The organism is Leisingera sp. ANG-M7 (assembly GCF_000813965.1).
GTDB lineage: Bacteria > Pseudomonadota > Alphaproteobacteria > Rhodobacterales > Rhodobacteraceae > Leisingera.
The window spans coordinates 398336-510240 of the sequence record NZ_JWLI01000006.1 but is presented as its reverse complement, the minus strand read 5'-3'; the positions used below and the strand labels follow the sequence as shown (position 1 = coordinate 510240).

The following is a 111905-nucleotide window of genomic DNA, read 5'->3' as shown; positions in this document are numbered from 1 at the left end:
AAACGCATGACAGAACCCTAGCAGACAATATGGCATCATGGTGCCATCCTGCCGCGGTCAGGTCAAAGCTGCTTTGCCTGTGGGTGCGCGCTTATGCCGAACAGCTGGCACCGCCAAGGACGCAGAATTTGGCGCAATGGGGGTGGTTCAGCTGCACAGGGCGCTCGGCCTCGGCCAGTGTCGCGCCCATCTCGAACTCCGGTGCATAGGGCAGCAGGGTGCAGGCCAGCACTGCAGGACCGTCTGCACCCCTACGTTTGACCACCATGCGGGAGGAGGCGCACATCACGCTGTCAGGCGACTTGTTCAGGATGCCCCAGCACGCGGTTGTGATTTCAGGGACTTCGACAGTTTCGTCCATTTCGGGGAACAGCACGGTCTGGCCGGGGTTCTGTGCGTCGATGGCAAAGCCGTGTTCGGCAAATAATGCGGCATAGCCCGCGCGGGCCTCGGCCTCGCTCTCGCCCCAGACGGTGCGGCCTGCCACGGCCATTGCAAAACCGTTGTCCCGCAGCCATTCCATGCCTTCGATGGTCTTGGCAAAGCTGCCCGCACCGCGTTCTTTGTCGTGCAGTTCGGCGCTGTGATGGTCAACCGATATGCGCAGGGTCAGCTTGTCACCGTAGTTTTCGCGCAGGGCCAGCAATCCCGCCTTGACCGTCTTGCGCATCATCGGGCGCATGGCGTTGGTCAGGATCAGCACCTCAAACCCGCGTTCCAGCGCGGCGCGGGCCATCGGGATCATTTCCGGGTTCATGAAAGGCTCGCCGCCGGTGAAGCCGATTTCCCGGATGGGCCAGTTGCGCTCTGCAATCTGGTCCAGGTAGTCCCGCACTTCCGCTTCTGCCAGATAGACCAGCGCGTCATTTGTCGGAGAACTGAGAATGTAGCAGTTGCTGCATTCGATATTGCAAAGAGTGCCGGTATTGAACCAAAGGGTTTCCGGATGGCTGAGCGGCACGGAGGCGCGCTGCTGACCGTCTGCCGTCACAAAGGCGTCTTGGAACTTGCCTAGGTTGGCGGCAGATTTTTGCAGGTCTTTCATGCGGATGTCCTTCGGGGCAGTTCCTTTCGCGGCAAGCTACCTTATACTGGGCGGGAAATGAAAGCGGCCGGGCAGGCACATGACAGGGATGTGAGCGGCGGTGTGCCGCGACTGCACCGGCGGAGACAGGAAGAACAACATGGTTTCGCGTGTAATACCGGTCGACCCGTTTGACCTGGTGATTTTCGGCGGCACGGGCGATCTGGCGCAGCGCAAGATTCTGCCTGCGTTGTTCCGGCGACATTGCGCCGGCCAGCTGTCCGGCGATGAGCGGATCATCGGTGCTGCACGCAGCAGCCTGACCAGCGAAGAGTACCGGACCGTTGTGGCCGAAGCTTTGCGCGCCCATGCAGGGCCTAAGGCTTGCGGCGGCGGCGCGCTGGAGGCGTTTCTGGAGCGGGTGAGCTATGTGGCGCTGGATGCCCTGGGCGAAGAGGGCTGGCCGGAGCTGAGCCGCCAGCTGCGCCCGGCGGCCGATGTGCCGGTCCGTGTGTTCTATTTCTCGGTCGGACCGGGCTTGTTCGGGCCGCTGGCAGAGCGTTTGCACCGGCACGGTCTGGCCAACGGGGATACGCGGATCGTGGTGGAAAAACCCTTTGGCCACGATCTGGAGACAGCCAGAGAGCTGAACCGGACGCTGGCGAGCCATTTTGACGAAGGCCAGATTTACCGGATCGATCATTATCTGGGCAAGGAGACCGTGCAGAACCTGATGGCGGTCCGGTTCGGCAACATGCTGTTTGAGCCCTTGTGGAACAGCCAGTACGTGGATCACATCCAGATCACCGTGGCGGAAACCGTCGGTGTTGAAGGGCGCGAGGAGTATTATGAGCGCGCGGGCGCCATGCGCGATATGATGCAGAACCACCTTATGCAACTTCTGTGCCTGATCGCGATGGAACCGCCCGCGAAGTTCGACCCTGATGCGGTCCGCGATGAGAAGCTGAAGGTAATCCGGGCGATGGAACCGGTGGAGCCGCACCACATCGTGCGCGGCCAGTATCAGGCCAGTCTGGACCCGGAGGCGCCGCATCCGTCCTACCGCGGGCTGGTCGGCAACCCGCGCAGCACCACCGAAAGTTATGTGGCGCTGAAGGCGCATATCAGCAATTGGCGGTGGGCGGGGACTCCGTTTTATCTGCGGACCGGCAAGCGGCTGGTGAACCGATCGTCCGTCATCAACGTGATGTTCAAGGACGCGCCGCATTCGATCTTCGGGGCAGAAGCCGGACGTCACGCCAACCACCTGAAGATCCGCCTGCAGCCGAATGAAGGCATTACGCTCAGCGTGACCATCAAGGAACCGGGGCAGGGCGGGATGCGGCTGATCGATGTGCCGCTGGACATGAGTTTTGCCGAGGCACTTGGGCCAGAGGGCGGCGACCCGCCGGATGCCTATGAACGGCTGATCATGGATGTTGTGCGCGGCAACCAGACGTTGTTTATGAGGGGCGACGAGGTCGAAGCGGCTTGGGCCTGGACCGATCCGGTAATTGAGGGCTGGAAATCCCGCGGCGATGTGCCTAAACCCTACGTTAGCGGTACCGCCGGGCCGGAGGATGCCAATTTGCTGATGCGCCGCGACGGGCGGGAATGGAGGGGGATCAACCCATGAAATTCAACGAATATCCTGATCGGGACATGCTGGCGATTGAAGTTGCAAATGAAATCGCCGGGGATCTGAAAACCCATCTGCTGCATCACGACACGGTGTCCTTTGCGGTTGCGGGCGGCACCTCGCCGGGGCTGATCTTTGACGATCTTTGCGCCGCGGACATCGAATGGGACCGGGTGCACGTCATGGCAACGGACGAACGCTGGGTGCCACAGGAGCATGCCCGCTCCAACGCGGCGATGATCCGCAAGCGGCTGCTGCAGAACCGGGCTGCGAGCGCGCAGCTCCTTCCGTTCCATGTTCCGGAGCGGGAACCGGAAGACGTGCTGGCAGAGCTTGAAAGCGTGGTTGTGCCGGAATTGCCGCTGTCGGTGCTGCTGTTGGGCATGGGTGAGGATATGCATACGGCTTCGCTGTTTCCCGGTACTGCCGGAATTGAGGCGGCGCTGGCCGCGGACGCTCCGCCGCTGGCGGTGATGCGGCCGGACAGCCAGCCCGAGGCGCGGATCAGCCTGACGGCCAGAGTGCTGGATGGGGCGATTGCCAAACATCTGGTGATCTTCGGCGAAGCCAAGCGAAAGGCCCTGGAGCAGGCGATGTCGCTGCCGCCGGAAAATGCCCCGATTCAAGCTGTTCTATCCGAGGCGTCAGTTCATTGGGCGCCTTGAATACTGGAAAGGTAGAAATGTTTACTGCTTTGAAGACGCTGCAATCTGGGATTTGCAGCGCAGACATTATCAGTCTGTTTGAAAAGGATCCGGGGCGTGCAAATGTTTTCAGCGTCCGGTTCGGGGACCTTTTGTTTGATTACTCTAAAACCCTGATAACCGGTGAGGTTCGGGACGCTCTGGCTGCTTTGTGCGGTGAACGCGGTGTTGCCGCCAAGCGTGAGGCAATGTTCCAGGGCGGACGGATCAACGAAACGGAACAGCGTGCGGTTCTGCACACAGCCCTGCGCGATCCGAACGGGCCGGAGCTGCTGGTTGAAGGTGAAGACATCCGGGCACCCTTGCGCAAGACGCTTGTGCGGATGGAGAAACTGGCCGCCGATGTCCGCTCTGGCGTTATGCAGGGGCCGGGCGGCACGTTTACCGACGTGGTCAACATCGGCATTGGCGGTTCAGACCTGGGGCCGGTCATGGCGACGCTGGCGCTGGCACCCTATCATGACGGGCCGCGCTGCCATTTTGTGTCCAACGTGGATGGCGCGCATATTCACGACATCCTGCAACGGCTTGATCCCCAAACAACGTTGGTGATCGTTGCTTCCAAGACCTTCACCACCATTGAAACCATGACAAATGCGGCGACGGCGCGGCGCTGGGTTGAGGCGGGCGGCGGCGATCCTGCTCAGCAGTTCCTGGCCCTGTCGACCTCTGAGGAGGAAACAGCCGCCTTTGGCATTCCGCGCAAGCATGTGTTCGGCTTTGAGGATTGGGTCGGCGGGCGCTATTCGGTCTGGGGGCCGATCGGACTGAGCCTGATGCTGGCTGTCGGGCCGGAGAATTTCCGCGCCTTTCTGGCCGGCGCCAAAGCGATGGATGACCATTTCCGCAGCGCGCCCTGGCAGCAGAACATGCCGGTAATGCTGGCGTTGACCGGGATCTGGCACCGGCAGGTCTGCGGCCATCCGACCCGCGCGGTGCTGCCATATGACCAGCGGCTTCGGCGGCTGCCGGCCTATCTGCAGCAATTGGAGATGGAGTCAAACGGCAAGATGGTGGCGATGGATGGTACGGTGCTGCCATATCCCTCCGGCCCGGTGGTCTGGGGGGAACCCGGCACCAACGGCCAGCACGCGTTTTATCAGCTGCTGCATCAGGGCACGTCGGTTATTCCTGCCGAGTTTCTGGTGGCCGCCCAAGGGCATGAGCCGGAGCTGGCACATCACCACAAGCTACTGGTGGCGAACTGCCTGGCTCAATCCGAGGCGCTGATGCGCGGCCGCAGCCTGGAGGAAGCCTGCGCGCTGATGCGGGCCAAGGGCTATGAGGGTGCTGAGCTGGAACGTCAGGCGCGGCACCGGGTGTTTCCGGGCAACCGGCCCTCAACCACACTGGTCTATCCCAAGCTGACACCGCATGTGCTGGGTCAGATCATTGCCCTTTATGAGCACCGGGTGTTTGTCGAGGGGGTGATCCTGGGCATCAATTCCTTTGATCAATGGGGGGTAGAGCTTGGCAAGGAATTGGCCAACACTTTGGCTCCGCTGCTTGCAGGGGAGAAGAGCGCAGACGGCAAAGACGGATCAACCCGCGCTTTGCTCGACTATGTGCGCGGGGCTGGCGGCTGAACCTGTGCGCTGAAGCGGCGGGGCGGGAGTGCCCCGCGGCGACGTTCAGGGCAGTGTAACGCTGCTGGTAATCGTGTTGACGAAGTTTCCGCTTGCCGGATCAGTGAGGGAGGAAAACTTGCCGCCGCCTTCGGCTGCAGCCCAGGGACCGGTTCCGCCGCTGAGCTTCCAACTGCCGGTCAGGGCGCCGGAGGCGTCCATCCCCTCGGCGTGCCAATGCAGCACCACCTTGTCGCCGGCCTTGTCGGTGAAGGCGCAGATGCCGCCGCCGGTGACGCCGGATGGAGCTACTTCAACCGCGCCGAAACAGGGGCCTGCGGCACCGTTCATAGGATGACCGGGGTCCTCCATTTCGACGTTCTCATAGGTGCTGCTGGTTTGGATCACCATGTGGTCGTCAGCAATCTCGGTAGGGGAGTTGCTTGCGGTGCCGGTCCCGGTGCCGCCCTGTTCCCAGGTTGTTCCTGCTCCAGCAGATCCGGCGCTGAAGGCGCACAGGAGTGCGGCGGTAAAAAAGTGGCGTGTCATACTGGTACCCTCCCAAACTAACAGCCCGGTCCACGCGGGCGTGCGGCGCCAGTTTAGCACAAACAGCTGGCTGGTGCTTGACCCGGGCAGTCAAACGGCTGCGCCGGGAGTGCGTTCGGCAAGTATCTGAAAAATAGGGGAGGCTGGAGCGGGTAGCGGGAATCGAACCCGCGCCTTAAGCTTGGGAAGCTCGCATGATACCATTTCACCATACCCGCTTGTGAGGGCAGGATTAGGCCGCTGCGGCGCCAAGGTCAAGGGCGCCGCAGCGAAATTATTTCCGGTTCCGGCTTAGCCGCGGCGACGGCGGCGGCGGCCGCCGCCCGCGCCTTCACCGTCACCCCCGCCGGTGTTGAAATTCACCTGCGGCAGGGTGACCACGGTTTCCAGGATCGGGAAGGGTTCCGCCGAGTTCGGGATCGCCGAGGCGTTCACGAAATGCTCCTGGAAGCGGGGTTCGACGGCGGTTTCAATCTTCTCGATCCGGCGCACGGTTTCCTCAATCTCGCCGCGCGCTTCGGTGTTCAGAAGCGCAATTCTGGCACCGGTGCCTGCGGCGTTGCCGGCCGAGGTGACCTTCTCCAGCACGCAATCCGGGATCATGCCCAGGACCATGGCGTGCTTTGCAGAAATATGCGCGCCAAAGGCGCCGGCCAGCACCACGCGGTCCACGGTATCGACGCCGAACTTGTCCATCAGGAGGCGGGCGCCGGAGTAGAGCGCGGCCTTGGCCATCTGGATGGCGCGGATGTCCGGGTTGGTCACGGTGATGGTCGGGCCGCCCTCGGCGGAGCCATCCCACAGCATGTAGGCGTTGGTACGCCCGTCCTGGATGCAGCGGGCAGAGCCGGTCTGCTCAGCGGAACCGATCAGGCCAGAGGCATCCAGTACGCCTGCCAGGCGCATTTCGGCAATCGCCTCGATGATCCCTGAGCCGCAGATGCCGGTGATCCCGGTGGTGGCGATGGATTCCGAGAAACCGTCCTCATCCGACCAGATGTCGGAGCCAATCACCCTGAAGCGGGGTTCCTTGGTCTCCGGATTGATCTCAACCCGTTCGATGGCGCCAGGGGCGGCGCGCTGGCCGCTGGAGATCTGGGCGCCCTCAAAAGCCGGGCCGGTGGGGGAGGAGCAGGCGAGGACCTTCTCCTTGTTGCCCAGCAGGATCTCGGCGTTGGTGCCCACGTCCACGACCAGCACAAGGTCTTCGGATTTGTCGGGGGCTTCGGACAGCGCCACAGCGGCGGCATCGGCACCGACGTGCCCGGCGATACAGGGCAGCAGGTAAACACGGGCGGCGGGGTGAATGTTCAGATCCAGCTCCACCGCGCGTAGTGCCAGTGCGTTGGAGGTCGCCAGCGCAAAGGGCGCCTGGCCCAGCTCAAACGGGTCGATGCCGAGGAACAGGTGGTGCATCACCGGGTTGCAGACAAAAACGGCATCCACGATCAGCGCCTTGTCGATCTCTGCCTCAGCTGCGATCTGGGTGAAAAGCGCGTTCATGCCCTCGCGCACCGCGCGGGTCATCTCCTGGTCGCCGCCCTTGTTCATCATCGAATAAGAAACGCGGCTCATCAGGTCTTCGCCAAAGCGGATCTGCGGGTTCATGATGCCGGAGGAGGCCACGACCTCACCGGTTTTCAGGTCACACAGGTGGGCAGCGATGGTGGTCGAGCCAAGGTCAACCGCCAGACCATAGATCGAGCCCTCATAGAAGCCGGGCCAGATATGCATGATCTTGGGAGGGTGGTTTTCATCGCCTAGATGCACGGCAACGGTAACTTTCCAGCCGCCTTTGCGCAGGGCGGGCTGCAGCACGTTCAGGATATGCAGGTCGGTCTTGACGCCCTTCAGGTCCCATTGGGCGTCCAGCGCCTCAATCAGCCGCTCCATGTCGCCGGTGGGCTTGTGCATGTCGGGCTCTTCCACCTCGACATAGTACAGCCGGGTGGAGGGGTTCATGGTGATGTCGCGGGCCTCGGCGCGCTTGCGCACCACCTGGCGGTGGACCTGGCTTTCGGGCGGCACGTCGATCACGATGTCGCCTTGCACTGTGGCCTGGCAGCCCAGGCGGCGGCCGTCGATCAGGCCGCGCTTGTCCTTGTAGCGCTGCTCAACCTTGTTCCACTCGCTCAATGCCCCCTCGGCCACGGTCACCCCGTGTTTGGGAAACTCGCCGTAGGAGGGCGTGATCTGGCACTTGGAGCAGATGCCGCGGCCGCCGCAGACCGAGTCCAGATCGACACCGAGCTGCCGGGCGGCTGTCAGGATCGGCGTGCCCGCGGGGAAACGCCCGCGCTTGCCGGAGGGGGTAAACACAACGAGGGGTTCGTCAGTCATGCCTGTGGCCTTCTCATTCCGCAATTTAGGCGGAGCATATGGGCTTTTGCGGCAAGCGAAAGGCGATGGGCGGCATTTTCCCGTCTGCTGACGCCATTTTTGACGAATTGATGAGTTTCAAATGCGTTTTCCGGGCGGGCTTTGGGTCAACATGCCGCTTGCTCTTCAACTTCTTCAAGCCACGTCAGAATCTCTGTCCGGTTGCCGTCAAGCCGCGGGGCAGGGCGGCGGGTGACCGGGTCGGGCAGGCCGCTCATCTTGATCGGGTTGCCGGCAGATGTATTGTCCGGGCGGCCGTCCTCATCCAGCACATCAACAACCATGTTTCGAGCCAGGATCTGCGGATCACGAAGCACCTGATCCACGGTCTGGATCGGGCCAGTTGGCACACCAGCTTCGCTTAGCAGGGTGATCCAATGCTCTGTGGGATGGTCCAGTGTCACTGCTTCGATCAAGCGCTTCAGAAGGCGGGCGTTTTCGCAGCGCGCCGGGTTGGTGGCAAAGCGCGGGTCTGCGGCCAGCGGCAGTTGCAGGGCATCGCAGAGCCGGGTAAACAGCGCGTCGTTGCCGGCCGCAATCACGAATAGTCCGTCCGAAGCATGGAAGGTTTCAAACGGGGTGATCGACGGATGCCTTGCGCCGGAAGGTTGCGGCGCTTCGCCTGTGACGGTGGTGATTGCGATGGCGTGCTCAAGCAAGGCCAGCTGGCTGTCCAGCATGGCGACGTCGATGAAGCGGCCCTTGCCTGTCTTCTGCACGTCCAGAAGTGCCGCGAGAATGCCGTGGCCTAGGAACATCCCTGCAACAATATCGCCGATGGAGGCACCGACCCGAACCGGCTCGCGGTTTTTCTCGCCGGTGATCGACATGACGCCGCCACGCGCCTGAACCACCATGTCATAGGCGGGTTTCAGGGCGTCGGGGCCGGTGTGGCCAAAGCCCGAGACTGCGCCGTAGATCAGCCGGGGGAACCGGGCGTGCAACTCTTCCCAGCCGTAGCCAAGGCGCTGCATCACGCCGGGACGGTAGTTTTCCAGGAGCACATCAGCCTGCGCCAGCAGGCGTTCAAAAACCTCCCGGTCCCCGGGAGCTTTCAGATCCAGCGCAATGCTTTGCTTGCCGTGGTTGATGGTGGCGAAATAGGCGCTGCTGCCGTGTTTGAAGGGCGGGAAGGCGCGGGTGTCGTCGCCTGCGCCGGCTCGTTCAACCTTGATCACCCTGGCACCGAGGTCCGACAGTATCATTGAACAATAGGGGCCTGCCAGAACATGGGTCAGGTCCAGAACGGTGATGTCTTTCAAGGGGGCGGACATTGCAAAACCCTGAGTCATTTCTGCAGCTTTACTGATAGCTGCGGCTGCGCCCTGCGCATTGACCCAGATCAGCCTGTTGCCAAAGAATTGCTGCGGTGCAGGAATTCTTGGTGCCGGCCTCTTTCCACCCGCAAGGTTCTGTGCCATAGGGTCACCGCCAAACGGGGTTATGCATGAGGACGACCAATGCAGATTCGTGAGGCTCTCACCTTTGATGATGTTCTACTGGTGCCAGGCGCGTCGAGCGTTCTGCCCAACACCGCGGATACGCGCACACGGGTGACACAGTCGATCGCCCTCAATATTCCGCTTCTCAGCTCGGCGATGGACACCGTGACCGAGGCGCGGATGGCGATTGCGATGGCGCAGGCCGGCGGCATGGGCGTGATCCACAAGAACCTCAATTCCGAGGAACAGGCCCGCGAAGTGCGCCGGGTCAAGCGGTTCGTCTCCGGTATCGTGTACAACCCCATTACGTTGACCCCGGATCAGACGCTGGCAGATGCGCAGGCGCTGCAGGAGCGTTACCGCGTCACCGGTTTTCCGGTGGTTGATGGATCCGGCCGTGTGGTTGGCATCGTGACCAACCGCGACATGCGTTTTGCCACCGATGCCAGCACACCGGTTTCGGTGATGATGACGTCGGACAATCTGGCGATGCTGCAGGAGCCGGCCGATCTGGAAGAGGCCAAGTCGCTGATGAAGGCGCGCCGGATCGAGAAGCTGCTGGTGTCTGACAAGGACGGCAAGCTGACGGGCCTGCTGACCCTCAAGGATACCGAACAGGCAGTTCTGAACCCCACCGCCTGCAAGGACGAGCTGGGCCGCCTGCGTGTGGCTGCCGCCAGCTCCGTCGGTGACAGCGGGTATGAGCGGTCCGAGGCGCTGATTGATGCTGGCGTGGACGTTGTGGTGGTGGATACCGCGCACGGCCACTCCGCCGGCGTGATCGAAGCTGTGAAGCGGATCAAGGCGCAGTACAGCAACATCCAGGTGATTGCCGGTAACGTTGCTACTGGTGAAGCAACCCGTGCGCTGATTGATGCAGGCGCCGATGCGGTCAAGGTTGGCATCGGTCCGGGTTCCATCTGCACCACCCGCATGGTGGCGGGTGTTGGCGTGCCGCAGCTGACCGCGATCATGGATTGCGCCGCAGCTGCGGGCGATGTGCCGGTTATCGCAGATGGCGGCATCAAGTTCTCGGGTGATTTCGCCAAGGCGATTGCAGCGGGCGCCTCCTGCGCCATGGTCGGTTCGATGATTGCCGGCACCGATGAGTCCCCCGGTGAGGTGATCCTCTATCAGGGCCGTTCCTTCAAATCCTACCGTGGCATGGGGTCCATGGGCGCCATGGCGCGCGGCTCCGCCGACCGGTACTTCCAGAAGGATGCAGCCAGCGACAAGCTGGTGCCGGAAGGGATCGAAGGTCAGGTGCCCTATAAAGGCGGTGCAAACGCAGTGATCCACCAGCTGGTGGGCGGCCTGCGGGCGGCGATGGGCTACACCGGCTGCGCAACCGTCGACGAGATGCGCAAGAACTGCAATTTTGTCCGCATCACCGGCGCCGGGCTGAAAGAAAGCCACGTGCACGACGTGCAGATCACCCGCGAAGCGCCGAACTACCGGGTGGGCTGAGACCATGATGGCCGCTTGTAAAAAGAACGCGGAATACGGGGCAGGGGCATGACCCCCGCCGCCCGCCTGCAGGCGGCCATCGAAATCCTGGATCAGGTGCTGGCGGGGGAACCCGCCGAGAAGGCGCTGACTTCCTGGGGACGCCGCAGCCGATTTGCCGGGTCAAAGGACCGGGCCGCAGTGCGCGATCACGTATTTGATGCGGTGCGCTGCCTGCGCTCGCATGCTGCCCTTGGCGGCAGCCGCAGCGGCCGCGGGCTGATCCTGGGCGCGCTGCGCGAGACGGGGCGGGATCCCGATGAGTTCTTTACTGGCCAAGGCCATGCGCCTGCGCCTTTGACGGCCAGCGAACGGGACCTGCCGTCCGCGCCTTCGGGGGCGGAAGCGCTGGATATTCCTGAATGGCTGTGGCCGGACTTCCGCGCAAGCCTTGGCGCTGAGGCTGAGGCTGCGGCGCTGGCTCTGCGCAGCCGGGCGCCGGTTCATTTGCGGGTGAACACCGCGCGCGGAACTGTTGAAAAGGCGATGAAAGCCCTGGCCGGCGAAGGCATTACTGCCGAGCCGCATCCTGCAGCGGGGACCGCGCTGGAAGTGACCGAAGGCGCGCGTAAATTGCGTAATTCCAAGTCCTATCAGGATGGTCTTGTTGAGCTTCAGGATGCGGCCAGCCAGGCTGTGACGGACCGTCTGCCGCTGAAGGATGGCATGAAGGTCCTGGACTATTGCGCTGGCGGCGGCGGCAAGTCTCTGGCCATGGCGGCCCGGGCCAGTCTCCAGAGTTTCGCGCATGACGCTGATCCGCGGCGGATGAAAGATTTGCCAGAGCGTGCCGCGCGGGCCGGGGCGGCGATTACGCTTGTTTCAACCGGTGATCTGGCCCGCAACGGGCCGTTTGATCTGGTTCTTTGCGACGTGCCTTGTTCCGGCTCGGGCTCCTGGCGCCGGGCGCCCGAAGGTAAATGGCGTCTGACCGCCGAAGGGCTGGCGGATCTGCAACGCATCCAGGGAGAAATCCTGCGCAAGGCTGCCGGGCTGGTGACGCCGGGCGGGGTATTGGCCTATGCGACCTGCTCCATGCTTGATGGCGAAAACAGCGCTCAGGTTCAAAGGTTTACCGAGGAAAACCAGGACTGGCATCTGGCGGATCAGAAAGGATGGCAGGTACAGGGCGGCACTGATGGCTTCTATGTTGCCGTGTTGACGCGCGCAAAACGCGGTTGTTAGGGTTTCGGCAGTAGAACCTTTGTGTTTCTTAACGTGGTTTTAACCTAAACCGCCGCGTTATGGCGGCAATATGCACTGACCATGGAGCCGCAATGTCCGGTCGCCTAGAAACCTCCGTTCCGGAACTGCGCGTTTACGCACCTGAACACGCCCGGCTGGCCGCAACACTGCTGCTGGCGTTAATGCTGATGGCAGCGCCATGGATCCTGCCGCTGCCGCACTGGATGGGCCGCGGATTTGTCATGGTGGGGCTGACGCTGACAGCGGTTGCAGCGCTGCTGGTGGTGCAGACGCGGACGCGGTTGAATGCGCGGGCGATGGCAGCGGAATTGCTGACAGGTTTCATCGAAAAGGATGCAACCCCCAGCTTTGTCACCGACGGTGACGGAATGATTCACGCGTGCAATGGCGCTGCGGTGAAACGGTTTGAAGATGCCGGCCGCGAAACGCTGGCGGGCTCGCTGCGGTCAATCCTCGCCAACCCCTCTGCGGTGCTCTACCGGTTGCAAAGCCGCGCCCGCGTCGACGGTTCGGCACGTGAGGATATTGTCACCCGCCGAGGACATGTTCGTCTGGCGGTGCACCAGATGAGCGGCGGCAGTTTCCTGTGGAGGGTCGAGGATATTCTGGATCGGGGCGGCAATGGCCGCGGCGCCGATGCGTTACCGGTTCCGATGATTACCGTGGGCCGCACTGGCACGGTGCTGTTCATGAACGAGGCCGCACGCAGCCTGATCGGCGAACGGGTGAAGTCCACGGACCGCCTGTTTCCGTCGCTTCCGGTGCTGCCGGGGCAGATCAACACGCTGAGCACCAAGAAGGGGCCTGTGCAGGTGCTCGTGAGCGAGCAGAACCGGACCCAGGGCCGCAGCGAACTGTTTCTGATGGAGGTGGATGAAAGCAGTTTTGAATCCGCCCGGGCCGGGTTCGAGGCGCTGCCGGTGCCTTTCCTCAAAGTGGCGCCTACAGGAGAGATCCTGAGCAGCAACCGGATGGCGCTCCGGCTTCTTGGGGTCGACAGCTGCGCCAGCCTGAAACTGGGCCAGCTTATGGAGGGTCTTGGCCGCCCGATGTCGGATTGGCTGCGCGACACAGCCGACGGGCTGGCCCCGAACAAGTCGGAATTCCTGCGGCTTTCGCGCTCTGACAAGGAGGTCTTTGTCCAGGTTACGCTGACCCGCGTGGTGGAAGACGGGACGCCGCTGCTCATTGCGGTTCTGAATGACGCCACAGAGCTTAAGACGCTGGAGGCGCAATTTGTCCAAAGCCAGAAGATGCAGGCAATCGGCCAGCTGGCAGGCGGTGTTGCGCATGATTTCAACAACTTGCTGACGGCGATTTCCGGCCATTGCGATCTGCTGTTGCTGCGCCACGATCAGGGCGACCAGGACTATGGCGATCTGATTCAGATTCATGAAAACGCAAACCGGGCGGCGTCATTGGTGAGCCAATTGCTGGCGTTCTCCCGCAAGCAGACATTGCAGCCGGAAACCTTGGATGTCCGGGATACGCTGTCCGACCTGACCCATCTGCTGAACCGACTGGTCGGGGAGAGGGTCACCCTGACGCTCAGCCACGATCCTGTGATGAAATCGATCCGGGCCGACAAGCGGCAGCTGGAACAGGTTCTGATGAACCTGGTTGTGAACGCCCGCGATGCGATGCCTCAGGGCGGTGAAATCCGGGTTGAGACCGAAGTTGTCTCGCTTGAAAAACCTTTGGAGCGCAACCGGGCAACAGTGCCTGCCGGCGATTGGGTGACGGTGAAGGTCTCAGACGAGGGTGTCGGGATTGCCCCGGACAAGCTGCAAAAGGTGTTTGAACCTTTCTATACCACAAAGCGCACGGGTGAGGGGACCGGTCTGGGGCTTTCCACGGCCTACGGTATCATCAAGCAGACCGGCGGCTATATCTTTGTCGATTCGGTGAAAGGCCACGGAACGCAGTTCACCCTGTTCTTTCCGGTCTACAAGCAGCAGGCCGAGCAACTGGCCGCGGAGAAACCGGAAGCTGCGGCCGATAAGGCTGCCGCCGCTCAGCACGGCGAAGGGGTTGTGCTGCTGGTCGAGGACGAGGCGCCGGTGCGTGCCTTCGCGTCGCGCGCGCTCAGGATGCGCGGCTACACGGTGCTGGAGGCCGAATCTGCTGAAGACGCCCTGCGCACGCTTGAAGATCCCGGACTTACGGTAGATGTATTCGTGACAGATGTGGTGATGCCAGGCATGGACGGCCCCAGCTGGGTCCGCGAGGCGCTGAAGGAACGCCCGGATACCCGCGTAGTGTTTGTCTCCGGCTATGCAGAGGGTGCCTTTGGCGAAGCAGAGCCGGATGTGCCGAACTCTGTCTTCCTGCCAAAACCTTTCTCTCTCAACCAGTTGACCGAGACAGTGCACGCGCAGCTGCATTGATCTGACAACCTGCCGGATCCCGCGGGTTGTCTTTCAGCGGCTCGGAATGCTGCTGTATAATTCGAACTCAGCCGCGCGCTTGCGCCGCAGATGCGCCTCAGCTTCAGAGCTGAGGTTCAAAGGCGCTTGAGGGCTGACGTTTTTGCGTTCCAGGCGAATTCCGGTGTTCAGACGAGATTCAAGAAACCCTTTAAGCGCTTCCTGATCCTCGTAGCGGAAAAGATGGTTCACCCTGCAGCCATTGGGCTGGGCCTCGAGGAACTTCGCCTGGCTGCCGACGTTGGCAAAGGCGGGCGGCTTGCCTTTGCAATAAGCGCGCAGGAAGTCGTCGAAACTGATCCCTTTGGTCGAGTTGGGCTTGCCGTCCAGCGCCGGCCGTTGACGGTACCGGTACCAGCTGCCCAGCCAGCTGACAGGTTCGCGCACGACAGCCGCAACCTCCAGTTCAGTGCCGCAGACCTTTTCAAACATTGGCCGGATCCAGCGGTTGTAGCGGTAGAGCGGCGCATGTTTCAGCTCAGGCGGATCGGAAATCACCATGTCGGCGCGGTCGCGCAGAGCCGCTTGAAACGCGGTGGTGCCGGTCTTGGGAACAGACAGAAGCGCCAGCCGTTCCTTGAAAAATATCATCATTCCGTCAACTGCCCGGTAAAAATTCTTGCTGCTGATTAACCATAAACCAATCTTTAACATCCAGCTCCCGAAGTGGGTACACCAGAAACTTGTTGCAATGTTCTCTTTTTGATCTCATAAGGAACAAGAGGTGAACAAAGCAGTGATTGCCGCGCGCCCCGGTGTGTGACACATAGAAAAGGACAAGGGACTATGGCGGATCTTTTGACCATGAAAAATAAAGTAAGCGGTGACAAGCAAAAGGCGCTCGACAGCGCGCTTGCCCAGATTGAGCGGCAGTTCGGCAAGGGTTCGATCATGAAGCTCGGCGATGGCAATGCCATGCACGAGATCGAGGCAAGCTCGACCGGCTCTCTGGGGCTCGACATCGCGCTGGGGATCGGCGGCCTGCCGATGGGGCGGATTATTGAAATCTACGGCCCGGAAAGCTCCGGCAAGACGACGTTGACACTGCACTGCATTGCAGAACAGCAGAAGAAGGGCGGCGTTTGCGCCTTTGTCGACGCGGAACATGCGCTGGACCCGCAGTATGCGGCCAAGCTGGGCGTTGATCTGGATGAGCTGCTGATTTCGCAGCCCGACACCGGCGAACAGGCGCTGGAAATCACCGACACCCTGGTGCGCTCCGGCGCGGTCAACATGGTGATCGTCGACTCGGTGGCGGCGCTGACCCCGAAGTCCGAACTTGAGGGTGATATGGGCGACAGCAACGTTGGTGTGCAGGCCCGTCTGATGAGCCAGGCAATGCGCAAGCTGACCGGCTCCATCAGCCGCTCCAAATGCATGGTGATCTTCATCAACCAGATCCGCATGAAGATCGGCGTGATGTTCGGCTCGCCCGAAACCACAACCGGCGGCAACGCACTGAAATTCTACTCCTCCGTCCGCCTGGACATCCGCCGCATCGGCGCGATCAAGGACCGGGACGAGGTGGTCGGCAACGCAACCCGTGTCAAAGTGGTGAAGAACAAGGTCGCGCCGCCGTTCAAACAGGTGGAGTTCGACATCATGTATGGCGAAGGCATCTCCAAGATGGGCGAGCTGCTGGACCTGGGTGTGGCGGCCGGTGTCGTCAACAAGTCCGGCGCCTGGTTCTCCTACGGGGATGAACGGATCGGGCAGGGGCGGGAAAACGCCAAGACCTTCCTGAAGGAAAACCCGTCTGTTGCCTTTGACATCGAGGACAAGATCCGCGCTTCCCACGGGCTGGAATTCGAGCGCCCTGAAACAGACGACGCAGACGATATCCTTGAGGCCTAAACGCCGGAAAATCTGATCAAATACTTAAACGGTGAGGGCGCGGCGCGAGCTGCGCCCTTTTTCATGAAACCATGCCGCTTCCCGCTGTGGACAGTGCGTCGGCGGGCGGTTAAACCTGCCCGGAACGCTTGTTTTAAGCCCGCAAGAGATCCCGCATATGCCGACGCTCAACGATATCCGCTCTACCTTTCTGAACTACTTTGCCAAACAGGGGCATGAAGTTGTCGATTCCAGCCCGCTGGTACCGCGCAATGACCCCACCCTGATGTTCACAAACTCAGGGATGGTTCAGTTCAAGAACTGTTTTACCGGGGTGGAAACCCGCGACTACAAGCGCGCGACCACTTCGCAGAAATGCGTGCGCGCAGGCGGCAAGCACAACGATCTCGACAATGTGGGCTACACCGCGCGCCATCACACGTTTTTCGAGATGCTCGGCAACTTCTCCTTTGGCGACTACTTCAAGCATGAGGCGATCCCCTTTGCCTGGGAATTGATCACCAAGGAACTCGAGGTTCCAAAGGACCGGCTTTACACCACCGTCTATCACACCGATGACGAAGCCTTTGATATCTGGAAGAAGATCGGCGTGCCGGAGGACCGGATTATCCGTATCGCCACGTCCGACAACTTCTGGCAGATGGGCGATACCGGTCCTTGCGGCCCCTGCACCGAGATCTTCTATGACCACGGCGACCACATCTGGGGCGGCCCTCCGGGTTCGCCGGAGGAAGACGGCGACCGGTTCATCGAGATCTGGAACCTCGTCTTCATGCAGAACGAGAAGTTCGCGGACGGCTCGATGGTTGACCTCGAGATGCAGTCCATCGACACCGGCATGGGACTGGAGCGGATTGCGGCGCTGTTGCAGGGCACCCACGACAACTATGAAACCGATCTGTTCAAGTCGCTGATCGAAGCCTCAGCAAACGTCACCAACACCGATCCGTTCGGTGATCAGAACGTGCATCATCGGGTGATCGCGGATCACTTGCGTTCCTGCTCCTTCCTGATTGCCGAAGGCGTGCTGCCGTCGAACGAAGGCCGCGGCTATGTTCTGCGCCGGATCATGCGCCGCGCGATGCGTCATGCCTCGCTTCTGGGGGCCACCGATCCGGTGATGCAAAAGCTGGTGCCGTCGCTGGTCCAGAAAATGGGCGCGGCCTATCCGGAACTTGGCCAAGGGCAGGCGCTGATCGAAGAGACATTTGAGCAGGAAGAAACCCGTTTCCTCAAAACCCTGGACCGCGGTCTGAAACTGCTGGACGAAGCCTCCGGTGACCTGGGCAAGGGCGATGTGCTGCCGGGCGAGACTGCGTTCAAGCTGTATGACACTTATGGCTTCCCGCTCGACCTGACGCAGGACGCCCTGCGCGCCAAGGAAATCGAGGTCGACACCGATGGGTTCGACGCTGCGATGAAAGAGCAGAAAGAGAAATCCCGCGCAGGCGGCATTGGCCTGGGCGAAGCCGCGGATGTGAAGGTTTACTTCGACATCGTGGACGCCGCCGGCACCACTGATTTCCTGGGTTATGAGACCGAGAAGGCCGAGGGCCAGATCGTTGCCATCGTCAAGGACGGTGCGCAGGTGCAGTCCGCGGCCAAGGGCGACACGGTGCAGGTCATCCTGAACCAGACGCCGTTTTACGGCGAAAGCGGCGGCCAGGTGGGTGACACCGGCGTGCTGACCGTTGAAGGCGGCGCGGCCCGTATCACCGACACCAAGAAGGTGGAGGGCCTTTTCCTGCACATCTCCGAAGTGACCGAGGGCGAGATTGCCGTGGGCAAAGGCGCGGCGATGGAAGTGGATCACGCACGCCGCAGCAAGATCCGTGCCAACCACTCCGCTACGCACCTGCTGCACGAAGCCCTGCGCAATGCGTTGGGGGAACATGTGGCGCAGAAGGGGTCGTTGAACGCCGAGGACCGCCTGCGGTTCGACTTCAGCCACAACAAGGCGATGAACGCGGACGAACTGGCCAAGGTCGGCTCGGAAGTGAATGACTTCATTCGCCAGAATACACCCGTGTCGACACGGATCATGACCCCCGATGACGCGCGTGAGCTTGGCGCCCAGGCGTTGTTCGGCGAAAAATACGGCGAAGAGGTCCGTGTTGTCTCCATGGGCCGCGCGCCGACCGGCAAGGGCCACGATGGCGATACTTACTCGATCGAACTGTGCGGCGGCACCCATGTGAAGCAGACTGGCGACATCGGCACATTTGTCATCCTGGGCGACAGCGCGTCATCGGCTGGTGTGCGCCGGATCGAGGCGCTGACCGGTGCGGCGGCGGTTGAGCATCTGGAGCGTGAAGCGGGCCGGATGGCAGAGGTCGCCGGTGCCTTGAAGGCGCAGCCAGTGGAGGTTCTGGACCGCCTGAAGGCGATGATGGATGAACGCAAGGCGCTGCAGAACGAGATCTCCAATCTCAAGCAGCAAATCGCCATGGGCGGCGGCTCCGGCGGCGGTGCCGAGGCCAAGAACGTGAATGGCAAGAATTTCCTGGCCCAGGCGCTGCAGGGCGTGTCCGGCAAGGACCTGCGCGGCCTGATCGACAAGCACAAGCAGAACATCGGCTCCGGTGTGATCCTTCTGATCGCCGAAGAAGATGGCAAGGTTGCTGTCGCGGCCGGTGTCACCGACGATCTGACCAGCGAAGTCTCTGCCGTTGACGTGCTCAAGGCAGCAGTCCCTGCAGTGGGCGGTAAGGGTGGCGGCGGCCGTCCGGATTTGGCCCAGGGCGGCGGCAAGGACTTCTCTGGCGCCGAGGAAGCCATCAAGGCAGCAGAGGCTTTGCTGGCGGGCTGACCATTTGGTCAAAAAATACTTGGTCTTTCCGGCAAACTGCCTAAGCTGCCGGAAAGATCATCACTAAGGGAGGCTCCGATGCCCGCACTCTGGATCGCACATGTGACCGTCACCGACGCAGATGCCTACGGCAAATATGCCGAGTTGGCAGGTCCGGCTATTGCCGCGCACGGCGGGGAATTCATCGCCCGCGGCGGCCGGTTTGTGCAGCTGGAGGGCAAGGAGCGCCCGCGCAACGTGGTTGCGAAATTCCCCAGTATCGAAGCCGCGGTGGATTGCTATCACAGCCCCGAATACCAGGAAGCCCTGAATCATGCGCGCGGCGCGTCTGAGCGCGAGCTGATGGTGGTGGAAACCTCCGAGTAATGGTCACCGCATTTGCGGAAATGCTGAAGCGTCATGCGGCCCCGGGCCGGGTGGTGTGGATTGGTGTGCGCCCTGGCAGGCGTGAAGAGGTTCAGGCGCCTGAGGCGACTGGCATGTCCGTTGGTGGTCTAAGAGGGGACCACGCCAAAGAAGGTAAGCGCGCAGTAACCTTGATTCAGGCGGAACACCTCCCGGTGATCGCAAGCCTAGCGGGCCTTGAGGCCGTTGATCCGGAGCAGTTGCGGCGAAATCTTCTTGTTTCAGGGATCAACCTTGCAGCCCTGCGCAAGGCAACGCTGCGGGTCGGCAGTGCGGTGCTGCGTGTCACTGGCCCTTGTCCGCCATGTTCGCGGATGGAGGAAGTGCTGGGCCATGGCGGTTACAATGCGATGCGCGGCCACGGCGGCTGGTACGCTGAGGTGTTGGAGCCGGGCAGGGTCACCGTGAGCGACAAGGTGACAGTCTTGCAGGACACGGAATGAAAAACGGCGGCAGATCTCTCTGCCGCCGTTTCTTTTTCGTCAGGCGCTGGCCTTGGACATCCGCTTGCGCTCATGCGGGTCCAGGTAGCGCTTGCGCAGACGCACGTTGTTCGGCGTCACCTCAACCAGCTCGTCGTCGTTGATATAGGCGATGGCCTCTTCCAGCGACAGCGTCATCGGTGTGGTCAGGCGGACCGCATCGTCGGTGCCAGAGGCCCGAACGTTGGTCAACTTTTTGCCCTTCAGCGGGTTCACTTCCAGGTCGTTGTCGCGCGAATGCTCACCAATGATCATGCCAGTGTAGATGTCGGCCTGGGCGCCGATCATCATCTTGCCGCGCTCTTCCAGGTTCCACAGCGCGTAAGCCACGGATTGGCCGTTCTCCATCGAGATCAGCACGCCTGCGCGGCGGCCAGGGATTGCGCCCTTGTGCGGTGCCCAGCCGTGGAACACGCGGTTCAGCACGCCGGTGCCGCGGGTGTCGGTCAGGAACTCGCCGTGGTAGCCGATCAGCCCGCGGGAGGGGACGTGGGCAATGATGCGGGTCTTGCCTGCACCGGCCTGTTTCATCTCGACCAACTCCCCCTTGCGGGCGCCGGTCAGTTTCTCGATCACTGCGCCGGAGTATTCGTCATCGACGTCGATGGTGGCTTCTTCGATCGGCTCCATGCGGACGCCGTCGACTTCCTTCATGATCACTTGCGGGCGGGAGATCGACAGCTCGAACCCTTCGCGGCGCATGTTTTCGATCAGAACGCCCATCTGCAGTTCGCCGCGGCCTGAGACCTCGAAGGCTTCGCCGCCCGGGGTGTCGGCGATTTTGATGGCGACGTTGCTTTCGGCCTCTTTCAACAGGCGGTCGCGGATAACGCGGGACTGGACTTTCTTGCCGTCACGGCCAGCCAGCGGGCTGTCGTTGATGCCGAAGGTCACGGTGATTGTCGGCGGGTCGATCGGCTGGGCGTCCAGCGCCTCATCCACAGCCAGCGCACAGATGGTGTCGGCCACGGTGGCTTTGGACATGCCGGCGATGGAGACGATGTCGCCTGCCTGGGCTTCTTCGATGTCCTGCTGGGCCAGGCCGCGGAAAGCCTGGATCCGGGTCACGCGGAACTGTTCGATTTTCTGGCCGATACGGGAGATCGCCTGCACGGTGGCACCGACCTTCAGCTTGCCGGATTCAACGCGGCCGGTCAGCAGACGTCCAACAAACGGGTCACTGCCCAAGGTGGTGGCAAGCATCCGGAAATCTTCGTCCTGACGCTTGATCTGCTTCGGCTCCGGCACGTGGTTCACGATCAGGTTGAACAGTGCGTGCAGGTCCTTGCGCGGGCCGTCCAGTTCAGCATCGGCCCAGCCGGAACGGCCGGACGCGTACATGTGCGGGAAGTCCAGCTGGTCCTCGGTGGCGTCCAGCGAGGCGAACAGGTCAAAGCATTCGTCCAGCGCGCGGTCGGGTTCGGCGTCCGGTTTGTCGACCTTGTTCAGAACAACGATCGGACGCAGACCCAGGGCCAGCGCCTTGGAGGTCACGAATTTGGTCTGCGGCATCGGGCCTTCGGCGGCGTCCACAAGCAGCACCACGCCGTCAACCATCGACAGGATCCGCTCAACCTCGCCGCCGAAATCGGCGTGGCCGGGGGTGTCCACGATGTTGATCCGGGTGCCGTTCCACTCGACCGAAGTCGGTTTGGCAAAAATAGTGATGCCGCGTTCGCGCTCCAGATCGTTGCTGTCCATGGCGCGTTCCGCCACAGCCTGATTTTCGCGGAAGGCGCCGGATTGTTTCAGCAGCTCGTCGACCAGGGTGGTTTTGCCGTGGTCAACGTGAGCAATGATCGCAATGTTGCGCAGGTCCATGACGTTCGCCTTTGTAAGGAAGTTGGGCCGCGCATAGCCCGAACCCCGCACAAAGGCCAGAGGAAAACCGCTGTGTGGCGCTTTCTACGGCGGATCAGTGTCCCGAGGACTTGGAAAACAGGTGGATGATGACAATCCCGGACATGATCAGCACCATGCCGATGACGGCGGGAAGATCCAGCTTTTGACCGAAAACAATGAAAGCAATGACTGCAATCAGCAGGATGCCAAGCCCGGACCAGATGGCGTAGACAATGCCCACCGGCATGAATTTGAGCGTAAGCCCCATCATGTAGAAGGAGAAGGCATAGGCGACCAGAACGATCAGTGACGGGCCGAGCCTGGAGAACTGCTGGCTGGCCTGCAGCGCCGTCGTGCCGATGGTCTCCGCAGCCACCGCAATAATCAGGTAGACGTAGTGAACCGGCATCTCAGCCTCCTTCAAGCCCTTGCCGCGGGTAATTCCGCCAGCCTGACTTCCCGCCTATCCGATCCTGGCAGGCCGGGGAAGTCCCGAAGCGGCACAGGCAGGCCGGATTCCGCAAACGGTCCGGAATGAACACGTCATTGTGCGCAGGCACACTGGACTGTGAATTGGGTAATTCTTAGGAACCTGTCCTGATAATGGGTGTCAGGTTGAAACATTGATCTGATTCCCGGAAACGGAATGGGGATTGCCGCATGTGCCGCTGGGCTGCCTACACGGGTGCCGACGTCTTTTTGGAAGACATTATTTCAACGCCTGCGCATTCGCTGATTGCGCAAAGCCAGAAGGCGGTTGAATGCAAAACCGCCACCAATGGCGACGGCTTCGGCATCGCCTGGTATGGCCAAAGGCCGGAACCGGGGCTGTACCGCGATGTCTACCCGGCCTGGTCGGACTGCAATCTTCGGGCGCTGGTGCACCAGGTGCAGTCGGGCTTGTTCCTGGCGCATGTGCGGGCCTCCACCGGGTCGGCCACCAGCCGCAATAACTGCCACCCTTTCACGGCTGGGAAGTGGAGCTTCATGCACAACGGGCAGGTTGGCGGCTTTGAGAAATTCCGCCGCCACGCTGATATGTGCATCCCGGATGAGTTGTATGAGCACCGCAGAGGTGCGACTGACAGCGAAGTATTGTTTTTGCTGGCCCTGCAGGAGGGGCTGGATGCGGATCCGAAAAGGGCACTGGAGCGTTCGGTTGCCCGGATGGAAGGCTTGTCACGGGCGCGCGGGACGACTCCCCACATGCGCCTGTCGGCCGCGATGTCGGATGGGGAGACGCTTTATGCAGCGCGTTACTCTTCGGACAGCATTGCACCGTCTGTTTATTACCGCTGGAGCCAAAGCATGCAGGGCTGGGCGGTGGTCTCGGAGCCGCTGGAAGACACCGGAGAAGCTTGGAATGAGCTGAAGCCGGGGGAATTTCTGATGCTGACGCCGAAGGGGGCGGAAACCCAGCCGTTTCAACCGTTTCTGGAGTGAAATGCAGACCCGCTTGCGGGGCTGCACTGTCCTTTAAAGGCGTCCGGCCTCGCGAAACCAGGGCTCGATTTGCACCCGGACATAGGTCCATACCTCTGGCGCGCCGCGGCTGACCTTGCCGCCGACGCGGGCATCGAGCTGTGGCAGGCTGACATCGTAATCGACCCAGCTGCCGCCGCCGTTCAGCAGGTTCAACAGCACGGGCTGAACCCGGTCGATGGATTTGGCGAAAACCGCATCGGGGCTTTCCGCGGCCTCGAACTCTTCCCAGATTGCACGCATGGGCAGGCCTTGCTCGGCGGGAAGCATGCCGAATAGGCGGTCGGCAGCAGCCAGTTCCTCGGCAGCCAGGGCAGCAAGCGCTGCGGGATCAATCACTCCGTGGATCGGTGCATCTCCAGCGTCAATTTCCACCAGATCGTGCAGCAGCAGCATTTGCAGCACACGGTTCACATCAACTGATACAGTGCTGTGTTCCGCCAGCACCCAAGCATAGAGCATGATGTGCCAGCTGTGCTCTGCCGAGTTTTCATGCCGGGAGCCGTCGCCGAGTTTGGAGGCGCGGGTGACCAGCTTCAGTTTGTCGGCCTCATTGAGGAAGGGCAGGCGGGCCGTCAGGCGGCTGCAATCGTACCCTGTGTCCTCACCCAGCAGCGACAGTGCGTGGTGAAAGGCCTCCGGCAGGTGCTGCTCCAGCGCAGCTGCGCGACCGCCAAACAGGTTTTGACGTACCACATCAATATGCCAGTCCAGCGGAGCAGCGCCATAGAGCGTCTGAAAGATCGGCTGGCAGTGATCCACCCGTTTGGCAAATTGAGAGTCGGGCGTCTCTGCGGTTTCGAATTCGTGCCAAAGGGACAAGAATTCTGCGCCTTGATCGGCTGGCAGCAGCCCAAACAGCCGCTGCGCCGCCGCCTGCTCTGCCTTTGCCACCGCCTGCCAGTCGACGTCATCGGTAATCGGGTGGTCGCCTGCGTCGATCTCGACCAGATCGTGCAGTAGCAGCATCCGGATGGCGCGGAAGACATCCACTTCCGGCGCGGCAAACGGGGCAAGTGCCAGTGCATAAAGCGCCAGGTGCCAGCTATGCTCGGCCGAGTTTTCGCAACGGCTGCAATCGATGATCAGGTTCTGGCGCTCAACACCACGCAGCTTGTCGGCTTCGAGCAGAAAGGCAAACTGCGCCTCCAGACGGGCGCTCACGCGTTACCCTTCGTGCCGAGCTGGGCTTGCAGGTCGGCGACTTTCTTGTTGAGGAAGTCACGCGCCTTGCGTTCGGCCAGTCGCACGCGGATTTCGGTTAGAAATGCCTCTTCAAGCGATTGGGAGGCGGCGCCAAGAACCTGGCCCACCTCCACATAAAACCGCTCTTCACCACTGGCGTCTTGCACCTTGAGCGTATCGACCGCTAGTTTCTGGGCCAGCGTTTCGATTGTGCCCATCAGCGGGTGTTCTCCGTCAGGCGGCGCTTCACGTAATCGGATACAGTGCCGATCATCGTATCCATATGCGGCTCCTGGAAGAAGTGATCAGCGCCTTCCACCTCAGTGTGGGTGATGGTGATGCCCTTCTGCTCATGCAGCTTGCCTACAAGGCTTGCAGTGTCCGCGGGCGGTGCCACACGGTCAGCGGTGCCGTTGATGATCAGGCCCGAGGACGGGCAGGGCGCCAGGAAGGAGAAATCATACATGTTGGCCGGCGGCGCAACGGAAATGAAACCGGTAATCTCCGGGCGGCGCATCAGAAGTTGCATTCCGATCCAGGCGCCGAAGGAGAAGCCCGCAACCCAGCAATGCTTGGAGTTGGAGTTCATCGACTGCAGGTAATCCAGCGCCGAGGCGGCATCGGACAGCTCGCCCACGCCCTGGTCGTATTCGCCTTGGCTGCGGCCGACGCCGCGGAAATTGAACCGCAGAACCGTGAAGCCCATGTTGTAGAACGCATAGTGGAGGTTGTAGACCACCTTGTTGTTCATGGTGCCGCCAAACTGCGGATGCGGGTGCAGCACGATGGCGATCGGGGCGTCTTTTTCTTTTTGCGGGTGATAGCGGCCTTCGAGGCGGCCTTCGGGTCCAGGAAAGATGACCTCGGGCATGGGCGGTTAAAATCCTACTCTCGTTGTCGGGTCTGCCGGCAGAATACTTGACGGGTTCCGTCAGGCATCTTAGAACAGTTCTAATCACGGGCGCTGGCCTCGCCATACACCGTCAGGCTGAGATACGCACAGTCGGAGGGAAGGTCAATGTTTTCGCACTCGCGCCCTGGTTTCGAGGGGTAAAATATGAAGCTTTCCACCAAAGGGCGCTATGCGATGGTTGCGCTGGCGGATATTGCGCTGCAGCCGCAGGGCGATCTGGTGCCGCTGGGCGATATCTCCAAGCGCCAGGATATCTCGCTACCGTATCTTGAGCAGCTGTTTGTTAAGCTGCGCCGCGCCGGGCTGGTCGAGTCGGTGCGCGGCCCGGGCGGCGGATACCGGCTCGCGATGCCCCCATCTGAGATCCGGGTGGTGGATGTGCTGTCTGCCGTGGATGAAACTGTCGATGCTATGCACAAGGGGGCAGGGGCATCCGGCGCCTTGTCCGGCAGCCGCGCGCAGTCGCTGACCAACCGCCTGTGGGAGGGCCTGAGCGCGCATGTCTATGTGTTCCTGCACCAGACCCGCTTGTCGGATGTGATTAAGAACGATCTGGCCCCGTGCCCGGCTGTGCCCAGCCTGTTTGCGGTGGTGGACGACTGAGGTGCAGGTCAGGCAACACAGAACCGCCTGTCAGGTTGGAGCGCAATCCGCACAAAAACTGCGCGGAAGCTTTGCCAATTGGGGCAAGGCGGCTTATGACGCGGCGGTTGCCCGCAAAAAGATGACTCTATGAAACGTGTTTACCTCGACCATAACGCCACCGCCCTGCTGCGCCCTGAGGCGAAGGCTGCGATGATTGCGGCGATGGAGGTCTGCGGCAACCCGTCGTCGGTGCATGCCGAGGGCCGTGCCGCCAAGGCGCTGGTTGAGAAGGCGCGCGCGCAGGTGGCTGCGGCCTTCGGTGCGGACGGGGCGGATATCGTTTTCACCTCCGGCTCAACCGAGGGCGCAGCGCTGGCGCTGGCGGGCCGTGGTCTGCATGGCGCACCGGTGGAGCATGACGCCGTGCGGGCCTGGACTGTCGAGGACTTGCAGGTCACGGGCGAGGGGGGTGTTCAAATCAGCGACCCTGCGAAATCCACAGTTCAGCTTGCCAATTCGGAGACCGGCATCGTGCAGAGCTTGCCCGAAAGGCTGGCAGTCACCGATGCGACACAAGCCTTTGGAAAACTGCCGGTGGCGTTTAACTGGCTGGGCGCCCGAATGGCGCTGATTTCGGCGCATAAGCTGGGCGGCCCCAAAGGGATCGGCGCCGTGGTGATGAAACGCGGAACTGATTTGCCTGCGCAGATCAAGGGTGGCGGTCAGGAAATGGGCCGCCGCTCCGGAACCGAAAATGTCATTGGAATCGCAGGCTTCGGCGCTGCCGCTGAAGCGGCCGCAAAAGATTTGGCAAATGGTGTTTGGGACAGGGTTGCAGAACTTAGAAATATTCTAGAAAAGGCGCTTGTGTCTGGCGTAAGCCATACTATTTTTGTCGGGAAGGATCAGAAGCGGCTGCCGAACACCCTGTGTTTTGCAACGCCGGGCTGGAAAGGCGAAACCCAGGTCATGCAGATGGACCTTGCAGGTTTTGCGATCAGTGCCGGAAGCGCCTGCTCCAGCGGCAAGGTGCGCGCCAGCGCGGTGCTGACCGCGATGGGATATGACGAGGCCACAGCCCAAGGCGCCGTACGGGTGTCGCTGGGGCCGGAGACAACGGAAGAAGACGTGCTGCGCTTTGCCGAGGCGTGGCTGCAAAAAGAAAAGAAACATCGCGCCCGCGCGGCGTGAGTGAGGAGATGACAATGGCCGCTTTGGACCAGACCCAAGTCAAAGAAGGTGTTGACCAGGAAACCGTGGACGCCGTCCGCGAGGTTGGCGGTGCTTACAAATACGGCTGGGAAACCGATATCGAGATGGAATACGCGCCCAAGGGCGTGAACCCCGATATCGTCAAACTGATCTCAGAAAAGAACGAAGAGCCTGAGTGGATGACCGAATGGCGTCTGCAGGCCTTTGAACGCTGGGAGCAGATGGACGAGCCCGACTGGGCAATGGTCAGCTATCCGGAAATCGATTTCCAGGACCAGTATTACTATGCTCGTCCGAAATCGATGGAAGTAAAGCCCAAGTCGCTGGATGAGGTCGACCCCAAGCTGCTGGCCACTTACGAAAAACTGGGTATCCCTCTGAAAGAACAGATGATTCTGGCGGGCGTCGAGGGCGCAGGCGAAACCCCGGAAGAAGGCCGCAAGGTCGCCGTGGACGCGGTGTTCGACTCAGTGTCTGTCGGCACAACCTTCCAAAAGGAGCTGAAAGAGGCCGGCGTCATCTTCTGCTCTATCTCTGAAGCAATCCGTGAGCATCCCGAACTGGTGAAGAAGTATCTTGGCTCGGTTGTTCCGGTTTCTGACAACTTCTATGCGACGCTGAACTCGGCTGTGTTCTCGGACGGCTCCTTTGTCTATGTGCCGCCGGGGGTGCGCTGCCCGATGGAACTGTCCACCTATTTCCGCATCAACGCGGAAAATACCGGCCAGTTCGAGCGCACCCTGATTATTGCCGACAAGGGCTCTTACGTGTCCTACCTGGAAGGCTGCACCGCGCCGCAGCGCGACACTGCGCAGCTGCACGCCGCCGTGGTCGAGATCATCATCGAAGAAGACGCCGAGGTGAAATACTCCACCGTCCAGAACTGGTATCCGGGCGATGAGAACGGCAAGGGCGGTATCTATAATTTTGTGACCAAACGTGCCGACTGCCGCGGCGACCGCTCCAAGGTGATGTGGACGCAGGTGGAAACCGGCTCTGCCGTGACCTGGAAATATCCCTCCTGCATCCTGCGCGGCGAGGAAAGCCAGGGCGAGTTCTACTCGATCGCGATTGCCAACAACATGCAGCAGGCCGACACCGGCACCAAGATGGTGCACCTGGGCAAGAACACCAAGTCGCGCATCGTCTCCAAAGGTATCAGCGCGGGCAAAGCGCAAAACACCTATCGCGGTCTGGTGTCGATGCATCCCAAAGCTAAGAACTCGCGTAACTACACCCAGTGCGACAGCCTGCTGATCGGTGACAAATGCGGGGCGCACACGGTGCCTTATATCGAGGTCAAGAACAACTCCTCCCGCGTGGAGCATGAGGCGACTACGTCCAAGGTGGATGACGACCAGCTGTTCTACTGCCGCCAGCGCGGCATGGACGAAGAAGAGGCGGTGGCCCTGGTGGTGAACGGCTTCTGCAAGGACGTGCTGCAAGCGCTACCGATGGAATTCGCTATGGAAGCGCAGCAACTGGTTGCGATCTCTCTGGAAGGATCTGTGGGGTAAGATTTTGCAAGCTCCGGAGCCGGAATACATTCAGGAAATGCTCAAGGAACACAGAGGAGCCGAATTTAGGGCGGCGAAGCGCTCTCTGCTTTATCTGATGCCGTTTCTTTTGCTAGTCGGAATTGGCGGACTGGGACTTGCTGGGAATATGGTGTTGAACCCAGCGTATTGGTTCATAGCTCTTTTTCCAGCTTTACTGGTTGGCTGGTGGTTTGGGCACCGGCCGCTTGCAAGACTTAGGAATGCCAATCGTGCGGCCCTTGAACAGGCCGTGAGAAACTTGGAGCAAGGGATCAAGACATGATCATCACAACCACACCAAACGTCGAAGGCTACCAGATTGCCGAGTACAAGGGCATCGTGGTGGGTGAGGCGATCATGGGCGCCAATGTGGTGCGCGATGTCTTTGCCTCCATTACCGACATCGTCGGCGGTCGCTCCGGCGCCTATGAAAGCAAGCTGCAGGATGCGCGCGAAACCGCGCTGGCAGAGCTGGAAGACCGCGCCCGGGCCAAGGGCGCCAATGCCGTGGTGGGCGTTGATCTGGATTACGAAGTGGTCGGGCAGTCCATGCTGATGGTCTCGGCCAGCGGCACCGCGGTGGTGCTGGGTTAGGAATGGAACGGCCCCGCAGGGGCCATGGGAATATCGCAGGGCACGTACCTGCGCGACATATGAGACGAGGAAAAAATGCTCGAAATCAAGAACCTGCAAGTCAAGCTTGAAGATGAAGACAAGCAGATCCTGAAAGGTCTGGATCTCAAGGTCGAGGCTGGAAAGGTGCACGCCATCATGGGGCCGAACGGCTCGGGTAAATCGACCCTGTCTTATGTGCTGTCGGGCCGCGACGGGTATGAAGTGACCGAGGGTTCCGCCACTCTGGAAGGCGAAGACATCCTGGAGCTTGAGCCGGAAGAGCGCGCCGCGGCGGGCATGTTCCTGGCATTCCAGTACCCGGTGGAAATCCCCGGCGTCGGCAACATGACCTTCCTGCGTACTGCGGTGAACGCACAGCGTAAGGCGCGCGGCGAGGAAGAGCTGTCGGCCTCCGACTTCCTGAAAGAAGTGCGTGCCAAGGCAAAAACGCTGAAGATCGACGCCGACATGCTGAAGCGCCCGGTCAACGTGGGCTTCTCCGGCGGTGAAAAGAAGCGCAACGAGATCCTTCAAATGGCGATGCTGGAGCCCAAGCTCTGCATTCTGGACGAGACCGACTCCGGCCTCGACGTGGATGCGATGAAGCTGGTGGCCGAAGGCGTGAACGCCCTGCGCGATGAAAACCGCGGCTTCCTGGTGATCACTCACTATCAGCGCCTGCTGGACCACATCAAACCCGATGTGGTGCACATCCTGGCAAACGGCCGCATCGTCAAAACCGGCGGCCCGGAGCTGGCGCTGGAAGTCGAGAACAACGGTTACGCCGGCATCCTGGCAGAGGAGGCGTAAATGGCCCTGCCCGAAGTCAAGCAAAGTGCAACTGAGGCGCGGCTGTTGGCGCTGACCTTGCCGGAGAGCGGCTGCCTCAAGGCGGCCCGCCAGGCCGCGCTGTCGCGGGTCCAGACCATGGGTCTGCCGTCGCGCCGCGACGAATACTGGAAATACACCAAGCCGGACACGCTGGTGCAGGCAGATGCGCCCAAGGCAGCTGTGTTCCACGCAGACGAAGTGCCGATGTTCAACGCATTTGAGCGCCTGAACATCGTATTTGTGGACGGTGTGTTCGACGCGGAAGCCTCCGATCATCTGGAGATTGAAGGCCTGACCATCGACCGGATCGAGGATATCTGCTGCAAGGATATCCACTGGGCCAAGGATCTGTACGGCGTTCTTGAGGCGCGCGGCCAGACCCCGGTGGAACGCCCGCTGGCGGCGCTGAACACCGCCTTTGCCAGTGATGGCGTGGCGATCCGGGTGACCGGCAAGGTCTCCAAGCCGCTGAACTTCACCTATGTGCATTCGGACGAAAACTCGGATGCGATCCTGCACCATGTGATCCGCGTGGAAAGCGGTGCAGAGGTGACGGTCCTGGAGAACGGCCCGGCTGCGTCGCGCTTTAACAAATGCATGGAGATCGACATCGCCGATGGCGGCACGATGCATCTGGTGCGGGCCCAGGGCCGCGACCACGAGCGCCGTGCGGCGACCCATCTGTTTGCCCGACTAGGCACAGAGTCGGTGTTCAAGTCGTTCACCCTGACCGTGAATGGCGTGCTGACCCGTAACGAGGCGGTGATTGAGCTGACCGGTGATGACGCGGTTGCCCATATCGCGGGTGCCTGCGTGGGCGACGGCGACTTCCACCACGACGACACCGTTTTCATCACCCATGACGCCGTGAACTGCGAAAGCCGTCAGGTGTTCAAGAAGGTGCTGCGCAACGGTGCCACCGGTGTGTTCCAGGGCAAAATCCTAGTGAAGGAAGGCGCGCAAAAGACTGACGGGTATCAGATTTCCCAGTCGCTGCTGCTGGACGATGACAGCCAGTTTCTGGCCAAGCCTGAGCTGGAAATCTACGCGGATGACGTGGCCTGCTCGCACGGGTCCACTTCCGGTGCGATCGACGAGGAGGGCCTGTTCTACCTGCGCTCCCGCGGTGTCCCGCACGCAGAGGCAACCGACCTGATGACGCTGGCCTTCCTGGCCGAAGCGGTGGATGAGATCGAGGACGCGGAAATCGCCGCCGACATCGTCTCCCGCCTTGAAGGCTGGCTGGCCCGGCGCCGCTGATGTCCGTCACAACGGATATCCCGGCGACCTATAAGGGGCCGCGCAAGGTGTTTGCGCGGCTTCTGAGCATGGGCGCCCGAGAGGACCGTCTGCTGGTGTTTCTGCTTGCGGGCTGTGTTCTGACGTTTGTCGCGCAGATGCCGAAACTGGCCCGGGAGGCGCATCTGACCGGCCAAGAGCTGAACATGCTGCTGGGCGGTTCGCTGCTGGCGCTGGTCTTTATCGCGCCACTTCTGCTGTATGTTCTGGCGCTGGTTGCCCATTGGATCGCCCGCGCCTTTGGCGGTCAGGGCGATGCCTACCGCGCCCGGCTGGCGTTGTTCTGGGCGTTTCTGGCGGCCAGCCCGCTGATGCTGTTGAACGGTCTGGTTGCCGGTTTCATCGGCCCCGGTCCGTCCCTGACTCTGGTGGGCATCCTGTGGTGCGCTGTATTTATTTGGTTCTGGGTGTCCGGCATGATCCAGGGCTATTGGGCCAAATCATGAATGCGCTGGCTGCCTTTGCCCTTCTGACACTGAAGTCGCCGCGTGATGCGGCGCATCAGATCCTGGCGCGCGACTGGCCGCGGGAGGCGCTGTGGACCGCCTTCCTGCTGTCGGTGGTTCTGAACACCTGCGTCTACACAGTTCAGAAAATCCTGTTCCCGCTGCCGCCTGAGGTCTTGCTGCCGCGCTTCACGCCAGGCGTCTATTTCGCCATGGTGCTTCTGCTGCAGCTCTGTTTCATTGCGATGCTGTCGTCAGCCGGCCGCTGGCTGGGCGGGCAAGGCAATTTGCCTGAATTGCTGGCGCTTGTTACCTGGCTGCAGTTGCTGCAGGCGGGACTGAACGGTGCCATTGTGGTTGTGTTCCTGGTGATGCCTTCTCTGGCCGCCTTGCTGAATATTGCGGCCAATATCGTTGTGTTCTTCATCCTCCTGCATTTCGTCAATGCGGCGCACCGTTTTGGTTCCGTCTGGCGCTCGCTTGGGGTGGTATTAATGGCCAGCATGATCCTGGTCTTTGCTCTTCTCTTTATCGTGGGTCTGATCGGCCCAGCCAATCTGGGACTTCCCGAAAATGTATGACCTGGACAAAATCCGCGCCGACTTCCCGATCCTGTCGCGCGAGGTGAACGGTAAGCCGCTGACCTATCTCGACAACGGCGCATCGGCCCAGAAGCCGCAGGTGGTGATCGATGCCATCACCAAGGCCTATGCTGAGGAGTATTCCAACGTTCACCGCGGCTTGCACTTTCTCTCCAATCTGGCGACAGAGAAATATGAGGCCGTGCGCGGCATCATTGCGCGGTTCCTGAATGCAGGCGACGAGAACACCATCGTTCTGAACTCCGGCACCACCGAGGGGATCAATCTGGTTGCCTACGGCTGGGCCATGCCGCGGTTTGAGGCGGGTGACGAGATCGTCCTGTCCGTTATGGAGCACCACGCGAATATCGTGCCCTGGCACTTCTTGCGCGAACGTCAGGGGGTGGTCCTGAAGTGGGTGGATACCGAAGCGGACGGCAGCCTTGATCCGCAGAAAGTCATTGATGCGATTGGCCCCAAGACCAAACTGGTGGCCGTCACTCAATGCTCCAACGTGCTGGGCACGGTTGTGGATGTAAAGGCGATCACCCATGGCGCCCATTCCAAAGGTGTGCCGGTGCTGGTGGATGGCTCACAGGGCGCGGTGCATATGCCCGTCGACGTGCAGGACATCGGCTGCGACTTCTACGCGATCACTGGTCACAAGCTCTACGGTCCGTCCGGCTCCGGCGCGATCTATATCAAACCGGAACGCATGGCAGAGATGCGCCCCTTCATCGGCGGCGGCGACATGATTAAAGAGGTCTCCAAAGAGGGGATCATCTACAACGATCCGCCAATGAAGTTCGAGGCGGGCACGCCGGGCATCGTGCAGACCATCGGCCTGGGTGTGGCGCTGGAGTATATGATGGAGCTTGGCATGGACAACATTGCCAAGCACGAAGGCGGCCTGCGCGACTATGCGATGCAGCGGCTGACCGGGCTGAACTGGATCAACGTGCAGGGGCAAGCACCTGGCAAGGCCGCAATTTTCAGCTTCACCATGGAGGGTGCGGCACACGCCCACGATATCTCCACCATCCTCGACAAGAAGGGTGTCGCAGTGCGCGCCGGCCATCACTGCGCCGGGCCGCTGATGGACCACTTGGGTGTTTCGGCCACCTGCCGCGCGTCCTTTGGCCTCTACAACACCAAGGAAGAGGTCGACACGCTGGTCGACGCGCTGGAACTGGCGCACGAATTGTTCGCTTGATTGCGGCTGACGTTCAAATGAAAACGGCGCCCTTGGAGGCGCCGTTTTTCTATTTACAGTAATACCTTAGCCCTGAATCTTGTCCTCGCGCAACGGGCAGGACAGGTAGACACCGAATTCCTTGCCCACATCGCAGCTGACCCGGGCATGCACCTTGCCCTGCCGGTCGAGGAACCGCTGGCTGTCGTCCACCGGAAAGATCCCCTCGTGCCAGATATTGGGGTGGATATAGAGCCCCTTAGACCCGTCACACCAGAAGGCCACAACCTGCTCGGGTTTCAGGTCATCCCCCGGCAGGGCTGCGGGGATAATGAAGGGCTTGTTGTCCAGCGGATAGAACATCTGGCCACCGTCGGGGTGATAGTTCATGTGCCACAACAGCACCTGGTCCCGCGGCGCGGTCTGCGTGTCCGCTTGGGCCTTTTGCGGGTCGGTGGACCAGCCCAGCACATAGTTGCCGTTGACCGCTTCGTTCTCGCCGTAAAGCACATCACCGCGCCAGTCGCCGCGGAAGGTACCCTCAACCCAGCCGGCTTCGTCGCCGGTGCCTTCATCGATCGGCCGCCACCCCTGAGCCGGCCATTGCACGATTTCGATCTCGAAACTTTCCGGATCATCCACCAGGCAGCCATAACCTTTGACGCTTTCGTCGGTGGCCCGGATCAGCGGCACCTCATGCCAGGGCAGTGAAGGTTTCGAGCTGGCCTCAAAGATGTACTCGGGCGCGCTCATACTGCAGAACCTGCCGTGCCCAGGTGCTTATCGACCATCCGCTGGACCATCGGTGCAAAATGCCAGTAATCCGGGGTTTCCATGTCGTCCCGCTTGCCGGCCTCATCCAGATAACGCACAGCGATGATCTGCTTGAGGTTCGGGTTCTTCTCGAACTCGGCCACTTCCTCCGCGTCCATCGGCCCGCCTTGAAGGTTCAGGGAGTGGACAGAAGCCTCTGATAAACGGTTGAAATATTCCGGCTTGGTGGCGCAGAGATAGCGCTTGGCCGCCACATGGTAGCGGACGCAATCGGTGATCACCGAGGGAAAGAACTGCTCCAGAACTTCGGCTCCGGCTTCCTCGTGATAGCGGTCCTCTGTGTCATCCATGGAGAATGTGCCGAACTCGCTGGTGAAATGGCCGATATCGTGGAGGAGCGCCCCCACGATGATCTCTTCCGGCTGGCCGTTCTGCTCAGCGATGGTGGCGCCTTGCAGCATGTGTTCGGCCATGGTGACCGGTTCACCCAGATATTCTTCGTCGCCGCGGCGATCAAAAATGCCGCCGATGAAGTCTACGATATTGTCCCGGTTCAGCTGGCTGACGTCTGGCTTGCTCATCTCTCAGCCCTCCAGCTGCGCGTTCAGCACGTTGAGGGTGGACAGCAGCCCGTCCTTGTCGGCGTAGCAGCCCTGCAGCCAACGGGAGCCGGAACCGGAATACCCCAAACGGGCATGCATCACCCGGGTGTTGTCGACGATGAAGCTCTCGCCCGGCTCCAGCTTGAAGGATACCCCCATGTCCGGGTCGTCGATGAATTCACCCAGCCGGCGGTAAGCGGCGTAGTAGGATTCCATCTTGTCAAACGGAATGTCGACAAACGGGGCAGAGGAGCGGTTATTGAAGCGCATCCCGATCATTTCGCCATCAGGAGACAGTTCGATCATCGGGCGGCGTGAGCGCAGGTGCACGCCGTCAGAGCCCTTGTACTCAAACCGGGCCGGGTAGCCTGCCAGCAGGGCAAAGCCCTCTGGATTTTCCGCTTTCAGGCGCTCGGCGGCACGAAAGCCGTCCACGACAATGCTTTCACCGCCCTCGGCCGAGTTTTCCAGACAGTACAGGATCTGCAAGCTGGGCACCGGATCGCGGTAGGGGTTGTCGGTATGCGCCTGCAGGCCCAGGCCTGTATAGGCGAGGTTGGTCGGGTTCACCTCGGTGCGCACTTCGAAATACTTGCCGTAGTTGGTTTCCCGCACAAACCCGAACATCCCGGCGTTCTCGATCAGCGCACCTTCGGTTACAGGGCCGTTTACCAGTTTGGCGAACCCGAGGCGTGCAATCGCGTCCAGCCAGTCCCGTTTGACTTTCGGGTCGGACTGAACCTCTTCCCAGTCAAACACAGGGGCAGGCAAACCGCTGTCCCAGGTTTCAACACCAGGGGCCATACGGCCGAATTCTGTTGGTCGGTCAACATCATAGGCGTATGCCTTCAGCCAGCTTTCCGGAAACGTCACGGTTTTGCCTTCCGGGGCGAAGGTCACTGTCAGGGCGCCGTTCTCCACCAGCGCAGTGCTGATCCTGGTGTCTGCCGGAATGTCGCCAATGGTAATCAGCCGCTGACCGTTCCCCGGGGCACGGGTTTCAGGGTCCAGCGCGTTGTCACGCAGCCAGATCGCATGGAAGCGGCTTTCGCAGCCGTCTTCAAAAGTCAGTGTCAGGAAGCTGCCGGATGCGTCGGCGGATACGGAACGGGGCATGAGGGTCTCTCCGGTTGGCCTTGTTCTTGCTTGCCTTGCTATCGCCGCTGAGCCATCAAGAGAACGACGGAAATTAGGGTTTGAGAGTTAGGTTTTCTAATGCCCAAGAAAGTGACCAAGCAAGGTTTGCCGCCGCTTGATTGGCTCAAGGTTTTCGAGGCTGCCGGCCGTCATGGCAGTTTTACTGCCGCGGCAGAGGAATTCGGAGCAACTCAGGCTGCTGTCAGCCAGCGCATCCGCAATTTGGAATCCTGGCTGGGGCGGCAATTGTTCATCCGCTCAGCCCGCGGCGTGTCACTGACAGTCGATGGCGAAAGCTATCTGCCGCTGGTCCACGATTCCCTTCGCGCGCTGGAGCAGGGCACCGAAAACCTGTTTGGCCACAGTGTACGGGAAATACGGATCGCTGCCCAACCATCACATCTGGAAATGCTTTTGCTGCCAAGGCTTATGGCGTTTTCTGAAAGTCACCCTGAGCTGCGAATTGTGACGGAAACCGTGCCGAAGCGGTTGGATTTCGAAGCAGCGGATGATGCGCTGCATATCCGCTACGGGCGCGGCAGTTGGCAGGGGCGCGACGGAGTCCTGCTGGCCAATGAGGTTCTTCAGCCAATGGCAGCCCCAGGCCAAGCTGCGGTCTGGCGCCAGTTGCCGGCGATTGAGTTGCGCGGAGAGCGGCCGGGATGGAGCGAGTGGGCACGTGTGACCGGAGAGCCGGCACCGGAGGCGGGGCCGGTTTCGGTGGATTCCATGGCGCATGCCCTTCGGGCTGCCCGGCTTGGAATGGGGGTAGTACTGGGATCCAGGGCTCTGGCAGCCAATTTGCTGCTGACCGGGCAATTGACCTGCTTGCCAGCCGCCGAATTGGCCACGATTGACGGCTATTGGCTGACCTGGCCGCCGGGACTAGGCAAAACAAAGCGGCAAAGTGAGGTCCTGAAGGCGCTCACCAAGGCGCTAAGTGCTGATCTTGGGTAAGCGGGGGTTGGTATTCAGGTCGGGAACTCGCCGATCTTGGTAAAATATGCATCCAAAACTGGCCGTGCGCCGCGCTTGCTGAGGAACGCGAAGCCAATTCTTGCGTCCTTCCGCCAGCGGGTTCGAACCTCAAATTCGGCGATATCTCCGATGGAGACAGATCTTAGCTCTGCCAGGCTGAAAGTGTTCTGATCCTCAGGCAAGCGGACGGCAAACCCGCTATGGCTGATGTTGTAAACTATGGCCTCCCGCACAGATCCGGATAAATTGATTGTACATGGCAAATTCAGACGAAGCCGGGGCTCTGTTGGTTTCGCTGTCCGGAAAATGGAGTTGGTCTGTGCCATTCTGCCTCTCTGGCCGCATATTGAAGTATAGGCAGAGTAGTTAGCGGCAGGCTCTTTAAATAGCTTTAAACGCTTTGAGTTTTCAAGGTGAAGATGGCGCACCTGAGAGGATTCGAACCTCTGGCCTCTGCCTTCGGAGGGCAGCGCTCTATCCAGCTGAGCTACAGGTGCGTCGTTACGCCGGGGTATACCCGCGGTTGGTTGCCTCTGCAACGGGAAAAACTGCCTGTTTCCAAATTCCTGACGTGGCTCATAGATCTCGGCCTCGGCTGGTTATGCTGAAAACAAAAAAGCCTGCACGCGGTGTGCAGGCTTGCATTCTTGCAAAGGCTGACGGGTTTAGCCGCGCCAGGAGCGGACAACACCGCAATCCATATGCACAAAATTCGAGCGATGGTATTTACCAACTCCGCCTGCGTGGCAGGCTTCGGCGGCCTGTGCCATCTGCGAAACGGAACGGGAGGCAAGGCGAAGATCGGCGGCCTGGCCGCGCATGTGCAGCGAGTTTTTCGCGACCCCGCGAGAGCGGCTGCGCAGCATGGCGTTGGTCTTGGGGCTGCGATAGCCGGACAGAAGCATATAGGGCTCGTTCACATCCAGCAGGTTGTGGGAAGCCGCCATGATGTCGATGGTCCGCAGATCCATGTTCTTGACTTCATCGGTACGCCAATCCCGCATGAAGTGGTTGATTTCCTTGACCGCATCTTTGATGTAGTCGCCATCAATCCAATACACCATGTCCAGACGCTCGCCGGTGCGGCCCGAGTACATGCGAATGCGCCGGATGTCTCCGCCGCCGCGAAGGAAGCCTGCTGCATTGGAGAAAGTCGGGGCTGCTGCCACTGCGGTTGCAGCAAATACACCCAAAAGAGAACGCCGGGAAATCCCCGTGCCCGTGGTTTTTGCCATTGTCACTGCGCCGTCCCGTACGCTTTTAGTCCTGCCTATTGCCCGATGTTACGGGCTCGTTAACGATCTCAGTTAACGTGCGGCATGTATGGCACACAGAGAATCCTGATCCAACATTTCTTTGCCGCGCTGTAACGGATAGCCCGTTTTTCGGCGATTTCTTGCGCATAAGGGGAGGGCGAGGGAACTTTTCCCCGCGACTGTTGCAGCGGGGTTTCATAGACGCGGCATTGCTGCATCAAAGCTGACTTTTCGCAATTGTGAATGGACAACAGTGGCTGGCATTTACCAGAATTTCAGTTAGGCACTGCCAGAATTGACAAAAATCGGCGCAAGGACCGGAAATTATGACTCGTGCGACTGCAGGAAGCTTCTTGCCAGGGATCAAGGCAGGGCTGTTCGCCCTGGCACTGGGCGGTTTGGCCGCTGGGGCTGTTTCCAGTTCAGCACAGGCTGAGGTTTCGGCGGCTTTCCGCCAAGCGGTTGCCGAAGCGGCTTACGGCAGCGACGCGGTCGCTGAATTCTACCGTAGTAACGGATACCAGGCGATCTGGACCGGTCAGGATGAGGCGTCGCGCCAGCGCCGCAATGCTTTGTTGGCGGCCTTGGGCGACACCCAGGCCCATGGTCTGCCGGACCGCTCTGCCGAGGTCAGCGCACTGATAGAGCAGATGCGCGGTGTTCGCACGACGCGTGATATCGGCAATGTCGAGGCCGCGCTGAGCCGGGCCTTGGTGCAATATGCCACCGATCTGCAAACCGGGCTGCTGGTTCCCTCGCAAATCGATGACGGTATGGTGCGCAAGAAACATACCGTGGACGGGGCCAGCATCCTGGCGGGGATCCGCGATACCCAGCCTTATGCCTATTTGCGCAGCCTGGTTCCGGCATCTCAGCAATACCGCGGACTGATGCGCGAAAAGCTTCGGCTGGAACAGGTCATGGCTGCAGGCGGCTGGGGGCCGTCTGTAAACGCCAAGAAACTGGAAAGAGGCGATCAGGGACCAGCGGTAATTGCACTACGCAACCGGCTGATGCTGATGGGCTACCTGCAGCGCAGCGCTGCGCGGACCTATGATGCGGCACTTGAGAAGGCCGTGCAAAGCTTCCAGTCCGATCATGGTCTGGAAACAGATGGCGTGGCAGGAGCCGGCACCATTGATGAGATCAACAAGCCGGTCAGCGCGCGCCTGAAGTCCATCATCATCGCGATGGAGCGGGAGCGCTGGCTGACGCCGGAACGCGGCGAGCGTCATATTCTGGTCAACCAGACCGATTTCACCGCCAAGATCGTCGACAACGGTGATGTGACCTTTGAAACCCGCTCGGTGATCGGCAAGAACACCCATGACCGCCGCAGCCCTGAATTCTCGGATGAAATGGAGCATATGGTGATCAACCCGAGCTGGTATGTGCCGCGCTCGATCATCACCAAGGAATATCTGCCGAAGCTGAAGAACAACCCGAATGCTGTGGGCCACATCCAGATCACAGACCGCCGCGGAAGGGTTGTGAACCGCGGTTCGGCAGACTTCTCGCAATATACTGCGCGGAATTTCCCGTTCTCCATGCGCCAGCCCCCCAGCCGCAGTAACGCGCTGGGGCTGGTCAAGTTCATGTTCCCGAACAAATACAACATCTATCTGCACGACACCCCGCAGAAGAGCCTGTTCGCCCGCGAAGTGCGCGCTTTCTCGCATGGCTGTATCCGTTTGGCCCAACCGTTTGAGTTCGCCTATGCGCTGCTGGCCAAGCAGACCGAAAACCCCAAGGATTTCTTTCACCGCATTCTTAATTCCGGCAAGGAAACCAAGGTCGAGCTTGAGACGAAAGTGCCGGTGCACATCATTTACCGGACCGCTGTTGTATCCGGCAAAGGCCGCGCCGAATTCCGCCGGGATGTCTATGGCCGTGACGCCAAGGTCTGGGCTGCACTGGAACGGGCAGGGGTGGTGCTGCCCAGCGTTCAAGGGTAAATGTCAGGCCCATACAGGATATTCTGAGAGGGCCTGACATGTTCACAATCCGCCAGATCGCCGAGTCTTTGGGCGCTGATGCCGAGGGCGACCTCGACCTGCAAGTTGCAGAGGCGGCGGAGCCTCAGGACGCGCAGGCAGGCCAGCTGGCCATGGCAATGGCGCCGAAGTATGCTGACGGACTGAAGGAAGGCCAGGCGCAGGCTGCCATTCTTTGGGACGGTGCGGACTGGCAGTCATTCGGACTGAAAGCGGCAATCTTTGCCCCTCGTCCGCGCATGGCCATGTCCGGTGTGACTGAAATGCTGGACCGTGGCCAGGGTTTCCCGCCGGGCATCCATCCGTCCGCCGTTATCGATCCTTCAGCGGTATTGGGTGAGGATGTTTCTGTCGGGCCGCTGGCCGTGATCGGAGCGGGCGCAAGGATCGGATCGCGGTCCGTCATTGGTCCGCACTGCTATGTCGGGGCGGATGCCGTCATCGGCGACGATGCATACTTGCGCGAAATGGTTTCCGTCTCCGCCCGTGCAACCATCGGAGCCCGTTTCCGCGCACAGCCTGGTGCGCGGGTGGGCGGCGATGGCTTTTCCTATGTCACGCCTGAAGTGTCGGGTGCGGAAAACGTGCGCAAGACCCTGGGTGACCAGGGCGAGGCCAAGGCGCAATCCTGGATTCGAATCCATTCATTGGGGGCGGTCACGATTGGCGATGACGTGGAGGTCGGCTCCAATTGCACCATAGATAATGGCACTATCCGCAACACGGTAATTGGCAATGGAAGCAAGCTCGACAACCTCGTGCACGTGGGCCACAACACCCGCGTCGGCAATGACTGTCTGCTGTGCGGACAGACCGGGATCTCCGGCTCGGTGGACATCGGAAACAACGTTGTGCTGGGCGGCCAGTGCGGTGTGGTCGACAATATTTTCATCGGCGACGGGGTGATTGCCGGCGGCGGCACTAAAATCCTGTCCAATGTGCCGGCGGGCCGTGTCATCATGGGCTATCCCGCGGTCAAGATGGAGACCAACACCGAAATGTATAAGGCACAGCGCCGCCTGCCGCGTTTGATGCGTGACATCGAATTGTTAAAAAAGGCTGTTTTCAAGTAACCGTCGAATACATACATCAGCCTCAGGCAGAACATCGGGGATCTTTACATGAGCACGCAGGACAAGGTCATTGCAATCATTGCCGAACAGGCGGTCCTGGAACCGTCGGATGTGACCCTCGACAGCACGCTTGCGGATCTGGGAATCGACAGCCTGGGCGTGGTCGAGAGCATCTTTGCTATCGAAGAGGAATTCGACATCTCGATTCCCTTCAACGCCAATGAGCCGGAAAAAAGCGACTTTGACATTTCCAATGTCGCGGCAATTGTTGCCGGTATCGACAAGCTGGTTATGGAAAAAGCGTAAGGCTTCATGAAACGCGTCGTCATTACCGGGGCCGGAACCATCAATGCCCTGGGCCATTCGGTCCCCGCCACGCTGGCCGCCATGCGCGAGGGGCGCTGCGGTATTGGCCAGCTGGACTTCCGCGATGTGGAGCGGCTGGCCATCAGGATCGGCGGCCAGGTCCGCGGGTTTGAGGCCGAAGGCCGCTTCAACCGCCAGCAGATGAGCCTCTATGACCGGTTCACCCAGTTCACGCTGACCGCTGCCAAAGAAGCGATCGAACAGTCAGGGCTGGAGTTCCATGGTGAGCTGTCGGCCAAGGCTGGTGTGGTTCTGGGCAATTCCGGCGGCGGAATGCAGACGCTGGATGAGAACTACCGCAGCGTTTACGAGGACGGCAAGAACCGGGTGCATCCGTTTGTCGTGCCCAAGCTGATGAACAATGCAGCGGCCGGCCACGTGTCGATGCAGTTCAACCTCAAGGGGCCGAGCTTCACAGTCTCCACAGCCTGTGCCTCCTCCAACCACGCGATGGCGCAGGCGTTTCAAATGGTGCGTTCCGGAATGAGCCCGGTGATGATAACAGGCGGTTCGGAATCGATGCTGTGCTTTGGCGGAGTGAAAGCCTGGGAAGGCCTGCGGGTGATGTCCAAAGACGCTTGCCGCCCCTTCAGCGCCAACCGAAACGGCATGGTGCAGGGCGAAGGCGCCGGGATCTTTGTGTTCGAGGAATATGATCACGCCAGGGCGCGTGGCGCCGAAATTCTGTGCGAAGTCATCGGCTTCGCCATGTCTTCAGATGCGGCGGACATCGTGATGCCCAGCAAACAGGGGGCGGCACGGGCCATTGCCGGCGCGCTGCAGGATGCCCGCATCGACGCCTCTGAGATCGGATACATCAACGCTCATGGCACCGGTACGGCAGCCAATGACAAGACGGAATGCGCTGCCGTGGCGGATGTGTTCGGCCCGCACGCTGACAGCCTGATGATATCCTCCACCAAGTCCATGCACGGCCATCTGATCGGCGGCACCGGCGCGGTGGAGCTCCTGGCCTGCATCATGGCGCTGCGCGACGGGGTGATTGCGCCGACCATCGGCTATGAGGAGCCGGACCCGGAATGCGCGCTTGATGTGGTGCCGAATGAGGCTCGTGAAGCCAAGGTTGCGGTCGCCCTGTCCAACGCCTTTGCGTTTGGCGGGCTGAACGCGGTGCTGGCGCTTCGCAAGGTCTGACGGTCTGAAACGAAAAACGCCGCGGCCCTTGGGCGCGCGGCGAATCGTTTGGCTGATGCCAGCTCTTACTGCTTGACGACGTCGACCACATCATAGCCTGCGGTAAAGCCTTTCAGCGACATTTTCAGTTCTACAATGCGGTCCAAGTATGGCTCAGCGGTCATTGTCACGATTGCTTCCTTGCCGTTTTTAAAAGCCTTGATATCGCCGTCGGTCAAAGCGATTTGTGTCAGGCAGCCCACCTGTGAGCATAGCCGAAAGTTGTATCGCTTACTTGGCGCACCGTCGACGGAGAGTGAAACTCCCCTTGGCAAGTGAACTTCCAGCGGAACGATAAGAGTCGCACCAGCCACAGCTTGTCCGCCATTTTCAGTTAAACGAAACAACGAAAACTCGGCAATCGGGTTTCCGTTTGGTCCAGTCAGGACTTGCATTAACGAGCAGGGGTCATGGCCAACTTCAGCCTTGATACAAGCAAGATTCCAGTCACCATGTTCTTCTTTTATGTACCGTTGTCCGACTTGTGTTTCGTTCTCAACAACTTCGCCGTAATCAAGGAGGAGATCTGAGGGCTGTTGCTCTGCGGTTTCCGCCCCGGCGGCCTGTTCTGTGGTGTCAGTCTCCTCGGCGGTGGTTTCCTGCGCCGCCAGCGGCGCGGTCATAGCCAGCACCGCGGCAAGCGTGATCGGGGTCAGGGACTTCAACATGAATGCCTCATTTTTCTAAAGACGCTGGCAACGCGTTTATCACGCCGCCCGGGTGGTGTCAGGCCTATTACTAGGGTTTAGCGGGGAATTCCGCGCACAACAGCTCAACTGCGGAAGTCTCTGAATAAATGCAAAAAAGGGAACCGTTTGGCCCCCTTTTTCGTGTTTGCATCTCCCCGTCGGACTGGCCGACTTAGTTATTGCGTAGGACGTTACGAAAGGGCTGGCCATCGGTCAACATCCAAGTTCAAAAAAAATCCTGACGGGCCGGATTTCATGAAAATTGAAGTCTTAGGGCAGAGCGGTCAGAGGAATATGCCCGTTTTACAGGCAAACATTGCCCAAAAAGAAGGCCGTGCACGAGGCACGGCCAGTCTGACAGGGAGGAAATGTCCGCCACGGCAACCGCTTTTGCAGGGGCGGGCAAGATTGACTATCGCATCCAAAAGTTAACTTTGTATTGTTATCCACAGGAAAAAGATAAGGCGGGGCAGGCATGTCAGACAGAGTATTTCTTGGCGGCGGAGGTGAAGGGTACGGCGAACAGCAGGGGCTGGATCTGAAATACGCCAACCGTCATGGCCTGATCGCGGGCGCAACCGGAACCGGCAAGACAGTCACTCTGCAAATCCTCGCGGAAGGGTTTTCCAATGCCGGCGTCCCGGTGATCCTTTCTGATGTGAAGGGTGATCTGTCCGGGCTGGCACTGGCTGGATCCCCGGATCACAAGCTGCACGAACCTTTCCTGGAGCGCGCCGCCAGGATCGGGTTTGAAGGTTACGGCTACCATCCTTGTCCCGTCACCTTCTGGGATCTCTACGGTGAGCAAGGGCATCCGGTGCGCACAACAGTTGCGGAGATGGGGCCGCTGCTGCTGGCACGCCTGCTGGAGCTGAGCGAGGCGCAGGAGGGCACCCTGAACATTGCTTTCAGGCTTGCAGATGAAGAAGGACTGCCGCTTCTGGATTTGAAAGATCTGCAGGCGCTTCTGGTCTGGATCGGTGAAAACCGTAGCCAGTTGTCGCTTCGCTACGGCAACGTCTCCACCTCCTCAATCGGCGCCATTCAGCGCCGTTTGCTCGTGCTGGAAAACCAGGGCGGTGCGGGCCTGTTCGGCGAACCGGCGCTGGCGCTCAGCGACCTGATGCGTTGCGATGCGGCAGGCAGGGGAATGGTCAATATCCTGGCCGCGGACAAGCTGATGGCGGCACCGGGCCTGTATTCCACTTTCCTTCTGTGGCTCCTGAGCGAGCTGTTTGAGGAACTGCCGGAAGTGGGTGACCCGGACAAGCCCCGGCTGGTGTTCTTTTTCGACGAGGCGCATCTTCTTTTCGATGATGCCCCCAAGGCGCTGATCGACAAGGTGGAGCAGGTTGCGCGGCTGATCCGATCCAAGGGGGTCGGAATCTATTTCATCACCCAAAACCCCGCAGATGTGCCAGAGGACATTCTGGGGCAGCTTGGCAACCGCATCCAGCACGCGTTGCGCGCGTTCACCGCCAAGGACCGAAAGAACCTGCGGCTGGCCGCCGAGACCTACCGGGAGAACCCGCGGTTTTCGACCGAAGATGCCATCCGCGAAGTAGGGGTTGGCGAAGCAGTCACCTCGATGCTGCAGAAGAAGGGTGTGCCTGGCATTGTGGAGCGGACATTGATCCGTCCGCCCAGCACGCAGCTGGGGCCGATCTCGGCGGGTGAACGTAAGAAGATGCTTAAGGCTTCTGACATGGCCGGTAAATACGACACCCCGATGGACCGCAGATCCGCCTTTGAAATCCTGGCACAGCGGGCGCAGGCCGCGGCCCAGGCGGCTGAAGCTGCCGAGGAAACTGCTGAAGCTGCTCCAGAACCGACGGCGCGGGAATTCAATGCCGCGCGCCGCTATTCCGGATCGCGGGTGAGCAGGTCAACGTCACGCTCTTACAAGAAGAAAGACAGTTTTACCTCCGCCATGTCAGAGGCGGTTATCAAGGAACTGAAGGGCACCACTGGCCGCCGGATTGTCCGCGGTATTCTTGGCAGTTTGTTCAAAGGCCGCTGAGAGGAGCGGGAGGCCGCAATGAGGGCTGCAGTCAGCCCTCTTTCATTTGCCTGTAACCTTCGCGTTTGCAGATTTCATCGGCTTCCTGGACCGGCATCGAGGTGGGTCGGTCGATCGAACGGTCCCAAAGCACCCGGTCCTTGGTGTAGAGCTGGCAAGTCACCACGCCCTTGCTGGTCTGGAGCTGCACCGGAGTGGTTTCGAACTGCTCGGGGGAAACGCAGCCAGACAAAGCCGCAATTGTGCCGAAGGCGGCAATAGATTTCAGAACGGTGTGCATGGCTTCCGGCCTCATTAAACTCTGCTCAGTAGTACGAACCCCACAAAAACAAATGATTAAGGCACCACTTTCGCGGTTCTAAGGCAAAGCTGGGGCGTTGAATGCTGCGGGGGAAATGGAGCGGTTCAGCTGCGCCGAACTGCAGCAAAAAAGGCCGGGCCCTGGCCAGAACGTGCTGGTCAGGGCCCGTGCTATTTTACTTTTCAGGGATCAGGCCGCGCGGACTGAACCTCAGCACCAGAAGCAATATCAGCCCCATGGTGAACAGCCGCATATGCGAGGCACTTTCCAGGAGGTGCGCCTTCAGCGCGCTACCCTCGGCCATGCCTGCGGTTACCAGCTCCATCAGCAGGATGCCCATCGGCTCGACTTTGATCCAGAAGAACCAGATCAGCATGCCGCCCAGCACTGCGCCGAAGTTGTTGCCGGAACCGCCGACAATCACCATCACCCAAATGAGGAAGGTGAACCGCAGCGGGTTGTAGGTGCCCGGCGTCATCTGGCTGTCCAGCGTGGTCATCATCGCACCGGCAATGCCGCAGATGGCGGACCCCAGCACGAAGATCTGCAGGTGGCGGCGGGTCACATCCTTGCCCATCGCCTCGGCCGCGGTCTCGTTATCGCGGATCGCGCGCATCATCCGGCCCCAGGGGCTTTTCAGCGCCATTTGCGCCATCCACAGAAGCGCCAGCAGCACCATGGTGAACATCAGCGCATAGCCCGCTTTCACATAAACGGTCGAGGCGGTGACCGGGTCCATGCCCCAGCTGGCCGCGCGCTCCACAAAGGACGGATCGCTTTGCAGATCCACCTCATACGGCAGCGGGCGGGGCAGGCCGACGACGTTCTTAACGCCCCGCGACAGCCAGTCCTCGTTCTTCAGCACCGCAATGATGATTTCGGCAATCCCGAGGGTGGCAATCGCCAGATAGTCCGAGCGCAGACCGAGGGCGGTCTTGCCAATCAGCCAGGCTGCGCCTGCCGCGAGCAAGCCGCCTGCGGGCCAGGCCAGCAGCACCGGCAGGCCCAAGCCGCCGATATTGCCGTGAAGGGCGGGGTTGATTGCTTCAACCGAGCCAACGGCCGGATCGAAGATTGCACGGTAGACGATGAAGCCCACGATCATGACCGCCGACAGCACCAGCATACGCAGTTTGCCGGCTGGCATGAATTTGGTGATCATCACCGCCGACACAACCGTCAGCGCGCCCATGACCAGTGCCATCACGATGCTGACACCGCCGGACGACCATGCCGCCGGGATCACTGGGGTCGATACCAGTACCACGGCCAGCCCGCCAAGCGCGGTGAAGCCCATGATGCCGACGTTGAACAGCCCGGCAAAGCCCCACTGGATGTTCACCCCGATCGCCATGATGGCGGAGATCAGCCCCATGTTCAGGATCACCAGCGCCGAGTTCCAAGAGCCGGAGAAGAACAGGAAGTCTGTCGCGCCCTCAGCCAGGATCATCACGCCGACAAAGACGAAAAGAAGGGTATGTTTCATGGTCTCGGTCATACCGCTTTCCCTTTGAAAAGGCCGGTGGGCTTGAACAGGAGGACAACAATCAGGATCGCGAAGGAGACCGCGAACTTGTAGTCGGTGCTGAGGAGCTGAACCAGCCCGTCAGGTGCCAGGCTGTCCGGCAGGCCGTAGGTCAGAACCTTCTTCCAAGCATAAGTGATCGTCACCTCGGAGAAGGCGATGATGAACCCGCCGGCAATGGCCCCGATCGGGTTGCCGAGACCGCCCACGATGGCGGAGGCAAAGATCGGCAGCAGCAGCTGGAAATAGGTGAAGGGTTTGAACGACTTGTCGAGACCGTAAAGCACACCCGCAATGGTCGCCAGCGCCGCGACGATCATCCAAGTGTACATCACCACGCGCTCCGGGTTGATGCCCGACAGCAGCGCCAGATCTTCGTTATCCGAATAGGCCCGCATGGACTTGCCGGTGCGGGTCTTGTTCAGGAACCAGAACAGCACCGCCACAACGATGATCGCAGTGATCACGGTGATGCCTTGCGTGGTCTTGATTGCCAGGCCTTCGTTCAACCCGGTCATCTGCTTGAAGGTGCGGGCCTTGATGATGAACCGCTCGCCATCGGCAAACCGCTGGTCGCCGGGGCCGATGATGAAGCGCACGATGCCGTTCATCATGAACATCACACCCAGCGAGACCATGACAAAGATCACCGGCTTTGCCTTCTGCTCGCGGTAGAACCGGTAGACGGTGCGGTCCGTCAGCAGCACCAGCGCGATGGCGCCCAGGATGCCAAAGGGCAGGGCCAGAAGCGCCGTCGGCAGCACGCCTGCGCTAAGGCCCATCGACTGAAAGGCCCAGGTGATCAGGATCGTGACCATCGCCCCGAACGCCATGGTGTCGCCATGGGCAAAGTTCGAGAACCGCAGGATCCCGTAGATCAGCGTCACCCCCAGCGCGCCGAGCGCCAGCTGGCTGCCATAGGCCAGCCCGGGGACAAGTACAAAGTTGGTTAGCGCCACAAGGGCGTTGAGAAGATCCATTACGACACCACCGTTTCACAGGTGCCAAGCACGGAAGCAACAAGCCCCATGTGCTGACCTGTATCTGGATTCATTTCGACTGAGACATGGATTGAGTAGGCAAATGTCAGGTCGTCAAACAAAGTCAGAGAGCTCACTCCTTGGGCAGCGATTGGCTGACCATAGGCACGTAAAATAGCGCCATCTGACGGCTCAAGTGCCTTCAGGTCGAAACGGCTTTCTGCTGAAGTAAAGACTACGTTCTCACCGTTTTGGATAATCGAATGGCCAATTTGTTTTTCAGTGCATGGGGTTGTCGCCACGCAGCCATGTGACGATATGCATGTCCATTGGCTGGCTGCCGAAGCGAAGCTCGGTAGGGGAAGGGCAAGCAGGGCAGCCGCATTGACTGCTGCGGCCAACTTAAGCACGGGGCGGATAACAATGTGCATTCTTTACCCCCCCAGGAACGACTTGCGCACTTCGGGATCGGCCAGCAGCTCCTTGCCGGTGCCGGTATAGGCATTGCGCCCCTGCACCAGAACATAGCCTTTGTCTGCGATCTCAAGCGCTTGCTTAGCGTTCTGCTCCACCATCAGGATCGGCAGCCCGGTGCGGGCAACCTCGATGATGCGGTCGAACAGCTCATCCATCACGATGGGAGAAACGCCTGCAGTCGGTTCGTCCAGCATCAGCACCTTGGGCTTGGTCATCAGCGCGCGGCCCACCGCCACCTGCTGGCGCTGGCCGCCGGACAGCTCACCGGCCGGCTGGTTGCGCTTGTCGCGCAGGATCGGGAACAGATCATAGACCTGCTCCATCGTGTCCCGGAAATCATCGGTACGGATGAAGGCGCCCATCTCCAGGTTCTCCTCCACCGTCATCGAGGTGAAGATGTTGCTGGTCTGCGGCACAAAGCCCATGCCCTTGACCACCCGGTCCTGCGGGGTGAGCTGGGTGATGTCCTCGCCATCCAGGCGCACGGCGCCGGAGCGCACGTTCAGCATCCCGAACACGGCCTTCATCGCGGTCGACTTGCCGGCGCCGTTGGGGCCGACGATGACCGCGATCTCGCCCTTGTCGACGGCGATGGTGCAGTCATGCAGGATGTCCGGACCCTTGCCGTAGCCGCCGGTCATGGTGTCGCCGATCAGGAACGGGCCGCCGTCGACCTTGTGGGTGGGGCCGCTTTTCATATGGGCGGGCTGCATCGTGCCGATGCCTTTCGTATTGGTGATCGAGGCATCCTTGTTGCCATGATCGTCCTGGTAGGGGTTGTCGCTCATGCGCCCGCCTCCAGTTTGTCTTTGTTTTTCAGGCCGGTACCCAGATAGGCCTCGATCACATGCTCGTTTGCCTTGATCTCGTCCAGGGTGCCCTCGGCCAGTTTCTTGCCTTCGGCCATGCAGATTACCGGATCGCACAGGCGGCCGATGAACTCCATGTCATGCTCGATGACGACAAAGGTGTATCCGCGCTCCTCATTGAGGCGCTTGATTGCATCGGCAATGGTGTAAAGCAGGGTTCGGTTCACACCGGCGCCAACCTCGTCGAGGAAGACGATCTTGGCGTCCACCATCATGGTGCGGCCCAGCTCCAGCAGCTTCTTCTGGCCGCCGGACACTTGGCCCGCCTTCAGGTCCGCGATGTGGCTGATGGTCAGGAACTCCAGCACCTCGTCGGCCTTGGCCCGCAGCGCGCGCTCTTCGTCAGCAATCCGCTTGCGGCCGAACCAGGTGTTCCACAGGGTTTCCCCGGATTGCGCGCCCGGCACCATCATCAGGTTTTCCCGGCAGGTCATCGAGGAAAACTCATGCGCAATCTGGAAAGTGCGCAGCAGCCCCTTGTGGAACAGCTCATGCGGCGGCAGGCCGGTGATATCCTCACCATCCATGGTGACCCGGCCTGAGGTCGGCTCCAGCACGCCTGCGATAACGTTGAAAAGTGTGGTCTTTCCAGCCCCGTTCGGGCCGATCAAACCGGTTATGGACCCCTTGGCGATTTCCAGCGAGGCGCCGTCAACCGCGTGGAACCCGCCGAAGTGCTTGTGCAAGTCCTCGACGACGATCATGTCATTTCATCCCCTGCCGCGTTTTCGCGGCGTTTTTAATTTAGAACAGCCCGGGAAAACCCGGGCTGGCCTATCTTGGTTGCTTTTCAGATGCTTATCAGCGGAAGCGAAGGGTTTCGTTCTTGCCGTCCTTCACTTCGATCTCGCGGTAGGAGCCTGCGCTCTCACCCGGGCCGATCAGCTCAACGCCGGTTGCGCCCTGATAATCGATGTCGCCGCCAGCGGCGAGGATTTCCAGCGCCTTGCCAAGCTCACCCGGGTTGATCGGCTCGCCCGGTGCGTTTGCCACGTCCAGGATCTTGCCAACATAGTCCGCCGGGTTGGTGGAGTTTGCGGCCTGCATTGCTAGCAGGAACAGCGCTGCTGCATCATAGGATTCAGACGCGTAGGCCGAGGTGCCGTCAAAGCCGCGCTCTTTTGCCATTTCGGCAAAGATTTCTGCGCCTTTGCTGTCGGAACCTGCGATCTGGCCGAAGGAGCCGTCGAGGTCCGCGCCAACGTTTGCGGGCAGGCTGTCGCCGATCATGCCGCCGGGCAGGCCAAAGGTGTCAAAGGCACCGGAATCCAGCGACCCCTGGATGATGCCCAGGCCGCCCTGATCCAGGTAGCCTGCAACCACCAGGATGTCGCCGCCAGCGGAGGCCAGCGCGCCGACCTCTGCGGAATAGTCGCCTTTGCCGTCTTCATGCGCGGTCACGATGGTGACTTCGCCGCCGGCTGCCTCGAACGAAGACTGGATCGCGTCCGCCAGGCCCTTGCCGTAGTCGTTGTTGGTGTAGGTCAGGGCGATCGAGTTGATGCCGCGGTCCTTCAGGATGTCAGCCATCACCTGGCCTTCGCGTGCGTCCGACGGCGAGGTGCGGAAGAACAACCCGTTGTCTTCCATGGTCGACAGGCCGGGCGAGGTCGCCGACGGCGAGATCATCACCATGCCGTTCGGGATCGCCACGTTCTGCAGGATCGCGCCGGTCACGCCGGAGCAGTCGCCGCCGATGATGCCGTTCACACCTTCTGCAACCAGTTTCTCGCCGTTTGCTACGGCCAGACCGTTGTCGATGCAGCCGGTGTCGGCACGCACAGAGGTCACGGTGGCGCTATCCAAGAGCTTGCCGGATTTGGTGACTTCTTCCATGGCCAGCTCAGCGCCGTCGCCCATTGCCGGGGCCAGCGATTCAATCGGGCCGGTGAAGCCGAACAGCACGCCCAGTTTCACTTCCTTGGCATGGCCGCCGGCATATGCGGTGCCAGCAGTCAGCGCAGCGGCCGCGGTGGCCATCAGCAGTTTCTTCATTTGAGAACTCCCATTGTTGGAACAAAAATGTTCACATCGGACCCTAGGCAAGCCGTCTGGAAAAGAAAAGTCCCGTTGAGGCGTGAGATAGCAAAGAGTCCGTCCCGTTTTTCTCCGCTATTATACGTTTGTGTTCTGCGGAGCTGCATTTAATTTAAGCTTGAAGTAACAAAAGGGGAAGCAAAAATGTTGCAGCGGTTACTCATTTTGTCGGCTGCATTTCTTCTGGTGCCGTTTTCCATGACTGTTCAGGCAGATACGATGGACAGCAGCCTTGGCAGCGTGAGCGTGACGAGGATGGCGGGCGGCTTCGATGTGCCTTGGGCTTTGGCTTTTCTGCCGGATGGCGGTTTTCTGGTGACGGAGCGGGACGGCACGCTTTTCCATGTTCAAGGCGGAAAAAAGAATCGCATCAGCGGCACGCCCGCCGTGGCCGCAGAGGGGCAGGGCGGCCTGCTGGATGTGATGGTGCCGCGGGATTTTCAAACCAGCCGGGAGGTTTTCCTGACCTTTGCGAAACGTCAGGGCCGCGGCGCGGGAACCGCTCTGGCCGCGGGCCGTCTCAGTGCGGATAACAGCGCTCTGGTTGACCTCCGGATCCTGTTCGAAGCCGCACCAGGTGCCACCGGCGGGCGCCACTTCGGCTCCCGCGTGGTTGAAGCGCGGGATGGTACTCTGTTCATTTCACTCGGGGAGCGCGGTGACCGGCCCAGCGCCCAGAACCTGCGGCTGCATCAGGGATCTGTGGTGCGGATCAACCGCGACGGCTCGGTCCCCGGCAGCAACCCCTTCACCCGCCGCAAGGACGAGCAGCCGGAAATCTGGTCCTACGGCCACCGCAATCCGCAGGGGATGGCGCTTGATTTGCAGGGCAGTCTTTGGGTGGCGGAACATGGTGCCAAGGGCGGCGATGAGGTGAACCAGGTCCGCAAAGGCGCCAACTACGGCTGGCCGGTGATCTCCTACGGCCGACATTACTCTGGCGCAAAGATCGGCGAGGGCACGTCTAAACAGGGCATGGAGCAGCCCGCTTGGTACTGGGATCCGTCTATCGCACCCTCTGGCATGATGATCTATTCCGGCCGGATGTGGCCGGAGTGGCGCGGCCATATCTTCGTCGGTTCGCTCAAGTTCGATTACATCTCCCGGCTTTCCGGGGTGCCGCTGAAGGAGGCCGAGCAACTGCGCGGCACAGCAACCGGGCGCATCCGCGATGTGCAGGAAGCGCCCGATGGCAGCATCTGGTTTGCATCAGAGAGCGAAGGGGCGGTCTTCAGGATTTCCAGATAACCGCCCGCCCGGGCTGGGGCTCAGGCCTTATACGCTGCTGCCTTGCTGCCGCGTTCGCGGTAGGGGGTGGTGTCGTAATGGGCCCGGTAGCACTTGGAGAAATGCGACGGCGAGGCAAAGCCGCAGGCCAGCGCCACGTTGATCACGCTCATATCCGTCTGCATCAGCAGGTTGCGCGCCTTCTGCAGCCGCAGCTCCATGTAATAACGCTTTGGCGAGCGATTCAAATAGCGGCGGAACAGGCGTTCCAGCTGACGGGTGGACATGCCCACGTCCTGGGCCAGGATCGACGGGCTGATCGGCTCTTCGATGTTTGCTTCCATCATCTGGATGACCATCGACAGTTTGGGATGCCGCACACCGATGCGGGTCGGGATCGAAAGCCGCTGGGTGTCCTGGTCGGTGCGGATCGAGGAGTAGATCAGCTGGTCTGCAACCGAATTTGCCAGATCCTCGCCATGGTCATTGGCAATCAGCTTGAGCATCAGATCGATGGAAGAGGTGCCGCCAGCCGTCGACAACCGGTTCCCGTCGATCACAAAGACCGACTTTGCCAGTTCCACCTCGTCAAATTCCTCGTTGAAGCTGTCGGCGTTTTCCCAATGGATGGTCGCGCGCTTGCCGTCCAGAAGCCCTGCCTTGGCCAGCGTGTAGGATGCTGTGCACAACCCGCCGACCATCAGCCCCTTGCGCGCCTCACGGCGCAGCCAGGACAGGATTTTTTTGGTGGAGGCATCCTGAACATCGATACCGCCGCACAGCATGATAGTGTCGTCACGCTGCAGCTCGTCCAGATCCGAATCGAGCTGAAAGACAGTTCCCGCGGAACACGTTACCGTCTCCCCGCCTTCACCGACCACGGACCAGCTGTACAACTCCTTGCCAGCCATCCGATTTGCGATCCTCAGCGACTCCATCGCAGCCGAAAAGCAAAGCAGGGTGAATTTGTCGAGAAGCACAAAGACAAACCTCTTCGGCTGGCCGGTGGCTACTCCTGAAACAGCAGGCTTGCGTGGCGTCTGCATGGCGGGCGTCCTTCAAGAAACAAGTCGGGCCGCGGGAGCACGCTCCGCGGCAAGTCGGAAAACCGTGCTCACAGCTTGGACCCGGGGTCAAGTCTCCGCAATTCTAAACTGGCCTCTCCCGGGCGGATTTTGTATAGAGCACCCAACATATTCTAAAGACCTCTGATGCGGAGATAAAGTCATGAGCGAATGGCAAAAATCGGACTGGCGCAACAAGCCGCGGGTGCAGATGCCGGACTACACCGATGCCGCAGCGCTGAACGCTGTCGAGGCTCAGCTCTCCAAGTATCCGCCGCTGGTGTTTGCCGGTGAAGCGCGCCGTCTGAAACAGCACCTTGGTGCGGCCGGGCGCGGCGAGGCGTTCCTGCTGCAGGGCGGTGATTGCGCCGAAAGCTTTGACCAGTTCAGCGCAGATGCGATCCGCGACACCTTCAAGGTAATGCTGCAGATGGCCATGGTGCTGACCTATGGCGCCAAGGTGCCGGTGGTGAAGGTGGGACGTATGGCGGGCCAGTTCGCCAAGCCCCGCAGCGCGCCGACCGAAACGATCGATGGCGTGGAGCTGCCCAGCTACCGCGGCGACATCATCAATGAACTGGACTTCACCGCCGCGGCCCGCATCCCGAACCCGCAGAAAATGCTGCAGGCCTATACCCAGGCGGCTGCGACCCTGAACCTGCTGCGTGCGTTTTCCACCGGCGGCTTTGCCGACATGAGCCGGGTGCATTCCTGGACCCTCGGATTCACTGATGAGCAGGAAGTCCAGAAGTACAGCGAGATCGCAACCCGCATTCAGGACACCATCGATTTCATGGCAGCGGCCGGCATCACTGCCGACACCACTCATGAATTCTCCACCGTCGATTTCTACACCAGCCACGAGGGCCTGCTGCTGGAATACGAGGAGGCGCTGACCCGTCTCGATTCCACCTCCGGCAAGTGGCTGGCGGGTTCCGGCCACATGATTTGGATCGGCGACCGCACCCGGCAGCCGGACGGCGCCCATGTTGAATTCTGCAGCGGCGTGCTGAACCCGATCGGCCTGAAATGCGGCCCGACCACCACGGCTGAGGACCTGAAGGTGCTGATGTCCCGCCTGAACCCCGAGAACGAAGAAGGCAAGCTGACTCTCATCGCCCGCTTCGGCGCCGGCAAGGCGGGCGAGCATCTGCCGCGCCTGGTGAAGGCTGTTAAGGAAGAAGGCGCCAATGTCACCTGGGTCTGCGACCCGATGCACGGCAACACCATCAAGTCCTCCACCGGCTACAAGACCCGTCCCTTCGACAGCGTTCTGCGCGAAGTGCGTGATTTCTTCGGTGTTCACAAGGCCGAAGGCACCATCCCCGGCGGCGTGCATTTTGAGATGACCGGCCAGGACGTGACAGAGTGCACCGGCGGCGTGCGCGCTGTGACCGAAGAGGACCTGTCCGACCGCTACCACACCGCTTGCGATCCGCGCCTCAACGCCAGCCAGTCGCTGGAACTGGCCTTCCTGGTGGCGGAAGAGCTGTCTGCCCTGCGCGCAGCGCAAAGCGCCCGCCAGGCCGGCTGACGGCACCTGCAACAGCCCAAGGCTAACAAAAAAGCGCCCCGGAGGTTCTCCTCCGGGGCACAGTCAATTCAAGCAGCTATGACCTTGTACTTGAACCTTGAATTCTCTCAGAGCCGGGCCTGGATCAGTCGCGGCTGACCACCAGGCGCAAATGCGGTGCGCCTTTGCGCTTGGCTGGGGCAGGATCGGCCGGCTCCTCTGTCTTGCCGGCCCGGCTGCGCTCCAGCATTGCCTTGGCTTCATCCAGCAGCGAGCGTTCCGGCTTGAAGCGGGCCTGGGTCTCGGCAAAGCCCGGATTGGGCTGGTTCACGTCCGCGGGGGCATCCTTGGCCTCTGCACGCGGCTTGGCTTTGAACTCGGCGGAGGTATCGGCTTTGCCAACGGCGCGCATCTCAATCGAGCTGATTGAGAACCGCTGGGATGTGACTGACGTTATCTCATCAGCCACCAGAACCCCCAGCACCCGGCTGATATCGCCCAGGTCGCTGCGCAGCGGCAGGAGCAGCATGCGGGCTTCGCGAGGGGTGCTGAGACGCGGCGCCAGGATCTGCAATTCCAGCTCAACGACTGCAGGTGTGTCGAACATGTGCTCCATTGCATTGCTCAACTGCTTACGCGCATCCGCGGTGAAAAACGCCGTCACCGGCATGCCGCGCACTTCCATGCCCGCCATCTCATTGACCTGGGAACCTGCCAGACGGAAACGGGCGATGCCCGGCGCAATCCGTTCCAGAATGAAGGTGTTGCTCAGGATATTCTCCAAGCCGCGCGGGTCGATCTGCGAGCGGCTGGGCACATCGTCACCGCGGCGCAGCGCCGTCCAATAAGCCTCCGCCTGGCGCAGCGGTGACAGTGCACCGCCTTTGCGGAAACGGTTCATGGATACTACGTTTGCCTGTCCGTCAGACAAGCCATCCCCACTGCGGCTGCCAAAAATCATCTCGTTTTCCCCTGCAACTCCGGACATCCTGTGGTCCTGCGCAGCTCCTTGCTGCCTAAAGACTTAGGGCCGGTATGGTTACCCTGAAGTTAAGATGACACAATCTAATTCAAATTTGGACTAAATCTTAAAGCAATGGTTAACGCCTTCGCATGCGCCCGTTTTTGCAATTGCGCTTGCACCCTGTAGTTTCGAGACAGTAGAGCAGATTAATCACCAGCGTTCAGGGGGCTTTCAATGACCATCCGAAGTATGACCGCCTTTGCCTCGGCACAGGGCAGCTCCGATCAGCACAGCTGGAGCTGGGAGCTCAGGTCAGTCAATGCCAAGGGGCTGGATATCCGCCTGCGGGTGCCGGACTGGCTGGAAGGCCTTGAAAACCTGACCCGTTCCGCCCTGTCCAAGGCGCTGGCGCGGGGCAATGTCTCGCTGACACTCCGGATCACCCGGACTGAGGACAGCGCCGGGCAGGTGCAGGTGAACGCCGCGGTTCTGAAGTCTGTGGTAAAGGCGTTGGGAGAGGCGCAATCGCTTGCCAAGCAGAACCGGGTGGAGGTCCGGCCTGCCTCAGCGGCTGAGCTTCTGTCCTTCAAAGGCGTGCTGGAACAGTCCGCGGGCGACGACGATCCGGCGCCTCTGGTGGCTGCGCTTGGAAAGGAACTGGACACTCTTGTGGCGGAATTCGTGCAGATGCGCGAGGCCGAGGGTGCCGCGCTTGCCGTAATTCTTAACACACAATTGGAGCAGGTTGCGGCCCTGACCGCACAAGCCGCGGAGCGCGCCGAAGAGCGCAAGGCCAAGATGGCTGGAACGCTGACGGCCAATCTGGCGCGGGTGATGGACAACGCAGATGGCGCCGATCCCGACCGGGTGGCTCAGGAACTGGCGCTGATTGCGGTCAAGGCCGACGTTACCGAGGAACTGGACCGGCTTGGCGCCCATGTCGCGGCGGCCCGTGATCTGCTGGTCAAGGGCGGGGCTGTGGGGCGCAAGCTCGATTTCCTAATGCAGGAGTTCAACCGCGAGGCCAACACGCTCTGCTCAAAAGCTCAGCACAGCGGCTTGACGGCGGTAGGGCTTGAGATGAAAACCGTCATCGACCAGATGCGCGAGCAGGTGCAGAACATAGAATAAGAAAAGGAGTGCCCAGATGGCGGACCGCCGCGGCCTTTTGATCATCCTCTCATCGCCTTCGGGCGCAGGCAAATCCACACTGGCCCGCCGCCTGATGGCCTGGGACCCGGGCCTTGCCTTCTCAGTCTCCGCCACCACCCGCGCCCCGCGCCCGGGGGAGGAGCACGGCCGTGAATACTATTTCATGTCCGAGGATGAGTTCAAACAGAAGGTCGCCGAGGGCGGCATGCTGGAGCACGCCCACGTCTTCGGCAACTTCTACGGCTCGCCCGCTGGCCCGGTAAAGGACACCATCGAGGCCGGCCAGGACGTGCTGTTCGACGTTGACTGGCAGGGCGAGATCCAGATCCGCAATTCCGATCTGGGCAAGCACGCGCTGTCGATCTTCATCCTGCCGCCTTCGATCACCGAATTGCGCCGCCGCCTGGAAACCCGGGCGCAGGACAGCGACGAGGTGATCTCAAAGCGGATGATGAAAAGCTGGGATGAGATCAGCCACTGGGGCTATTATGACTATGTGCTGGTCAACGACGATCTGGACGAGACCGAATCCAAGCTGAAAACCATCGTCGAGGCCGAGCGCATGCGCCGCATCCAGCAGCCCAAGCTGCAGGACCACGTCCGCGCCTTGCAAACCCAGTTCGAGGAACAGTCATGACCCTTTTTGCTCTTGGCGCTGACCAGCCGCAAATCGATGAGGACACCTGGGTCGCCCCCGATGCCAACCTGATAGGCAAGGTGGTGATGGAGGCAGGGTCCTCTGTCTGGTTCGGCGTCACCATCCGTGCCGACCACGAGGAAATCCGCATCTGCGAAGGCACCAACGTGCAGGAAAACGTGGTCATGCATATTGATGCGGGCTACCCGCTGACCATCGGCAAAAACTGCACCATCGGCCACAAGGCGATGCTGCACGGCTGCACCATCGGCGAGAACTCTCTGGTCGGCATGGGCGCAACCATCCTGAACGGGGCGAAGATCGGCAAGAACTGCCTGATCGGGGCAGGGGCGCTGATCACCGAGAACAAAGAAATCCCCGACAACTCCCTGGTGATGGGCAGCCCCGGCAAGGTGGTCCGGGAGGTGGACGCGGCGCTGGCTGAAAAGCTGACGCAAAGCGCGCTTCTCTATCAGGACAACATGCGCCGCTTCAGGGCTGAGCTGAAACCGCTGTAACCGGCGTAAACCGGGCGGTTTTGCGCTGCTTGAACGGTTGCTGCCATAACAGGTTTACACTGCGGCAGTAGGCAGGCCGGACTGGGCAACAGCGGGGAACAGATGACGACGGATCTGATAGAAGGATTTCTGGCGGCAATTCCGCTGCCTGCTGTGATGGTGGACCAGACCGAGCGCTTCATCGCCATCAACAGCGGTGCTGAAGCGTTGCTGGGGCAAGGCATCCAGGGGCGCCACTTCGCAACCATCCTGCGCCAGCCCAGCGTTGCCACCGCGATCGAGGCCTGTCTGCACGACAAGCAATCACGTACCGCAAGGCACCTGTCCAACGATGGCGCGCAGGACACCACTTACACAGTCACTCTGCGCTACGTGCCGGGTGTCGGTGCTGTGGGCGGCGGCGCGGTACTGGCCTGTTTCGACGACATCACCGAACGCGAACAGGCCAGTCAGATGCGGCGTGATTTCGTAGGTAACGTCAGCCACGAGCTGCGCACGCCGCTCACCGCCCTCATTGGCTTCATTGAAACCCTGCGCGGGCCGGCCAGGGATGACGCCGCCGCCCGCGACCGGTTCCTTACGATCATGGAAGGCGAGGCCAGCCGGATGAACCGCCTTGTCGGGGATCTCTTGTCGCTGAACCGAGTGGAAAGCGAGGAGCGGGTCCGCCCCAAGGAAAAGGTCGACCTGACTGGCCTCCTGTCCTCAACCCTCAAAACGCTCGCACCGGTGGCAGAGGCTCGCAGCAGTGCGATGACACTGGAGGCACCGGAGGACACGGTCAGCGTCACCGGCGATCCTGATCAGCTGCGCCAGGTGTTCCTCAATCTGGTAGAGAATGCGGTGAAATACGGCGGCGACCAGGTCCGCGTCGTCCTGACCCATACAGACCGCGATCCGTCGGTGCGGGCGCCTGCCGCGCGGATTCAGGTGATCGATAACGGTCCCGGAATCGCCCCCATCCACCTGCCGCGCCTGACCGAGCGCTTCTACCGCGCCGACAGCCACCGCTCCCGCGAGATGGGCGGCACCGGCCTTGGCCTCGCAATCGTCAAACACATCATCAACCGCCACCGCGGGCGGCTGCGCGTCGAAAGCGATCTGGGCGAAGGCTCTGTTTTTACAGTGATTTTGCCGGACTAGTCGACTTCCGCCTGTCAGCCGGACACACGCTGCTGACGCTCCTCCACGGCGGCGGCTTTGGCGTTTGTATCAGAATTTTTTCTGCCAAACCCCGCTTTGTCATACGGGCGTTACACAGCTGTCACAAAAGCCTCATCAGCAGCTTCTAGGAGAGGCGGCAAGATCATCACGGTGTGATCGACCTTTGAAACTCTTGGAGACACAAATGTCCTTTGTGAAACTGACCGCTTCCGCCCTGGCGATTTCCGCCGTTTCCGCCACCGCAGCCGCTGCGCGCGACCAGGTGCAGGTTGCCGGTTCGTCCACCGTTCTGCCCTACGCCTCCATCGTGGCAGAAGCCTTTGGCGAGAACTTCGATTTCCCGACCCCGGTTGTTGAATCCGGCGGCTCCTCTGCCGGCCTCAAGCGTTTCTGCGAAGGCGTGGGTGAAAACACCATCGACGTCGCCAACGCTTCGCGCCGCATCAAGGACAAGGAAGTCGCTGCCTGTGCCGAAAACGGCGTGACCGACATCATCGAAGTCCGCATCGGCTATGACGGCATCGTGTTCGCGTCGGACATCAACGCCAACTCCTTCGAATTCACCCCCACCGACTGGTTCCTGGCCCTGTCCGACAAGGTTCTGGTTGACGGCGAACTGGCCGACAACCCGAACACCACCTGGGCCGACGTGAACCCGAACTTCCCCGCCGTGGACATCCAGGCCTTCGTGCCCGGCACCAAGCACGGTACCCGCGAAGTCTTCGAAGACAAGGTGATCCTGGCCGGCTGCGAAGCCACCGGCGCGTTTGAGCACCTGCTGGCCCACGCCGAAGGCGACACCGACAAAGCCAAGCACAAGGCCGCTGAGAAGGCCTGTATTGCCCTGCGCACCGATGGCAAATCGGTCGACATCGACGGCGACTACACCGAAACCCTGGCCCGCATCGAAAGCAACAAAGACGGCATCGGCGTCTTCGGCCTGGCGTTTTACGAGAACAACACCGACAAGCTGCAGGTTGCCACCATGTCCGGCGTTGTGCCCTCGACCGAGAGCATCGCAACCGGCGAATATCCGGTCTCCCGCCCGCTGTTCTTCTACGTGAAGAAAGCCCACATCGGTGTGATCCCGGGCCTCAAGGAATATGCTGAGTTCTTCGTGGCGGACGAGGTTGCCGGCGAAGACGGCCCGCTGGCCGAGTACGGCCTGGTTGCCGATCCGGAACTGACCGAAACCCAGGAAGCGGTTGCCAATGAGACCGTGATGGGCGGCAACTCCTAAGCGGCCCCGCCTGTGATCTGATCCTTGCCGGGGCGGAGCCATCCGCCCCGGCGCATTCTTTCCGCGGCAGGGCTGCCGCAGCTGATACGCCACCGCCAAAACCGGAGCTTTTCATGCCCACTTTCTGGCTTGTTGCCCTCCTGATCGCGCTTTCCGCCGCAGGGTTCTACGGCGGCCGCCGCCGCGCGATTGCCACCGCTGCGGGCAATGTCAAAGACCTTCATTCGCTGCCATCTTATTACGGCTACCACGTGGCGCTTGCGGCCTTTGTTCCGGCCATCGGCGCCCTTGCAATCTGGCTGCTGGCCCAGCCGATGTTTATTGAAAACCGCGTCTCCGGCATGATCCCGGCAGAGGCGATCCCGGAAAGCTCTTCCATCGGCCTGGTGATGAGCGACGTGCGCCGGGTTGCCGAAGGGCTGGATCTGGCGGTGGAGCAGGGGCTGCTGACCGCCCGCGAGGCCCGCAATGCCGTTGCTGGCGAGCAGGACCTGCGCGCCCTGATGGGCGAAGTTGGCGTGGCACTGGGTTCCAAGGTGCGCCCGGAAGTGCTGAACGCCGCCCAGGCCTACCGCAATCTGTCCCACACTGGCCGCATTGCCATGACCGTTGTTGTGGCGCTGCTGGCGCTTGGCGGGTTCGCCTTTGCTTACGCGCGTACCCACAAGGACTTCCGCGCCCGAAACGTGGTGGAACGCGCGGTGCTGGCGCTGCTGATCCTGGCGGCCTCGCTGGCGATCCTCACCACCGTGGGCATCGTCCTGTCGATGCTGTTTGAAACCAAAAACTTCTTTGGCCTGCATTCCTGGACCGATTTCTTCTTCGGCTCCACCTGGGCACCCAACTTCCGGGGCGGCAGTGAGCTGTCGATCCTGCCGCTGCTGTGGGGCACGCTCTATATCTCCTTCATTGCGCTGCTGGTGGCGGTTCCGGTGGGCCTGTTTGCCGCCATCTATTTGTCCGAATACGCCAGCGGTGCCGTGCGTGCCTTTGCCAAGCCGCTGCTGGAAATCCTCGCGGGCATTCCCACCATCGTCTACGGCCTGTTTGCGCTGCTGACCGTCGGCCCCGCGCTGGCAGACCTCTTCGGCAAGGGCGGCCTTCTGGGTGTCGAATGGATGACTGGTGCCACCTCGGTCCTGACCGCAGGCCTCGTGATGGGTATCATGCTGATCCCCTTCGTCTCCTCGCTGTCCGATGACATCATCAACGCGGTGCCGCAAGCGATGCGCGACGGCTCGCTGGGCCTCGGCGCAACTAAGTCCGAGACCGTGCGCCAAGTGGTGATGCCCGCCGCACTTCCGGGCATCGTCGGCGCGGTGCTGCTGGCCGCCTCGCGCGCCATTGGCGAGACCATGATCGTGGTGATGGGGGCAGGGGCGATTGCCAAGTTCTCTGCCAACCCGCTGGAATCGATGACCACTATCACCACCCGTATCGTCAGCCAGCTGACCGGCGACACCGACTTTGCCAGCCCGGAAACGCTGGTTGCCTTTGCCCTGGGCCTGACCCTGTTTGTCCTGACCCTCGGCCTGAACGTCCTGGCGCTCTACATCGTGCGCAAATACCGGGAGCAGTACGAATAATGACTGACCTCAGCCAAAACCCCGCAGGCGCTGCGCCCCGCAAACACGGCGGCTCGCTGCTGGAGAAATCCCCGCACACCAAGAAGCGCAACGCGGCAGAAACCCGGTTCAAGGCCTATGGCATCGCCGCCATCACCGCGGGCCTGATCATGCTGCTGGTGCTGGTGACCACCATCGTCGGCAAGGGCACCGGTGCCTTCCAGCAGACCTTTGTCACGCTGAATGTGGAACTGCTGGAAGCCAAGCTCGACAAGAAGGGCAACCGCGATCTGGCCGACATCAAGAAGGTCACCACCTTCGGTTACGCCCCGATCATCAAGGGCGCGATGGAGGCCGTGATCGAGGAACTGGGCATTGAGACCAGCCTCAAATCCAAAGAGCTTGCCGGTATCCTGTCCAAGGACGTCGCCGCCCAGCTGCGTGACTATGTGATCGCCAACCCGGACCAGATCGGCCAGACGGTGGAGTTCCGCTTCCTCGCCTCCAGCCGCGTGGACGGCTACCTGAAGGGCCGGGTGAGCCGCGACAGCATCGTCAACGACAAGAACATCTCAGCTGAACAGCTTGATCTCGTTGATGCTTTGGCCGCTGCCGGAGTATTGGAAAAGACCTTCAACCTCGATTTCATCTTTGGCGCGGATGCCTCCGACGCCCGCCCGGAGGCAGCCGGCATTGGCGTCTCCATGCTGGGCTCGCTGTTCATGATGCTGGTCGTGCTGGCGCTGGCGCTGCCGATCGGCGTCGCCGCCTCGATCTACCTTGAGGAGTTTGCACCGCAGAACTGGCTCACCGACATGATCGAGGTGAACATCTCAAACCTTGCAGCCGTGCCGTCGATCGTGTTTGGCATCCTGGGCCTGGCTGTCTTCATCAACTACATGCACCTTCCGACATCGGCGCCGCTGGTGGGCGGTCTGGTGCTGACGCTGATGACGCTCCCGACCATCATCATCTCCACGCGCGCCTCGTTGAAATCGGTGCCGCCGTCGATCCGCGACGCAGCGCTGGGTGTCGGCGCCTCCAAGATGCAGGCGGTGTTCCACCATGTGCTGCCGCTGGCTGCACCCGGCATCCTGACTGGCACCATCATCGGGCTGGCGCAGGCGCTGGGGGAAACCGCACCGCTGCTGCTTATCGGCATGGTCGGCTTCATCGCCTCCAACGCGCCGGAAACCCTGGCGGACGGCCTGCTGGCGCCGAACTCCGCCATGCCCGCCCAGATCTACGAATGGGCGAAACGCGCCGACCCCGCATTCTATGAACGCGCCTGGGGCGGCATCATCATCCTTCTTCTCTTCCTGGTGACCATGAACACGCTTGCTGTGATCCTGCGCCGCCGCTTTGAACGCCGCTGGTAAAAGGGGCATAGTGCAATGAACGACATGACCTTGATGGATAAGACCGTGGAAACCCAGAACATCAAAATCGCCGCCAAGGACGTGAACGTCTACTACGGCGACAGCCACGCGATCAAAGACGTGAACGTCGAGATCGAGGATAACACCGTCACTGCTTTCATCGGTCCTTCGGGATGCGGCAAGTCGACTTTCCTGCGTTGCCTGAACCGGATGAACGACACCATCGACATCTGCCGCGTGAAGGGCGACATCCTGCTGGATGGCGAGGATATCTACGACAAGCGCGTCGACCCGGTGCAGCTGCGCGCCAAGGTGGGTATGGTGTTCCAGAAGCCGAACCCGTTCCCCAAGTCGATCTACGACAACGTGGCCTATGGCCCGCGCATTCATGGCCTGGCCAAGAACAAGGCGGAACTGGATGAAATCGTGGAAAAATCCCTGCGCCGCGGCGCCATCTGGGATGAAGTGAAGGACCGTCTCGACGCCCCCGGCACTGGCCTGTCCGGCGGCCAGCAGCAGCGCCTGTGCATCGCCCGTGCCGTTGCGACAGAGCCCGAGGTGCTGTTGATGGACGAACCTTGTTCGGCGCTTGACCCGATCGCCACCGCGCAGGTCGAGGAACTGATCGACGAACTGCGCAGTCAGTATTCCGTGGTGATCGTCACCCACTCGATGCAGCAGGCCGCGCGGGTCAGCCAGAAAACCGCCTTCTTCCACCTCGGAAACCTGGTGGAATTCGGCCCCACCGGCCAGATCTTTACCAACCCCGAAGATCCGCGCACCGAAAGCTATATCACCGGCCGGATCGGCTGATTTCTAGGAAAAACAAATGACTGCACAGCACATTGCATCTGCATTCGACCGCGATCTGGAGGCAATTCAGGCCCGGATCATGAAAATGGGCGGCCTGGTCGAGGACGCCATCCGTGAAGCCGCGCAGGCACTGGAAACCCGCGACGAAGAACTGGCGCTGACCGTGCGCCAGGGCGACAAGGCCATTGACGGGCTGGAAGAGCTGATCAACGAAGAGACCGCGCGGCTGATCGCTTTGCGCGCGCCTGCGGCCTCCGACCTGCGGCTGGTGCTGTCGGTAATGAAGATTGCCGGCAATCTGGAACGCATTGGCGACTATGCAAAAAACATGGCCAAGCGTACCGGCGTCCTGGCCCAGGGGCCGAACATCAGCGAAGGCACATCCGCCCTGCGCCGCATGGCGCGCGAGGTGGAGCGGATGCTGAAAGATGCGCTGGACTCCTACATCCAGCGCGATGTGGAACTGGCCCGCGACGTGATCGCACGCGACCGCGACGTCGACCAGATGTACAACGCCCTGTTCCGCGAATTCCTGACCCACATGATGGAGGATCCGCGCAACATTTCGGCCTGTATGCACCTGCATTTTATTGCAAAAAACACCGAACGCATGGGCGACCACGTGACCGCGATCGCCGAGCAGGTGATCTATCTGGTCACCGGCGAGAAGCCGGAAGAAGACCGCAAGAAAGCCGATACCACCTCGACCACACCGCAGGAGATCTGACCGATGGCTGCCGACCAGCCCACCGTTCTGGTTGTAGAAGACGAAATGGCGCAGCGCGAAGTGCTGGCCTATAATCTCGAAGCTGACGGCTTCCGTGTGCTCAAGGCCAAGGATGGCGAAGAAGCGCTGCTGGTGGTCGAGGAGGACATGCCCGATATCATCATCCTTGACTGGATGATGCCCAATCTCAGCGGCATCGAGGTTTGCCGCCGCCTCAAGACCCGCGCCGAGACCCGCAACATCCCGGTGATCATGCTGTCCGCCCGGTCCGAGGAAGTGGACAAGGTGCGCGGCCTGGAAACTGGCGCCGATGATTACGTGGTGAAACCCTATTCGGTGGTTGAGCTGATGGCACGGGTGCGCAGCCAGTTGCGCCGGGTCCGGCCCTCCACCGTTGGTGTGCGCCTGGAATACGACGACATCGTTCTGGACGCAGAAACCCACAAGGTCAGCCGTGCCGGAAACCAGCTGAAGCTGGGTCCGACCGAATTCCGCCTGCTCTCCACCTTCATCGAGAAACCGGGCCGGGTCTGGAGCCGGGAACAGCTCCTGGACCGGGTCTGGGGCCGCGACATCTATGTCGACACCCGCACCGTCGACGTTCACATCGGCCGGTTGCGAAAGGCGCTGACCCAGCACGGCGGCGACGATCCCGTCCGCACCGTGCGCGGCGCCGGCTACGCCCTGGGCTGAAGCCTGGCGGAAACGGCACCGGGGGGTGCACAAGGGGTGTACAGGGGGTGCACGCATGTCACCCCCTGATCTTCACCGCGGCAGCGGGTCCTCCGGCTGCGCTTTTCCTGCCAGCCAGCCGCGGAACTTCATCAGCGCCGGCGCGTCTGATTTTCGCTCCGGCCAGACCAGGTAATAGGCGCCGGCAGTTTCAACCGCCTCCGGATGCAGCGCCACCAGCCGGCCGGTCGCCAGGTCCTGCTCCACCAGGTAATCCGGCATCAGCGCGACCCCAAGCCCGTGCAGCGCGGCCTGGGTGATGGTTGCGAATTGATCATAGATTGTACCACTTAATCCCGCATCAGCTTCAATGCCTTGCTGCTCGAACCAGTCCTTCCAGGCGGTTGTCCGGGTCTGGATGTGCAGCAGGGGCAACTTCAAGATGTCCTTCGGCTCCTCAACCCTGCGTCCGTCCGTCAATTGCGGTGCGCAGACCGGCAGCAGCTGTTCATGCTTCAGCAGCAGGGATTGCGTTCCGGGCCACTCGGCGTTTCCGAAATGTATCGCAGCATCAAAGGGTTCCGTAGCAAAATTGAATGGTTCCAAGCGGGTGGCCATGTTGATGGTCACATCCGGGTGAAGCCGGGCAAACTCCGGCAGCCGCGGCATCAGCCAGCGCATGCCGAAGGCTGGCAGGATCGCCAGGTTGAGCGTCCCTGCTAGCGAGGCGGCCTGCAAACGCAAGGTGGATTGCACGATCTGGTTCAAGGCCTGCCGGATCTCCGCAGCGTAATCCTGGGCCTCTGTTGTCAGCGCCAGACGCTTTTGGTCGCGCTGCACCAGCTCCATCCCCAACTGCCGCTCCAGCGTTTGCAGCTGGCGGCTGACCGCACCCTGCGTCAGGGCCAGCTCATCGGCGGCGGCAGAGGCGCTGCCAAGCCGGTCCAGCGCTTCAAGGGCGCGCAGGGAGGAGATTGAGGGCAGGAATTTGCGTGGGACTGTCATGTATGAGTGTTTGTCATGCTTTGTTGCCAAAGTCTCGCTGTTTTTTCTGTTCACCGCCCGTTAGGGTTTGGCCAAATCGCGAACCACTGAGGTGACAAGATGACAGATAAACCCGCCCTGCGCGCCAAGGATGCCCCGGACCTGGGCCGTTTCAATTGGGAAGATGCCCTGCGTCTGGAGGATCAGCTGACCGAAGACGAGCGGATGATCTCCGCCTCGGCCCGTGCCTATGCTCAGGAAAAACTTCAGCCGCGCGTGCTAAGTGCTTATGAAAATGAGGAAACAGATCCCGAGATCTTCCGCGAGATGGGCGAAATGGGCCTGCTTGGCACGACCATTCCAGAGGAATACGGCGGACTTGGCGGCGGCTATGTGTCCTATGGCCTGGTTGCCCGTGAGGTGGAGCGCGTGGACAGCGGTTACCGCTCGATGATGTCGGTGCAAAGCTCGCTGGTTATGTATCCCATCTACGCATATGGCAGTGAGGAGCAGCGCCAGAAATACCTGCCTAAACTGGCCTCCGGCGAGTGGATCGGCTGTTTCGGTCTGACCGAGCCGGATGCCGGTTCCGATCCTGCCAGCATGAAGACCCGCGCCGAGAAAATTGAAGGTGGATACAGGCTTAAGGGGTCCAAGATGTGGATCTCCAATGCGCCTATTGCCGATGTATTTGTAGTTTGGGCTAAGTCCGAGTCCCATGGCGGCAAGATCCGCGGCTTTGTGCTGGACAAGGGTCTGAAGGGCCTGAGCGCGCCGAAGATCGAAAACAAAGCCTCCCTGCGCGCGTCGATCACCGGTGAGATCGTCATGGACGGTGTCGAAGTCCGCGAGGACGCGCTGCTGCCCCACGTTGAAGGCCTGAAAGGGCCGTTCGGCTGTCTCAACCGTGCGCGCTATGGTATCAGCTGGGGCGCCATGGGCGCTGCCGAGGCCTGCTGGCACGCGGCGCGTCAATACGGTCTGGACCGCACCCAGTTTGGGCGTCCTCTGGCCAACACCCAGCTGTTCCAGCTGAAACTGGCCAACATGCAGACCGAAATCACCCTGGGCCTGCAGGCGTCCTTGCGTGTCGGCCGGCTGATGGATGAAGCGAGCGCCGCGCCGGAGATGATATCGATCATCAAGCGCAACAACTGCGGCAAGGCACTGGAGATTGCGCGGATGGCGCGTGACATGCACGGCGGCAATGGCATCAGCCTGGAGTTCAATGTGATCCGCCATATGGTGAACCTGGAGACCGTGAACACCTATGAGGGCACCCATGACGTGCATGCGCTGATCCTGGGCCGCGCCCAGACCGGTTTGCAGGCGTTTTTCTGATTACCTGGATGCAGCGCGGGGAGTGTTCCGCGCTGCGTTTTCGCAATATGAGGTTGCACTTTTGCAAGCTTCAGACGTGCAGGGAATTCTGCAAAGGAAGCCACGCTGCCATTTTCACCTGAAGAGGCGTCGAGGCGCGGGAACGTCGTTAACACGTTGGGCGCCTTGGGGCGGCAATCTTCGTAGCTGGAAGCGCTATTCTGACGGTCGAAAAGTTAACGCGCGCATCGCGTTTTGCAAAACTGTCGCTTTGTTTATGCCTGACCGGCAACACTGCTGCAAGATTGCAGGCCGCGAATTGAGCTCCTTTAAACAGGCGCGTCTTGCATTTTTTCAAATCAACAGCTTTGGAAGCCTCGGGTAATTGGCAGGTTTTGCGTTATTGCAATGCTGCTTTGCGCATCTGCTGCTGCAAAAATGCAGATGATACCAAGGAGGGTAGCGCACCGGTTTGCGTTTCTAGTCGTCTTTACAATAAGTTAACCTGAGGATCTGGGAGCCTCAAGGTCAAACTTAGGACAATTTTCAGAAATGAGCTGTACAGCTCCTGCCTGTAGTTCAGGCCGGCAAGTATGTTAAAACGGGCCGGAAATCCCGGCCCGTTGAAAGGTCATCCAGTTCCGCGTCATGCAGGCAGATGGATATTGAAGTTCTGCCGGATTGCCATGTCGGTTTCCGCGTCAAACCGGGCTGAGGCGCGTTCGGACAGGATCTTTTCCTTTTTGGCGACTGCCTTTTCGATCAGATCGGGCTTGTCGCGCTCCGCCCATTCCTTGGGAGAGGTGCGGTCGCCCAGATCCGGGTAGACATAGTCGACCTGCATCCGCCCAAGGGTCTGATCGGTACCCAGGTAATGGCCAGGCCCGCCCAGGCAGGTGGCACGCATCTGATCGAGCGCAAGGGTCTCGTCGTTCACCTCAATGCCGCGGACACAGCGCTGCGCCTGGCCCAGCAGGTCATTGTCCAGGATCAGCGATTCCAGGCAGAAACCAAGCAGAGAGGCGTGCATGCCGGCGGCCTCATAAACCATGTTGAGGCCAGAAAGGCCGGCCATGACGGCGGAACACATCTGCTCCCAGCCAGCCTGCATGTCCGGCAGCTTGGAATCTGATGCCCCGGCTGCAGCACCGCCGGGCAGGTTGTAGAACTTGTGCATCTGGGCGCAGCCGGTGGTCAGCAGGGCTTGTTCCCCGGAGCCAACGGACATAGCACCGGTGCGCAAGTCGAGGCCGAAGGGCCAAGTGCCAAAAATCGCAGGGGCACCGGGCTTTACGGCGTTGACATAAACCAGTCCAGCCAGGCATTCGGCAACCGCCTGGGTGATGGCCCCGGCAATGGTCGAAGGGGCTGTGGCGCCGGCCATGCCTGCTGACAGTAGAAGCACAGGCATGCCGCCCTTGATGCATTCCTCCATCACTTCACAGGATTCCGTGGCAAACTTCATCGGCGGCACCACGAAACAGTTGGAGTTGGAAACAAACGGGCGCTCGCGCCATTTGTCTTCGCCGCCCGCAATCAAGTGCAGCAGCTCAAGCCCGTTTTTCACATACCCAGGTTCAGTGAAAGAGACGCCGACATGTTTGGTGGTTCCGGCACAGGTGGCGTAGATGGAGTTCAAATCCATCTCGAGGTTATCGGGAATGTCGCGGCAGACCATGGGGCGCTGGACAAAGTGGATGTTGTCCAGCTGATCGCAGATGCGGGCCGCGTCATGTAGGTCCTGCACGGTGGAGTCACGGTAGTTTCTGCCTTGCACATCGACCACACTGACGGCCGCGCCCGCGGTGCCGTAGTGGACACGGCCGCCCGACAGTTCCAGATCGTTTTTGCCGTCGCGGCTGAATAGGGTGACGGAGCGGTTTGCCTTGGCGATTGTGTCTTCCACCAGGGCGCGGGGGAAGCGGATGCGGCCGTCGTCGCCCAGTGTGCAGCCTGCGGCAGTCAGGTAATCGATCCCGCTCTGCGGGGCGTCAGCAAGGCCGATCTCTTCCAGCGCGGTGAGGGCGGCCTCGTGGATCTTTTCCATGTCCGCTTGGCTTAGCATCTTCAGGGCGGTGGATTCCATGCCGGGGCGGACCGGGCGCAGATGATCCGGCAGAGCGGCAGCACGGGCAGCACGGCGCGCATTGCGCCCGCCGCTGCGGGTGGCGCGGGCAGGGGAGGCTTGGTCGTTCATTTTGGGAGCCTTTCAGGAATGTGAGTTGAAACGTGTTTTATTTCAACTCAGTACGGCCGGCCTCTGGCGGCGCGTCCCCGTGCCGCGCCAATAGTGCGGCAGACGAGGTTAAGAAGGCTGCGTTCTTCCTGCATGCGGTCTCCTGTGATCTTCGCGGCAGTCTGGCATGCATTTGCGAAGATTCTAGCACGATAACGACCTTGGTGAAAAATGCGACATTTTTTTCACACGGTTCTGCTTGAAGGCACCGCAAGCGTGAACAGTTAATAAATTTCGATGCTTTTTACGGTAATGACGCTTCTTTTAACGCTTCTGGCGCAGGTGGATTTCGGGCAGTCTTGGAACGAAATATTAAGCATTAATGCGTATAAATGGGGTCCTAGGGGGATGACGCGCTGAACGGCGCATTGCAAAGAGGCAAAGCCACATGCCGATGGTTAGGATGACCAAACTCCGCCGAATGTTCGCCGCGGTAATCGCCATTGCCGCTCTGCATGGGCAATCCGGTTTGGCTGAGGATAGCCGCCAATCTGCTTTCGATAGTCCCAACCCGCTTACATTCAGCAATCCGGGGGGCGAAGGGCACTCATTCGCTTTCGGATACAGTGAAGGTTCTGATGGGCTGATCCTGGGGGGCAGTGTTGCAACCGGGCAGACCGGGCCGCTCACACGGGCCCTGCAGGTGGAGGAAACGCATCAGCTGCGTTTGCATGCCGGGTACGACTTTGGGCCCGCCACCGGCTTTGTAACTGTTGGCGGGCTTCAGGCCGAAGATTCGGGCCGTCGGCGCCTTGGGACGCTGTTTGGGTTCGGTATGCGTATTTCTTTGAACCGCGCGCTTCAGCTGACCGGGGAGCTGCTGCATCATGAGGCGGGGCCAAGGGACGGCAGTGGTAGTCCGCGCGGCGAAACCCTGGCGGTTGGGGCCGCGTTCCGGTTTTAGGTGTGCGGCGTCGTGTGCCTGGCCGGGCGCTAGGAAAAGCTTTGCTTTCTTTCAATAGCTTGGCGGAATTCCGCTTGCGGAATCCGGCGGAAAAGCGCGTCTTGATCCTGGGTTTCGGCCACTCACCGCCAAGTCAAAGCTTGTGAGCCGGTCGGCACTGGAAACTGGCAAGCAAAGACCTTTTGTAAGCGTCAACGGCGCACAGCTTGCGCCGGGACTGCAAAAGGAGAAGTCTGAATGACTCGTTTCGTAGCTATGACAGCCATCGCAACCGTAATGGGCAGTGCGGCTTTTGCCGGCAACCTGGTTGAGCCGGTGGTCGAACCCGCGCCGGCTCCGGCGCCGGTTGTGGTCAATGAAGGCGGCGATTGGACCGGTTTCTATCTGGGTGGCCAGGTTGGCCAGCTGGACGCGGATACCAGCAACGGTGCCTCGGGGGATGATACCGCATATGGTGTCCACGGTGGCTACAATCATGATTTCGGCCGTTTCGTGCTGGGCGGCGAACTGGACTATGATGCAACCGACCTGGATCTGGGCGGTGGCGCTACCGTCGACTCTGTGGCCCGTGCCAAGCTGAAGGCCGGTTATGACTTCGGCCGCGTTTTGGCCTATGTGACCGGCGGTGTGGCTGAGGCCGACAGCTCGCTGGGCAGCGAAACCGGCGACTTCTATGGCGTTGGCCTGGCCTACCAGGTGACCGACCAGTGGCTGATCGGCGGTGAAGTGCTGGAGCATGATTTTGACCAGTTCGGCACCTCGGGCGTTGGCTCCGATGCGACATCCGTGTCGCTGCGCGCGTCCTTCAAGTTCTAAACTGACATGAACACCGGCGCGGCATTCCTGTAACGCCGCGCCGCTGGCCGCCCGGTCTGTACCCAAGGCAGGCGGGCGGCCTTTGCCTTTACCGGCAGCCAAATAGCTTGGCGGAACTTCAGCAGCGTGCTAAGCAGCCTGCATGAACCAGAATTGCACCACTATTATCTGCTGCATTACCTGCTGACATATCAGCGGGCTGGTTTCTGTCGTTTTCATTTCACTGACAAGTTGCTAAGCCCGCGCTGCGCGCAATGGGTAGTGCCTGCTGCTATTGGCTGGGCATGCGAAAGGAACCGGGCATGGGAACCATGGACAGAGTGATCAAGCTGCAAAACACGAAGACCCGCAAGAAAGAGGTCTTTGCTCCGATCGACGCCGAAAACGTGCGGATGTATGTCTGCGGCCCCACGGTCTATGACCGGGCGCATCTGGGCAATGCCCGCCCAGTGGTGGTGTTTGATGTTCTCTACCGCCTCCTGCGCGAGGTTTATGGCGCGGATAAGGTGACTTACGCCCGGAACTTCACCGACGTGGATGACAAGATCAATGCCCGCGCTGCTGAGAGCGGCCGACCGATCGGCGACATCACCGCTGAGACAACGCAGTGGTTCCTGGACGACATGGGTGAGCTTGGCGCGCTGGAGCCCAACCATATGCCCCGTGCAACCCAGTACATTCCGCAGATGGTGGCGATGATCGAGGATCTGATCGCCAAGGGCCATGCCTATGCCGCTGAGGGTCATGTGCTGTTTGCTGTCGACAGCTGGAAAGAGCTTTATGGCAAACTGTCGGGCCGCTCGGTGGATGACATGATTGCAGGCGCCCGGGTTGAGGTTGCGCCTTACAAGAAGAACCCGATGGATTTTGTGCTGTGGAAGCCGTCCAGCGATGAATTGCCGGGCTGGGACAGCCCCTGGGGCCGCGGCCGGCCGGGCTGGCACATTGAATGCTCGGCGATGTCCTATGAACTGCTGGGCGAGACCTTCGACATTCACGGCGGCGGCAACGACCTGATGTTCCCGCACCATGAAAACGAAATCGCGCAAAGCTGCTGCGCCAATGGTGATGATAGCTTTGCACGCTACTGGCTGCACAACGAGATGCTGCAGGTCGAAGGTAAGAAGATGTCCAAATCCCTCGGCAACTTCTTCACCGTGCGCGACCTGCTGGATCAGGGCTATCCGGGCGAGGTGATCCGGCTGGTGTTCCTGCAGACCCATTACCGCAAACCGATGGACTGGACCGATAAGAAGGCCAAGGAGGCTGAGGCCACGCTGCGCAAGTGGCGGGCGCTGACCGCGGGCATCGAACCCGCGTCCAGCGCTGCTGCCGCGGTCTTGGATGCGCTGGCGGATGACCTGAACTCTGCCGGAGCGATTGCCGAGCTGCACAAGCTGGCCGCAGCGGGCGATGCTGCTGCGCTTCTGGCGTCGGCGCAGATGTTGGGTTTGCTGACAGAAGAGATGGGCGCCTGGGCGTCTGCCCCCACGGTAGACCTGTCTGCCTACGAGGGGAAGCTGGTTGAGGCTCGGCAGAAGGCTATGGAAAGCAAGGATTTCTCGGAAGTTGATCAGCTCAAAGAGGCCTTTGTCGCGGCTGGCCTGGAAGTGCGCATGAGCAAGGCCGGTGTGGAACTGGTGCCGGGTGCCGGATTTGATCCGGCAAAGCTGGAGGCGCTTTGATGGCCAGGGAACGCCTCTATCTTTACGACACCACACTGCGCGACGGTCAGCAGACCCAGGGGGTGCAGTTTTCCACTGCGGAAAAGAAGCAAATTGCGACAGCGCTGGACGCCTTGGGCATCGACTACATCGAGGGCGGCTGGCCGGGCGCTAACCCGACTGACAGCGCGTTCTTTTCGGAGGCGCCGCAAACTCGCGCCACGATGACAGCCTTTGGCATGACCAAGCGGGCAGGCCGATCGGCAGAAAACGACGATGTTCTGGCAGCAGTGATGAATGCGGGCACCCAAGCGGTCTGTCTGGTCGGCAAGAGCCACGATTACCACGTGACACAAGCGCTGGGGATCACACTCGAAGAGAACCTGGAAAACATCCGCGCCTCTGTCGCCCACATCGCCGCGCAAGGGCGTGAAGCGCTGTTTGACGCCGAGCACTTTTTTGACGGCTACAAGGACAATCCGGAATACGCGCTGGCGGCTTGCCGTGCCGCGCTGGAGGCCGGTGCGCGCTGGGTAGTGCTCTGCGACACCAATGGCGGCGCGCTGCCCGCAGAGGTTCACCGGATCGTCAGCGAGGTTGTTGCGGCTGGTATTCCGGGTGAGAAACTGGGCATACATACCCATAATGACACGGAAAATGCTGTCGCTTGTTCTTTGGCGGCTGTCAACGCCGGCGCGCGGCAGATCCAGGGCACGCTGAATGGATTGGGCGAGCGCTGCGGCAATGCCAACCTGACCGCGCTGATCCCGACGCTTCTGCTGAAAGAACCCTATGCCAGCCAGTTCGAGACCGGGGTGAGCCTGGAAGCATTGGCGGGGCTGACCCGGAACAGCCGGATGCTGGACGATATCCTGAACCGGGTTCCGGTGCGGCAGGCGGCGTATGTCGGGGCTTCGGCGTTTGCCCACAAGGCCGGGCTGCACGCCAGCGCGATCCTGAAAGATCCTTCAACTTACGAACACATCGAGCCGGGTACGGTCGGCAATGCGCGGGTGATCCCGATGTCGAACCAGGCCGGGCAGTCGAACCTGCGCAAAAGGCTGACAGATGCGGGCCTGAGCGTTGAGAACGGCAATCCGGCGCTGGCGCGGATCCTGGAACGGATCAAGGAGCGGGAGGCGGAAGGCTATTCCTATGACACCGCGCAGGCCTCGTTTGAACTGCTGGCGCGCAAGGAATTGGGGCAGCTGCCTGATTTCTTTGAGGTGAAGCGCTACAAGGTCACCGTCGAGCGGCGCAAAAACAAGTATAATCGCATGGTCAGCCTGTCAGAGGCGGTGGTTGTGGTGAAGGTTGATGGCGAGAAACGCCTGTCGGTCAGCGAGTCGCTGGATGAAACCGGAAGCGACCGCGGCCCGGTGAACGCGCTGGCACGGGCGCTGAGCAAGGATCTGGGGCGTTATTCCGCGCAGCTGGAGGATATGCGGCTGGTCGACTTCAAGGTGCGGATCACCCAGGGCGGCACCGAGGCCGTCACCCGGGTCATCATCGACAGCGAAGACAGCCAGGGCCATCGCTGGTCCACTGTCGGGGTCAGCGCGAACATAATCGATGCGTCGTTCGAGGCGCTGCTTGACGCCATCCGCTGGAAGCTGATCCATGACGGGCAGGCGGATGCAGTTTGACGCCGATCTGAATGCCTGCGCGGAACTGGTACAGAAAAGCGACCCGGACCGGTTTCTTGCCACCATGGCAGCGCCGGTCCAGGCGCGGCCGCTGCTGTTTGCGCTTTATGCCTTCAATATCGAACTGGCACGGGCACCCTGGGCCAGCCAGGAAAGCATGATTGCGGAAATGCGCGTTCAATGGTGGCGTGATGCCGGGGCGGAGATTGCAGAGGGTAAGCCGGTGCGCCGCCATTATGCCGCGACCCCATTGGCAAAGTTGCTGAAGCCGGAACTGGCGGTCTGTATCGACGGCATGGCTGAGGCCCGCCGTTGGGACATTTACAAGGATCCTTTTGAGGATCAGGCGGAATTCGACCGCTACATTGACCGCACCAGTGGCTCTCTGATGTGGATGGCGGCCGCGTCCTTGGGGCCCGCGGAGGAGGACGTGGTCAGGGACTTCGGCTATGGCGCGGGTGTTGCTAGCTGGCTGCGTGCAATTCCTGAGCTGGAGGCTCAGAAACGGATTCCGCTGTTGGACGGCACTTTGGAAGGCGTGCAAGCTTTGGCCCGCAAGGGACTGGACCGGCTGAATAAGTCGCGCGCCCGGAGAGGCGCGGTCTCGAAACTGGCCGGGGCTGCACTGCTGACAGGCTGGCAGGCAGAGGCGGTATTGAAACAGGCAATCCGCGAACCCGAACGGGTCGCGCAGGGCGCGCTTGGCCAAAGCGAGTTCCGGCGCCGGGCGGGTTTGATGCGGCGGGCGGTCTTCGGCCGCTGGTAACCTGCAAGCCAAGAAAAAGGCGCCACACTGGGCGCCTTTATTTTTGCTTTTTGTGCGGGATCTCAAGCGTCCTTGGGCCGCATCACCAGCCACATAAGCGCGCCGCCGGCCAGAACCAGGAAGGGCGCCATCGCCATATTCACTGCGTTCCAGCCGTCCACCGGATTGCCGCCGGAGCAGTTCATCAGGCCGCCGGAGGCCAGCGACGCCATGGTCACACCGCCAAAGACAAGCAGGTCATTCAGCCCCTGCATCCGGCCTTTTTCGTGGCTGTCATGGGCGCCGGCCAGCATGGTGGTGGCGCCGATGAAGCCGAAGTTCCAGCCAAGGCCAAGCAACACAAGCGCGATGAAAAAGTTCTCCAGTTCAACGCCTTGGAGAGCGACTGCGCCAGCTCCTGCGAGAATGATCAGTCCCGCAGCGACGATCTTTTCTACGCCGAACCGGGCAATCAGATGGCCGGTGAAGAAGGACGGCACATACATAGCCAGAACGTGGAACATCACCACATCGGAGGCATTGCCCTGAGTGAAACCGCACCCTACCACGGCCAGCGGGGTCGATGTCATGACAAGGTTCATCAAGGCGTAGGAAACCATTGCACAGATTACCGAGACGGCGATAACCGGCGTCTTCAGCAGTTCGAGACGGCTGCGCCCTTTGGGGCTGTCATGGCTGGGCGCTGGCGGTTTGGGAATATCCAGAAGCAGGAACAGCGCGGCGCCGAACACATTGACGGCAATCACCGTCAGGTAGGTACCAAGAAACGGAATAACAAAGGCTTGGCTGGTCAGCTTGACCAGCTGCGGACCGATCAGTGCAGCTGCAAGGCCGCCTGCCATTACATAGGAGATTGCCTTGGGGCGGAACGCCTCTGAGGCGGTGTCAGCGGCTGCGAACCGGTAGAAGCCATGCGCGCTCATGTAGACGCCGGTCATCAGGCTGCCGAGCAGGAAGACCGGGAAGGAGCCGAGATACAGACCGTAGGCGCCAACCAGCCCGCCCATTGCACCAAAAGCCGCGCCGGTGAAGAAACCTGCGCGGCGGCCCCAACGCTGCATGATGGCAGAGATGGGCGTGGCGGCCAGCATTGAGCCGCCCACGATCAGCGAGATCGGCAGCGTTGCAAAGCACGGGTTGGACGCCAGCGATTGGCCTGCAAGGCCGCCAATGATAAAGATCATCGGCATCTGCGCGCCGAGGATCGCCTGGGCCAGAACCAGGATGGCAACGTTTTTCTTGGCGATCGCGTCGCTGGGGGTGGTCATGGTCATGCTCATATGGGATGCGTAGCGGTGAACCGGGTGCGGGGCAAGGCGCTTGCCACGCTGGAAGGCCGCCCAATTGCCGCGGCCAAAGGGGGTGACGTGGCGTCAGATCTACCGAGGTTTCTGCCGGGCGCGGGCCGGATCATTCAATGCGGCGACTGCGTCTCCGAGGGCGCGCAATGGCTGGCGGCGAAGGACGGCCGGTTTGCCAATGCCCTTGCGCTGACTGGTCCGCTGCCGTTGCGGCGTAAGCCTGAAGGCTTCGCTGAGCTGCTGAGTGCGATTGTCAGCCAACAGGTGAGCGTAGCGTCTGCAAATGCGATCTGGAAGCGGATGAAAGACGCCAAGCTGACTGGCCCGCGAAAGATCCAGTGGGCAACGGATGACGACCTGCGCGCAGCAGGCCTGAGCCGCCAGAAGATACGCTATGCCCGGGCGCTGGCCGAGGCACGCATTGATTTCAAAGCGTTGCGCAATGCTCCTGATGCGGAGGTGATCGCTACGCTAGTGCAGGTCCCGGGGATCGGCGTCTGGACCGCGGAGATATACGCGATGTTTTCGCTGGGCCGCGCGGATGTCTTTGCCCATGGCGACCTGGCCCTGCAAGAGGCCGCGCGGGTTTTATTCGATCTCCCTGCACGCCCAAAGGAGCGTGAAATGCGGCAAATCGCGGAAGCATGGTCGCCGTGGCGGTCGGTTGCAGCGCGGATTTTGTGGGCCTATTACCGTGTGGCGAAGGACAGGGAAGGAATCCGATGACTCGTGTACTGAATGCCGGCCGCAAGGAGCCGCTCTCCGGCGACACCCGCTCTGTTGTGGTGTTCCTGCATGGCTATGGCGCCAATGGCGCGGACCTGCTGGGCCTGGCCGATCCGCTGGGCGAACATCTGCCGGACACGCTGTTTGTCGCACCCGATGCGCCCGAGGCCTGCGCCGGTGCGCCGTTCGGCTTCCAGTGGTTTCCGATCCCGTGGATTGATGGTTCATCCGAGGAAGAAAGCATGCGCGGGATGCAGGCTGCAGTGGAGGATCTGAACGCCTTCCTCGATGCGCTGATGGTGGACGAGGATGTTCTGCCGGAGCAGGTTGTGCTGTTTGGTTTCAGCCAGGGGACGATGATGAGCCTGCATGTGGCACCGCGGCGCGAAGATGCGGTTGCCGGGATTGTGGCTTTCTCCGGCCGTCTGTTGGCGCCTGAACTGCTTAAGGATGAGACCGTTTCAAAGATGCCGGTTCTGCTGGTGCATGGCGATCAGGACGACGTGGTGCCGGTGCAATCGCTTCCTGAGGCCGCTGAGGCGCTGCAGGAAGCGGGTTTCCAGGATGTCTTTGCGCACATCCAAAAGGGCACGGCCCACGGAATTGCGCCGGATGGGTTGAGCGTCGCTTTGGCCTTCATGCGGGACAAGTTGAGCCTGTAACGGTTTTCAATTGAAGGAATTTCTGATCTTGCTGCGGTTTAATACGACCACAAATGCGGCTCGGCGATTTCAACTGAATTTCCAGCCGGGTCCCGGAAATAAACAGACCGGGGCCCATGGGGCCAGTCAAATTCCGCCTCTATGTCAACACCGGCGGCGCGGAGCCTGTCGCGCATTTCCTGCATGTCTTCGCGGGGCTGGGCGAGGCAAACGTGCCCCGGGCCGTGTGCACCATGCGGAGGCACCGGCAAGCGGGGATTGCCGGCCGCCTTTGCTGTTTCTGATGCACTGAAAAGCAAAAGGACGGAATTGCCGCAGCGGAAGAACACATGCCGGTTGTCAGCCCGTTGAATCCGTTCCAGCCCAAGCAGGCCGCCATAGAACTCCTCGGCGGCATCCAGATCATCCACATAGAGCGCGGCTTCGAGAATGGCTTTCGGTGCAGGGGCTTTGGGCAGCATGGCTGCAGGCTATCAGCGGCGGCGGGGCCTGTCACCTTTTGCCGGGCGCGGTGATACAGCCTTGGGCCTGCGCGGCGGTTTCAGAGAGGGTTTGGGCGGGCCGGGCACGCGCGGCGGTTCCAGATCCTCCCAATCGCCTTGGGCCAGCCCATCCAGGGTCCAGGTGCCGATGCTGTAGCGGATCAGCCGCAAGGTCGGATGCCCGACAGCCGCTGTCATACGCCGTACCTGGCGGTTGCGCCCTTGACGGATGGTGAGCGCGATCCAGCTGTCCGGGACGGTTTTGCGCACCCGGACAGGCGGCGTGCGCGCCCAGAGACCTGGCGGTTCCGGGATCACCTGTACATTGGCAGGCATGGTTTTTCCGTCCTTCAGCTCAACACCCTCCGTCAACTGCCTGAGAGCCTCCGCGCTGGGAATGCCCTCCACCTGCACCCAATACGTTTTGTCCATCTTGTGCTTGGGATCAGTGATCCAGGATTGCAGACGGCCATTATCCGTCAGCAGCATCAATCCCTCGCTGTCGCGGTCAAGACGGCCGGCGGCATAGACACCGGGGCAGTCGATGTACTGGCTGAGCGTTGCCCGCGGGCTGTCCTGACTGCCGCGGTCAGTGAATTGCGGCAGCACGTCAAATGGTTTGTTGAAGCGGATCAGACGGGTCATGGCGGGGCAATAGGCGGACAGTGCCTTCAGGGCAAGGGGGCCATTGAACGCCGGCCTGTGGATAACTGTCACGGGGCTGTCATGGAATCAGCGCAGCTTGCTCCCGACATATTGTGGATCATTGGGGCTTGTCAGGTGCCAACCACGATATATAGTCAAATTTAGGCTGGGGCGGGTTCCCCGCTCTGGTTCCGGGAAACGGAAGATCAGGGCGAGGAAGACGTTCAAAAATGGATGGCGATTTCAGAGCAGAGTTTGTCAGATCTCCGGGGGCGCTTAAACAGCACCCGGCATTGGTATTGAACGCGGACTACCGGCCGCTTTCCTATTATCCGCTGTCACTTTGGTCCTGGCAGGACGCGGTCAAGGCGGCTTGGCTCGACCGGGTAGCCATCGTCGCCGAATATGACGAGGTGGTGCATAGTCCGAGTACCCAGATCCGAATACCGTCTGTGGTGGTTCTGAAAGATTATGTAAAACCTCAAAAGCGCGTGGCCTTCACGCGCTTTAATTTGTTTCTGAGGGATGAATTCTGCTGCCAGTACTGCGGCAGCAAAGGTGAGCTGACGTTCGACCACGTGGTGCCGCGGGCGGCCGGCGGGGTGACCAGCTGGGAAAATGTCGTTGCCGCTTGCAGCCCCTGCAACCTAAAAAAAGGGTCGAAGTCACTGCACCGGGCAGGGATGTCGCTGCGCAAGCCGCCGCGTCGGCCCGGAGCGGAGGAGTTGCGGAATACAGGGCGCAAGTTCCCGCCGAACCACCTGCATGAAAGCTGGATGGACTTCCTGTACTGGGATACCGAGCTGGACGCCTGAAGAGTGGAGGCAGCGGCCTCCTGTTTCTGAAAGACTTTCGAGGAAATCCCAGTCGCCGCTTGGAGCACGGCCTTAAAAAGGCCATACGCCGTTTCAGTTGTTTTCGCCATGTGTGAGGGGTCAGCAGTGGCTATTCTCCGATCTGGTCCATTACTGCGTCCAGATGCGCGGTCGAGAATGGCCGGGTGAGCATCGGCAGACCCTTCACATCCGGGTCTGTGGTTTTTCCGTTGATCAGAATGATACGCCACCCCCTGTCACGCGCGGCAAGAAACCAGTCCCGGGCCGGAGGAACGCCAAGGGAGAATGCAAAGAACACCAGCCGTGGAGGCGGCGTGCTGTCATCCAGGAATGTATCGCAATTCTCGATCTTGGTTTCGCTGACAATGTTGTCCAGTCCCCGGCGCATCAAGTAGTCGTTGATGTCGAGGGCCTCGAACGTGTTTTCGGTCAGGATTAGAATAGGTGCGTCCGCACTACGAGATTCAGTGCCCATAAGGTCTCCTTAAGTGATGAAGGAGCCATGCCACTTGGACAGCGGAGCCGCATTAAACTGTGACATACCAGCGTGCAGTTGCTCAAAAAAATTACAGCTCTGTCAGAACTGGTTTGCGGAACAAGAAAATTTGTCTCGCCATTCCGGTTTTATGATTAATTACAATGCAATACCTGCAACATTGGACCACGGGCAGGAATGGGCATTTGTCGTTTCCGGGCTCTTTCTCTGGCCTTGTGCCTTGGCAGGTGAGTTGTCGCAGATTAACTAGCATCGGCGATGCGCTCCGCAATTCTTCAGCAAAACAGATGAGAGAGCCGAGGCGGGCAGCCACAATGAATCCTCTAGAACCCGTCGCAATGGAGCATTGATGTATTATCCTGCGTGTTCAACCCCGCTTTTCTGCTCTAAGTAATTCGCAACCGGGTCCACCGGGGTTTTGGTTGAAGCGCCGGTGGCAATTTCTAACGCCGCAATTGCTCTGTGGAGGAAATCGAGTTGAGGCTTAAAGAGGGAGTTGAGAGGTCCGTTAATGCAAGCCGCGTTCTATTGCGTGTGGTTCTGGGCGTGACGGCAGCCGCGGTACTTTCTTTCACTGCGGCAAGCAGTATGGCGCAATCCGCAGACGGTCCGGTTCAGACAGACGGCCAGATCGAAGTGGGTGCCGAGGCTGTGCGCGATAGTGAGATCCTCAACCGGATCGAAAAGCTACTGGCGCAGATTGATGGTTTCGCCGCCGTGGACGTCTCCGTCTCCGAGGGGGTCGTCAAGATTACCGGGCAAGTGATCGACAATGCAGCGCAGGACCGGCTGAACCAGATCATCAACCGGGTTGAGGGCGTTGTTGCAATCGAAAACGAAACCGAGATCAGCGGAACCCTGGAGGAACGACTGGCGCCGGCGATGGAGCGGATTGCAGCAAGGACACGTAACTTGCTGGCAAACGGGCCGATTTTTCTTGTGGCGCTGACGGCATTTCTTGTGGTCGCGGCGGGCGGCTGGCTGCTGACCACGCGGATCGGTATTTGGACCCGGCTGGCCCCCAACGCGTTTATCGCTGATGTCTACCGGGCCGTCGCGCGCATCCTGTTCATCCTGACGGGGCTGGTGCTGGCTCTGGACATTCTCAATGCAACCGCGCTGATCGGCGCTGTCCTGGGCGCTGCTGGCGTAGTTGGTCTGGCTCTTGGCTTTGCGGTGCGCGATACAGTGGAGAACTTCATCGCCTCCATCCTGCTCAGCCTGCGGCAGCCGTTCCGGCCCAACGATTTTGTCGATATCCAGGGCGATCAGGGAACGGTCGCCCGTCTGACCTCGCGTGCGACCATCCTGATTTCGCCCGAGGGCAACCATATCCGAATTCCGAATGCCACCGTGTTCAAGGGCCGTATCGTGAATTTCACCCGTGATCCCCGGCGCCGGTTTGGTTTTAATCTGGGGGTCGACGCGGATGCGGATCTGGCTGCGGCGCTGGCCACGGCCGTCGCCGCACTGGAGGCGCAGCCGTTTGTGCTGAAGGAGCCGGAAGTCGGTGCCTGGATCAGCGAGGTAGGCGATTCCAACGTGGTCCTGACCTTCACTGGCTGGGTGGATCAGACCAAGGTGGATTTCGCTAAGGCGCGTGGCGAGGCGATCCGGGCCGCCAAGCTGGCGCTGGAAGCTGCGGGCTTCGGTCTGCCTGAGCCGATCTACCGGGTGCGCCTTGATGGCGCGCAGGCGGCATTACCGTCTTCGAATGAGTCCGTTGACGCAAGACGTCCAGCCAAATCCGAACCGGCCGAGCTGCCAGAAGCGGCGGATCCCGCGAGGTCAGAACCGGCCGTGGCAGAAGCTGCGGAACGGGAACGCAAGGGGCTCGATGGCGGTGAGAACCTACTGGATGACCAGCAGCAGGTGGAGTGACGGCAGAGACCACGGACCGCGCGGGGCGCGGACTTGGTTTTACATGACTTCGCGCAGCGGATCCTCTTCTTTGCGGCCTTTCGACTCTGGCTGCGGTTCCAGCAGAACGCCAAGCCAAAGAAGCAGCGGCAATGTTACGAAGGCACCGACCGGCCCCCACAGCCACAAGCCGAAGACAATCGCCATGAAGATCAGCAAGGGATTGATCGCCATGCGCTGGCCCACAACCAGCGGCGTTACAATGTTGGCCTCCGCCAGGTTGATCAGCAAGAACGCAGCCGGCGGCAGTACAGCATAGACACCATGGAACTGGAGCATGCCGGCAATGGCTAAGCTCACAGTTATCAGCAGCGGGCCCAGATACAGCACGTAGTTCAGCAGCCCCGCCGCCAAGCCCCACAGAAGGGCATATTCAACACCAAGCGCCATCATTGCAGCTGCCGTAACAGCGCCCAGGCCGGTGTTCACCAAGGTGATCGCGGCAAAGTAGCGTGCAACAACGGTATCTGCGTGCTTCAGCCTGGTCTTCAGCGGCCCCGTAAGGTGGTAGAGATCGTTGCGGGTCAGCGTGAAGAAAAACAGAGTGCCCACGAAGATGAAAACCTGTGAGACGAAACTCGGTGCCAGCCACAGGGCATCACCGACCGAGGGGATCGCAGTTTGCGGTTCCACCGCTTCGGCGCCCACGCTTTCTTCGATTTCCTGACTGATTGTTTCGATGCCTCGTAGCAGAGAAGAGGCACGGTCGATCAGGCCGGCCATAACCGACTTTATGCGGGGCAGTTCATCTATCAGCACGTTGATCAGCGGTTCGATCAGAAGAAGGATGATAGCAACAAACAGCGTGCAAAGCAGAAGCAGCGTCAGAGCGATCAACAGCCGCGGCACGCCGGCGCGCGCCAGCTTATCGGCCAGCGGAGACACCACCACGCCCAACACAAGCGCAAAGCTCATCGGGGCAAGGATTTGCTGTGCCAGTTGCAAGGCAGCAGTGATGCTGATGACCGTCAGGATCATCAGCATCACACGGACCCCCCGGCCGCTAAGAACGGTTTTCAAAAACCCGGGCATGGCCGTTAGCCGGCGGCGGTTCGGGGCGGCAGCCCGCCGTCTTCTGAAACAAGTTTTGAGCTGGCTTTGTGATACAGTTTGTCCATCTCTTCTCTCAGGGCCGCTTCTGCCTTGGCGGCCAGCGCATCCCTGTGAGAACCAAGCAATTCGTCTTCGTGGCGCGTCGACGGCAGGAGCGCACCGATCAGCGCGCCAAGGCCAAGAGCAATGGCACCTGCGGCCAGCGGGTTGCGATTGTAAAAAGTCCGGCCCTGAGCCGCAGTGCGGGCGGCCTGTGCTTCAACTTTTTCCTGAGCGTGCAATGCGGCGGTGCGGGCCTTGAGCACCCGTTTGCGGGCGGCATCGGGCAGAGTATCCAAGCCTGCATTCAAAGTCTCACGCATCTTGCTGCTGCGGAAGTTTTCGTCGCTCATCCCAGTCATCTCCTGTTTCATGGCGGCATCCGCCGCGGCAACACGGTCATCAAAGCCCTCAAATGCAGCTTCGGGCGCAACCGCAGCGGACCTGGTCGCCGGTGTCTTCGGGCGGCTGCCAGTGCCTATGAACATAAGTGCAAGGCCAGCGCCGGTGAGCAGCAGCGCTGCTGGGTTGCGTTTGGCGGCGGACATTGCCTCGTGGCCCAGCTGGCCGCCATATCCGTGGGCCGTTGCCGCTAGCTGGTCTGTGACATGGCGCGGCGACAAGGCGCCGGACAGCCCGGACAGGGAAACTGCCAAGCGGCGTCTGTTTTCTTCGGCCTGCTGTACGAGCTTGTCAGTTCCGGTCATGAGTGGCCTCCTTGATGCTGGCGGCGTCCAGTTGGACGCTGCGGATGGTGCGCGAGGGTAGTAGCGCCTTGCCGTTCAAACGCGCTTTGGCCGCGGCAAGAAGGCCTGTGGCGCTTGCCAGAAGCACGCCGCCGACGAGCAAAGCAGCAAGCCCCGGTGACAAACCAGCGGATGCAATCCAGGCAACCAGCGCAGCCGCGAGCACATGCAAACCGGTCAAGGCCAGTACCGCTGCGGCGGCCAGGCAGGCTAGGCCGGTTCCGGCGCTGGCAGCCTTCTCTTTCAGCTCACCCTTGGCCAGTTCCGCTTCGCTGCGCAGCAACGCTGCAAAATAACGGAGTGCTTCAAGCAACAGTTGCGGCGACTCGCGCAAATCACGATACGCCATGACCGCCTCCCTCATGCGCCGGAGCAGGATTGCGGACAGTACCGGTTGACGCTTCAGGGTCGGGGTCGTGTGCCTTCAGAAACCTGGTTGCTGCGAAACCAGCAAAAGCAGCCGCGCTCAAGAACAAGAGCGGGTTGCGGCGGGCGAAGGCGCTGACATCCTCAACAGTTTGTTCGATGTCGAGCGTCCGGACGCGATGGGCGGCATCTTCCAAATGACCGGCAACCATGCTTGCAGCATGGGCTTGCACCGAGCCGGGGGAGAATGCACTGGCGGCGGCATCTGCTGCTTCCGACGTGGCCTCTACCTCCTGTGCGGCTTTAGACTGGGCAGCGTCCGTCGCTTCACGGAGTTTTCCTGCCACCGCAGCCTTGGCTTTGCGGCCCAAACCAGCCGCCTGGCTGCGTGCCTGTTGTTCCCAATTGGAAGTGTTGGTCATTTGAAAGCCTCTCGGGTATCTGTGCGCTGAATTGCAGCGCGCTCCGCAGGTTAAAACTGCGCAAGGGACGTCCGCGGCCTGACATTGTTTGAGCCAGGCCAGCAGGTGGTGTCATTGCGTTGATCAGATATGGGCGGCAGAAGATTTCGGACCGGCAATCAGCCAGATAATGAAGCCCACGACCGGCAGCAGAAGGATCAGCAGAACCCAGAGAATTTTTGCCACGGCAGAGGCGCTGGAGGAGACAATTTTGATGATCGCATAGATGTCTGCTGCAAGAACAAGCAGACCAATAAGTCCATATTCCATGATGTTCTCCCTCGGGAATTTGATTCTGAAGGGTAAACGCCGGAAGGAGGGTTAAGGTTCCCGGCTGCAAGTTGTTTCAGCTTGAAAGGGGCGCAATCAGTTGGATCCGGGAAACTGAAAAGAAAAAGCTGCGCGAACTGCGCAGCTTTCTGTAACAGGTTGGAATGGTTCGCAGATCAGTACCGTCTGCGCAGTGCGAAACCAAGCAGAACGCCAGCCCCAAGCGCACCGGCCACAGCCAGGCCTGGGTTCTTTTTGATGAAGTCCTGAGACTGGCTGGTCAGACGTTCGATTTCGCTCTTGCTATAGCTGATACCGGCTTGCAGGCTTTCCTGTGCCTGCTCAACAGCCTCTTGGGCCTGCTCTTTAGCCCGGTCAGCCAGCCGCTCGCCCGAGAGCTCTTCAGATGCGGCGTCGGCGTTGGCAAACTGCTTTGTTGCGGCTGTCTTTGTCATACTTACTTTCCTTTGCATCTGGTTCTCGTTGCAGCGCATCAATCGGCGCCTTGTGCAGGGTCAACGGATATGCGGGCAAAAGGTTCCGCAGCTATTGGATGCCAAGGATCCCAGTCAAAGAAAATGCCCCCGCCAGCAGAGGGCGGGGGCGAGTTGTCGGACAATTTGGGGACGTGTCCAGTAGCAGCGGCAGGCTGCCTACCAGAGCAAGACGCGCGAGGCGCAGATTGGTTCCCCAATGAATGCACTTTTTCATCGTGAATTCTGCGCTTGTCGCGTTAACGGCAAACGCAGGAACAGGATCAGGCCTTTGCGCGCTGCAGCATGCCGAACAGATCGCGCGGGTCATCCGGGTCCGCCAGCATGTCCAGATCAATAAAATAGTCCGTGCCCTTGATGCGGTCGCGGATGTAGCGCAGCGCCGAGAAGTCCTCGATCGCGAAGCCGACGCTGTCGAACAGGGTGATCTGGCGGTCTCCGGTGCGGCCCTGCTTCTTGCCTGCAATGACTTCCCACAATTCGGTCACAGCAAAATCCTCCGGCATCTGCTGGATTTCGCCTTCGATCCGGGTTTGGGGCGGGTATTCCACAAACACGTCGGAACGGCTGAGAATTCCTGCGGCCAGTTCGGTTTTGCCGGGGCAGTCGCCGCCGATGGCGTTGATATGCACACCGCTGCCGACCATGTTGTCGGTCAGGATAGTGGCATACTGTTTGTCGGCAGTGCAGGTGGTGAGAATCTGTGCGCCTTCAATGGCTTCTTCCGGTGTCTTACAGCTGACGACTTCAATCCCCAGGCCCTGCAGGTTGCGGGCGCATTTCTCGGTCGCCGCGGCGTCCTTGTCATATAGCCGCACGGACTTCAGGCCGATGATTGCCTTCATTGCCAGGGTCTGGAATTCGGACTGGGCGCCATTGCCGATCATCGCCATGGTTGTCGCTCCCTTGGGGGCCAGATACTTGGCGGCCATGGCTGATGTTGCTGCGGTACGAAGCGCAGTCAGCATGGTCATCTCGGTCAGCAGCACCGGGTAGCCAGTGTAGACATCGGCAAGCAGCCCGAAGGCGGTGACGGTCTGAAGCCCCTCGGAGGTATTCTTCGGGTGGCCGTTCACGTATTTGAAACCATAGGCCTCGCCATCCGAGGTTGGCATCAGCTCGATCACGCCGACGTCGGAATGGCTGGCAACGCGCGGGGTCTTGTCAAACAGTTCCCATCGCTTGAAATCGTCTTTGACATAGTCGGCGAGATCGCGCAGCATCTGTTCGATGCCAATGTGATGAACGAGGCGCATCATGTTGTCGACGCTGACAAAAGGCACCAGGGCCTTGTCCGAAGGCTGTGTCATGCGGTTTTCCTTTCACGGGGGCTGAGGTGGATGCCTGCCAGCATGCAGCGCACCGACCCGCCGGCGGTTTCGATTGTGGGAATGGTGAGCGGCAGCAGCTCGGCGCTTTGCTCAATGACCGAAATCTGATCCGGGCGCAGCGCCTCAAGCGCCTTGGCAGAAAGTGCCAGAAGACGCCTGCGGCCCGTCAGTTCCATGGCATTGCCCGCAAAACTGGCGATCTGTGCTGGCGTCAGGTCTATGACCCGGCGGCCTGTTTCCTCCAGCCGGGCCGCAACCTCAGCACGGCGGGCGGGGTCGACGATCATATCCAGGCAGATCAGCGCATTTTCGGTGCCGATGCCCATCAGAACATTGGTGTGGTAAACGTCGCGGCCTGCATCATCTTTGGCTTCGAACACCATGGGTTCAAAATTGAAATGCGTGCAGAAGCGTTCCAAAAGTACTGGATCAGCACGGTTTGATTTCACCGTGTAGGCAATTCGCCCGATATGGTCGAGCACCATGGCGCCGGTACCTTCCAGCGACAGGCTGTCCTGTTCCAGGCCGGAATAGTCGATCACGTCCTGCACGCGGTAGTCGCGCTTAAGGAGCTCAATCACGTCCCAACGGCGTTCCTTGCGTCGGTTTTCGGCATACATCGGGTACACCGCAACATGGCCGCCGGCATGGGTGGAGAACCAGTTGTTCGGGAACACGCTGTCCGGTGTTTCGGTGGTGGTGTCGTCGAACACATGCACCGTTACACCGGCGCTACGCAGGTTTTCCACGGCGCCGTCAAACTCAGCCAGTGCCTGGGCTGAAGTTGCTTCAGCCGAGGTGATTGCGAGTGTTTGAAAGGCGTTATCGCCCTTAGTTTCAGGGTTCGAGCAGAAGTGATGGGGCCGGATCATCACCACTGCTGAGGGGGCTTGCAGGCTGCTCACTGGTAGCTCCGCGTCGGGCGGTCAAAGACGCGACGGCCAAGTGCTGAGGCGCAGAGGTCCACCATCAAATGCGCGGTACGTCCGCGCTCGTCGAGGAAAGGGTTGAGCTCAACAAGATCCAGCGAGGTCATCAGGCCGGAATCATGCAGGATCTCACAGACGAGATGCGCCTCGCGTACAGTGGCGCCGCCCGGCACAGTGGTGCCGACTGCGGGGGCCACGGAGGGGTCTAGGAAATCGACGTCCAGCGAGACATGCAGCATGCCGTTTGCCTGCGCAACCCGCTCAAGGAAGCGGTTCAGCGGCCCTGCAATGCCGTTTTCATCAATATGGCGCATGTCGTGTGTCAGGATGCTGCTGCCTTCCAGTGCCAGCCGCTCTTGCGTATCAACTGAACGCAGGCCGATCATGCAGACGTTTTCCTGCGGAACCGGATTGGTCACTTCAGGAAAGCCTTCGAAGCCTTGGCGCCCAGTGAAATATCCAACTGGCGTACCGTGCAGGTTGCCGCTGTCAGTTGTCTGCGGTGTGTGGAAGTCGGTATGGGCGTCCAGCCACAGCACAAACAGCGGCCGACCCGCCTTGGCGGCGTGGTTTGCGGCACCGGCAACCGATCCCAGCGACAGCGAGTGGTCGCCTCCGAGGAAGATCGGCATGCCGCACTCCAGCGCGTCTTCGGCGGCCTGCGCCAGACGGGAGGTCCAGCCGATGGTTTCGTTGCGGGCATAAACCACCCCGTCGTTTGTGTCCTTGGCGTGAGTGTCCGGAGACTGGTTGCCAAGGTCTTCGACGGTGTGACCCAGACTTTGCAGGGCTTCGGTGAGGCCCGCGGTTCGGTAGGCGTCGGGGCCCATCAGGCAGCCAGCTCTGCGTTTGCCGCTGTCTACCGGGGCGCCAATCAGGATGCAGTGTTGTGAAGTCACTGTTTTGATCTCCCAAAATCTCAGGTTTGATACTAGAAACTTCCGAAACGTGATGGAAACCAGCAATCAATTTGCTCATAATGATGGGCAATTGATCAAAATGGGGTAGGGTATGGACAAAACGGATGAGCGACTGGTGTCAGCCCTGCGGCACAATGCACGGGCGTCGCTTTCGGATCTGGCATTGGAGCTGAACCTGTCGCGGACGACTGTGCGGGCGCGGATCGAGCGGCTGCAGGCGCGTGGGGATATCCTGGGGTTCACTGTCGTGCTGAAAGAGGATGTCCTGCGCGATCCCGTGCGCGGGCTGATGATGATCGGGATCGAAGGCCGCGGCACCAGCCGGATCACCCGGCAGTTGCAGGGCTTGCCGGAAGTGCGGGCGATTCATACCACCAACGGGCGTTGGGATTTGATTATTGAACTCGGCACCGAGACGCTGGAAACGCTTGATGCTGCCCTAGCCAAAATCCGGACGTTCGAAGGGGTCGTGAGCAGCGAAACCAATCTGCTGCTGGCGACCAAGAAAGACACCTGAGACCGTTGTTTTTTCAATGCGGCCAGCATGTTGGTGGCCGCATTGCAGCTTGCTGCAGTGTTAACCCTGCTTGCGGATGTGGTTGGCCGCGGAAATCCACAGCAGTGCCAAGCCAAAGGAGGCAATGGCGTTCCAGCTGGCCATGGAGAGCGACAGCATTTCCCACGGAACCTCATCACAACGCACCAGTGGGGCTGCCATGATTTGCTCCATCAGCTGGTCAGGCGACAGCCCGTCAATCGGGCCGGATGTGCAGGTGGTGGGTCCTTCCCACCAGCCGCGCTCAACCCCAGTGTGATAGGCACCGACACCTGCAGTGGCCAGCGCAGCCAGTGCACCCAGGTAGGGCAGCACTGCGCCTGGAATGATCAGAGCCAGCACGCCGATCCCAGCGGCAGCAGCATGGGGGTAGCGTTGCCAGTAGCAGAGCTTGCAGGGTGCCATTTCGCCGATGTACTGGAACCCAAGCGCACCGAGCAGGAGCGCAGCTGAGCCGCCGGCGGCCAATACGATCAGAAGTCTGTGCATGTTCAGATGAACCTCACCATCAGGAAACCGCCGAAAAGGATCACCATGAAAGCGGTGAAAACCAGCCCAAGGCGGCGTTCAATGAAATCGCGGACCGGTGCCCCGAATTGCCACAGAAGACCGGCCACGATGAAAAAGCGCAATGCCCGTGCGAGGATAGAGGTCGCAATGAATGTTCCAAGCGGCATTCCCGTCCAGCCCGACATGATGGTAATCACCTTGTAGGGGAACGGTGTGACGCCTGCACCCAGTACCGCCCAGAAGCCGAAATCGTTGAAACGGGTATTGAACTCTGCCATGGCGCCGCCCTTGCCCATGGCCTCCAGAACCGGCTGGCCGATGCTTTCGTAAAAAAAGGCGCCAATCGCATATCCCAGAACGCCCCCGGCCACAGACGCAACCAGCGCCACGAGAGAGACCAGCCATGCCCGCGATGGGCGGGCTAGGATCATCGGGATCATCAGAACATCCGGCGGGATCGGAAAAACAGAGCTTTCAACAAACGAAACCGCCGCCAGGCACCACAGCGCTTTGGGATGATCGGCCAAGGCCATTGTCCGGTCATACAACGGTTTCAGCATACTGGGCCCTGCGTCCTCAATGGCATTTTCCTAGGGAGTTGGCATGCGCGCGGCGCTCCGTCAAGCTGGGCGGAGGCTGATTTTGCCACCCGGTGTATTTTCAGCGGCTGAGTGCTGTTTTGCCTCTGGACCTTGGCCGATTGCTTGGCTAGGAACAGTGCGTGGCCCAAGTGGCGGAATGGTAGACGCAGGGGATTCAAAATCCCCCGCTGGTGACAGCGTGCCGGTTCGAGTCCGGCCTTGGGTACCAATAAAAACAAAGGCCTGCAGCGTGTTTTTGCTGCAGGCCTTTGTTTTTTCATCACCTGTGCCTCTTTGAAAACGACTCCCGCAGACTAGCTCAAGCCGTGCACCGTTCAGCTGATTTGTGCTGCTGGTGACATGCAAAGCTCTGCTACGTCCAGGTCTCCTCCAGCACCCGAAGCCAATTTCCATGGCAGAGTTTGGCCATTAACTGGTTATCGAAACCGTGCGCTTTCATTGCTTCGCGCAGCACCGGCAGCCCAGAAACATCATGGATTGCTGCGGGCACAGTTGCGCCATCAAAATCCGATCCAAGTCCGACTCTGTCCTCACCAAGCTCGTCAATAAGGTAGACGAGATGTTCGATCATTTTGGCAACTGGCGTGTCCGCGTCCATACGTCCGTCTTCGCGCAAGAAGGCAACGGCGAAATTCAGCCCGACCATGCCATCGCTGTCACGGATCGCATGCAGTTGCCGATCCGTCAGGTTTCGGCTGTGCGGGCACAGGGCGTGGGCATTGGAATGGGTTGCGACCAAAGGTTTGCTGCTGCGGCTGGCAACATCCCAGAAACCCGCTTCGTTCAGATGAGAAAGGTCGATCAGAATACTCAGTTCATTGCACTTTTTTACCAACCGGATGCCTTCTGGGGTCAAGCCGGGGCCGGTGTCCGGGTTTGAGGGGAAGCGGAACGGCACACCGTTGCCGTAGATCGTGGGACGGCTCCAGACTAGGCCGAGCGAGCGAAGGCCTGCAGAGTGAAGAACCTCGAGCGTATGAAAATCCGGGTCGATTGCCTCGGCGCCTTCCATATGCATGACGGCCGCCATGATTCCACTTTGCATTGAGCCGCGGATGTCAGCAGCAGTACGGCAGATCTTGAGCGCTCCTTGACGCTCAAGACGTCTCAGGATCGCGGCCTGAGCAAGCGCAACTTGTGCTGACCGCGGCCAGTCAAGGGCTGATGGCAAGGGCAGGTCATAGCTCTCGGCCATCATTTCTTCCATGAAGCTTGCGCTGGCTTCGTCCGGAACGAAGATTGCAAACATGCCGCCTGCAAAACCGCCTTTTTGTGCCTTGAACAGATCGATGTGATGGCCGCCGGAGCCCAGGAAGCCATCCCTGCCATCAGCAACGTTGCCGGACTGGATCTGCAGCAGCAGGTCGTTGTGACCATCAAAGATCAGCGGATGTTCCATACCGGCTCCATTTTGCGTTTATGCAGTGTCAGCGACTGTCTTTCAGGCCGTACTCCGAGAAAGCCGTTACAACTTCCGTAATCTCATCTTCGCTCAGGATGTGTGGTTTTCCGACGGTTAGGCTTGTCACGTAGCCTTTTGACAATGTTTCTAATTCCACCATTCGCCAAAGGGCGCGTGAAAGGCTGTCCCCGGTGGTTAAAGCGCCATGGTTGGCCATCAGGCATGCGCTGCGGTTATGCAAGGCGTGCACGATGTTGTTTGACAGATCTAAGCTTCCGAACAGGGCGTAATCCGCCACAGGAACGTCGTTGCCGCCGAAAGCCGCAACCATGTAGTGGCAGGCAGGGATTGCCTGGCGGTTCATCGCCAGCGCGCTGCAATAGACGGGGTGAGCATGGATCACGGCATGCACACCTGGTTTGGCCTGCAGGATAGCCAGATGAAAGGGCCATTCGGTCGAGGGCTTCAACTGTCCCTCCGGTGCGGGGCTGCCGTCCAAGGGCACCAGGACAAGATCTTCAGGCGCCATTTTCCCGTATGGGACTCCCGACGGGGTGATCAGCATGTGATCGCCCGTGCGAACTGAAATATTGCCGGAGGTACCCTGATTGATCCCTGCGGCATTCATTTCCAGGCAGGCGTCAATTATGGCCTGCCTGAGTTCGATGCAGTCCCGGTACGGTGGTTTCATTGGACAGTCTCGGGCATCAGGCGGATTTTGCTGCGGCCATTTCGGGGAACATTCCCGCTAGACCTTCCTCGGACGCTCTGCAAATGCCGCGCTCAGTTATCAGCCCGGTTACCAGCCGGTTCGGCGTCACATCAAAGGCCGGGTTGCCGCCCGGGGTTCCGTCCGGTGTCACCTGCACAGTGCCGATTGCTCCGTCTTCGTTCTTACCCTGAACATGGGTGATCTCACGCTCGCTGCGTTCCTCAATCGGGATTTCAGCAACCCCGTCAGAGACCGTCCAGTCGATGGTCGGCGAGGGCAGAGCGACGTAGAACGGAACCCCGTTGTCGTGGGCGGCCAGTGCCTTAAGATAGGTGCCGATTTTGTTGCAAACATCGCCGCGGCGGGTGGTGCGGTCGGTGCCGGTGATGACCAGGTCAACCTGACCGTTCTGCATCAGGTGACCGCCGGCATTGTCTGAGATGTAGCTGTGGCTGATCCCGTGGCTGCCCAGCTCCCAGGCGGTCAGCGCGCCCTGGTTGCGAGGCCTAGTTTCGTCAACCCAAACGTGGATCGGTATGTCGGCCTCATGCGCATGGTACATCGGGCTGGTGGCGGTGCCCCAATCGACAGTTGCCAGCCAGCCGGCATTGCAGTGGGTCAGCAGCCGGACCGGTTCACCCGCAGGTTTGCTTGCTGCAATCTGCCGGATCAGTTCCAGCCCGTGTGCGCCAATGCAGCGGTTGATTTCGACGTCCTCATCCGAAATTGCGTGTGCCAAAGCCAACGCAGCTTCGGCCCGCTTTGCCTTATCCAGGGGCCGCAGATGCGCGCGGCAGCGGTCCAGGGCCCAACGCAGGTTGATAGCAGTTGGACGGGTTGCGTTGAGAAAGCTCCAGGCCCGATCCATGGCGGCATCGGACGGATCCAGGCGCATCGCGAGGGCCATTCCATAGGCAGCTGTCGCCCCGATCAAGGGAGCACCGCGCACCCGCATCTCTATAATGGCATCAGCAAAACCCTGTAGCGTGTCCACCTGCTGAACGCGGAACTCGTGCGGCAGCCAGCGCTGATCGATGATCTGCAATGCATCCCGTTCGAGGTTCCACCACAGGGAACGGTAGTGTGTCCCGCCAACTTTCATTCTGATGCCTCCCTTGGTTTGCTGCAGCACCGTGCAAGCGGCTGAAAATATTCAGCCTTGCGTGTCCCGTGCGGTGCTGTGTGTTGCTAAACAAGCACCGGTATCAAAGGAATTCAATGGCCTGCACACTCAAAGTGCTACAAGGAACTGGCTGAGAAAGTATCACAGGCCTTTACTTCACCTGTTTGGAACCCACGGGCAAACCAATCTTGCCGCTGTGCGCTGGTGCCGTGGGAAAACGTATGCGGCTGGGGTACACGGCCGGCATTCCGCTGCAATGTGTCATCACCGATCTGCTTTGCGGCATTCATCGCCTCTTCGACGTCGCCGGGGTCCAGCGTGCCCAGCGCGTCCTGCGCGTAACGCGCCCAGATCCCGGAGAAACAGTCCGCCTGCAGCTCCGTCCGGACAGAAATCGCGTTGGATTCAACTTCGCTCACCCGGGCCCTGACGCGCTGGGTCTCACCAAGGATGCCAAGCTCGTTCTGCACATGGTGAGCAACTTCATGGGCGACGACATAGGCGGCTGCGAAGTCGCCCCGCGCGCCCAGCCGCTGGCTGAGTGTGGTGAAGAAGGACGTGTCGAGATAGACCTTTTCGTCCATCGGGCAATAGAACGGACCAGTTGCGCCGTTTGCGCCGCCGCAAGGAGACTGGGTCACTCCCTTGTAAAGGACAAGGACAACCGGATTATACCGCCGTCCAAGCTGCTGTTCGAATATAGAGGTCCATACAACTTCGGTATCGGCGAGGGCGACGCTGACAAACTCCGCAGCCTCCTGGTCGGCTGCAGTGACTGGAGCATTTGCACTGGATTGCGGTGCGGAATCTCGCAGCAGCGGGGTTAGATCGACGCCGAAAAAGGCCCCAGCGACAACAATGAGCAGAAGGCCGGCACCGCCGATCCCGGCGCCTTTGCCAGATATCCGGCGGCCCCGCCGGTCTTCGATATTCCGGCTTTGCCGCCGCCCTCTCCACCGCATGTCATGCTCCTTGCTTTCAAGCCAGGCACCCTTGCCGGAACAAGGTAATTGCCTCGGCACGGTAATCAAATCCCGCCTGAAGCGGCGGGCTGCAGGTTCCCTGTTTTAAACGTATGGCGAGGGGCGGCAGTTCCCGATTGCGGCTGCGGGTTTTAACCTTTTGCCGCGACAGAAGTTTCTTCAAGATACGTGTGCAGCTTGCAGACGTGTGCAGAGAAAGTATTCAATAGGGCAACGATTTGGATACGGGGCGGCAGTCCGATTTGGCGGCTGTCGGAAATTTTTGTTTAATTGAGAGGCTCAAGAATGACGTGTTTCTGGAACAGGGGCCTGACAGGCCGGACAGGGCTCGCAGTGGTTGCAGCTGTTAGCCTGGCATCTGCCGGCGCAGCACTGGCGCAGCAGCAAGGTGCTGCTCCCAAAGTGTCGGTTTCCGAGGCGGTGATCAAACCGATCAAGGATACGGCGACATTCATCGGCCGGGGAGAAGCGATCGACAAAGCCGACATCATGGCCCGGGTGAGCGGATATCTGGAAGAAGTGCTGGTCCGGGATGGCGCTGAGGTCGAAAAGGGCGACATTCTGTTCCGCATCGAGCGCAGCGCCTATGAGGCAGTGCTGGAGAGCCGACGGGCCGAACTGGCGCAGGCTGAAGCCAATCTGGAACTGGCATCATTGGAGCTGGTCCGGAAACAGGAATTGTTCGAGCGCGGATCGGTTCCGGAAGCAGACCGTGACACCGCCCGCGCCAATGAACTGGTGGCAGAGGCGCAGGTGCGCGCCGCTGCGGCCGCAATTCAGCAAGCTGAACTGGATCTGAGCTATACCGAAGTCCATGCGCCGTTTTCCGGCCGTGTCGGGCGTGTGGAGGTCAGTACCGGAGATGTGGTTAGCCCCAGCGGTTCGCCGTTGGTGAATATCGTGCGCGAAGCGCCCGTCTATGTGTCCTTCGCGCTGAACGAAAAGCAATTCGTCGAAATCCTGCAAGAGCTTGAAGCTGAGGGAATTGACCGCGGCAATACCGAGACCGCTCCAGAGGTGTTCGTCGTGCTGCCGAATGGGGCAGAACTGGAGGAAAAGGGACGGATCGCCTTTGCTGGCAACCGGGTTGATCCGACGACAGGCGCTGTCACTGTGCGGGCGGAATTCAAAAATGATGAACGGCTGATTCTGGACGGGGCTTTTTTGACAGTCGGCCTTCAGTCGCAAGAAGCTGTTGAGCGGGTCGTGATCAGCCAGGCAGCAATTCAGCGGGATCAACAGGGTCCGTTTGTTCTGGTGGTCGATGATCAAAGCCAGGTCCAGCAGCGTTACATCGTTACCGGTGATGTTCAGGGCACCGGGATCATCGTTCTGGACGGGCTGACGAAAGGCGAATCCGTTGTGGTCGAAGGCCTGCAGAAAATCCGGCCCGGTGTCGAGGTGGATCCGGTCATGGCAGCACAGGCAGGAGAATAACCGATGTTCTCCTCCACATTTATTTCGAGGCCGAAGTTCGCGATCGTTATCTCCCTGGTTCTGACGGTTATGGGGGTGATCGGCTATTTCGCTCTGCCTGTTGCGCAGTTCCCTGAAATCACGCCGCCGGTGGTGAACGTCACTGCCACCTACACCGGTGCCAATGCTGAGACCGTTGAAAAAAGCGTCGCTGCGCCCATTGAAGCGCAGGTTAACGGTGTGGACGGGATGCTCTACATGTCCTCCACCTCCGCAGACAACGGCAGCTACTCGCTGGCGGTGACGTTTGAAGTCGGCACCGACCCTGATATCGCTTCGGTTAACGTGCAGAACCGGGTGGCACAGGCCACGGCCTCGCTGCCTGCTGAGGTCAACGCCAATGGTGTGGTAACTCAGAAAAGCTCTTCCAACATGCTGCTGGTGACAGCGCTGACGTCGCCGGGCGGGTCTTATGACAGTGTGTTCCTGTCGAATTATGCTGCGATCAACATCAAGGATGCGCTGGCGCGTGTGAACGGCGTCGGCAAGGCGGATATTCTGACCAATTTTGAGTACGCCATGCGGGTGTGGCTGGATCCGAACAAGATGGCTGGCCTGGGTATTTCACCGGGTGATGTGATCAGTGCAGTGCAGGAGCAGAACATTGAGGTTTCAGCCGGGCAAGTGGGTGCGCCGCCAGTGCCCGGAGATCAGGTGTTCCAGTACACAATCAAGTCCAAAGGCCGGCTGACTGAGGTCAGCGAGTTTGAGAATATCGTTATCCGCACCGGCGACGGAGGCAGTACCGTGCGCCTGGGGGACATCGCCAAGGTGGAGCTGGGCGCCTCAAACTACAGTTCCTCCGGTTTCTTTGACGGCGTGCCGGCAACCATTCTGGCGGTCTATCAGGCACCTGGCGCCAATGCGCTGGCTGTGTCGGAGAATGTACTGGAGGAAATGGAACGCCTGTCGGCGGATTTCCCCGAGGATGTTTCTTACGCGGTGCCATTCAACACCACGGATTTTGTCGAGCAATCGCTGAATGACGTGATCACCACCCTGATGATGACCTTCGTGCTGGTGATTTCAGTGGTGTTCATCTTCCTCGGGTCGTTCCGCGCTACTGTCATTCCAGCAGTCGCCATCCCGGTGTCGCTGATTGGTACATTCGCCTTCCTGCTGGTGCTTGGCATGTCGCTCAACACCATCTCGCTGTTTGCGCTGGTTCTTGCGATCGGCATCGTGGTGGATGACGCCATCGTTGTGGTGGAGAACGTCGAGCGCATCATTGCCGAAGAGGGGCTGTCACCGCCTGATGCGACCCGCAAGGCAATGGGGCAGATCACTGGCCCGGTGATCGCAACCACCTTGGTGCTGCTGGCAGTGTTTGTGCCGGTCACCTTCATGCCAGGGATTACTGGCAAGCTTTATTCGCAATTTGCGGTGACGATCTCGGTCGCCGTGGTGATCTCCTCGGTCAACGCGCTGACGCTGTCACCTGCGCTTTGCGCTATTGTACTGAAGGCCCGTTCCGGCCCGCCAAAAGGGCTGTTGGCGATGTTTGAGAACATGATCGGGGGCGTGCGCAGCGGCTACCTCAGCATTGTGACCAGGCTTCTGCGGCTTCCGGTGATCGGGCTTGCAATCATCGCCGTTGTGGCGTTTGGAACCGGCACGGTTTTCAACTCCACATCCAAGGGTTTCCTGCCGGCCGAGGACAACGGTTATCTGTTTGTTGATGTTCAGCTGCCTGATGCGGCGGCACTGGGACGGACAGAAACGGTGACCCGCAGGATCGACGAGCAGATCCGTCAGATTCCGGGCGTCCAGGGCACCGTTCTGGTCAATGGATTCAGCTTGCTGAACGGCGCCAGTGCCAACGGTGCGATGATAATCGCCAACCTGGACCCGTGGGATGAGCGGCAGGACGAAGCGCTGCAGCCGAATGCGATCCTGGGTCAGATCTATGGTATTGCCAACGGCGAAGCTGCGGCCAGCATCGTTGCCTTCAACCCGCCGCCGATCTCCGGCCTGGGGATGTCGGCAGGTGTTGAGATGGCAGTGCAGCAAACCGCTGGCGGCACTCCGCAGGATCTGGCGCAGTCCGTTGGCTCGTTAGTCTATTCTGCCAATCAGCGGCTTGAGATCGCCCAGTCCTACACCACCTTCCGGGCCAACGTGCCGCAGGTGTTTGTTGATCTGGATCGGGAAAAGGCCAAGACGCTGAATGTGCCGATTGCCGAGGTGTTCCAGACCATGCAGGCCCATCTGGGGTCCTACTACGTAAACGACTTCAACCTGTTCGGCCGCGTCTACAAGGTGATGCTGCAGGCAGAGGGGTCTTACCGCGACAAGATCGAAGATATCGGCGGCCTGTACGTGCGGGCGCAGTCGGGGGAGATGGTGCCGCTGTCGACCCTGATCGACGTCGAGAACGTGCTGGGACCGGTTCTGCTAAAACGGCACAACATCTTCCGATCTGCGACCGTCACCGCTGTTCCGGCTCCGGGTCTGTCCACCGGCGACGCGATACGGGTGATGCAAGAGGAAGCCGCGACTGCGTTGCCGCCGGGATATGCCTTTGAATGGACAGGCACCGCTCAACAGCAGCTGGACTCAGCTGGGCTGGTGACAGTGATCCTGGCGATGGCGGTGCTGTTCGGCTACCTGTTCCTGGTCGGGCAATACGAAAGCTGGACAATGCCGGTGGCAATCCTGTTGTCGGTGATTGTTGCACTGTTCGGGGCCGTCGCTGCGGTGGCGATCGCTGGAAATGACATCAACCTCTACACCCAGATCGGGATGATCATGCTGATCGGCCTAGCCTCGAAAAACGCGATCTTGATTGTGGAATTCGCGATGGAGCAGCGGGCAGCCGGCCTCAGCATCCGAGAAGCCGCCCAGGAAGCAGCCAAGCAGCGCTTCCGGGCGGTGATGATGACGGCATTGTCCTTCCTGCTGGGTGTGGTGCCGTTGCTGATTGCGTCTGGTGCCGGCGCCGCCAGCCAGAAGGCCATCGGCATTGCGGTCTTTGGCGGAATGCTTGCAGCAACCGTAGTCGGCGTCATCGTCGTGCCAGTGCTTTACGCGATGATGCAAGGCATGCGCGAGCGTATCAAGGGGCAGCCGCAGACCAGCCCGGCCGAGTAAAAACATGCCTCCCCGGCAGCCATTCCGTTGTCGGGGAACTGTTCCACCTTTGAGCGGATCAAAGAGCTTGAGGAAATTGAAGATCAGGCCGCCTGACGCGCTCTCAATCCGCGTTGATGAGCTTCGGCCAGGATCAACTCCCACTTTCGGGGGGTGCACCGGAATTCAGGCTCCACGTCGCAAGTCAACGGGGCGCTGATTTCCCGTGGAAGCCGGCGGGCCTGGGCCGATACACACCGCTCCAATGCCCAAAAGTCCGTCAGAGACGGATTGCTGAAAATTACTTGGCTCAGCAGCATTGCTGCAAGCTCCCTGTCAATTGCTGGTAACGGCCCCGGCGTTTCTTAAACCGTGGCTCAAATTTTTTTATGGGCTGTTTAATAGCCATGTTGCGGCGGTTTGTCACCGGTTGATTTTCAGCATGTGAAAAATCACGGAAAATGTATGCGTAGCTGAGTTGATGTCTTCAGGTTCGAAATGAAGCAATTGAGAATCGCGCGCAACTCATCTTTACCTTCAAGAAAAAACTTTGCGTCGGCACCATGCAGAGGTGCCATGCGTTTGCGGGGAAAAATCTCTAACTGGCGTCATTAACGGGAAAAAAGGCCCCAAAGAGGGTGCGTCAATAAATAGCAGTCTTGACTTGGGGGGGAGGCGGTGAAACCCTTCTGCGCGTGCAAAATAATCCGCACACAGCTTGCCTAGCAGGCCGGAACTGACCGCTGCGGGACAACTGCAGACATGTATTCCTGGCGGACGCAGACAAGCTGCAATTCATAAGACAAGTGGGAGAGACTTGATCATGAAACACACCAAGCTGGCTATCGGTGCATTGGTGGCGGCGTCCTTTTCGGCGCCCGCAGCATTTGCTCAGGAATATATCACCATCGGCACCGGCGGCGTGACCGGCGTGTATTACCCGACCGGCGGCGCCATCTGCCGTCTGGTGAACAAAGGCCGCAAAGAGCACGGCTTCAAGTGCGCTGTCGAGTCCACCGGCGGTTCGGTCTACAACATCAACACCATCCGTGAAGGCGAATTGCAGTTCGGTGTGGCCCAGTCCGACTGGCAGTATCACGCCTACAACGGCTCCTCCAAGTTTGAAGAAGCGGGTCCGTTCGAAGGCCTGCGCGCCGTGTTCTCGGTCCACCCGGAACCGTTCACCGTGGTGGCCCGCGCTGATGCAGGCATCTCCACCTTTGACGACCTCAAGGGCAAGCGCGTGAACATCGGCAACCCGGGTTCCGGCCAGCGCGGCACCATGGAAGTGCTGATGGATGCCAAGGGCTGGGGTATGGAAGATTTCGCCCTGGCAACCGAGCTGAAGGCGGCGGAACAGTCCGCGGCGCTCTGTGACAACCAGATTGATGCAATGATCTACACCGTCGGCCACCCGTCCGGCTCTATCCAGGAAGCCACCACGGCTTGTGACTCGGTTCTGGTGACCGTTGACGGTGAAGCGGTTGAGAAGCTGGTTGGCGACAACTCTTTCTACCGCACTGCAACCATTCCAGGCGGCATGTACCGTGGGTCCGACAACGACACCAGCACCTTTGGCGTGGGCGCGACCTTCGTGACCTCCGCTGACGTGTCCGAGGATGCAGTCTATGCAGTGGTCAGCTCAGTCTTTGAAAATTTCGAAGCCTTCCAGAAGCTGCACCCGGCCTTTGCCAACCTGAAGCCGGAAGAGATGATTGCAGACGGCCTGTCGGCACCGCTGCATCCTGGCGCTGCCAAATACTACAAAGAAAAAGGCTGGATCGAGTAATCCGCCAGACAGCAGGAACGGGGCGCATCAAGCGCCCCGTTTTCGCCTGAGGCCCAAGGCCCGGGCTTGACTATACCGGCCCCGGGAAACGGCGGCCGCAGGGGAGATTATCCATGACATCCGATGCTCAGGGAAATCGGCCGCTCAGCGAAGAAGAGCTTCAGGAACTTGTCGCGTCCTCAGACGCCGGCGCCCGCAACCCGGTGGGAAGCGTGGGACTGTTTCTGGCGATTGTCGCCGTCATCTGGTCCGTGTTCCAAGTCATCCTGGCCTCGCCGCTGGCCAATCAGCTGCTGCCTGGCAGCGTGATCAACAATTCCCGCCAAATTCATTTGGCTTTTGCCATTTTCCTGGCCTACGCAGCATATCCCGCATTCAAGTCCAGCCCGCGGAATTACATTCCTGTACAGGATTGGATGTTCGCGCTGGCCGGTACTGCAATCGCCATGTATGGCTACATCTTCTACCAAAAAATCGTTGATTCCGGCGGACTTGCCGATGACATGGACAAATGGTTTGCGCTGGCAGGCCTGCTCCTGCTGTTCGAGGCCGCACGCCGCGCGCTTGGCCCGGCGATGGCGATCATTGCGACGATCTTCCTGGCATATGTTTTCTTCGGCTCCTCCGAATGGGTGCCCGAGGTTATCCGCTGGAAAGGCGCCAGCCTGAAAAAGGCAATGAGCCACATGTGGATCACTTCCGAGGGCGTGTTCGGCATTGCCCTGGGTGTCTCCACCAAGTTCGTTTTCCTCTTCGTGCTGTTCGGTGCTTTGCTGGATAAGGCGGGGGCTGGCAACTACTTCATCAAGATGGCCTTTGGCGCGCTTGGCCACCTGCGCGGCGGCCCGGCCAAGGCGGCTGTTGTCGGCTCTGCTGCGACTGGCCTGATTTCCGGCTCCTCCATCGCCAACGTTGTTACCACCGGCACTTTCACTATCCCGCTGATGAAGCGGGTTGGCTTCACCTCTGAGCAGGCTGGATCGGTCGAGGTCGCGTCTTCCGTGAACGGCCAGATCATGCCCCCTGTGATGGGGGCAGCTGCCTTCCTGATGGTGGAATACGTGGGCATCTCCTATGTCGAGGTGATCACCCATGCCTTCCTGCCCGCCGCGATCTCCTACATCGCGCTGGTCTATATCGTGCACCTTGAAGCCGTGAAGCGGAACATGCCGACGCTGGGCAACCGGGTGGTTTCCATGGGCCGTACCATTGGCGGCATGGCATTGTTCTTCGCGGGCTTCGCGGCGCTTTGCTATGGTGTGCAGTATCCGGTGAAATGGATCATTGCAGCGATGCCCGGCGCATCCGGCCTGACCCTCTCGGCACTGGTTGTGGCCGCCTACATCGCGCTGCTGTGGCTGGCTTCGGGTGTTGATGACCTGGTGCCGGATGACCCCAACGCCAAGGAGGTCGAACTGCCTGTTGTTGCTGAGATCTACAAGGCGGGCCTGCATTACCTGCTGCCGATCATTGTGCTGGTCTACTTCCTGATGATTGAGCAGAAGTCGCCCGGCCTGTCGGCATTCTGGGCCACAGCATTGCTGTTTGTGATACTGCTGACCCAGAAACCGCTCAAGGCCATTTTCCGCGGTCAGAGCGACATGGCAAACGCCTTCGTCGAAGGTGTGCATGACCTGTGGAACGGCCTGATCGACGGCGCCCGCAATATGATCGGTATTGCGCTGGCTACAGCAACGGCTGGCGTGATCGTCGGCACCGTGACCCTGACCGGCGTCGGACAGGTGATGGCTGATCTGGTCGAGTTTGTCTCCGGCGGCAACCTGATCCTGATGCTGGTGATGGTTGGCCTTCTGTCGCTGGTGCTGGGCATGGGCCTGCCAACCACCGCCAACTACATCGTCGTCAGCTCGCTGATGGCGGGTGTGGTCGTGGAACTGGGTGCACAGTCCGGTCTCATCGTGCCACTGATTGCTGTGCACCTGTTTGTGTTCTACTTCGGGATCATGGCTGACGTGACACCGCCTGTGGGGCTTGCCAGCTTTGCCGCTGCGGCGGTGTCGGGCGGGGATGCGATCCGTACAGGTTTCACCGCCTTCTTCTACAGCTTGCGGACTGTGGCACTGCCGTTTGTGTTTATCTTCAACACCGACCTGCTGCTAATCGATGTAAACTGGATACAGGGGATACTCGTGGCCATATCAGCCACCATTGCGATCCTTGTCTTTACCGCGGGCACCATGGGCTACTTCGTCAGCCGTAACCGGATCTATGAGAGCATCCTGCTGATCTTTGCAGCCTTTGCGCTGTTCCGGCCGGATTTCTTCATGGATCGGGTGATGCCGCCGTTTACCCAGGTTCCGCCGGCCCAGCTGGCGCAGGCTCTGGGTGAGGCAGAACCGGGAGCTGAGCTTCGGATCACTGTTGAAGGTCCCGATTTCGACACTTCTGAGATCAAGAGCACCACGATGATCATGACCGCCGATGGCTCGGACGGGCAGGCGGCCTTGGATGCCTATGGTCTGCTGCTGCTGGAAGAGGATGGTGCGGTCAAGCTGGAAGAGCCGATGTTCGGCACGCCTGCAGCCCCCAACCTGGAAAGCTTCGATTTCTATGCCGACGCGCCGGTGCAGATCGTCACCATCCAGGCCCCCGCCAGCCAGCTTCCGAAGGAACTGATGTTCCTGCCGGCACTTCTGCTGGTGGCGCTGGTTGCCCTTATGCAGCGCGGCCGCGCGCGTGAAGAAGAAGGAGTAACAGCATGAGCAAACCTGTTCTTTGCGCCTTGGAACTGAACGACCCGGATCTGGACGAAAAGGTTCTGGTTCAGGCTGCCCGGCTGGCCGATCTGGATGGCGCGCAGCTGGATGTTGTCAACGTGCTGCCAGACTTTGGTGAAAGCTGGGTCTCGGGCTTTTTTGAGGAGCACCACCACGAGAAGGCTGTCAAAGACACCACTCAACGGCTGACCGGCCTGTGCGAAAGCGTTCTGGGCAAGGAGCGCAATGCCAGGGTCCGCCATCTGGTGGCGACCGGGACGGCCTATCAGGAAATCCTGAAGGTTGCGGAAACCGCAGGCAGCGGGCTGATCGTGATCGGCGCGCATAAGCCGGACCTGAAGGACTACCTGCTGGGGCCAAACGCGGCCCGGGTGATCCGCCACTCGGACTGTTCGGTCTTTGTGGTCCGCTAAGTTAAACAAGGGCGCCTGCGGGCGCCCTTATTCGTAGCCGGTCATCTCAAGGTAGCCTTTGCCGCTGTGGCTTCCTGTGACCGTGACCGGGCCTTCCCAATAAGAGAACGAGGTGCCCATCCAGCTTTGCGGATTCAGCGCCAGAACTTCGACGGAAACACCCTTGTCTGGCACAGAGGCATGCCAGTGCGTGGGCATCTCGCGGCCTTGAACATCTCTGATATCAAGCGGCTGCGCTTGAAAAGCGCCTGGTGCCAGCGGCTCAGCGGTGCCGTCAGCGGATATCCAGGTGCCGGAGGTGAAATCTCCGCGTGCACCGCGCAGGACAAACCCCATCAGCTTTTCGCCGCTGTCGAAGCTGAGCGAAAACCAGTCCCAGCCGCTTTGATCCTCTGCCAACGGCTGGCTTGACCATTCGCGGTCCAGCCAGCCATGGCCGGTGACATCCACTGGCCCGTCCGGCAAAGATAAAGTTCCGGAGATCTTGTAGTGCGGCTGGGAATAATAATGGCTCGCCTGGCCAGTGGCAGATTTGACCGAGTAACCCGCGTTGCCTTGCAGAACCAGCGGGCCATTAGCAGTCAGGCCCAGGTCATAGGAGAACTCCATCGCGGCTGCCGAAAGTGAAATCTTGTCAAGCGTCTCATCTGTGGAGCGCATGTGCCAATCGTCGATCCATGCGGAAAAAGGCTGCGTCTGGACGCCAGCCTGTCCCACGCCTCCGCGGGCGATCCTCTCTGCAAACAGGTGCTTGTCTTTTGTGGTGACGGCGGCATGCGCCATCCAGATTTGCGGACTTTGCCAGCCTGCTGCTTCTCCGGGGACCAGAGCAGAGCGGAACAATGTCCATTGAATGCCATAATCCGCGCCATCCACGCCTTCAAGGTTGGCCGTCAAGTACCACCATTCAATACGGAAATCAGGGTGAGGGCCGTGGTCCGCAGGGAAGATCAGCCGGGTATCGGGTTTTGGGATGGCAAACCCCTCCGCGTCCGTTCCCAGCCCGGCATAGCCTTGCGGCTGCACGGCGGTTGCCCAGATGAGGCCCGAGGCAACTAGAAAGATCTTAGCGTTCATTGGCAAATACCTTGAGCAGATCTGCCGGGTCAATCCGGCTCAGCCTCCACGCTGGAAGGGCTGCAGCAGTCACCGCAGCGAGAAGTGCCAGCACAAACAGCCGCAGCCAGTCCAGCGGAAACAGATACATCGGCAGTTTCCAGCCAAAGGCTGCCACGTTGATCACCGAAAGCAGAACCCAGGCCAGAACCAGCCCCAGCGGCAGTGCAAGAACCGCTGTGCCAGCCGCCAGCAAAAGGCTGCGCAGCACCTCCGCCGCTGCCAGCTGTCGGCGGGTCACGCCCATCGCCCAGACCGGCGCCAGCTGCGGCAGACGCTGGCTCCACAGCGTCATAAGGCTGGTCAGCAGTGCAAACCCGGCAACGCCCAGCGTCAGCAAATTCAAGGCTGCGGTAATGACAAAGGTTCTGTCAAAAATAGCCAGTGAACGTGCCTTGACGGTTGCTTGATCCGTGATGTTTTCCCGCGGAATGCCAAACTCCTCCCTGAGTGACGTAATCAGGCTGGAAACTTCTTGCGGTTCCGTGCGCAAGCCGAAGTTCCTGTTGGGGAGACCGGGTACGTGTTTCAGCAGCGCTTGCAGCGACACCATGGCTTGGCCGTTCGGGTTTCCATAGTCCGAGTAAACCCCGGCTATGGGCAGGCGCCATCCCGGTTCTAGTTGCAGGATGCTACCCGGTGCCAGCTTGTGCCGGCGTGCAAGCTGTTCGTTGACGAGCAGGGCTTCACCATTTGCCGTTTTATCCCAGACATCCGGCAAAGCGTCCAGCAGCGGCCAGTTCGACCGGTAGGCTGTGTCATCTTCAAACCCGTAAATCCGCAAGGGCGCGCCTTTAAATCGGGTATCGTGATACCGGCGGGACAGAGCGGTGATACCCTGTGCATCCAGCCATAGCGCCAGTTCAGCGCCCTGTTCATCGCTGGCGGCGGTGACATAGACCTCCGCGAACAGCCGCTGATCCAGCCAGCCCGTAAAGGTCAGGCGGAAGCTGGACACCATGGTGCCAACGCCAATGTTTGCAGCCAGGGCCAGCAGCAAAGCCATCAGCGCCAAAGACATTCCTGGAAGCTGCGCGCGGGTGTCAGCCCAAAGCCACTCAGCCAGTACTCTCTTTGCTATGTGTGCTCCCAGCGATAAGCCTGCTGAAATTAGCAGTGGCAGTAAAAGCGCTGCACCCAGCATCACGGCGGCGAGGAATGCAAAACCTGCAACAAGTCCCTGAAAGAAAGTGATAAAAATCAATCCTGCAACAATGGCAGCGGCGCCGCAGAACGCGCTGGTCATATGCAATCGGCTGGCTTGCTGGCCGCGGGCACGGGTCGCGGGAGCAGCCAGTATGGGCAAACGCCAAAGAGCAAAGAGAGATTGCGCACTGGCCAGAAAAACGCCGCCCAGAGTCATTGCCAGCCCCGAAAAGACCCAGCCCGCCCTTAGCGTCAAGCTTCCATCTACGGGCGCTCCATAGAGCCCCGCCAAGGTCGCATTGACGCCAGGCAGCAATGCCGCCGCCACAAGGTAGCCACCTGCAAGCCCGGCAATGCCCGCTACAAGGGCAATGGCGGCGAGTTCGGCGATAAACAGACCGCACAGCAGCCGCATAGGCACTCCAAGACTGCGCAAGGTCCGGATCATCACGCGCCGCTGTTCCAGGCTCAGCGCGATGGTTCCCTGAACGATGAACAGGCCGACAGCAAAGGACAACAGGCCAAAGGCCGTAAGGTTCAGATGGAAACTGTCAGTCAGCCGTGCAGTGTCAGAGGCCGCGGCGCGGGCAGGGATGAGTGTCAGGTCGGGTGCAAGCTCCGCAATCGGAACCAGTCCAGGAGTTTGTTCGGGCAGAACCAACAGGTAACTCAGACTGTCCGGCTGTCGGAGCAATAGGCTGGCAAGGCTGAGATCCGCCATGCCAACACCCCTCGGCAACGCCGCCAGTCTGGTCACCGGATGGATTTGCTGCGCCTCTGACAAAAGCGTGGCCGTCTCCGGGTGGGCAAAGATCCGCCCCGGCGGCCGCAGCGCTTCCAGGGCTGTTGAGGTCTCCGATTCCACGGCTTCGGCAAGCACCGGCGCCTGCGGATGCTGGAGCAGGTCAACACCCATGATATCAAAGCTTTGCCGGTCGAACTTGACTACGCCTTCCAGCACCGGTGCAAGTTTCCACCCAGAACGCCGCAATTCGCTGTAGCGGGCAATGGTGATGAACCCGGTTTCCGGAACGAGCCGGGCAAGCCCTGCTGTGCCAAGCTGCTCCGCCGCGCGGGCATAACTGGCACGCGCCTCTGCGTTGATTGCCTGAACCGCCGACCACAGACCGGCTGCAAGTGCCAGCCCGGCAATCAGGGTTGCCAGCTGCAGCGGGTGGCGCCGCCAATGCGACAGGATTGCCAGAAGCGCGGCGCCTGTCATGCCGCCGTGCCGTGCCGCAGGTGCAGGCGCTGGTCGAGCATCCCTGCCATTGCTTCGGAGTGGGTTACCAGAAACAGCGCTGTGCCGCTTTCCCGGACAAGTTCCAGCATCAGATCCATCACGGCAGCGCTGGCGGTTTCATCGAGGTTGCCCGTCGGCTCATCCGCCAGCAGCAGCTTGGGCCGCACGGCCAGTGCGCGGGCGATTGCCACCCGCTGCTGCTGCCCGCCAGAAAGCTGCTCGGGGTAACGCTGCAGCAGACCGGACAAGCCCAGGCGGTCAGTCAGGCGCTTTTCCCAGCCTTCATCCCATCTGCCGCCAAGACGGGCATGCAACGCAATGTTCTTGCTAATGTTAAGTGAGGGGATCAGATTAAACTGCTGAAAAACAATAGAAACATCCCGCCGGCGCAATGCCGCCCGCTGGTTGTCACTCAACCGGGAGAGGCGCGTTCCGTCAATCTCGATTTCGCCGCTGTCAAATTGATCCAGTGCCCCAGCCAGATGAAGTAAAGTGCTTTTGCCGGAGCCGCTTTCTCCGGTCAGGGCCAGGCTGCGGCCGCCATCCAGATCCAGTGATACCCCGCGAAGCACAGCAGTTTCCGCTGTTTGGCCCGGAAAGCGCTTGGTCACGTTTCGGAAAGTCAGAACCATATGCGTCGGTCTCTGCGCCTTGGGCCATCACATGCTGCCAAGCCACTCAATACCCTGGCGCCTTGGATGTCCAGCGGAGAGACAGTTCCGTCTGGTCAGCGGGTTGGAGAAATTGCTGCAATTGCGTCTTGCCCGCAGGATTTCTATGGTGCAGCCAAGGGTTGCCAATGCAAGTTCAGAACGGGAGGTTAGGCGTGACGCTGTGGAACCAGCTTCTGTGGGGATCAATCTACCTCAGCGCTTGCCTGATCCTTGAAATCACGGTGCTGGTCTGGTGCGCCTCGGTTCTGAACAGGATGTCCAAACGGTTTTCCAAACCCTACCGGCCCTGGCAATTGGGCCTGATGCTGCTGGTTGCCATTTTTATCATTCTTGGGAGCCATACAGCCCAGGTTTGGATCTGGTCTTCGGCCTTTGTGATGGTCGGCGCGATCGAAGACTGGAATACCTCGGTCTATTTTTCGCTGGTGACCTACACCACCCTTGGCTACGGCGATGTGGTGCTGGGGCCAGCGCTTCGGATATTTGCGGCTTTGGCTGCGGTCACGGGCCTGTTCGGGTTCGGGATCAGCACAGCGTTCCTTGTCAGCGCCATGGGACGGCTGTTTTCCTTTAACGGGCAGCGTTCTGAAGGGGGCGGTTAAAGCACGGGTGCGAGCAGGCGCGCTGCAGGTGCCAGCAGGCGGATCCAGAGTCTCTGCTGGCTAAGACTTTCGGTCAGTTCGCGCGCATCAAGGAAGTCCTCTTCTAGCATGTCTGCAATTTCAGACGCGGGACGCGGATCAAAAAAAAGCCCCATGGTTTCGAAATTCAGCCTGAAGGATCGGTTGTCGAGGTTTGCGGTGCCAATGCCTGCGATTGTGTCGTCTGCCACAAAGCACTTTTGATGCATGAAGCCCCCCTGATAGCGCAGGATGCGGACCCCAGCGTCACGCAGCTCATCAAAAAATGCAAAGCTGGCAAGCCATGGCAGGTGGTGGTCAATGGTTTCCGGCAAAAGCACCCGTACATCGACGCCCCTCAGGCCGGCGTGTTTCAAGGCTGCGAAAACATCCTGATCAGGTACGAAGTAGGGAGATGCCAGCCAGACCCGGGACTGCGCCGCAGTGATCGCGGAGAAATAGAGCATGGAGCCATTGCCGGTTGTATCACCTGGCCCCGTTGAGGCGATCAGCCCCGGCAAGTCCTGCGGCGACACTTCGGGCTTCCAGTTGAGAAGGTCAAGGATAGGCTCCTGGGTTCGCCAGTGCCAATCCTCCGCAAAGGACAGCTGAAGCTGTTGGACCACGGGCCCGGTCAGCCGGACATGCGTATCCCGCCAAGTGCCAAACTTCGGGTCGAGCCCCATGTATTCTTCTCCGGCATTGAGGCCGCCGGTAAAGCCAACCCGTCCATCCGCGATCACAGTTTTTCGGTGGTTGCGGAAATTGATCCGCAACCGGTGCCAGGGCCCGCGCTGTACCGCTGGGTCAATCATGTTGACGCCTGCAGTCTCCAGCGCGCGTTTATAGTCACGCGGCAGTTTTCGGCTGCCAATGCTGTCGGTCATGAACCAGATGGCCACTCCGCGCTGTGCAGCCGCAATCAGCCGGTTCTGCAGTTGCATCCCGACGCCGTCGGCGTGCAGGATGTAGTACTGCACTAGGATGTAGTCTTGCGCGTTATCAATCGCTTCGAAGATGGCATTAAAGGTTTCGGAGCCGTTGATCAGCAGTTTCAACCCGTTTCCCTGGCAGACGTTCAGGCCTGCAATCACTTCAAAGG

106 protein-coding genes and 3 tRNA genes (2 of these 109 running past the window's edge) are annotated in these 111905 nt (G+C 60.4%); 56 read left to right on the top strand and 53 right to left on the bottom strand.

Annotated features, from left to right (window positions below):
* On the bottom strand, positions 1 to 8 hold the beginning of the coding sequence (locus RA26_RS22080; RefSeq protein ID WP_052272366.1) for a caspase family protein. 1546 nt of this gene lie to the left of the window's left edge; 8 of the gene's 1554 nt are visible here — the first part of the coding sequence; the start codon lies at positions 6 to 8; its stop codon lies off the left edge, out of view.
* An 83-nt stretch (positions 9 to 91) separates the two neighbouring features.
* Entirely contained in the window at positions 92 to 1045 is a 954-nt protein-coding gene (locus RA26_RS09850) for a radical SAM protein (RefSeq protein WP_039183242.1), read from the bottom strand.
* A gap of 139 nt (positions 1046 to 1184) precedes the next feature.
* Here RA26_RS09850 and zwf point away from each other — a divergent pair, with 139 nt between their 5' ends.
* From zwf to pgi, 3 genes are read left to right on the top strand one after another with little or no spacing between them, the layout of a single operon-like run.
* The gene (gene zwf, locus RA26_RS09845) at positions 1185 to 2660 is read left to right on the top strand and encodes a glucose-6-phosphate dehydrogenase (RefSeq protein ID WP_039183238.1); all 1476 of its coding nucleotides are present in this window, start codon (positions 1185 to 1187) and stop codon (positions 2658 to 2660) included.
* Positions 2657 to 3328, top strand: coding sequence for a 6-phosphogluconolactonase (gene pgl, locus RA26_RS09840; protein ID WP_039183235.1), 672 nt, complete (start codon positions 2657 to 2659; stop codon positions 3326 to 3328). The genes zwf and pgl overlap by 4 nt, the downstream gene beginning before the upstream one ends.
* Before the next feature lie 17 nt (positions 3329 to 3345).
* Entirely contained in the window at positions 3346 to 4953 is a 1608-nt protein-coding gene (pgi, locus tag RA26_RS09835) for a glucose-6-phosphate isomerase (RefSeq protein WP_039183232.1), read from the top strand.
* Between the two features lie 45 nt (positions 4954 to 4998).
* On the opposite strand, the gene RA26_RS09830 is transcribed toward pgi, so the two are convergent.
* From RA26_RS09830 to RA26_RS09815, 4 genes are all read right to left on the bottom strand, one after another.
* Positions 4999 to 5481 carry a hypothetical protein gene (locus tag RA26_RS09830; protein ID WP_039183229.1) on the bottom strand — a complete coding sequence of 161 codons (483 nt, stop codon included), beginning with the start codon at positions 5479 to 5481 and terminating at the stop codon, positions 4999 to 5001.
* Positions 5482 to 5625: 144 nt separating this feature from the next.
* Positions 5626 to 5699 (bottom strand) — tRNA-Gly (locus RA26_RS09825).
* Between the two features lie 73 nt (positions 5700 to 5772).
* Positions 5773 to 7821, bottom strand: a complete 2049-nt coding sequence (locus RA26_RS09820) for an ASKHA domain-containing protein (RefSeq protein ID WP_052272365.1) — start codon at positions 7819 to 7821, stop codon at positions 5773 to 5775.
* Between the two features lie 146 nt (positions 7822 to 7967).
* Positions 7968 to 9134 (bottom strand): CaiB/BaiF CoA transferase family protein, encoded by a 1167-nt coding sequence (locus RA26_RS09815; RefSeq protein ID WP_039183223.1) that lies wholly within the window; start codon positions 9132 to 9134, stop codon positions 7968 to 7970.
* 186 nt (positions 9135 to 9320) lie between these two features.
* Here RA26_RS09815 and guaB point away from each other — a divergent pair, with 186 nt between their 5' ends.
* The 3 genes from guaB to RA26_RS09800 all read left to right on the top strand — a co-directional run bounded on the left by guaB (position 9321) and on the right by RA26_RS09800 (position 14401).
* Entirely contained in the window at positions 9321 to 10769 is a 1449-nt protein-coding gene (guaB, locus tag RA26_RS09810; protein ID WP_039183220.1) for an IMP dehydrogenase, read from the top strand.
* 48 nt (positions 10770 to 10817) lie between these two features.
* The gene (locus tag RA26_RS09805) at positions 10818 to 11993 is read left to right on the top strand and encodes an RsmB/NOP family class I SAM-dependent RNA methyltransferase (RefSeq protein WP_039183217.1); all 1176 of its coding nucleotides are present in this window, start codon (positions 10818 to 10820) and stop codon (positions 11991 to 11993) included.
* Positions 11994 to 12085: 92 nt separating this feature from the next.
* Positions 12086 to 14401 (top strand): ATP-binding response regulator, encoded by a 2316-nt coding sequence (locus RA26_RS09800; RefSeq protein WP_039183215.1) that lies wholly within the window; start codon positions 12086 to 12088, stop codon positions 14399 to 14401.
* A gap of 33 nt (positions 14402 to 14434) precedes the next feature.
* Here the strand turns inward: RA26_RS09800 and RA26_RS09795 are convergent, their stop codons facing one another.
* A complete protein-coding gene (locus tag RA26_RS09795) occupies positions 14435 to 15034 on the bottom strand; it encodes a sulfotransferase family 2 domain-containing protein (protein WP_039183211.1) in 600 nt (199 codons plus the stop codon).
* A gap of 192 nt (positions 15035 to 15226) precedes the next feature.
* Here RA26_RS09795 and recA point away from each other — a divergent pair, with 192 nt between their 5' ends.
* The 4 genes from recA to RA26_RS09775 all read left to right on the top strand — a co-directional run bounded on the left by recA (position 15227) and on the right by RA26_RS09775 (position 19951).
* Positions 15227 to 16294, top strand: coding sequence for a recombinase RecA (gene recA, locus RA26_RS09790; protein WP_039183208.1), 1068 nt, complete (start codon positions 15227 to 15229; stop codon positions 16292 to 16294).
* A 157-nt stretch (positions 16295 to 16451) separates the two neighbouring features.
* Positions 16452 to 19103 (top strand): alanine--tRNA ligase, encoded by a 2652-nt coding sequence (gene alaS, locus RA26_RS09785; RefSeq protein ID WP_039183207.1) that lies wholly within the window; start codon positions 16452 to 16454, stop codon positions 19101 to 19103.
* A gap of 78 nt (positions 19104 to 19181) precedes the next feature.
* Positions 19182 to 19469, top strand: coding sequence for a DUF1330 domain-containing protein (locus tag RA26_RS09780; RefSeq protein WP_039183204.1), 288 nt, complete (start codon positions 19182 to 19184; stop codon positions 19467 to 19469).
* Positions 19469 to 19951, top strand: a complete 483-nt coding sequence (locus RA26_RS09775) for an MOSC domain-containing protein (RefSeq protein WP_039183201.1) — start codon at positions 19469 to 19471, stop codon at positions 19949 to 19951. Before RA26_RS09780 ends, RA26_RS09775 begins: the two co-directional genes overlap by 1 nt.
* Before the next feature lie 39 nt (positions 19952 to 19990).
* Here the strand turns inward: RA26_RS09775 and typA are convergent, their stop codons facing one another.
* Together typA and RA26_RS09765 are read right to left on the bottom strand one after the other, a co-directional pair.
* On the bottom strand, positions 19991 to 21811 hold the full coding sequence (typA, locus tag RA26_RS09770; RefSeq protein WP_039183197.1) for a translational GTPase TypA: 1821 nt from the start codon (positions 21809 to 21811) through the stop codon (positions 19991 to 19993).
* A gap of 94 nt (positions 21812 to 21905) precedes the next feature.
* Positions 21906 to 22241, bottom strand: a complete 336-nt coding sequence (locus RA26_RS09765) for a DMT family transporter (RefSeq protein WP_039183194.1) — start codon at positions 22239 to 22241, stop codon at positions 21906 to 21908.
* Positions 22242 to 22492: 251 nt separating this feature from the next.
* Here RA26_RS09765 and RA26_RS09760 point away from each other — a divergent pair, with 251 nt between their 5' ends.
* Positions 22493 to 23275 (top strand): class II glutamine amidotransferase, encoded by a 783-nt coding sequence (locus RA26_RS09760; protein WP_039183191.1) that lies wholly within the window; start codon positions 22493 to 22495, stop codon positions 23273 to 23275.
* 33 nt (positions 23276 to 23308) lie between these two features.
* Here the strand turns inward: RA26_RS09760 and RA26_RS09755 are convergent, their stop codons facing one another.
* The 3 genes from RA26_RS09755 to RA26_RS09745 are packed head-to-tail and all read right to left on the bottom strand — an operon-like array spanning position 23309 to position 25370.
* The gene (locus tag RA26_RS09755; protein ID WP_039183189.1) at positions 23309 to 24478 is read right to left on the bottom strand and encodes an HD domain-containing protein; all 1170 of its coding nucleotides are present in this window, start codon (positions 24476 to 24478) and stop codon (positions 23309 to 23311) included.
* Positions 24475 to 24717 (bottom strand): hypothetical protein, encoded by a 243-nt coding sequence (locus tag RA26_RS09750; RefSeq protein WP_039183186.1) that lies wholly within the window; start codon positions 24715 to 24717, stop codon positions 24475 to 24477. The genes RA26_RS09755 and RA26_RS09750 overlap by 4 nt, the downstream gene beginning before the upstream one ends.
* Positions 24717 to 25370 (bottom strand): alpha/beta hydrolase, encoded by a 654-nt coding sequence (locus RA26_RS09745; RefSeq protein WP_019296279.1) that lies wholly within the window; start codon positions 25368 to 25370, stop codon positions 24717 to 24719. The genes RA26_RS09750 and RA26_RS09745 overlap by 1 nt, the downstream gene beginning before the upstream one ends.
* A 186-nt stretch (positions 25371 to 25556) precedes the next feature.
* Between RA26_RS09745 and RA26_RS09740 the strand changes: the two genes are divergently transcribed.
* From RA26_RS09740 to RA26_RS09695, 9 genes are all read left to right on the top strand, one after another.
* Complete coding sequence (locus RA26_RS09740) at positions 25557 to 26015, top strand: Rrf2 family transcriptional regulator (protein WP_039183183.1); 459 nt, start codon at positions 25557 to 25559, stop codon at positions 26013 to 26015.
* Positions 26016 to 26144: 129 nt separating this feature from the next.
* Complete coding sequence (locus RA26_RS09735) at positions 26145 to 27188, top strand: cysteine desulfurase family protein (RefSeq protein WP_039183181.1); 1044 nt, start codon at positions 26145 to 26147, stop codon at positions 27186 to 27188.
* Positions 27189 to 27202: 14 nt separating this feature from the next.
* Entirely contained in the window at positions 27203 to 28726 is a 1524-nt protein-coding gene (gene sufB, locus RA26_RS09730; RefSeq protein WP_039183178.1) for a Fe-S cluster assembly protein SufB, read from the top strand.
* 300 nt (positions 28727 to 29026) lie between these two features.
* Positions 29027 to 29341, top strand: a complete 315-nt coding sequence (locus RA26_RS09720; RefSeq protein WP_039183172.1) for a heavy metal-binding domain-containing protein — start codon at positions 29027 to 29029, stop codon at positions 29339 to 29341.
* Positions 29342 to 29416: 75 nt separating this feature from the next.
* Positions 29417 to 30172: a Fe-S cluster assembly ATPase SufC gene (sufC, locus tag RA26_RS09715; protein ID WP_039183170.1), complete on the top strand. Its 756-nt coding sequence runs from the start codon at positions 29417 to 29419 to the stop codon at positions 30170 to 30172.
* Positions 30173 to 31453, top strand: coding sequence for a SufB/SufD family protein (locus RA26_RS09710; protein WP_039183167.1), 1281 nt, complete (start codon positions 30173 to 30175; stop codon positions 31451 to 31453). It abuts the gene before it with no gap.
* Entirely contained in the window at positions 31453 to 31938 is a 486-nt protein-coding gene (locus tag RA26_RS09705) for a YIP1 family protein (RefSeq protein ID WP_039183164.1), read from the top strand. Before RA26_RS09710 ends, RA26_RS09705 begins: the two co-directional genes overlap by 1 nt.
* On the top strand, positions 31935 to 32519 hold the full coding sequence (locus RA26_RS09700) for a YIP1 family protein (protein WP_039183162.1): 585 nt from the start codon (positions 31935 to 31937) through the stop codon (positions 32517 to 32519). Before RA26_RS09705 ends, RA26_RS09700 begins: the two co-directional genes overlap by 4 nt.
* Complete coding sequence (locus RA26_RS09695) at positions 32512 to 33732, top strand: cysteine desulfurase (RefSeq protein ID WP_039183159.1); 1221 nt, start codon at positions 32512 to 32514, stop codon at positions 33730 to 33732. The genes RA26_RS09700 and RA26_RS09695 overlap by 8 nt, the downstream gene beginning before the upstream one ends.
* A 66-nt stretch (positions 33733 to 33798) precedes the next feature.
* Here the strand turns inward: RA26_RS09695 and RA26_RS09690 are convergent, their stop codons facing one another.
* From RA26_RS09690 to tmpA, 3 genes are read right to left on the bottom strand one after another with little or no spacing between them, the layout of a single operon-like run.
* Positions 33799 to 34464: an ureidoglycolate lyase gene (locus tag RA26_RS09690; protein ID WP_039183158.1), complete on the bottom strand. Its 666-nt coding sequence runs from the start codon at positions 34462 to 34464 to the stop codon at positions 33799 to 33801.
* Entirely contained in the window at positions 34461 to 35066 is a 606-nt protein-coding gene (gene tmpB / locus RA26_RS09685) for a (R)-1-hydroxy-2-trimethylaminoethylphosphonate oxygenase (protein ID WP_039183156.1), read from the bottom strand. Before tmpB ends, RA26_RS09690 begins: the two co-directional genes overlap by 4 nt.
* 3 nt (positions 35067 to 35069) lie before the next feature.
* A complete protein-coding gene (gene tmpA, locus RA26_RS09680; protein WP_039183155.1) occupies positions 35070 to 36203 on the bottom strand; it encodes a 2-trimethylaminoethylphosphonate dioxygenase in 1134 nt (377 codons plus the stop codon).
* A 99-nt stretch (positions 36204 to 36302) separates the two neighbouring features.
* On the opposite strand from tmpA, the gene RA26_RS09675 reads away from it, so the two are divergent.
* A complete protein-coding gene (locus tag RA26_RS09675) occupies positions 36303 to 37181 on the top strand; it encodes a LysR family transcriptional regulator (protein WP_039183153.1) in 879 nt (292 codons plus the stop codon).
* A 14-nt stretch (positions 37182 to 37195) separates the two neighbouring features.
* Here the strand turns inward: RA26_RS09675 and RA26_RS09670 are convergent, their stop codons facing one another.
* The 3 genes from RA26_RS09670 to RA26_RS09660 all read right to left on the bottom strand — a co-directional run bounded on the left by RA26_RS09670 (position 37196) and on the right by RA26_RS09660 (position 38437).
* The gene (locus RA26_RS09670) at positions 37196 to 37528 is read right to left on the bottom strand and encodes a PilZ domain-containing protein (protein WP_082015793.1); all 333 of its coding nucleotides are present in this window, start codon (positions 37526 to 37528) and stop codon (positions 37196 to 37198) included.
* A 94-nt stretch (positions 37529 to 37622) separates the two neighbouring features.
* A tRNA-Arg gene (locus RA26_RS09665) sits at positions 37623 to 37699 on the bottom strand.
* A gap of 168 nt (positions 37700 to 37867) precedes the next feature.
* On the bottom strand, positions 37868 to 38437 hold the full coding sequence (locus RA26_RS09660; protein ID WP_029204823.1) for a YcbK family protein: 570 nt from the start codon (positions 38435 to 38437) through the stop codon (positions 37868 to 37870).
* 347 nt (positions 38438 to 38784) lie between these two features.
* Between RA26_RS09660 and RA26_RS09655 the strand changes: the two genes are divergently transcribed.
* Genes RA26_RS09655 through RA26_RS09640 form a run of 4 tightly spaced genes read left to right on the top strand, consistent with a single transcriptional unit; the run spans position 38785 to position 43046 of the window.
* The gene (locus tag RA26_RS09655; protein WP_039183149.1) at positions 38785 to 40413 is read left to right on the top strand and encodes a L,D-transpeptidase family protein; all 1629 of its coding nucleotides are present in this window, start codon (positions 38785 to 38787) and stop codon (positions 40411 to 40413) included.
* Between the two features lie 38 nt (positions 40414 to 40451).
* Complete coding sequence (gene lpxD / locus RA26_RS09650) at positions 40452 to 41525, top strand: UDP-3-O-(3-hydroxymyristoyl)glucosamine N-acyltransferase (protein ID WP_039183146.1); 1074 nt, start codon at positions 40452 to 40454, stop codon at positions 41523 to 41525.
* 48 nt (positions 41526 to 41573) lie between these two features.
* Complete coding sequence (locus tag RA26_RS09645; RefSeq protein ID WP_039183143.1) at positions 41574 to 41831, top strand: acyl carrier protein; 258 nt, start codon at positions 41574 to 41576, stop codon at positions 41829 to 41831.
* 6 nt (positions 41832 to 41837) lie between these two features.
* A complete protein-coding gene (locus RA26_RS09640) occupies positions 41838 to 43046 on the top strand; it encodes a beta-ketoacyl-[acyl-carrier-protein] synthase family protein (RefSeq protein WP_039183140.1) in 1209 nt (402 codons plus the stop codon).
* Between the two features lie 65 nt (positions 43047 to 43111).
* Here RA26_RS09640 and RA26_RS09635 read toward each other — a convergent pair whose 3' ends face one another.
* Positions 43112 to 43753 carry an invasion associated locus B family protein gene (locus RA26_RS09635; RefSeq protein WP_039183137.1) on the bottom strand — a complete coding sequence of 214 codons (642 nt, stop codon included), beginning with the start codon at positions 43751 to 43753 and terminating at the stop codon, positions 43112 to 43114.
* Between the two features lie 496 nt (positions 43754 to 44249).
* Here RA26_RS09635 and RA26_RS09630 point away from each other — a divergent pair, with 496 nt between their 5' ends.
* Positions 44250 to 45794, top strand: coding sequence for a helicase HerA-like domain-containing protein (locus tag RA26_RS09630; protein WP_039183135.1), 1545 nt, complete (start codon positions 44250 to 44252; stop codon positions 45792 to 45794).
* A gap of 31 nt (positions 45795 to 45825) precedes the next feature.
* Here RA26_RS09630 and RA26_RS09625 read toward each other — a convergent pair whose 3' ends face one another.
* The 7 genes from RA26_RS09625 to RA26_RS09600 all read right to left on the bottom strand — a co-directional run bounded on the left by RA26_RS09625 (position 45826) and on the right by RA26_RS09600 (position 51941).
* Positions 45826 to 46074: a hypothetical protein gene (locus RA26_RS09625; RefSeq protein ID WP_039183442.1), complete on the bottom strand. Its 249-nt coding sequence runs from the start codon at positions 46072 to 46074 to the stop codon at positions 45826 to 45828.
* 196 nt (positions 46075 to 46270) lie between these two features.
* Positions 46271 to 47593 carry a branched-chain amino acid ABC transporter permease gene (locus RA26_RS09620; RefSeq protein ID WP_039183132.1) on the bottom strand — a complete coding sequence of 441 codons (1323 nt, stop codon included), beginning with the start codon at positions 47591 to 47593 and terminating at the stop codon, positions 46271 to 46273.
* A complete protein-coding gene (locus tag RA26_RS09615; RefSeq protein WP_039183129.1) occupies positions 47590 to 48600 on the bottom strand; it encodes a branched-chain amino acid ABC transporter permease in 1011 nt (336 codons plus the stop codon). The genes RA26_RS09620 and RA26_RS09615 overlap by 4 nt, the downstream gene beginning before the upstream one ends.
* Positions 48600 to 49031: a hypothetical protein gene (locus RA26_RS22620; RefSeq protein ID WP_152612582.1), complete on the bottom strand. Its 432-nt coding sequence runs from the start codon at positions 49029 to 49031 to the stop codon at positions 48600 to 48602. Before RA26_RS22620 ends, RA26_RS09615 begins: the two co-directional genes overlap by 1 nt.
* A 3-nt stretch (positions 49032 to 49034) precedes the next feature.
* Positions 49035 to 49865 (bottom strand): ABC transporter ATP-binding protein, encoded by an 831-nt coding sequence (locus tag RA26_RS09610; RefSeq protein ID WP_082015792.1) that lies wholly within the window; start codon positions 49863 to 49865, stop codon positions 49035 to 49037.
* Positions 49862 to 50650, bottom strand: coding sequence for an ABC transporter ATP-binding protein (locus RA26_RS09605; RefSeq protein ID WP_019296305.1), 789 nt, complete (start codon positions 50648 to 50650; stop codon positions 49862 to 49864). Before RA26_RS09605 ends, RA26_RS09610 begins: the two co-directional genes overlap by 4 nt.
* Positions 50651 to 50747: 97 nt before the next feature.
* On the bottom strand, positions 50748 to 51941 hold the full coding sequence (locus RA26_RS09600) for an ABC transporter substrate-binding protein (RefSeq protein WP_039183126.1): 1194 nt from the start codon (positions 51939 to 51941) through the stop codon (positions 50748 to 50750).
* A gap of 240 nt (positions 51942 to 52181) precedes the next feature.
* Between RA26_RS09600 and RA26_RS09595 the strand changes: the two genes are divergently transcribed.
* Complete coding sequence (locus tag RA26_RS09595; protein WP_241482621.1) at positions 52182 to 53231, top strand: PQQ-dependent sugar dehydrogenase; 1050 nt, start codon at positions 52182 to 52184, stop codon at positions 53229 to 53231.
* Positions 53232 to 53251: 20 nt separating this feature from the next.
* On the opposite strand, the gene RA26_RS09590 is transcribed toward RA26_RS09595, so the two are convergent.
* A complete protein-coding gene (locus RA26_RS09590) occupies positions 53252 to 54256 on the bottom strand; it encodes a GlxA family transcriptional regulator (protein WP_039183120.1) in 1005 nt (334 codons plus the stop codon).
* Between the two features lie 181 nt (positions 54257 to 54437).
* On the opposite strand from RA26_RS09590, the gene RA26_RS09585 reads away from it, so the two are divergent.
* On the top strand, positions 54438 to 55808 hold the full coding sequence (locus RA26_RS09585; RefSeq protein ID WP_039183117.1) for a class II 3-deoxy-7-phosphoheptulonate synthase: 1371 nt from the start codon (positions 54438 to 54440) through the stop codon (positions 55806 to 55808).
* Between the two features lie 124 nt (positions 55809 to 55932).
* Here RA26_RS09585 and RA26_RS09580 read toward each other — a convergent pair whose 3' ends face one another.
* A complete protein-coding gene (locus RA26_RS09580; protein WP_039183115.1) occupies positions 55933 to 56748 on the bottom strand; it encodes a PAS domain-containing protein in 816 nt (271 codons plus the stop codon).
* A gap of 237 nt (positions 56749 to 56985) precedes the next feature.
* Between RA26_RS09580 and RA26_RS09575 the strand changes: the two genes are divergently transcribed.
* From RA26_RS09575 to phoB, 10 genes are all read left to right on the top strand, one after another.
* Positions 56986 to 57882: a YicC/YloC family endoribonuclease gene (locus RA26_RS09575; protein WP_039183111.1), complete on the top strand. Its 897-nt coding sequence runs from the start codon at positions 56986 to 56988 to the stop codon at positions 57880 to 57882.
* A 16-nt stretch (positions 57883 to 57898) separates the two neighbouring features.
* Positions 57899 to 58540 carry a guanylate kinase gene (gene gmk / locus RA26_RS09570; protein ID WP_039183110.1) on the top strand — a complete coding sequence of 214 codons (642 nt, stop codon included), beginning with the start codon at positions 57899 to 57901 and terminating at the stop codon, positions 58538 to 58540.
* On the top strand, positions 58537 to 59058 hold the full coding sequence (locus tag RA26_RS09565; protein WP_039183107.1) for a gamma carbonic anhydrase family protein: 522 nt from the start codon (positions 58537 to 58539) through the stop codon (positions 59056 to 59058). The genes gmk and RA26_RS09565 overlap by 4 nt, the downstream gene beginning before the upstream one ends.
* 102 nt (positions 59059 to 59160) lie before the next feature.
* Positions 59161 to 60201 (top strand): sensor histidine kinase, encoded by a 1041-nt coding sequence (locus RA26_RS09560; RefSeq protein ID WP_039183104.1) that lies wholly within the window; start codon positions 59161 to 59163, stop codon positions 60199 to 60201.
* Between the two features lie 205 nt (positions 60202 to 60406).
* Positions 60407 to 61462 carry a substrate-binding domain-containing protein gene (locus RA26_RS09555; RefSeq protein ID WP_039183101.1) on the top strand — a complete coding sequence of 352 codons (1056 nt, stop codon included), beginning with the start codon at positions 60407 to 60409 and terminating at the stop codon, positions 61460 to 61462.
* A 113-nt stretch (positions 61463 to 61575) separates the two neighbouring features.
* Positions 61576 to 63048: a phosphate ABC transporter permease subunit PstC gene (pstC, locus tag RA26_RS09550; protein WP_039183099.1), complete on the top strand. Its 1473-nt coding sequence runs from the start codon at positions 61576 to 61578 to the stop codon at positions 63046 to 63048.
* On the top strand, positions 63048 to 64406 hold the full coding sequence (gene pstA / locus RA26_RS09545; RefSeq protein ID WP_039183096.1) for a phosphate ABC transporter permease PstA: 1359 nt from the start codon (positions 63048 to 63050) through the stop codon (positions 64404 to 64406). Before pstC ends, pstA begins: the two co-directional genes overlap by 1 nt.
* 15 nt (positions 64407 to 64421) lie before the next feature.
* Entirely contained in the window at positions 64422 to 65219 is a 798-nt protein-coding gene (pstB, locus tag RA26_RS09540; protein ID WP_039183093.1) for a phosphate ABC transporter ATP-binding protein PstB, read from the top strand.
* 16 nt (positions 65220 to 65235) lie between these two features.
* Positions 65236 to 65946, top strand: a complete 711-nt coding sequence (gene phoU, locus RA26_RS09535) for a phosphate signaling complex protein PhoU (protein ID WP_039183092.1) — start codon at positions 65236 to 65238, stop codon at positions 65944 to 65946.
* Between the two features lie 3 nt (positions 65947 to 65949).
* Positions 65950 to 66639 (top strand): phosphate regulon transcriptional regulator PhoB, encoded by a 690-nt coding sequence (gene phoB / locus RA26_RS09530; RefSeq protein ID WP_039183088.1) that lies wholly within the window; start codon positions 65950 to 65952, stop codon positions 66637 to 66639.
* Between the two features lie 72 nt (positions 66640 to 66711).
* On the opposite strand, the gene RA26_RS09525 is transcribed toward phoB, so the two are convergent.
* Positions 66712 to 67623, bottom strand: coding sequence for a LysR family transcriptional regulator (locus RA26_RS09525; RefSeq protein ID WP_039183085.1), 912 nt, complete (start codon positions 67621 to 67623; stop codon positions 66712 to 66714).
* Between the two features lie 99 nt (positions 67624 to 67722).
* Here RA26_RS09525 and RA26_RS09520 point away from each other — a divergent pair, with 99 nt between their 5' ends.
* Positions 67723 to 68943: an acyl-CoA dehydrogenase gene (locus tag RA26_RS09520; protein WP_039183082.1), complete on the top strand. Its 1221-nt coding sequence runs from the start codon at positions 67723 to 67725 to the stop codon at positions 68941 to 68943.
* 625 nt (positions 68944 to 69568) lie between these two features.
* Here RA26_RS09520 and RA26_RS09515 read toward each other — a convergent pair.
* Positions 69569 to 71119, bottom strand: coding sequence for a trimethylamine methyltransferase family protein (locus tag RA26_RS09515; protein WP_039183081.1), 1551 nt, complete (start codon positions 71117 to 71119; stop codon positions 69569 to 69571).
* A gap of 442 nt (positions 71120 to 71561) precedes the next feature.
* On the opposite strand from RA26_RS09515, the gene RA26_RS09510 reads away from it, so the two are divergent.
* The 5 genes from RA26_RS09510 to RA26_RS09490 all read left to right on the top strand — a co-directional run bounded on the left by RA26_RS09510 (position 71562) and on the right by RA26_RS09490 (position 76954).
* A complete protein-coding gene (locus tag RA26_RS09510) occupies positions 71562 to 72062 on the top strand; it encodes a hypothetical protein (protein WP_241482619.1) in 501 nt (166 codons plus the stop codon).
* Positions 72063 to 72299: 237 nt separating this feature from the next.
* Positions 72300 to 72878, top strand: coding sequence for an outer membrane protein (locus RA26_RS09505; protein WP_039183074.1), 579 nt, complete (start codon positions 72300 to 72302; stop codon positions 72876 to 72878).
* 302 nt (positions 72879 to 73180) lie between these two features.
* A complete protein-coding gene (gene cysS / locus RA26_RS09500) occupies positions 73181 to 74563 on the top strand; it encodes a cysteine--tRNA ligase (protein WP_039183071.1) in 1383 nt (460 codons plus the stop codon).
* Complete coding sequence (gene cimA, locus RA26_RS09495; RefSeq protein ID WP_039183069.1) at positions 74563 to 76188, top strand: citramalate synthase; 1626 nt, start codon at positions 74563 to 74565, stop codon at positions 76186 to 76188. The genes cysS and cimA overlap by 1 nt, the downstream gene beginning before the upstream one ends.
* On the top strand, positions 76178 to 76954 hold the full coding sequence (locus RA26_RS09490) for a squalene/phytoene synthase family protein (protein WP_039183066.1): 777 nt from the start codon (positions 76178 to 76180) through the stop codon (positions 76952 to 76954). Before cimA ends, RA26_RS09490 begins: the two co-directional genes overlap by 11 nt.
* A 62-nt stretch (positions 76955 to 77016) precedes the next feature.
* Here RA26_RS09490 and RA26_RS09485 read toward each other — a convergent pair whose 3' ends face one another.
* Positions 77017 to 78234: an MFS transporter gene (locus tag RA26_RS09485; RefSeq protein WP_039183062.1), complete on the bottom strand. Its 1218-nt coding sequence runs from the start codon at positions 78232 to 78234 to the stop codon at positions 77017 to 77019.
* Between RA26_RS09485 and RA26_RS09480 the strand changes: the two genes are divergently transcribed.
* Positions 78235 to 78981, top strand: a complete 747-nt coding sequence (locus RA26_RS09480; protein ID WP_241482618.1) for a DNA-3-methyladenine glycosylase family protein — start codon at positions 78235 to 78237, stop codon at positions 78979 to 78981.
* Positions 78978 to 79643 carry an alpha/beta hydrolase gene (locus RA26_RS09475; RefSeq protein ID WP_039183059.1) on the top strand — a complete coding sequence of 222 codons (666 nt, stop codon included), beginning with the start codon at positions 78978 to 78980 and terminating at the stop codon, positions 79641 to 79643. Before RA26_RS09480 ends, RA26_RS09475 begins: the two co-directional genes overlap by 4 nt.
* Before the next feature lie 38 nt (positions 79644 to 79681).
* Here the strand turns inward: RA26_RS09475 and RA26_RS09470 are convergent, their stop codons facing one another.
* Positions 79682 to 80104 carry a VOC family protein gene (locus RA26_RS09470; RefSeq protein WP_039183055.1) on the bottom strand — a complete coding sequence of 141 codons (423 nt, stop codon included), beginning with the start codon at positions 80102 to 80104 and terminating at the stop codon, positions 79682 to 79684.
* Positions 80105 to 80116: 12 nt separating this feature from the next.
* Positions 80117 to 80770 (bottom strand): pseudouridine synthase, encoded by a 654-nt coding sequence (locus RA26_RS09465; RefSeq protein WP_039183052.1) that lies wholly within the window; start codon positions 80768 to 80770, stop codon positions 80117 to 80119.
* 230 nt (positions 80771 to 81000) lie between these two features.
* Here RA26_RS09465 and RA26_RS09460 point away from each other — a divergent pair, with 230 nt between their 5' ends.
* The gene (locus RA26_RS09460; protein WP_039183049.1) at positions 81001 to 81585 is read left to right on the top strand and encodes an HNH endonuclease; all 585 of its coding nucleotides are present in this window, start codon (positions 81001 to 81003) and stop codon (positions 81583 to 81585) included.
* Between the two features lie 130 nt (positions 81586 to 81715).
* Here RA26_RS09460 and RA26_RS09455 read toward each other — a convergent pair whose 3' ends face one another.
* Positions 81716 to 82081: a hypothetical protein gene (locus tag RA26_RS09455; protein WP_039183047.1), complete on the bottom strand. Its 366-nt coding sequence runs from the start codon at positions 82079 to 82081 to the stop codon at positions 81716 to 81718.
* Positions 82082 to 82690: 609 nt separating this feature from the next.
* On the opposite strand from RA26_RS09455, the gene RA26_RS09450 reads away from it, so the two are divergent.
* On the top strand, positions 82691 to 83983 hold the full coding sequence (locus tag RA26_RS09450) for a mechanosensitive ion channel domain-containing protein (protein ID WP_152612581.1): 1293 nt from the start codon (positions 82691 to 82693) through the stop codon (positions 83981 to 83983).
* A 39-nt stretch (positions 83984 to 84022) separates the two neighbouring features.
* On the opposite strand, the gene RA26_RS09445 is transcribed toward RA26_RS09450, so the two are convergent.
* The 9 genes from RA26_RS09445 to rocF form a co-directional block, all read right to left on the bottom strand.
* The gene (locus tag RA26_RS09445) at positions 84023 to 85006 is read right to left on the bottom strand and encodes an AI-2E family transporter (RefSeq protein WP_241482617.1); all 984 of its coding nucleotides are present in this window, start codon (positions 85004 to 85006) and stop codon (positions 84023 to 84025) included.
* 53 nt (positions 85007 to 85059) lie between these two features.
* Positions 85060 to 85821, bottom strand: coding sequence for a hypothetical protein (locus RA26_RS09440; protein WP_052272364.1), 762 nt, complete (start codon positions 85819 to 85821; stop codon positions 85060 to 85062).
* Positions 85808 to 86224 carry a phage holin family protein gene (locus tag RA26_RS09435; protein ID WP_039183041.1) on the bottom strand — a complete coding sequence of 139 codons (417 nt, stop codon included), beginning with the start codon at positions 86222 to 86224 and terminating at the stop codon, positions 85808 to 85810. Before RA26_RS09435 ends, RA26_RS09440 begins: the two co-directional genes overlap by 14 nt.
* On the bottom strand, positions 86196 to 86648 hold the full coding sequence (locus tag RA26_RS22075; protein ID WP_052272362.1) for a hypothetical protein: 453 nt from the start codon (positions 86646 to 86648) through the stop codon (positions 86196 to 86198). The genes RA26_RS09435 and RA26_RS22075 overlap by 29 nt, the downstream gene beginning before the upstream one ends.
* Before the next feature lie 123 nt (positions 86649 to 86771).
* Positions 86772 to 86957, bottom strand: a complete 186-nt coding sequence (locus RA26_RS09425; RefSeq protein ID WP_039183038.1) for a PLDc N-terminal domain-containing protein — start codon at positions 86955 to 86957, stop codon at positions 86772 to 86774.
* Between the two features lie 176 nt (positions 86958 to 87133).
* Positions 87134 to 87412 carry a hypothetical protein gene (locus RA26_RS09420; protein ID WP_052272361.1) on the bottom strand — a complete coding sequence of 93 codons (279 nt, stop codon included), beginning with the start codon at positions 87410 to 87412 and terminating at the stop codon, positions 87134 to 87136.
* Positions 87413 to 87714: 302 nt separating this feature from the next.
* A complete protein-coding gene (locus tag RA26_RS09415) occupies positions 87715 to 88761 on the bottom strand; it encodes an ornithine cyclodeaminase (RefSeq protein ID WP_039183035.1) in 1047 nt (348 codons plus the stop codon).
* Positions 88758 to 89687 carry a citrulline utilization hydrolase CtlX gene (gene ctlX / locus RA26_RS09410; protein WP_039183032.1) on the bottom strand — a complete coding sequence of 310 codons (930 nt, stop codon included), beginning with the start codon at positions 89685 to 89687 and terminating at the stop codon, positions 88758 to 88760. Before ctlX ends, RA26_RS09415 begins: the two co-directional genes overlap by 4 nt.
* Positions 89684 to 90610 (bottom strand): arginase, encoded by a 927-nt coding sequence (gene rocF, locus RA26_RS09405; protein WP_039183029.1) that lies wholly within the window; start codon positions 90608 to 90610, stop codon positions 89684 to 89686. The genes ctlX and rocF overlap by 4 nt, the downstream gene beginning before the upstream one ends.
* 112 nt (positions 90611 to 90722) lie before the next feature.
* Between rocF and RA26_RS09400 the strand changes: the two genes are divergently transcribed.
* The gene (locus RA26_RS09400) at positions 90723 to 91148 is read left to right on the top strand and encodes an Lrp/AsnC family transcriptional regulator (protein WP_019297834.1); all 426 of its coding nucleotides are present in this window, start codon (positions 90723 to 90725) and stop codon (positions 91146 to 91148) included.
* Positions 91149 to 91208: 60 nt separating this feature from the next.
* On the opposite strand, the gene RA26_RS09395 is transcribed toward RA26_RS09400, so the two are convergent.
* On the bottom strand, positions 91209 to 91676 hold the full coding sequence (locus RA26_RS09395) for a disulfide bond formation protein B (protein WP_039183025.1): 468 nt from the start codon (positions 91674 to 91676) through the stop codon (positions 91209 to 91211).
* Positions 91677 to 91678: 2 nt separating this feature from the next.
* On the bottom strand, positions 91679 to 92257 hold the full coding sequence (locus RA26_RS09390) for a YqaA family protein (RefSeq protein ID WP_039183021.1): 579 nt from the start codon (positions 92255 to 92257) through the stop codon (positions 91679 to 91681).
* Between the two features lie 164 nt (positions 92258 to 92421).
* Between RA26_RS09390 and RA26_RS09385 the strand changes: the two genes are divergently transcribed.
* Positions 92422 to 92507: transfer RNA gene (locus tag RA26_RS09385), tRNA-Leu, on the top strand.
* Positions 92508 to 92651: 144 nt separating this feature from the next.
* On the opposite strand, the gene RA26_RS09380 is transcribed toward RA26_RS09385, so the two are convergent.
* The 4 genes from RA26_RS09380 to ypfJ form a co-directional block, all read right to left on the bottom strand.
* A complete protein-coding gene (locus RA26_RS09380) occupies positions 92652 to 93698 on the bottom strand; it encodes a dipeptidase (protein WP_039183019.1) in 1047 nt (348 codons plus the stop codon).
* A gap of 28 nt (positions 93699 to 93726) precedes the next feature.
* Positions 93727 to 94392 carry a class II aldolase/adducin family protein gene (locus RA26_RS09375; RefSeq protein WP_039183016.1) on the bottom strand — a complete coding sequence of 222 codons (666 nt, stop codon included), beginning with the start codon at positions 94390 to 94392 and terminating at the stop codon, positions 93727 to 93729.
* Positions 94393 to 94408: 16 nt separating this feature from the next.
* The gene (gene mtnA, locus RA26_RS09370) at positions 94409 to 95515 is read right to left on the bottom strand and encodes an S-methyl-5-thioribose-1-phosphate isomerase (protein WP_039183013.1); all 1107 of its coding nucleotides are present in this window, start codon (positions 95513 to 95515) and stop codon (positions 94409 to 94411) included.
* 137 nt (positions 95516 to 95652) lie between these two features.
* Positions 95653 to 96498 (bottom strand): KPN_02809 family neutral zinc metallopeptidase, encoded by an 846-nt coding sequence (gene ypfJ / locus RA26_RS09365; protein WP_039183011.1) that lies wholly within the window; start codon positions 96496 to 96498, stop codon positions 95653 to 95655.
* A 354-nt stretch (positions 96499 to 96852) separates the two neighbouring features.
* Here ypfJ and RA26_RS09360 point away from each other — a divergent pair, with 354 nt between their 5' ends.
* From RA26_RS09360 to RA26_RS09340, 5 genes are all read left to right on the top strand, one after another.
* The gene (locus tag RA26_RS09360; protein ID WP_241482616.1) at positions 96853 to 97956 is read left to right on the top strand and encodes an efflux RND transporter periplasmic adaptor subunit; all 1104 of its coding nucleotides are present in this window, start codon (positions 96853 to 96855) and stop codon (positions 97954 to 97956) included.
* A 3-nt stretch (positions 97957 to 97959) separates the two neighbouring features.
* Positions 97960 to 101085, top strand: coding sequence for an efflux RND transporter permease subunit (locus tag RA26_RS09355; protein ID WP_039183005.1), 3126 nt, complete (start codon positions 97960 to 97962; stop codon positions 101083 to 101085).
* An 802-nt stretch (positions 101086 to 101887) separates the two neighbouring features.
* Positions 101888 to 102853 carry a TAXI family TRAP transporter solute-binding subunit gene (locus RA26_RS09350; RefSeq protein ID WP_039183002.1) on the top strand — a complete coding sequence of 322 codons (966 nt, stop codon included), beginning with the start codon at positions 101888 to 101890 and terminating at the stop codon, positions 102851 to 102853.
* Positions 102854 to 102966: 113 nt separating this feature from the next.
* Positions 102967 to 105576, top strand: coding sequence for a TRAP transporter permease (locus RA26_RS09345; protein ID WP_039183000.1), 2610 nt, complete (start codon positions 102967 to 102969; stop codon positions 105574 to 105576).
* The gene (locus RA26_RS09340) at positions 105573 to 106004 is read left to right on the top strand and encodes a universal stress protein (protein ID WP_039182998.1); all 432 of its coding nucleotides are present in this window, start codon (positions 105573 to 105575) and stop codon (positions 106002 to 106004) included. Before RA26_RS09345 ends, RA26_RS09340 begins: the two co-directional genes overlap by 4 nt.
* Positions 106005 to 106031: 27 nt before the next feature.
* Here RA26_RS09340 and RA26_RS09335 read toward each other — a convergent pair whose 3' ends face one another.
* The 3 genes from RA26_RS09335 to RA26_RS09325 are packed head-to-tail and all read right to left on the bottom strand — an operon-like array spanning position 106032 to position 110141.
* On the bottom strand, positions 106032 to 107081 hold the full coding sequence (locus RA26_RS09335; protein WP_039182996.1) for a lipocalin-like domain-containing protein: 1050 nt from the start codon (positions 107079 to 107081) through the stop codon (positions 106032 to 106034).
* Positions 107071 to 109488 carry an FtsX-like permease family protein gene (locus RA26_RS09330; protein ID WP_039182995.1) on the bottom strand — a complete coding sequence of 806 codons (2418 nt, stop codon included), beginning with the start codon at positions 109486 to 109488 and terminating at the stop codon, positions 107071 to 107073. The genes RA26_RS09335 and RA26_RS09330 overlap by 11 nt, the downstream gene beginning before the upstream one ends.
* On the bottom strand, positions 109485 to 110141 hold the full coding sequence (locus RA26_RS09325; protein WP_039182993.1) for an ABC transporter ATP-binding protein: 657 nt from the start codon (positions 110139 to 110141) through the stop codon (positions 109485 to 109487). The genes RA26_RS09330 and RA26_RS09325 overlap by 4 nt, the downstream gene beginning before the upstream one ends.
* A 194-nt stretch (positions 110142 to 110335) precedes the next feature.
* Between RA26_RS09325 and RA26_RS09320 the strand changes: the two genes are divergently transcribed.
* Positions 110336 to 110785: a potassium channel family protein gene (locus RA26_RS09320; RefSeq protein WP_039182990.1), complete on the top strand. Its 450-nt coding sequence runs from the start codon at positions 110336 to 110338 to the stop codon at positions 110783 to 110785.
* Here the strand turns inward: RA26_RS09320 and cls are convergent.
* A protein-coding gene (gene cls, locus RA26_RS09315) for a cardiolipin synthase (protein ID WP_039182988.1) crosses the window boundary here: on the bottom strand, positions 110782 to 111905 show its 3' portion. The gene runs 292 nt beyond the window's last position; 1124 of the gene's 1416 nt are visible here — the last part of the coding sequence; the start codon falls outside the window, past its right edge; its stop codon occupies positions 110782 to 110784. The two genes, RA26_RS09320 and cls, sit on opposite strands and share 4 nt — an antisense overlap.

Bases quoted from the DNA above. Each gene is read 5' to 3' on its own strand.
- RA26_RS09850 (WP_039183242.1), bottom strand. From the start codon at position 1,045: ATGAAAGACCTGCAAAAATCTGCCGCCAACCTAGGCAAGTTCCAAGAC.
- zwf (WP_039183238.1), top strand. From the start codon at position 1,185: ATGGTTTCGCGTGTAATACCGGTCGACCCGTTTGACCTGGTGATTTTC.
- pgl (WP_039183235.1), top strand. From the start codon at position 2,657: ATGAAATTCAACGAATATCCTGATCGGGACATGCTGGCGATTGAAGTT.
- pgi (WP_039183232.1), top strand. From the start codon at position 3,346: ATGTTTACTGCTTTGAAGACGCTGCAATCTGGGATTTGCAGCGCAGAC.
- RA26_RS09830 (WP_039183229.1), bottom strand. From the start codon at position 5,481: ATGACACGCCACTTTTTTACCGCCGCACTCCTGTGCGCCTTCAGCGCC.
- RA26_RS09820 (WP_052272365.1), bottom strand. From the start codon at position 7,821: ATGACTGACGAACCCCTCGTTGTGTTTACCCCCTCCGGCAAGCGCGGG.
- RA26_RS09815 (WP_039183223.1), bottom strand. From the start codon at position 9,134: ATGTCCGCCCCCTTGAAAGACATCACCGTTCTGGACCTGACCCATGTT.
- guaB (WP_039183220.1), top strand. From the start codon at position 9,321: ATGCAGATTCGTGAGGCTCTCACCTTTGATGATGTTCTACTGGTGCCA.
- RA26_RS09805 (WP_039183217.1), top strand. From the start codon at position 10,818: ATGACCCCCGCCGCCCGCCTGCAGGCGGCCATCGAAATCCTGGATCAG.
- RA26_RS09800 (WP_039183215.1), top strand. From the start codon at position 12,086: ATGTCCGGTCGCCTAGAAACCTCCGTTCCGGAACTGCGCGTTTACGCA.
- RA26_RS09795 (WP_039183211.1), bottom strand. From the start codon at position 15,034: ATGATGATATTTTTCAAGGAACGGCTGGCGCTTCTGTCTGTTCCCAAG.
- recA (WP_039183208.1), top strand. From the start codon at position 15,227: ATGGCGGATCTTTTGACCATGAAAAATAAAGTAAGCGGTGACAAGCAA.
- alaS (WP_039183207.1), top strand. From the start codon at position 16,452: ATGCCGACGCTCAACGATATCCGCTCTACCTTTCTGAACTACTTTGCC.
- RA26_RS09780 (WP_039183204.1), top strand. From the start codon at position 19,182: ATGCCCGCACTCTGGATCGCACATGTGACCGTCACCGACGCAGATGCC.
- RA26_RS09775 (WP_039183201.1), top strand. From the start codon at position 19,469: ATGGTCACCGCATTTGCGGAAATGCTGAAGCGTCATGCGGCCCCGGGC.
- typA (WP_039183197.1), bottom strand. From the start codon at position 21,811: ATGGACCTGCGCAACATTGCGATCATTGCTCACGTTGACCACGGCAAA.
- RA26_RS09765 (WP_039183194.1), bottom strand. From the start codon at position 22,241: ATGCCGGTTCACTACGTCTACCTGATTATTGCGGTGGCTGCGGAGACC.
- RA26_RS09760 (WP_039183191.1), top strand. From the start codon at position 22,493: ATGTGCCGCTGGGCTGCCTACACGGGTGCCGACGTCTTTTTGGAAGAC.
- RA26_RS09750 (WP_039183186.1), bottom strand. From the start codon at position 24,717: ATGGGCACAATCGAAACGCTGGCCCAGAAACTAGCGGTCGATACGCTC.
- RA26_RS09745 (WP_019296279.1), bottom strand. From the start codon at position 25,370: ATGCCCGAGGTCATCTTTCCTGGACCCGAAGGCCGCCTCGAAGGCCGC.
- RA26_RS09740 (WP_039183183.1), top strand. From the start codon at position 25,557: ATGAAGCTTTCCACCAAAGGGCGCTATGCGATGGTTGCGCTGGCGGAT.
- RA26_RS09735 (WP_039183181.1), top strand. From the start codon at position 26,145: ATGAAACGTGTTTACCTCGACCATAACGCCACCGCCCTGCTGCGCCCT.
- sufB (WP_039183178.1), top strand. From the start codon at position 27,203: ATGGCCGCTTTGGACCAGACCCAAGTCAAAGAAGGTGTTGACCAGGAA.
- RA26_RS09720 (WP_039183172.1), top strand. From the start codon at position 29,027: ATGATCATCACAACCACACCAAACGTCGAAGGCTACCAGATTGCCGAG.
- sufC (WP_039183170.1), top strand. From the start codon at position 29,417: ATGCTCGAAATCAAGAACCTGCAAGTCAAGCTTGAAGATGAAGACAAG.
- RA26_RS09710 (WP_039183167.1), top strand. From the start codon at position 30,173: ATGGCCCTGCCCGAAGTCAAGCAAAGTGCAACTGAGGCGCGGCTGTTG.
- RA26_RS09705 (WP_039183164.1), top strand. From the start codon at position 31,453: ATGTCCGTCACAACGGATATCCCGGCGACCTATAAGGGGCCGCGCAAG.
- RA26_RS09700 (WP_039183162.1), top strand. From the start codon at position 31,935: ATGAATGCGCTGGCTGCCTTTGCCCTTCTGACACTGAAGTCGCCGCGT.
- RA26_RS09695 (WP_039183159.1), top strand. From the start codon at position 32,512: ATGTATGACCTGGACAAAATCCGCGCCGACTTCCCGATCCTGTCGCGC.
- RA26_RS09690 (WP_039183158.1), bottom strand. From the start codon at position 34,464: ATGAGCGCGCCCGAGTACATCTTTGAGGCCAGCTCGAAACCTTCACTG.
- tmpB (WP_039183156.1), bottom strand. From the start codon at position 35,066: ATGAGCAAGCCAGACGTCAGCCAGCTGAACCGGGACAATATCGTAGAC.
- tmpA (WP_039183155.1), bottom strand. From the start codon at position 36,203: ATGCCCCGTTCCGTATCCGCCGACGCATCCGGCAGCTTCCTGACACTG.
- RA26_RS09675 (WP_039183153.1), top strand. From the start codon at position 36,303: ATGCCCAAGAAAGTGACCAAGCAAGGTTTGCCGCCGCTTGATTGGCTC.
- RA26_RS09670 (WP_082015793.1), bottom strand. From the start codon at position 37,528: ATGGCACAGACCAACTCCATTTTCCGGACAGCGAAACCAACAGAGCCC.
- RA26_RS09660 (WP_029204823.1), bottom strand. From the start codon at position 38,437: ATGGCAAAAACCACGGGCACGGGGATTTCCCGGCGTTCTCTTTTGGGT.
- RA26_RS09655 (WP_039183149.1), top strand. From the start codon at position 38,785: ATGACTCGTGCGACTGCAGGAAGCTTCTTGCCAGGGATCAAGGCAGGG.
- lpxD (WP_039183146.1), top strand. From the start codon at position 40,452: ATGTTCACAATCCGCCAGATCGCCGAGTCTTTGGGCGCTGATGCCGAG.
- RA26_RS09645 (WP_039183143.1), top strand. From the start codon at position 41,574: ATGAGCACGCAGGACAAGGTCATTGCAATCATTGCCGAACAGGCGGTC.
- RA26_RS09640 (WP_039183140.1), top strand. From the start codon at position 41,838: ATGAAACGCGTCGTCATTACCGGGGCCGGAACCATCAATGCCCTGGGC.
- RA26_RS09635 (WP_039183137.1), bottom strand. From the start codon at position 43,753: ATGTTGAAGTCCCTGACCCCGATCACGCTTGCCGCGGTGCTGGCTATG.
- RA26_RS09630 (WP_039183135.1), top strand. From the start codon at position 44,250: ATGTCAGACAGAGTATTTCTTGGCGGCGGAGGTGAAGGGTACGGCGAA.
- RA26_RS09625 (WP_039183442.1), bottom strand. From the start codon at position 46,074: ATGCACACCGTTCTGAAATCTATTGCCGCCTTCGGCACAATTGCGGCT.
- RA26_RS09620 (WP_039183132.1), bottom strand. From the start codon at position 47,593: ATGACCGAGACCATGAAACATACCCTTCTTTTCGTCTTTGTCGGCGTG.
- RA26_RS09615 (WP_039183129.1), bottom strand. From the start codon at position 48,600: ATGGATCTTCTCAACGCCCTTGTGGCGCTAACCAACTTTGTACTTGTC.
- RA26_RS22620 (WP_152612582.1), bottom strand. From the start codon at position 49,031: ATGCACATTGTTATCCGCCCCGTGCTTAAGTTGGCCGCAGCAGTCAAT.
- RA26_RS09610 (WP_082015792.1), bottom strand. From the start codon at position 49,865: ATGAGCGACAACCCCTACCAGGACGATCATGGCAACAAGGATGCCTCG.
- RA26_RS09605 (WP_019296305.1), bottom strand. From the start codon at position 50,650: ATGATCGTCGTCGAGGACTTGCACAAGCACTTCGGCGGGTTCCACGCG.
- RA26_RS09600 (WP_039183126.1), bottom strand. From the start codon at position 51,941: ATGAAGAAACTGCTGATGGCCACCGCGGCCGCTGCGCTGACTGCTGGC.
- RA26_RS09595 (WP_241482621.1), top strand. From the start codon at position 52,182: ATGACTGTTCAGGCAGATACGATGGACAGCAGCCTTGGCAGCGTGAGC.
- RA26_RS09590 (WP_039183120.1), bottom strand. From the start codon at position 54,256: ATGCAGACGCCACGCAAGCCTGCTGTTTCAGGAGTAGCCACCGGCCAG.
- RA26_RS09585 (WP_039183117.1), top strand. From the start codon at position 54,438: ATGAGCGAATGGCAAAAATCGGACTGGCGCAACAAGCCGCGGGTGCAG.
- RA26_RS09580 (WP_039183115.1), bottom strand. From the start codon at position 56,748: ATGATTTTTGGCAGCCGCAGTGGGGATGGCTTGTCTGACGGACAGGCA.
- RA26_RS09575 (WP_039183111.1), top strand. From the start codon at position 56,986: ATGACCATCCGAAGTATGACCGCCTTTGCCTCGGCACAGGGCAGCTCC.
- gmk (WP_039183110.1), top strand. From the start codon at position 57,899: ATGGCGGACCGCCGCGGCCTTTTGATCATCCTCTCATCGCCTTCGGGC.
- RA26_RS09565 (WP_039183107.1), top strand. From the start codon at position 58,537: ATGACCCTTTTTGCTCTTGGCGCTGACCAGCCGCAAATCGATGAGGAC.
- RA26_RS09560 (WP_039183104.1), top strand. From the start codon at position 59,161: ATGACGACGGATCTGATAGAAGGATTTCTGGCGGCAATTCCGCTGCCT.
- RA26_RS09555 (WP_039183101.1), top strand. From the start codon at position 60,407: ATGTCCTTTGTGAAACTGACCGCTTCCGCCCTGGCGATTTCCGCCGTT.
- pstC (WP_039183099.1), top strand. From the start codon at position 61,576: ATGCCCACTTTCTGGCTTGTTGCCCTCCTGATCGCGCTTTCCGCCGCA.
- pstA (WP_039183096.1), top strand. From the start codon at position 63,048: ATGACTGACCTCAGCCAAAACCCCGCAGGCGCTGCGCCCCGCAAACAC.
- pstB (WP_039183093.1), top strand. From the start codon at position 64,422: ATGAACGACATGACCTTGATGGATAAGACCGTGGAAACCCAGAACATC.
- phoU (WP_039183092.1), top strand. From the start codon at position 65,236: ATGACTGCACAGCACATTGCATCTGCATTCGACCGCGATCTGGAGGCA.
- phoB (WP_039183088.1), top strand. From the start codon at position 65,950: ATGGCTGCCGACCAGCCCACCGTTCTGGTTGTAGAAGACGAAATGGCG.
- RA26_RS09525 (WP_039183085.1), bottom strand. From the start codon at position 67,623: ATGACAGTCCCACGCAAATTCCTGCCCTCAATCTCCTCCCTGCGCGCC.
- RA26_RS09520 (WP_039183082.1), top strand. From the start codon at position 67,723: ATGACAGATAAACCCGCCCTGCGCGCCAAGGATGCCCCGGACCTGGGC.
- RA26_RS09515 (WP_039183081.1), bottom strand. From the start codon at position 71,119: ATGAACGACCAAGCCTCCCCTGCCCGCGCCACCCGCAGCGGCGGGCGC.
- RA26_RS09510 (WP_241482619.1), top strand. From the start codon at position 71,562: ATGACCAAACTCCGCCGAATGTTCGCCGCGGTAATCGCCATTGCCGCT.
- RA26_RS09505 (WP_039183074.1), top strand. From the start codon at position 72,300: ATGACTCGTTTCGTAGCTATGACAGCCATCGCAACCGTAATGGGCAGT.
- cysS (WP_039183071.1), top strand. From the start codon at position 73,181: ATGGGAACCATGGACAGAGTGATCAAGCTGCAAAACACGAAGACCCGC.
- cimA (WP_039183069.1), top strand. From the start codon at position 74,563: ATGGCCAGGGAACGCCTCTATCTTTACGACACCACACTGCGCGACGGT.
- RA26_RS09490 (WP_039183066.1), top strand. From the start codon at position 76,178: ATGCAGTTTGACGCCGATCTGAATGCCTGCGCGGAACTGGTACAGAAA.
- RA26_RS09485 (WP_039183062.1), bottom strand. From the start codon at position 78,234: ATGAGCATGACCATGACCACCCCCAGCGACGCGATCGCCAAGAAAAAC.
- RA26_RS09480 (WP_241482618.1), top strand. From the start codon at position 78,235: ATGGGATGCGTAGCGGTGAACCGGGTGCGGGGCAAGGCGCTTGCCACG.
- RA26_RS09475 (WP_039183059.1), top strand. From the start codon at position 78,978: ATGACTCGTGTACTGAATGCCGGCCGCAAGGAGCCGCTCTCCGGCGAC.
- RA26_RS09470 (WP_039183055.1), bottom strand. From the start codon at position 80,104: ATGCTGCCCAAAGCCCCTGCACCGAAAGCCATTCTCGAAGCCGCGCTC.
- RA26_RS09465 (WP_039183052.1), bottom strand. From the start codon at position 80,770: ATGACCCGTCTGATCCGCTTCAACAAACCATTTGACGTGCTGCCGCAA.
- RA26_RS09460 (WP_039183049.1), top strand. From the start codon at position 81,001: ATGGATGGCGATTTCAGAGCAGAGTTTGTCAGATCTCCGGGGGCGCTT.
- RA26_RS09455 (WP_039183047.1), bottom strand. From the start codon at position 82,081: ATGGGCACTGAATCTCGTAGTGCGGACGCACCTATTCTAATCCTGACC.
- RA26_RS09450 (WP_152612581.1), top strand. From the start codon at position 82,691: ATGGCGCAATCCGCAGACGGTCCGGTTCAGACAGACGGCCAGATCGAA.
- RA26_RS09445 (WP_241482617.1), bottom strand. From the start codon at position 85,006: ATGCTGATGATCCTGACGGTCATCAGCATCACTGCTGCCTTGCAACTG.
- RA26_RS09440 (WP_052272364.1), bottom strand. From the start codon at position 85,821: ATGACCGGAACTGACAAGCTCGTACAGCAGGCCGAAGAAAACAGACGC.
- RA26_RS09435 (WP_039183041.1), bottom strand. From the start codon at position 86,224: ATGAGGGAGGCGGTCATGGCGTATCGTGATTTGCGCGAGTCGCCGCAA.
- RA26_RS22075 (WP_052272362.1), bottom strand. From the start codon at position 86,648: ATGACCAACACTTCCAATTGGGAACAACAGGCACGCAGCCAGGCGGCT.
- RA26_RS09425 (WP_039183038.1), bottom strand. From the start codon at position 86,957: ATGGAATATGGACTTATTGGTCTGCTTGTTCTTGCAGCAGACATCTAT.
- RA26_RS09420 (WP_052272361.1), bottom strand. From the start codon at position 87,412: ATGACAAAGACAGCCGCAACAAAGCAGTTTGCCAACGCCGACGCCGCA.
- RA26_RS09415 (WP_039183035.1), bottom strand. From the start codon at position 88,761: ATGACACAGCCTTCGGACAAGGCCCTGGTGCCTTTTGTCAGCGTCGAC.
- RA26_RS09400 (WP_019297834.1), top strand. From the start codon at position 90,723: ATGGACAAAACGGATGAGCGACTGGTGTCAGCCCTGCGGCACAATGCA.
- RA26_RS09395 (WP_039183025.1), bottom strand. From the start codon at position 91,676: ATGCACAGACTTCTGATCGTATTGGCCGCCGGCGGCTCAGCTGCGCTC.
- RA26_RS09390 (WP_039183021.1), bottom strand. From the start codon at position 92,257: ATGCTGAAACCGTTGTATGACCGGACAATGGCCTTGGCCGATCATCCC.
- RA26_RS09380 (WP_039183019.1), bottom strand. From the start codon at position 93,698: ATGGAACATCCGCTGATCTTTGATGGTCACAACGACCTGCTGCTGCAG.
- RA26_RS09375 (WP_039183016.1), bottom strand. From the start codon at position 94,392: ATGAAACCACCGTACCGGGACTGCATCGAACTCAGGCAGGCCATAATT.
- mtnA (WP_039183013.1), bottom strand. From the start codon at position 95,515: ATGAAAGTTGGCGGGACACACTACCGTTCCCTGTGGTGGAACCTCGAA.
- ypfJ (WP_039183011.1), bottom strand. From the start codon at position 96,498: ATGCGGTGGAGAGGGCGGCGGCAAAGCCGGAATATCGAAGACCGGCGG.
- RA26_RS09355 (WP_039183005.1), top strand. From the start codon at position 97,960: ATGTTCTCCTCCACATTTATTTCGAGGCCGAAGTTCGCGATCGTTATC.
- RA26_RS09350 (WP_039183002.1), top strand. From the start codon at position 101,888: ATGAAACACACCAAGCTGGCTATCGGTGCATTGGTGGCGGCGTCCTTT.
- RA26_RS09345 (WP_039183000.1), top strand. From the start codon at position 102,967: ATGACATCCGATGCTCAGGGAAATCGGCCGCTCAGCGAAGAAGAGCTT.
- RA26_RS09340 (WP_039182998.1), top strand. From the start codon at position 105,573: ATGAGCAAACCTGTTCTTTGCGCCTTGGAACTGAACGACCCGGATCTG.
- RA26_RS09335 (WP_039182996.1), bottom strand. From the start codon at position 107,081: ATGAACGCTAAGATCTTTCTAGTTGCCTCGGGCCTCATCTGGGCAACC.
- RA26_RS09330 (WP_039182995.1), bottom strand. From the start codon at position 109,488: ATGACAGGCGCCGCGCTTCTGGCAATCCTGTCGCATTGGCGGCGCCAC.
- RA26_RS09325 (WP_039182993.1), bottom strand. From the start codon at position 110,141: ATGGTTCTGACTTTCCGAAACGTGACCAAGCGCTTTCCGGGCCAAACA.